General features: G+C 69.3%; 103 protein-coding genes, 4 tRNA genes, 1 pseudogene and 1 riboswitch (2 of these 109 only partly in view). Of the genes and pseudogenes, 40 read left to right on the top strand and 68 right to left on the bottom strand.

Annotated elements, in window-relative coordinates:
- Window positions 1-1,078, top strand: partial view of a helix-turn-helix domain-containing protein gene (locus tag ACWDOP_RS17140; RefSeq protein ID WP_456345864.1) — the 3' portion only. Its footprint begins 128 nt before the window's first position; 1,078 of the gene's 1,206 nt are visible here — the last part of the coding sequence; its start codon lies beyond the left edge, outside the window; the stop codon is at window positions 1,076-1,078.
- Window positions 1,079-1,158: 80 nt separating this feature from the next.
- Here ACWDOP_RS17140 and ACWDOP_RS17135 read toward each other — a convergent pair whose 3' ends face one another.
- Window positions 1,159-1,428 (bottom strand): GlsB/YeaQ/YmgE family stress response membrane protein, encoded by a 270-nt coding sequence (locus tag ACWDOP_RS17135; protein ID WP_354985458.1) that lies wholly within the window; start codon window positions 1,426-1,428, stop codon window positions 1,159-1,161.
- Window positions 1,429-1,602: 174 nt separating this feature from the next.
- Between ACWDOP_RS17135 and ACWDOP_RS17130 the strand changes: the two genes are divergently transcribed.
- From ACWDOP_RS17130 to ACWDOP_RS17105, 6 genes are all read left to right on the top strand, one after another.
- Window positions 1,603-2,184: a TerD family protein gene (locus tag ACWDOP_RS17130; protein ID WP_456345863.1), complete on the top strand. Its 582-nt coding sequence runs from the start codon at window positions 1,603-1,605 to the stop codon at window positions 2,182-2,184.
- A 112-nt stretch (window positions 2,185-2,296) separates the two neighbouring features.
- Window positions 2,297-2,557, top strand: coding sequence for a hypothetical protein (locus ACWDOP_RS17125; RefSeq protein ID WP_454205207.1), 261 nt, complete (start codon window positions 2,297-2,299; stop codon window positions 2,555-2,557).
- 232 nt (window positions 2,558-2,789) lie between these two features.
- Window positions 2,790-4,256 carry an aldehyde dehydrogenase gene (locus ACWDOP_RS17120; protein WP_456345862.1) on the top strand — a complete coding sequence of 489 codons (1,467 nt, stop codon included), beginning with the start codon at window positions 2,790-2,792 and terminating at the stop codon, window positions 4,254-4,256.
- Window positions 4,257-4,316: 60 nt separating this feature from the next.
- A complete protein-coding gene (locus tag ACWDOP_RS17115) occupies window positions 4,317-5,066 on the top strand; it encodes an SDR family oxidoreductase (RefSeq protein WP_456345861.1) in 750 nt (249 codons plus the stop codon).
- Window positions 5,066-5,974 (top strand): NAD(P)-dependent oxidoreductase, encoded by a 909-nt coding sequence (locus ACWDOP_RS17110; RefSeq protein ID WP_456345860.1) that lies wholly within the window; start codon window positions 5,066-5,068, stop codon window positions 5,972-5,974. Before ACWDOP_RS17115 ends, ACWDOP_RS17110 begins: the two co-directional genes overlap by 1 nt.
- Window positions 5,975-5,976: 2 nt before the next feature.
- On the top strand, window positions 5,977-6,393 hold the full coding sequence (locus ACWDOP_RS17105; RefSeq protein ID WP_456345859.1) for a carboxymuconolactone decarboxylase family protein: 417 nt from the start codon (window positions 5,977-5,979) through the stop codon (window positions 6,391-6,393).
- An 82-nt stretch (window positions 6,394-6,475) separates the two neighbouring features.
- Here the strand turns inward: ACWDOP_RS17105 and ACWDOP_RS17100 are convergent, their stop codons facing one another.
- Window positions 6,476-7,414 carry a methionyl-tRNA formyltransferase gene (locus ACWDOP_RS17100; protein ID WP_456345858.1) on the bottom strand — a complete coding sequence of 313 codons (939 nt, stop codon included), beginning with the start codon at window positions 7,412-7,414 and terminating at the stop codon, window positions 6,476-6,478.
- 99 nt (window positions 7,415-7,513) lie between these two features.
- Window positions 7,514-8,338 (bottom strand): CPBP family intramembrane glutamic endopeptidase, encoded by an 825-nt coding sequence (locus ACWDOP_RS17095; RefSeq protein WP_456345857.1) that lies wholly within the window; start codon window positions 8,336-8,338, stop codon window positions 7,514-7,516.
- 64 nt (window positions 8,339-8,402) lie between these two features.
- Between ACWDOP_RS17095 and ACWDOP_RS17090 the strand changes: the two genes are divergently transcribed.
- Window positions 8,403-8,861 (top strand): SRPBCC family protein, encoded by a 459-nt coding sequence (locus tag ACWDOP_RS17090; protein ID WP_456345856.1) that lies wholly within the window; start codon window positions 8,403-8,405, stop codon window positions 8,859-8,861.
- A gap of 239 nt (window positions 8,862-9,100) precedes the next feature.
- On the opposite strand, the gene ACWDOP_RS17085 is transcribed toward ACWDOP_RS17090, so the two are convergent.
- From ACWDOP_RS17085 to ACWDOP_RS17065, 5 genes are all read right to left on the bottom strand, one after another.
- Window positions 9,101-11,110, bottom strand: a complete 2,010-nt coding sequence (locus ACWDOP_RS17085) for a molybdopterin-containing oxidoreductase family protein (RefSeq protein WP_456345855.1) — start codon at window positions 11,108-11,110, stop codon at window positions 9,101-9,103.
- Window positions 11,111-11,179: 69 nt separating this feature from the next.
- A complete protein-coding gene (locus tag ACWDOP_RS17080) occupies window positions 11,180-11,947 on the bottom strand; it encodes a 3-oxoacyl-ACP reductase (protein WP_454205216.1) in 768 nt (255 codons plus the stop codon).
- Between the two features lie 26 nt (window positions 11,948-11,973).
- The gene (locus tag ACWDOP_RS17075) at window positions 11,974-13,335 is read right to left on the bottom strand and encodes an aldehyde dehydrogenase family protein (protein WP_456345854.1); all 1,362 of its coding nucleotides are present in this window, start codon (window positions 13,333-13,335) and stop codon (window positions 11,974-11,976) included.
- Window positions 13,332-14,096, bottom strand: a complete 765-nt coding sequence (locus tag ACWDOP_RS17070) for a gamma-glutamyl-gamma-aminobutyrate hydrolase family protein (protein ID WP_456345853.1) — start codon at window positions 14,094-14,096, stop codon at window positions 13,332-13,334. The genes ACWDOP_RS17075 and ACWDOP_RS17070 overlap by 4 nt, the downstream gene beginning before the upstream one ends.
- 16 nt (window positions 14,097-14,112) lie before the next feature.
- The gene (locus ACWDOP_RS17065; protein WP_456345852.1) at window positions 14,113-15,477 is read right to left on the bottom strand and encodes a glutamine synthetase family protein; all 1,365 of its coding nucleotides are present in this window, start codon (window positions 15,475-15,477) and stop codon (window positions 14,113-14,115) included.
- Between the two features lie 304 nt (window positions 15,478-15,781).
- Here ACWDOP_RS17065 and ACWDOP_RS17060 point away from each other — a divergent pair, with 304 nt between their 5' ends.
- Both ACWDOP_RS17060 and ACWDOP_RS17055 read left to right on the top strand, forming a co-directional pair.
- Window positions 15,782-18,037, top strand: coding sequence for a terpene synthase family protein (locus ACWDOP_RS17060; RefSeq protein WP_456345851.1), 2,256 nt, complete (start codon window positions 15,782-15,784; stop codon window positions 18,035-18,037).
- Between the two features lie 115 nt (window positions 18,038-18,152).
- Window positions 18,153-19,052, top strand: a complete 900-nt coding sequence (locus tag ACWDOP_RS17055) for a bile acid:sodium symporter family protein (protein ID WP_456345850.1) — start codon at window positions 18,153-18,155, stop codon at window positions 19,050-19,052.
- Between the two features lie 14 nt (window positions 19,053-19,066).
- Here ACWDOP_RS17055 and ACWDOP_RS17050 read toward each other — a convergent pair whose 3' ends face one another.
- From ACWDOP_RS17050 to ACWDOP_RS17025, 6 genes are all read right to left on the bottom strand, one after another.
- Complete coding sequence (locus ACWDOP_RS17050) at window positions 19,067-20,629, bottom strand: adenylate/guanylate cyclase domain-containing protein (protein WP_456345849.1); 1,563 nt, start codon at window positions 20,627-20,629, stop codon at window positions 19,067-19,069.
- A gap of 172 nt (window positions 20,630-20,801) precedes the next feature.
- Entirely contained in the window at window positions 20,802-21,215 is a 414-nt protein-coding gene (locus ACWDOP_RS17045) for a VOC family protein (RefSeq protein WP_456345848.1), read from the bottom strand.
- Window positions 21,216-21,259: 44 nt separating this feature from the next.
- Window positions 21,260-21,757, bottom strand: coding sequence for an N-acetyltransferase family protein (locus tag ACWDOP_RS17040; protein ID WP_456345847.1), 498 nt, complete (start codon window positions 21,755-21,757; stop codon window positions 21,260-21,262).
- A gap of 451 nt (window positions 21,758-22,208) precedes the next feature.
- Window positions 22,209-22,433: a 50S ribosomal protein L28 gene (gene rpmB, locus ACWDOP_RS17035; RefSeq protein ID WP_456345846.1), complete on the bottom strand. Its 225-nt coding sequence runs from the start codon at window positions 22,431-22,433 to the stop codon at window positions 22,209-22,211.
- 207 nt (window positions 22,434-22,640) lie between these two features.
- Window positions 22,641-23,246 carry a response regulator transcription factor gene (locus ACWDOP_RS17030; protein ID WP_456345845.1) on the bottom strand — a complete coding sequence of 202 codons (606 nt, stop codon included), beginning with the start codon at window positions 23,244-23,246 and terminating at the stop codon, window positions 22,641-22,643.
- Between the two features lie 100 nt (window positions 23,247-23,346).
- Window positions 23,347-24,789 carry an MFS transporter gene (locus ACWDOP_RS17025; RefSeq protein ID WP_456345844.1) on the bottom strand — a complete coding sequence of 481 codons (1,443 nt, stop codon included), beginning with the start codon at window positions 24,787-24,789 and terminating at the stop codon, window positions 23,347-23,349.
- A 367-nt stretch (window positions 24,790-25,156) separates the two neighbouring features.
- On the opposite strand from ACWDOP_RS17025, the gene ACWDOP_RS17020 reads away from it, so the two are divergent.
- Complete coding sequence (locus ACWDOP_RS17020; protein ID WP_456345843.1) at window positions 25,157-25,735, top strand: TetR/AcrR family transcriptional regulator; 579 nt, start codon at window positions 25,157-25,159, stop codon at window positions 25,733-25,735.
- 248 nt (window positions 25,736-25,983) lie between these two features.
- Here the strand turns inward: ACWDOP_RS17020 and ACWDOP_RS17015 are convergent, their stop codons facing one another.
- Together ACWDOP_RS17015 and ACWDOP_RS17010 are read right to left on the bottom strand one after the other, a co-directional pair.
- On the bottom strand, window positions 25,984-26,343 hold the full coding sequence (locus ACWDOP_RS17015) for a cupin domain-containing protein (protein ID WP_456345842.1): 360 nt from the start codon (window positions 26,341-26,343) through the stop codon (window positions 25,984-25,986).
- On the bottom strand, window positions 26,340-27,134 hold the full coding sequence (locus ACWDOP_RS17010; protein ID WP_456345841.1) for a class I SAM-dependent methyltransferase: 795 nt from the start codon (window positions 27,132-27,134) through the stop codon (window positions 26,340-26,342). Before ACWDOP_RS17010 ends, ACWDOP_RS17015 begins: the two co-directional genes overlap by 4 nt.
- A gap of 92 nt (window positions 27,135-27,226) precedes the next feature.
- On the opposite strand from ACWDOP_RS17010, the gene ACWDOP_RS17005 reads away from it, so the two are divergent.
- From ACWDOP_RS17005 to ACWDOP_RS16990, 4 genes are all read left to right on the top strand, one after another.
- Entirely contained in the window at window positions 27,227-27,889 is a 663-nt protein-coding gene (locus ACWDOP_RS17005; RefSeq protein WP_456345840.1) for a helix-turn-helix transcriptional regulator, read from the top strand.
- 188 nt (window positions 27,890-28,077) lie between these two features.
- Window positions 28,078-28,539 (top strand): hypothetical protein, encoded by a 462-nt coding sequence (locus tag ACWDOP_RS17000; RefSeq protein WP_456345839.1) that lies wholly within the window; start codon window positions 28,078-28,080, stop codon window positions 28,537-28,539.
- 10 nt (window positions 28,540-28,549) lie between these two features.
- Entirely contained in the window at window positions 28,550-29,269 is a 720-nt protein-coding gene (locus tag ACWDOP_RS16995; protein WP_456345838.1) for an ABC transporter ATP-binding protein, read from the top strand.
- A complete protein-coding gene (locus ACWDOP_RS16990) occupies window positions 29,266-30,117 on the top strand; it encodes an ABC transporter permease (RefSeq protein ID WP_456345837.1) in 852 nt (283 codons plus the stop codon). The genes ACWDOP_RS16995 and ACWDOP_RS16990 overlap by 4 nt, the downstream gene beginning before the upstream one ends.
- Before the next feature lie 12 nt (window positions 30,118-30,129).
- On the opposite strand, the gene ACWDOP_RS16985 is transcribed toward ACWDOP_RS16990, so the two are convergent.
- The 4 genes from ACWDOP_RS16985 to ACWDOP_RS16970 form a co-directional block, all read right to left on the bottom strand.
- The gene (locus tag ACWDOP_RS16985) at window positions 30,130-30,987 is read right to left on the bottom strand and encodes a hypothetical protein (RefSeq protein WP_456345836.1); all 858 of its coding nucleotides are present in this window, start codon (window positions 30,985-30,987) and stop codon (window positions 30,130-30,132) included.
- Between the two features lie 192 nt (window positions 30,988-31,179).
- Window positions 31,180-32,157, bottom strand: coding sequence for an alpha/beta hydrolase fold domain-containing protein (locus tag ACWDOP_RS16980; protein WP_456345835.1), 978 nt, complete (start codon window positions 32,155-32,157; stop codon window positions 31,180-31,182).
- A 28-nt stretch (window positions 32,158-32,185) separates the two neighbouring features.
- Window positions 32,186-33,178 carry an endonuclease/exonuclease/phosphatase family protein gene (locus ACWDOP_RS16975; protein WP_456345834.1) on the bottom strand — a complete coding sequence of 331 codons (993 nt, stop codon included), beginning with the start codon at window positions 33,176-33,178 and terminating at the stop codon, window positions 32,186-32,188.
- Between the two features lie 203 nt (window positions 33,179-33,381).
- Window positions 33,382-38,847 carry an ATP-binding protein gene (locus ACWDOP_RS16970; protein ID WP_456345833.1) on the bottom strand — a complete coding sequence of 1,822 codons (5,466 nt, stop codon included), beginning with the start codon at window positions 38,845-38,847 and terminating at the stop codon, window positions 33,382-33,384.
- Between the two features lie 377 nt (window positions 38,848-39,224).
- Here ACWDOP_RS16970 and ACWDOP_RS16965 point away from each other — a divergent pair, with 377 nt between their 5' ends.
- Together ACWDOP_RS16965 and ACWDOP_RS16960 are read left to right on the top strand one after the other, a co-directional pair.
- A complete protein-coding gene (locus tag ACWDOP_RS16965; RefSeq protein ID WP_456345832.1) occupies window positions 39,225-39,593 on the top strand; it encodes a hypothetical protein in 369 nt (122 codons plus the stop codon).
- 132 nt (window positions 39,594-39,725) lie between these two features.
- A complete protein-coding gene (locus tag ACWDOP_RS16960; RefSeq protein WP_456345831.1) occupies window positions 39,726-40,979 on the top strand; it encodes a TMEM143 family protein in 1,254 nt (417 codons plus the stop codon).
- Here ACWDOP_RS16960 and ACWDOP_RS16955 read toward each other — a convergent pair.
- On the bottom strand, window positions 40,969-41,361 hold the full coding sequence (locus tag ACWDOP_RS16955) for an NUDIX domain-containing protein (RefSeq protein ID WP_456345830.1): 393 nt from the start codon (window positions 41,359-41,361) through the stop codon (window positions 40,969-40,971). The genes ACWDOP_RS16960 and ACWDOP_RS16955 overlap by 11 nt on opposite strands.
- Before the next feature lie 139 nt (window positions 41,362-41,500).
- Here ACWDOP_RS16955 and ACWDOP_RS16950 point away from each other — a divergent pair, with 139 nt between their 5' ends.
- Complete coding sequence (locus ACWDOP_RS16950) at window positions 41,501-42,496, top strand: AurF N-oxygenase family protein (protein ID WP_454205236.1); 996 nt, start codon at window positions 41,501-41,503, stop codon at window positions 42,494-42,496.
- 57 nt (window positions 42,497-42,553) lie between these two features.
- Here ACWDOP_RS16950 and ACWDOP_RS16945 read toward each other — a convergent pair whose 3' ends face one another.
- Together ACWDOP_RS16945 and ACWDOP_RS16940 are read right to left on the bottom strand one after the other, a co-directional pair.
- On the bottom strand, window positions 42,554-43,276 hold the full coding sequence (locus ACWDOP_RS16945; protein WP_456345829.1) for a TetR/AcrR family transcriptional regulator: 723 nt from the start codon (window positions 43,274-43,276) through the stop codon (window positions 42,554-42,556).
- A 97-nt stretch (window positions 43,277-43,373) separates the two neighbouring features.
- Window positions 43,374-44,075 (bottom strand): hypothetical protein, encoded by a 702-nt coding sequence (locus tag ACWDOP_RS16940; RefSeq protein ID WP_456345828.1) that lies wholly within the window; start codon window positions 44,073-44,075, stop codon window positions 43,374-43,376.
- A gap of 248 nt (window positions 44,076-44,323) precedes the next feature.
- Between ACWDOP_RS16940 and ACWDOP_RS16935 the strand changes: the two genes are divergently transcribed.
- Window positions 44,324-45,784, top strand: a complete 1,461-nt coding sequence (locus tag ACWDOP_RS16935; protein ID WP_456345827.1) for a flavin-containing monooxygenase — start codon at window positions 44,324-44,326, stop codon at window positions 45,782-45,784.
- Between the two features lie 584 nt (window positions 45,785-46,368).
- On the opposite strand, the gene ACWDOP_RS16930 is transcribed toward ACWDOP_RS16935, so the two are convergent.
- The 4 genes from ACWDOP_RS16930 to ACWDOP_RS16915 all read right to left on the bottom strand — a co-directional run bounded on the left by ACWDOP_RS16930 (window position 46,369) and on the right by ACWDOP_RS16915 (window position 50,377).
- Window positions 46,369-48,099: a protein kinase domain-containing protein gene (locus ACWDOP_RS16930; protein ID WP_456345826.1), complete on the bottom strand. Its 1,731-nt coding sequence runs from the start codon at window positions 48,097-48,099 to the stop codon at window positions 46,369-46,371.
- A gap of 124 nt (window positions 48,100-48,223) precedes the next feature.
- Complete coding sequence (locus tag ACWDOP_RS16925; protein WP_454205241.1) at window positions 48,224-48,955, bottom strand: S1 family peptidase; 732 nt, start codon at window positions 48,953-48,955, stop codon at window positions 48,224-48,226.
- A gap of 260 nt (window positions 48,956-49,215) precedes the next feature.
- Window positions 49,216-49,983 (bottom strand): RNA polymerase sigma factor SigF, encoded by a 768-nt coding sequence (locus tag ACWDOP_RS16920; protein ID WP_456345825.1) that lies wholly within the window; start codon window positions 49,981-49,983, stop codon window positions 49,216-49,218.
- 1 nt (window position 49,984) lies between these two features.
- Window positions 49,985-50,377: an STAS domain-containing protein gene (locus tag ACWDOP_RS16915; protein WP_456345824.1), complete on the bottom strand. Its 393-nt coding sequence runs from the start codon at window positions 50,375-50,377 to the stop codon at window positions 49,985-49,987.
- Window positions 50,378-50,658: 281 nt separating this feature from the next.
- On the opposite strand from ACWDOP_RS16915, the gene ACWDOP_RS16910 reads away from it, so the two are divergent.
- The gene (locus ACWDOP_RS16910) at window positions 50,659-50,943 is read left to right on the top strand and encodes a hypothetical protein (protein ID WP_454205244.1); all 285 of its coding nucleotides are present in this window, start codon (window positions 50,659-50,661) and stop codon (window positions 50,941-50,943) included.
- Window positions 50,944-51,012: 69 nt separating this feature from the next.
- On the opposite strand, the gene ACWDOP_RS16905 is transcribed toward ACWDOP_RS16910, so the two are convergent.
- The 4 genes from ACWDOP_RS16905 to ACWDOP_RS16890 all read right to left on the bottom strand — a co-directional run bounded on the left by ACWDOP_RS16905 (window position 51,013) and on the right by ACWDOP_RS16890 (window position 55,090).
- Window positions 51,013-51,762: an SDR family oxidoreductase gene (locus ACWDOP_RS16905; protein ID WP_456345823.1), complete on the bottom strand. Its 750-nt coding sequence runs from the start codon at window positions 51,760-51,762 to the stop codon at window positions 51,013-51,015.
- 133 nt (window positions 51,763-51,895) lie between these two features.
- Window positions 51,896-52,573 (bottom strand): GDSL-type esterase/lipase family protein, encoded by a 678-nt coding sequence (locus ACWDOP_RS16900; RefSeq protein ID WP_456345822.1) that lies wholly within the window; start codon window positions 52,571-52,573, stop codon window positions 51,896-51,898.
- Window positions 52,574-52,631: 58 nt separating this feature from the next.
- A complete protein-coding gene (locus tag ACWDOP_RS16895) occupies window positions 52,632-53,522 on the bottom strand; it encodes a phosphotransferase enzyme family protein (protein ID WP_456345821.1) in 891 nt (296 codons plus the stop codon).
- Window positions 53,519-55,090, bottom strand: a complete 1,572-nt coding sequence (locus tag ACWDOP_RS16890) for a helix-turn-helix domain-containing protein (RefSeq protein ID WP_456345820.1) — start codon at window positions 55,088-55,090, stop codon at window positions 53,519-53,521. Before ACWDOP_RS16890 ends, ACWDOP_RS16895 begins: the two co-directional genes overlap by 4 nt.
- 162 nt (window positions 55,091-55,252) lie before the next feature.
- On the opposite strand from ACWDOP_RS16890, the gene ACWDOP_RS16885 reads away from it, so the two are divergent.
- Both ACWDOP_RS16885 and ACWDOP_RS16880 read left to right on the top strand, forming a co-directional pair.
- A complete protein-coding gene (locus ACWDOP_RS16885) occupies window positions 55,253-55,513 on the top strand; it encodes a hypothetical protein (RefSeq protein ID WP_456345819.1) in 261 nt (86 codons plus the stop codon).
- A gap of 379 nt (window positions 55,514-55,892) precedes the next feature.
- Window positions 55,893-56,765 carry a helix-turn-helix transcriptional regulator gene (locus ACWDOP_RS16880; protein WP_456345818.1) on the top strand — a complete coding sequence of 291 codons (873 nt, stop codon included), beginning with the start codon at window positions 55,893-55,895 and terminating at the stop codon, window positions 56,763-56,765.
- Here the strand turns inward: ACWDOP_RS16880 and ACWDOP_RS16875 are convergent.
- Complete coding sequence (locus ACWDOP_RS16875) at window positions 56,726-57,322, bottom strand: isochorismatase family protein (protein ID WP_456345817.1); 597 nt, start codon at window positions 57,320-57,322, stop codon at window positions 56,726-56,728. The genes ACWDOP_RS16880 and ACWDOP_RS16875 overlap by 40 nt on opposite strands.
- A gap of 148 nt (window positions 57,323-57,470) precedes the next feature.
- Between ACWDOP_RS16875 and ACWDOP_RS16870 the strand changes: the two genes are divergently transcribed.
- Complete coding sequence (locus ACWDOP_RS16870) at window positions 57,471-58,448, top strand: GlxA family transcriptional regulator (RefSeq protein ID WP_456345816.1); 978 nt, start codon at window positions 57,471-57,473, stop codon at window positions 58,446-58,448.
- A gap of 65 nt (window positions 58,449-58,513) precedes the next feature.
- Here the strand turns inward: ACWDOP_RS16870 and ACWDOP_RS16865 are convergent, their stop codons facing one another.
- Complete coding sequence (locus ACWDOP_RS16865; RefSeq protein WP_456345815.1) at window positions 58,514-58,900, bottom strand: hypothetical protein; 387 nt, start codon at window positions 58,898-58,900, stop codon at window positions 58,514-58,516.
- Between the two features lie 280 nt (window positions 58,901-59,180).
- On the opposite strand from ACWDOP_RS16865, the gene ACWDOP_RS16860 reads away from it, so the two are divergent.
- Together ACWDOP_RS16860 and ACWDOP_RS16855 are read left to right on the top strand one after the other, a co-directional pair.
- A complete protein-coding gene (locus ACWDOP_RS16860) occupies window positions 59,181-59,837 on the top strand; it encodes a hypothetical protein (RefSeq protein ID WP_456345814.1) in 657 nt (218 codons plus the stop codon).
- 852 nt (window positions 59,838-60,689) lie between these two features.
- Window positions 60,690-60,899 (top strand): annotated as a pseudogene (locus ACWDOP_RS16855) (hypothetical protein); the annotation flags it as partial.
- Between the two features lie 54 nt (window positions 60,900-60,953).
- Here ACWDOP_RS16855 and ACWDOP_RS16850 read toward each other — a convergent pair.
- A complete protein-coding gene (locus ACWDOP_RS16850) occupies window positions 60,954-61,529 on the bottom strand; it encodes an STM3941 family protein (RefSeq protein WP_456345813.1) in 576 nt (191 codons plus the stop codon).
- A 506-nt stretch (window positions 61,530-62,035) separates the two neighbouring features.
- Between ACWDOP_RS16850 and ACWDOP_RS16845 the strand changes: the two genes are divergently transcribed.
- From ACWDOP_RS16845 to ACWDOP_RS16835, 3 genes are all read left to right on the top strand, one after another.
- On the top strand, window positions 62,036-63,040 hold the full coding sequence (locus tag ACWDOP_RS16845; RefSeq protein ID WP_456345812.1) for an LLM class flavin-dependent oxidoreductase: 1,005 nt from the start codon (window positions 62,036-62,038) through the stop codon (window positions 63,038-63,040).
- 256 nt (window positions 63,041-63,296) lie between these two features.
- Window positions 63,297-64,079: a hypothetical protein gene (locus ACWDOP_RS16840; RefSeq protein ID WP_456345811.1), complete on the top strand. Its 783-nt coding sequence runs from the start codon at window positions 63,297-63,299 to the stop codon at window positions 64,077-64,079.
- Between the two features lie 230 nt (window positions 64,080-64,309).
- Window positions 64,310-65,269 carry an AEC family transporter gene (locus tag ACWDOP_RS16835; protein WP_456345810.1) on the top strand — a complete coding sequence of 320 codons (960 nt, stop codon included), beginning with the start codon at window positions 64,310-64,312 and terminating at the stop codon, window positions 65,267-65,269.
- Between the two features lie 11 nt (window positions 65,270-65,280).
- On the opposite strand, the gene ACWDOP_RS16830 is transcribed toward ACWDOP_RS16835, so the two are convergent.
- Window positions 65,281-66,618, bottom strand: coding sequence for a M1 family metallopeptidase (locus tag ACWDOP_RS16830; RefSeq protein ID WP_456345809.1), 1,338 nt, complete (start codon window positions 66,616-66,618; stop codon window positions 65,281-65,283).
- Entirely contained in the window at window positions 66,615-70,505 is a 3,891-nt protein-coding gene (locus ACWDOP_RS16825; protein ID WP_456345808.1) for a Pls/PosA family non-ribosomal peptide synthetase, read from the bottom strand. Before ACWDOP_RS16825 ends, ACWDOP_RS16830 begins: the two co-directional genes overlap by 4 nt.
- Window positions 70,506-70,661: 156 nt before the next feature.
- Between ACWDOP_RS16825 and ACWDOP_RS16820 the strand changes: the two genes are divergently transcribed.
- The gene (locus ACWDOP_RS16820; protein ID WP_456345807.1) at window positions 70,662-71,588 is read left to right on the top strand and encodes a cyclase family protein; all 927 of its coding nucleotides are present in this window, start codon (window positions 70,662-70,664) and stop codon (window positions 71,586-71,588) included.
- Between the two features lie 31 nt (window positions 71,589-71,619).
- Here ACWDOP_RS16820 and ACWDOP_RS16815 read toward each other — a convergent pair whose 3' ends face one another.
- The 8 genes from ACWDOP_RS16815 to ACWDOP_RS16780 form a co-directional block, all read right to left on the bottom strand.
- Window positions 71,620-72,144, bottom strand: a complete 525-nt coding sequence (locus ACWDOP_RS16815; RefSeq protein ID WP_456345806.1) for a hypothetical protein — start codon at window positions 72,142-72,144, stop codon at window positions 71,620-71,622.
- A 166-nt stretch (window positions 72,145-72,310) separates the two neighbouring features.
- Window positions 72,311-73,840 carry an FAD-dependent monooxygenase gene (locus ACWDOP_RS16810; protein WP_456345805.1) on the bottom strand — a complete coding sequence of 510 codons (1,530 nt, stop codon included), beginning with the start codon at window positions 73,838-73,840 and terminating at the stop codon, window positions 72,311-72,313.
- Between the two features lie 85 nt (window positions 73,841-73,925).
- The gene (locus ACWDOP_RS16805; RefSeq protein ID WP_456345804.1) at window positions 73,926-74,642 is read right to left on the bottom strand and encodes a (2Fe-2S) ferredoxin domain-containing protein; all 717 of its coding nucleotides are present in this window, start codon (window positions 74,640-74,642) and stop codon (window positions 73,926-73,928) included.
- Window positions 74,639-75,427 carry an ABC transporter ATP-binding protein gene (locus tag ACWDOP_RS16800; RefSeq protein WP_456345803.1) on the bottom strand — a complete coding sequence of 263 codons (789 nt, stop codon included), beginning with the start codon at window positions 75,425-75,427 and terminating at the stop codon, window positions 74,639-74,641. Before ACWDOP_RS16800 ends, ACWDOP_RS16805 begins: the two co-directional genes overlap by 4 nt.
- Complete coding sequence (locus ACWDOP_RS16795) at window positions 75,424-76,425, bottom strand: FecCD family ABC transporter permease (protein WP_456345802.1); 1,002 nt, start codon at window positions 76,423-76,425, stop codon at window positions 75,424-75,426. The genes ACWDOP_RS16800 and ACWDOP_RS16795 overlap by 4 nt, the downstream gene beginning before the upstream one ends.
- 62 nt (window positions 76,426-76,487) lie before the next feature.
- The gene (locus ACWDOP_RS16790) at window positions 76,488-77,486 is read right to left on the bottom strand and encodes a FecCD family ABC transporter permease (protein WP_456345801.1); all 999 of its coding nucleotides are present in this window, start codon (window positions 77,484-77,486) and stop codon (window positions 76,488-76,490) included.
- Window positions 77,483-78,520: an ABC transporter substrate-binding protein gene (locus tag ACWDOP_RS16785; RefSeq protein WP_456345800.1), complete on the bottom strand. Its 1,038-nt coding sequence runs from the start codon at window positions 78,518-78,520 to the stop codon at window positions 77,483-77,485. Before ACWDOP_RS16785 ends, ACWDOP_RS16790 begins: the two co-directional genes overlap by 4 nt.
- 29 nt (window positions 78,521-78,549) lie before the next feature.
- Window positions 78,550-78,746: riboswitch (cobalamin riboswitch) on the bottom strand.
- Between the two features lie 147 nt (window positions 78,747-78,893).
- Window positions 78,894-79,523 (bottom strand): MerR family transcriptional regulator, encoded by a 630-nt coding sequence (locus ACWDOP_RS16780; protein ID WP_456345799.1) that lies wholly within the window; start codon window positions 79,521-79,523, stop codon window positions 78,894-78,896.
- 77 nt (window positions 79,524-79,600) lie between these two features.
- On the opposite strand from ACWDOP_RS16780, the gene ACWDOP_RS16775 reads away from it, so the two are divergent.
- Window positions 79,601-80,056, top strand: a complete 456-nt coding sequence (locus ACWDOP_RS16775; protein WP_454205284.1) for a hypothetical protein — start codon at window positions 79,601-79,603, stop codon at window positions 80,054-80,056.
- A 165-nt stretch (window positions 80,057-80,221) separates the two neighbouring features.
- Here the strand turns inward: ACWDOP_RS16775 and ACWDOP_RS16770 are convergent.
- The 8 genes from ACWDOP_RS16770 to ACWDOP_RS16735 form a co-directional block, all read right to left on the bottom strand.
- Window positions 80,222-80,297, bottom strand: a tRNA-Glu gene (locus ACWDOP_RS16770).
- 11 nt (window positions 80,298-80,308) lie between these two features.
- A tRNA-Glu gene (locus tag ACWDOP_RS16765) sits at window positions 80,309-80,384 on the bottom strand.
- Window positions 80,385-80,394: 10 nt separating this feature from the next.
- Window positions 80,395-80,468: transfer RNA gene (locus ACWDOP_RS16760), tRNA-Ala, on the bottom strand.
- Window positions 80,469-80,499: 31 nt separating this feature from the next.
- Window positions 80,500-80,572 (bottom strand) — tRNA-Pro (locus ACWDOP_RS16755).
- A 282-nt stretch (window positions 80,573-80,854) separates the two neighbouring features.
- A complete protein-coding gene (locus ACWDOP_RS16750; RefSeq protein WP_456345798.1) occupies window positions 80,855-81,661 on the bottom strand; it encodes an SDR family oxidoreductase in 807 nt (268 codons plus the stop codon).
- Between the two features lie 32 nt (window positions 81,662-81,693).
- A complete protein-coding gene (locus ACWDOP_RS16745) occupies window positions 81,694-82,734 on the bottom strand; it encodes an alpha/beta hydrolase (RefSeq protein WP_456345898.1) in 1,041 nt (346 codons plus the stop codon).
- Between the two features lie 217 nt (window positions 82,735-82,951).
- Window positions 82,952-84,133 (bottom strand): PucR family transcriptional regulator, encoded by a 1,182-nt coding sequence (locus tag ACWDOP_RS16740; protein ID WP_456345797.1) that lies wholly within the window; start codon window positions 84,131-84,133, stop codon window positions 82,952-82,954.
- Between the two features lie 100 nt (window positions 84,134-84,233).
- Entirely contained in the window at window positions 84,234-85,433 is a 1,200-nt protein-coding gene (locus tag ACWDOP_RS16735) for a lipase family protein (RefSeq protein WP_456345796.1), read from the bottom strand.
- A 323-nt stretch (window positions 85,434-85,756) separates the two neighbouring features.
- Between ACWDOP_RS16735 and ACWDOP_RS16730 the strand changes: the two genes are divergently transcribed.
- Window positions 85,757-86,764 carry an LLM class flavin-dependent oxidoreductase gene (locus tag ACWDOP_RS16730; RefSeq protein ID WP_456345795.1) on the top strand — a complete coding sequence of 336 codons (1,008 nt, stop codon included), beginning with the start codon at window positions 85,757-85,759 and terminating at the stop codon, window positions 86,762-86,764.
- A gap of 15 nt (window positions 86,765-86,779) precedes the next feature.
- On the opposite strand, the gene ACWDOP_RS16725 is transcribed toward ACWDOP_RS16730, so the two are convergent.
- The 3 genes from ACWDOP_RS16725 to ACWDOP_RS16715 form a co-directional block, all read right to left on the bottom strand.
- Window positions 86,780-87,715, bottom strand: coding sequence for a nitroreductase/quinone reductase family protein (locus ACWDOP_RS16725; protein WP_456345794.1), 936 nt, complete (start codon window positions 87,713-87,715; stop codon window positions 86,780-86,782).
- Window positions 87,716-88,103: 388 nt separating this feature from the next.
- Window positions 88,104-89,786: an ABC-F family ATP-binding cassette domain-containing protein gene (locus ACWDOP_RS16720; RefSeq protein WP_456345793.1), complete on the bottom strand. Its 1,683-nt coding sequence runs from the start codon at window positions 89,784-89,786 to the stop codon at window positions 88,104-88,106.
- Window positions 89,787-89,871: 85 nt separating this feature from the next.
- Entirely contained in the window at window positions 89,872-92,013 is a 2,142-nt protein-coding gene (locus ACWDOP_RS16715; protein ID WP_456345792.1) for an acyltransferase family protein, read from the bottom strand.
- A 574-nt stretch (window positions 92,014-92,587) separates the two neighbouring features.
- On the opposite strand from ACWDOP_RS16715, the gene ACWDOP_RS16710 reads away from it, so the two are divergent.
- Together ACWDOP_RS16710 and ACWDOP_RS16705 are read left to right on the top strand one after the other, a co-directional pair.
- Window positions 92,588-93,070: a cation:proton antiporter regulatory subunit gene (locus tag ACWDOP_RS16710; RefSeq protein ID WP_454205292.1), complete on the top strand. Its 483-nt coding sequence runs from the start codon at window positions 92,588-92,590 to the stop codon at window positions 93,068-93,070.
- Window positions 93,071-93,077: 7 nt separating this feature from the next.
- The gene (locus tag ACWDOP_RS16705; protein ID WP_456345791.1) at window positions 93,078-94,259 is read left to right on the top strand and encodes a cation:proton antiporter; all 1,182 of its coding nucleotides are present in this window, start codon (window positions 93,078-93,080) and stop codon (window positions 94,257-94,259) included.
- A 22-nt stretch (window positions 94,260-94,281) separates the two neighbouring features.
- On the opposite strand, the gene ACWDOP_RS16700 is transcribed toward ACWDOP_RS16705, so the two are convergent.
- Window positions 94,282-95,154: an RNA polymerase sigma factor SigF gene (locus ACWDOP_RS16700; protein WP_456345790.1), complete on the bottom strand. Its 873-nt coding sequence runs from the start codon at window positions 95,152-95,154 to the stop codon at window positions 94,282-94,284.
- 780 nt (window positions 95,155-95,934) lie between these two features.
- Here ACWDOP_RS16700 and ACWDOP_RS16695 point away from each other — a divergent pair.
- From ACWDOP_RS16695 to ACWDOP_RS16685, 3 genes are read left to right on the top strand one after another with little or no spacing between them, the layout of a single operon-like run.
- Window positions 95,935-97,212 carry a PP2C family protein-serine/threonine phosphatase gene (locus tag ACWDOP_RS16695; RefSeq protein ID WP_456345789.1) on the top strand — a complete coding sequence of 426 codons (1,278 nt, stop codon included), beginning with the start codon at window positions 95,935-95,937 and terminating at the stop codon, window positions 97,210-97,212.
- Entirely contained in the window at window positions 97,209-98,837 is a 1,629-nt protein-coding gene (locus ACWDOP_RS16690; RefSeq protein ID WP_456345788.1) for a sensor histidine kinase, read from the top strand. The genes ACWDOP_RS16695 and ACWDOP_RS16690 overlap by 4 nt, the downstream gene beginning before the upstream one ends.
- Complete coding sequence (locus ACWDOP_RS16685; RefSeq protein ID WP_456345787.1) at window positions 98,834-99,277, top strand: response regulator; 444 nt, start codon at window positions 98,834-98,836, stop codon at window positions 99,275-99,277. The genes ACWDOP_RS16690 and ACWDOP_RS16685 overlap by 4 nt, the downstream gene beginning before the upstream one ends.
- Before the next feature lie 48 nt (window positions 99,278-99,325).
- Here ACWDOP_RS16685 and ACWDOP_RS16680 read toward each other — a convergent pair whose 3' ends face one another.
- Window positions 99,326-100,165, bottom strand: a complete 840-nt coding sequence (locus tag ACWDOP_RS16680; RefSeq protein WP_456345786.1) for an RNA polymerase sigma factor SigF — start codon at window positions 100,163-100,165, stop codon at window positions 99,326-99,328.
- A gap of 188 nt (window positions 100,166-100,353) precedes the next feature.
- Between ACWDOP_RS16680 and ACWDOP_RS16675 the strand changes: the two genes are divergently transcribed.
- Window positions 100,354-100,761, top strand: a complete 408-nt coding sequence (locus tag ACWDOP_RS16675; protein ID WP_456345785.1) for an ATP-binding protein — start codon at window positions 100,354-100,356, stop codon at window positions 100,759-100,761.
- Window positions 100,762-100,825: 64 nt separating this feature from the next.
- Here the strand turns inward: ACWDOP_RS16675 and ACWDOP_RS16670 are convergent, their stop codons facing one another.
- From ACWDOP_RS16670 to ACWDOP_RS16645, 6 genes are all read right to left on the bottom strand, one after another.
- Complete coding sequence (locus ACWDOP_RS16670; protein ID WP_456345784.1) at window positions 100,826-101,161, bottom strand: STAS domain-containing protein; 336 nt, start codon at window positions 101,159-101,161, stop codon at window positions 100,826-100,828.
- A gap of 304 nt (window positions 101,162-101,465) precedes the next feature.
- Window positions 101,466-102,404 (bottom strand): anti-sigma factor RsbA family regulatory protein, encoded by a 939-nt coding sequence (locus ACWDOP_RS16665; protein WP_456345783.1) that lies wholly within the window; start codon window positions 102,402-102,404, stop codon window positions 101,466-101,468.
- A gap of 120 nt (window positions 102,405-102,524) precedes the next feature.
- Window positions 102,525-103,085: an ATP-binding protein gene (locus ACWDOP_RS16660; protein ID WP_456345782.1), complete on the bottom strand. Its 561-nt coding sequence runs from the start codon at window positions 103,083-103,085 to the stop codon at window positions 102,525-102,527.
- Window positions 103,086-103,287: 202 nt separating this feature from the next.
- Window positions 103,288-104,580: a family 1 glycosylhydrolase gene (locus ACWDOP_RS16655; RefSeq protein WP_454205302.1), complete on the bottom strand. Its 1,293-nt coding sequence runs from the start codon at window positions 104,578-104,580 to the stop codon at window positions 103,288-103,290.
- A gap of 62 nt (window positions 104,581-104,642) precedes the next feature.
- Window positions 104,643-105,977, bottom strand: a complete 1,335-nt coding sequence (locus tag ACWDOP_RS16650) for an MFS transporter (RefSeq protein ID WP_456345781.1) — start codon at window positions 105,975-105,977, stop codon at window positions 104,643-104,645.
- 236 nt (window positions 105,978-106,213) lie between these two features.
- Window positions 106,214-106,726, bottom strand: coding sequence for a hypothetical protein (locus ACWDOP_RS16645; RefSeq protein WP_456345780.1), 513 nt, complete (start codon window positions 106,724-106,726; stop codon window positions 106,214-106,216).
- A gap of 405 nt (window positions 106,727-107,131) precedes the next feature.
- On the opposite strand from ACWDOP_RS16645, the gene ACWDOP_RS16640 reads away from it, so the two are divergent.
- The gene (locus tag ACWDOP_RS16640) at window positions 107,132-108,109 is read left to right on the top strand and encodes a helix-turn-helix domain-containing protein (RefSeq protein WP_456345779.1); all 978 of its coding nucleotides are present in this window, start codon (window positions 107,132-107,134) and stop codon (window positions 108,107-108,109) included.
- Between the two features lie 32 nt (window positions 108,110-108,141).
- Here the strand turns inward: ACWDOP_RS16640 and ACWDOP_RS16635 are convergent, their stop codons facing one another.
- Window positions 108,142-108,552 carry a hypothetical protein gene (locus ACWDOP_RS16635; RefSeq protein WP_456345778.1) on the bottom strand — a complete coding sequence of 137 codons (411 nt, stop codon included), beginning with the start codon at window positions 108,550-108,552 and terminating at the stop codon, window positions 108,142-108,144.
- A gap of 507 nt (window positions 108,553-109,059) precedes the next feature.
- Between ACWDOP_RS16635 and ACWDOP_RS16630 the strand changes: the two genes are divergently transcribed.
- Both ACWDOP_RS16630 and ACWDOP_RS16625 read left to right on the top strand, forming a co-directional pair.
- Entirely contained in the window at window positions 109,060-110,691 is a 1,632-nt protein-coding gene (locus ACWDOP_RS16630) for an ABC-F family ATP-binding cassette domain-containing protein (protein WP_454205307.1), read from the top strand.
- A 313-nt stretch (window positions 110,692-111,004) separates the two neighbouring features.
- A complete protein-coding gene (locus ACWDOP_RS16625) occupies window positions 111,005-111,262 on the top strand; it encodes a helix-turn-helix domain-containing protein (protein WP_454205308.1) in 258 nt (85 codons plus the stop codon).
- A gap of 61 nt (window positions 111,263-111,323) precedes the next feature.
- Here the strand turns inward: ACWDOP_RS16625 and ACWDOP_RS16620 are convergent, their stop codons facing one another.
- The 4 genes from ACWDOP_RS16620 to ACWDOP_RS16605 form a co-directional block, all read right to left on the bottom strand.
- On the bottom strand, window positions 111,324-112,286 hold the full coding sequence (locus ACWDOP_RS16620; protein WP_456345777.1) for a hypothetical protein: 963 nt from the start codon (window positions 112,284-112,286) through the stop codon (window positions 111,324-111,326).
- Window positions 112,287-112,298: 12 nt separating this feature from the next.
- Window positions 112,299-112,760 (bottom strand): hypothetical protein, encoded by a 462-nt coding sequence (locus ACWDOP_RS16615; protein WP_454205310.1) that lies wholly within the window; start codon window positions 112,758-112,760, stop codon window positions 112,299-112,301.
- Window positions 112,761-112,929: 169 nt separating this feature from the next.
- The gene (locus tag ACWDOP_RS16610; protein WP_454205311.1) at window positions 112,930-113,349 is read right to left on the bottom strand and encodes an acyl-CoA thioesterase; all 420 of its coding nucleotides are present in this window, start codon (window positions 113,347-113,349) and stop codon (window positions 112,930-112,932) included.
- Window positions 113,350-113,492: 143 nt separating this feature from the next.
- Window positions 113,493-113,800, bottom strand: partial view of a cupin domain-containing protein gene (locus ACWDOP_RS16605; protein WP_456345897.1) — the 3' portion only. The gene runs 115 nt beyond the window's last position; the window shows 308 of its 423 coding nt (coding positions 116-423); the start codon falls outside the window, past its right edge; its stop codon occupies window positions 113,493-113,495.

Genomic DNA, 113,800 nt, shown 5'->3' with positions numbered 1-113,800 from the left:
CCGGCGCGCGGCCACCCCGGCCTTCATCGCGGCGAGCGCGAAGGCCCTGCGCACCAGTACCGCCGAACTGCTGGGGCAGCCGTTCGCGCCGACCAGCGTGGAGGATCGGGAACTGCACGGCGCGATCGCGCTGCTGCGCAACGAACTCGCCGCCTACGACCTGGCCGACTCCGACATCGAGGTGCGCCCGCTCGCCGCGCTAGCCGACGCCGCCATCCGGGCCCGCCGGTACCGGCGCGACGCCGCCGCCCCCAAACTGGCCGCGCTGCTGCCCGCCCTGCTCACCGAAACCCGAGTCCTGGTGCACCGCAGCCACGGTCACGACCGCGATCGGGTGTTCGTCGTGCTGGCCGAGCTGTACTACAACGTGCGCAGCCTCGCGCACAAACTGGGCTACGTGGACCTGGCGGCCAGCGCCGTGGATCGAATGACCTGGGCCGCCACCGCGAGTGGGGATCCGCTGTGGATCGCGGCGAGCCGGTTCCATCGCGCGAGTCTGCTGACCAACGGCGGTGACTGGAAGACCGCGCTCGTTTTCCTGGAGCAGTGCCGCGCCGATCTCGAGGCCCTGCTGCGCGCGGGCACCGACGGAGATCTCATCGCCTGGGGCGGGCTGCATCTGCAGTCCGGGCTGGCGGCCGCGCGGGCCGGGAACCGGGACCTGGCCGATTCGCATCTGGCCGAGGCCGAGTCGACCGCCAAACGCATCGGGCACGATCGCGACGAGGTGCTGGTCTTCGGCCCGACCAACGCGGGCATCTGGTCCGTGGCGCTGGCGGTGGAGCTGATGGACGGCGGGGAAGCGCTGAAAAGAGCCGAGGGACTGTACATTCCGGCGGGCACCCCGCGCTCGCGGTCCGGGCACCACTACATCGATCTCGCTCGCGCCTACCTGCTGCACGGTGACCGCGCCATGGTGCTGGACGCGCTGCACACCGCCAAGGGCATCTCGCCCTCGCTCACCCGCTACCACCCGATGGTGCACGAGACCATTCGCGTGCTGGCCCGGCAGGATGCCCGGCGCACCGATGGAATTCGCGGTTTCGCGGCCTGGTGCGGGGTGACGGTGAACGGCTGAGCGACCCCCGTACACACCTGTGCCCGAGCCGCCCCCGGAAGGTGGGGCGCTCGGGCACAGGCGATTTCAGTGGTTAGGGGTCAGCGCACCGATCGTCGCGTGACCAGGTTGACCAGGAGCAGCAGGATGACGGCGCCGCCGAGACAGGTGAAGAAACTGAACCAGAGACCGCCGCCCTCGACGTCGACATCGAAGAGCTTGAGCAGGAAGCCACCGAGCAGACCGCCGATGACACCGACGACGATGTTGAGCAGGATGCCCTGCTGAGCGTCGGTTTTCATGATCTTGCTGGCAATCCATCCAGCGAGACCGCCAATGATGATCCACCCGAGAATACCCAGACCGAGCATGATGTTTCTCCTTCTATCAGCGTCGCCGAGATCGCCGGCGCTCACTTCCTCACATACCCGCCGCGGGGGAAACGATGCGGGGGTACCGCAGAATCCCGGGTGGCGCGCTGCGTTTCAAGCTCCGAGCAGGGGGAATGCCGGGAGCGACAAGATTGCGATCGAAGGAGATGCTCGGTGTCCATCGCGCTGGGAAACCCGGACGGATCGGCGCTGGAATGCGTCGCGGTGGCGTTGGGATGGGACGCATCGGACCTCGATCTCGTGGTTCACCCCGACGGCACCCTCGAACCGGGGGTGCGGGTCGACTTGAACGTTGCCGCACTGCTTTTCAGTGCTGATGATCAGTTGATGGACGCCGTGTACTACGGGCAACTCTCCTCGCGGGACGGGTCGGTCCGTCACACCGGAGACAATCTGACCGGTGAGGGGGCCGGCGACAATGAGGTCATAGTCCTGGACCTGGCTCGCCTGGCCCCGGAGGTCACGACGGTCATCGTCGTGATCACATCGTACTCCGGTCAGAGTTTCTCGAACATCGCAAACGCGTACTGTCGTCTGCTCGATGCCGGAACCGATACCGAGATAACCCGGTACCTGCTCAGCGGCGGCCCGCACACCGCGCTGGTGATGGGCAAACTCGAACGCACCCCGGGGTTCTGGGCGTACGAGGGCATCGGCGTCGGCATCCCCGCGCTGCACGCGGCCGAGGCGGTGCCGTACGTCCTGCAGTACCTGCACAGTCAGGCCGCGCAATGATTTCCACGAACGGAAATCGACCCCGTTAGGTTTCCGAAATCCCGGGTATCCGAAGAGTACGAAGACGATCCGTAATAGCCGGTGACGCCGGGTATTGGACGAAGGATTCGATATGAGAACATATCGGGACGACGGGAGAACGCGCGTGGTACGCAGCTCGGGTGGTATCAGCATTCTTGGTGTGCTGGTCTTGGTTTGGCTGCTGATCGGCGCCATTGCCGCAGGCCAGCGCGATTACTTCGACAACGCGCCGACAAACTGCGCGAGCACCGGAACCATCGCGGTGACAATTCTCGCCGGTCCGTTGAATTACATGGGCGTGAATCCGAAGATCGACGACTGCAACGTCGACGTTCCGCAGCCCAGTCCCTAAATAACGGCGACCGGCCGCAGCCCGGATCGTTGAACGCGCGAACGCCCACCCGGTGAGAGTCGGCAGCCATACAGCTTCGGCAATGGCCTGCCATTCTCGCACCGGGTGGGCGTAGCGCTGCGTTGGCCAGGGCCACAGGGAAAGCCGTCGAGCGTCTCGACCGGGTCCTTGCGTCTGTTCAAGAGCGCGGACTATAGTCCGTACACCTGTCCAGACAGCATTGGAGTGGTTCATGGTTCTCCCGCCCGCAGACAGCTCGCGGCTCTTGATCGGCGGCAAGCTGACCACCGGCGGTGGCGGTGAATTCGTCACGATCAACCCCGCGACCGAGGAGGCGTACGGGTTCGCGGCCGATGCCGACAAGGCGGATATGAGCGCGGCCATCGAGGCCGCGCGGTCGGCGTTCGACAGCACCGACTGGTCGCGTGATCACGCCTTCCGGGCGCACTGCCTGCGCCAGCTGCGCACCGCGCTGCAGGCCGACATCGAGGACCTGCGCGCGCTGACCGTCGCCGAGGCGGGAGCGCCGGTCATGCTCACCCGCGGCCCGCACCTCGAGGGCCCGGTCGCGGATCTGGAGTTCTCCGAGCAGCTCGCCGAAAGTTACGAGTGGGAAACCGATCTCGGGGTCGCCGCGCCCATGGGTATCCGCAGCCGGCGCGTGCTGCAGCGCGAGGCGGTGGGCGTGGTCGGGGCGATCACGCCGTGGAACTTCCCGCACCAGATCAATTTCGCCAAGCTCGGACCGGCCCTCGCGGCCGGAAACACCGTGGTGCTCAAGCCCGCTCCCGACACCCCGCTGTGCGCGGCGGCGGTCGGGGCCATCATCGCCGAGCACACCGACTTCCCGCCGGGCGTGGTCAATATCGTCACCTCGTCCGATCACGAGCTGGGCGCGCAACTGTCCGGTGATCCGCGCGTGGACATGGTCACTTTCACCGGGTCCACCCAGACCGGGCGCACGGTCATGATCAATGCCGCTGCCACGCTGAAGAAGACCTTCCTCGAGCTCGGCGGCAAATCCGCGTTCATCGTGCTCGACGACGCCGACATCGGCGCGGCCGCGGGCATGGCCGGATTCTCGGTCGCGGTGCACGCCGGGCAGGGGTGCGCGCTCACCACGCGCCTGCTGGTGCCGCGCGCGTCCTACGCCGAGGCGGTCGACGCGGCCGCCGCGGCGCTGGGCCGCATCGTCCCCGGGGACCCGGCCGCACCCGGGACCATCTGCGGGCCTTTGATTTCCGAGCGGCAGCGGGCCCGGGTGGAGCGCTATCTCGATATCGCGCGGTCCGAGGGCGGGCGCATCGTGGTCGGCGGGCGCCGGCCCGCCGCGCGGGACCGCGGGTTCTTCATCGAGCCCACCCTCATCGCCGACGTCGACAACGCCGCGACGGTCGCGCGCGAGGAGATCTTCGGTCCCGTCCTGGTGGTGATCCCCTACGACGGGGACGAGGACGCGATCCGTATCGCGAACGACTCGCCGTACGGGTTGTCGGGCGCGGTCTGGGGCACCGATCCCGAGCGGATCGCCCGGGTCACCGCGGGCGTGCGCACCGGAACGCTGAGCGTCAACGGCGGGGTCTGGTACGCCGCGGACGCGCCGTTCGGCGGCTACAAGCAGTCCGGCATCGGCCGGGAAATGGGCGTCGCCGGGTTCGAGGAGTACCTGGAAACCAAACTCATCGCAAGCATGGCCTGACGCACGTCGTCCGGGAAAACCGCACCGTCACATCATGTTTCACGCACGCAGGAGCTGAACTTGTCACGCTTTACCGGAAAGTCCGCCATCGTCACCGGCGCCGCCCAGGGCATCGGCGCCGCCTATGCCCGGGCGCTGGCCGCCGAGGGCGCGAAGGTCGTCGTCGCCGATCTCAACGCCGAACGCGGCAAGGAGGTCGTGGAATCCATCGCCGCCGCGGGCGGGACGGCGATCTTCGGCGAGGTCGACGTGGCTGACGCCGAATCTGCCACCGCGCTGGCCGATCTCACTCTGCGTGAGTTCGGCGCCATCGACCACCTGGTGAACAACGCGGCGATCTACGGCGACATGAAGCTGAATCTGCTGCTCAGCGTCGACTGGGACTACTACAAGAAGTTCATGAGCGTGAACATGGACGGCGCGCTCATCATGACGCGGGCGGTGTGGAAGCACATGCGCAAGGCCGGTGGCGGGTCGATCGTGAATCAGTCCTCGACCGCGGCGTGGACGTACTCGAGCTTCTACGGTCTGGCCAAGGTGGGGGTCAACGGTTTGACCCAGCAGTTGGCGACCGAGTTGGGCGGGGCGAATATTCGGGTGAACGCCATCGCTCCCGGCCCGATCAACACCGATGCGACCAAGAACGTGACGCCGGACGTGATCGTGGAGGACATGGTCAAGCGGTTGCCGCTCAAGCGCATGGGCACCCCGGAGGATCTCGTCGGCGCCTGCCTGTACCTGCTCTCGGACGAGGCGTCGTGGGTGACCGGGCAGATCTTCAATGTCGATGGCGGGCAGGTCTTTCGCTGATGACGACACCGGAGAACACGGTGGCCCCGGAGGGGCCCGCGCCGCGCGTCGGTTTCCTCGGACTCGGCAACATGGGCGCGCCCATGGCCGAGCGCCTGCTGGACTGGGCCGGCGGCCTGACGGTGTGCGATATGCGCGCCGACGTCGTGACACCGTTCACCGAACGCGGCGCGCAGTTCGCGGCCAGCGGCGCCGAACTGGCCAAGACCTGCGAGCTGATCTGCGTCGCGGTCGTCAGTGACGATCAGGTGCGGGCGGTGGTCGACGGTCCGGACGGCGTGTTGCGCACGGCGGCACCGGGGCTGGTGGTGGCCGTGCACTCGACCATCGGCGATCAGCTGGCCGAGGAACTCGCCGCGCGCTGTGCCGAATACGGGGTGGAGTTCGTCGACGCGCCGGTCAGCGGCGGCGCGGGCGGCGCCAAGAACGGCCGGCTCGCGGTCATGGTCGGCGGTACCGACGCCGCCTTCGCGCGGGTGCGCGCGCCCTTCGCCTGCTTCGCCGACCTGGTGGTGCACGCCGGCCCGGCCGGAGCGGGCACGCGAATGAAACTGGCGCGCAACCTGATCCACTTCGTCGCCTTCACCGCCGCGACCGAGGCGCAGCGCCTGGCCGAGGTGGCGGGGCTCGACATCACCGTGCTGGGCAAGGTGGTGCGGCATTCGGACGCGGTGACCGGCGGACCGGGCGCGATCATGCTCCGCGATCACACCGGCGAGATCGCCGAGGGTGATTTCTGGCTGCCGATTCTGCGGCACGTGCGGAATCTGGGGGAGAAGGACCTGGCGCTCGCCCTCGAACTGGGTGCGCGCCTGCGGGTCGAGCTGCCGCTCGGGGAGCTCGCCGTAGCACGACTGGGACCCGGACTCGGTGTGCCCGCGGACAATTCGACCAGCGAGAAGGAATAGTGATGAGCGATCAGGATTCGGTGAACGGCCAGGAGGCGGCGAACGGGCAGTCGCGCCGCGAGCGCGGACTGGCGAAGATGTCCGAGGTCTACGGCTGGGAGTTCCAGGACGGCCCCGGCGAGCATTTCGCCGTCACCGCCGACCATCTCTTCGCCGACATCTGGTCCCGGCCCGAACTGTCGGTGCGCGACCGCCGCCTGCTGCTGCTGGGCGCGCTCACCGCGCAGGGCCTGTTCGACGTGGCCTCCATCCAGGTCGGCGCGGCCCTGCGCAACGAGGAGCTGACCCCGGAACAGCTGCGCGAGATCGCGCTGTTCCTGTGCCACTACGTGGGCTGGCCGAGCGGAACCAATCTCGACGGGGTGGTCGGCAAGGCGATCGCCGACCACCGGAAGGCCACCGCCAAGTCCGGTCAGTAGCGGATCAGGCTGCGCCCGAAGGGGATCCCCGGCTGCGATCGAGCCCCGTCCCGGTCGTGGACGGGGCTCGGGTGGCGAGCGGTCAGGGCTGATCGGTGAGATAGCCTCCGCGCGCGAAGAACTCGGCGACCGGGGGCTCGGCGCCGTCCGCGGTGCGGACCGCGGTGATGTTCAGGGCATGGTTGCCACCGCGGAAGGCGGCGGGGCCGCTCACCACCGAGGCCTGGCCGTCGAGCACGACCACGCGGCCGGGTGTCCCGCCGACCGGGTAGTCCGAGACGCGGGCGGACAGGATCTCCACGCGCTCGCCGCGGTAGAAGCTGTAGGCGCGGGGGTAGGGGGCCGAGAGGGCGCGGACGAAGCGTTCGAGATCGGTTGCGTCCCATGACCAGTCGACACGGCTGTCGATGTCCGCGCGCTTGTGGAAATAGGTGCGCTCGGCCATGTTCTGCGGGCGCCAGACCGCGGTGCCCTGCTCCAGCGCGTCCAGGGCCTCGTGCACGGCCGCCGGAATCAGATCCATGCCCGCCAGCACGAGTTCGGTGCCGGTCGCGGCCGGGCCGATGGGCACGGTCTTCTGGATGAGAATGTCGCCGGTGTCGAGGTTTTCGTCCATCCGGTGCACGGTGAGCCCGGTCTCGGTGGCGCCGCTGATGAGCGCCCAGAGCACGGGGGAGAAGCCGGTGAACTTCGGCAGCAGTGAGTCGTGCAGGTTCAGCGTGCCGTGCGGGGGCATGGCGTACAGCTCGGCGGGCATCCAGGTGTACCAGCTGTTCACCACGATGACATCGGGTTCGGCGCGCTTGACCAGGTCGATGGTCTCGGTATCGGCACGCTCGGTCAGGTGGACGGGAATTCCGTGCGCACGCGCCAGCTCCTCGACCGAGTCGTTCCAGATCGCCTTGTACGAGGACGCGCTCGCCGGATGGGTGACCGAGAGCACCACCTCGTGCCGCGAATCCAGCAGGGCCTGCAGGGTTCTGCGCCCCCAGGTCTGAAAACCGAACGTGACCACCCGCATTCGGGCACCTTTCTGTCGAGGGATGAACTAAGGGTAGCCTCACTAACTGCTCGGTGTCTCGAGTACGTGCGTGGCCTGCGCGAGTGCCGACGCGGCCGCTCAGAACAGGGCGATCCACATGGCCAGGGGCGCGTTGACGAAACCGTGCACGGCGATGACGAGCCACGGATTGCGATGGCGGGACCAGAGATAGCCCAGGAACAGGCTCTTCACGCCGATGACCGCGACGACCGCGGCGAGATCGAGCACCGGCCCGTCGCCGCCCAGGATGGCCGCGTGCCAGGCCGCGAACACCACGCTGGTCGCCAGAATCGCCGCCCAGCGCCCGTACAGCGATTCGAGCCTGGTCTGCAGCCAGAAGCGGTAGAAGACCTCCTCCAGCACCGCGTTGATCACGAAGACCGCCGCGATGGTGACCGGATCCGGTAGCGAGTCCGGCGCGGCGGGGTCCAGCGCGTAGGTGATCAGCACGAACGCCGCGACCGCGGGCAGCGGGCGGAGCCAGCGCCCGGACAGGTCCGTGCGCGTCCACTCGCGCCAGGTCACCAGGCGCAGGGCCAGCGGAAGTATCAGCAGCAGTACGGCTTTCAACCCGAGGAACCAGAGGTCGTCGCCGCCGGCCAGGTGCAGGCCCGCCGCGAAGGCCACGGCCAGCGCCGCCAGTGACCAGGTCTGCTGGACGCGGACCCGGGGGTCGAGGTCCGCGAACGGGTCCGGTGCGGGGGTGCGCGGCGGGATCAGCCGGGCCAGGGCCAGCCCGGCGGCCGCGGGCAGGCCCAGCAGCCAGATCGACCAGGTGTCGGTGTCGTCCGCCGAGAAGCGCACCTCGGTGTTGCCGGTGACGATCAGGATCGTCAGCGCGCCGAGGAATGTCGCCGTCCCGGCGGTCAGCAGTGCGGTGCGAGTTCGCGAGCCGGTAGTCACCGCGCCCACGCTACCGACGACGGCGCTGCGGCCGCGACACGCCGACGGCTGCTAGCGTGCGGCTATGCAGAACAGTGTGACGGTGCGAATGGCCGCGCCCGCCGAGGAGATCTGGGCTCTGGTCAGCGACATCACCAACACCGGCAAGTTCAGCCCGGAGACGATCGCGGCCGAATGGCTCGGCGGCGCGACGAATCCCGCTGTCGGGGTGAAGTTCCGGGGCCGGGTCAACCGGAACGGGTGGGGGCTGAAGTACTGGACCGTGTGCCGGATCATCGCCAGCGAGCCGGGCCGCGAGTTCGCGTTCACCGTGCTCGGCCCGGGCGGGATGGGCATCAATACCTGGCGCTACGAGTTCACGCCGGTCGAGGGCGGCACGGACGTGACCGAGTCGTTCCACCTGCATCAGGAGACGCTGCCGGTGAAGCTGTACTGGCTCGCGGCCGGCTGGACGCGCGGCAAGACGAACCTCGATGGCATGCGCGAGACCCTAAACCGGATCAAGGCCGTCGTCGAGAAGTGAGGGGCGTGCCCCTGTGCGGTCGTGCCGATGGGCGTCGACGGCCCGGGCTGCGGTGCTATCGGCGGTGCGATGTGCGGGCGGTCGTCAGCCGGTTCGAAACCGGTTCGGCAACATGCCCTGCGCTCGGCGGCGCAACCGCGACGCGATCGGCGTGCGGTGGCCCGGCGCCCGGATGGCGAAAGCGGTCGGCGGCATTCCCGGTGCGCCCGTGGGACGAGCGCGACCACCACGCGTGCGGCCTATGACGCCGGGGATGCCGCGCTATCGGCGGTGTGGGCGTGGACAGCGCCGAGCGGGGTGATCCGCACGCGATTGTCGTGGAAGACCGCGCCGCCCTCGTAGTCCGAATCCCGTTCGGCGATGGTGGCATTCACGGTCGAGCCGCCGCTGAGTTTGGCCCAGCGGCCCTTGGTCGTGGCGGCGACGCCGGTCCGGACCCGGTCCGAGACCTCGGCGACCGCCTCGAACGAGCCCCGGTCGTTGGCGACGAGAATCGGTGTCCCGTCGGTGATTCCGCGCGCGGCGGCGTCGTCGGGATGCAGGGTGACGCGCGACTCCCCGGCGCGGCGGCGCAATTCCGGGTTCGCGCCGAACGTGGAGTTCAGGAAGTAGTGCGAGGCCGCCGAGATCAGCACCAGACCGTCGCCGGGATCGGCGGGCGGGGTGTAGCCGGGCAGCGGATCGTGCCCGGCGGCCAGGGCCCGGGCGGACAGGAACTGGAGCTTGTCGGCGGGCACCGGTTTCGGGGTGATCTTGAGGAAGCCGTCGGCGCGCAGGCGCGCGGTGTCGTGGCCCGCCAGCAGCTGTTCGGCCAGCGCCTCGTCCGAGTCGTACAGGGCGGGTTCGGTCAGCCCCATCCGGTGCGCGAGGCGGCGGAAAGTCTCGGTGGTGGACAGGCATTCGCCCGGCGGCGCGACGGCCGGATCGTTCCACACCAGGTAGAGGTGCCCGTAGCCGGCCAGGACGTCGAGGTGCTCGGGCTGCATGGTGGCGGGCAGGATGATGTCGGCGTAGTCGGCGGTGTCGGTGCGGAAGTGTTCGAGCACGACGGTGAACAGATCCTCGCGGGCCAGCCCCGCGCGCACCCGGTTCTGATCCGGGTTCGAGCCGACCGGGTTGGCGGCGATGACGAACAGCGCCTTGACCGGTGGATCATCGACCTCGGTGAGCGCTTCGCCGAGCCGGGTCATCGACAGCGTGCGCACCGGATGCGGCAGCAGGTCCATGCGCAGCAGCGCCGGCTCGTCCAGCTGGAAGTGCCCGCTGGTCGAATAGTGCAGTCCGCCACCGGGAATGGCCCAGTCACCGGTGACCCCGGGCAGACAGGCCAGCACCCGCAGGGCCATGCCGCCGCCCGCGTGCCGCTGCATGCCCTGCGAGGCGCGAATGGCGGTGGGGCGGGTGCGGGCGATGCGCTCGCCCAGCGCCACGATCGAGGCGACCGGCAGACCGGTGATCCCGGCGACCCGCTCGGGTGTGAATTCGGCTATGCGGTCCCGGAATTCGGGCCAGCCGACGGTGTGGGCGTCGATGTACCCCTGATCCTGCGCGCCGAGTCCGACGATCACGTTCAGCAGCCCCAGGGCCAGCGCGGCGTCGGTGCCGGGCAGCGGGGCCAGGTGCTCGTCGCAGCGTTCGGCGGTCTTGGAGCGGATCGGATCGATCGCCACGGTGTACGCGCCGCTGTCCTGGATGAACTTCCACACGTGATGCCCGGAGGTGAGCGGGTTCGTGCCCCACAGCAGGATCAGCTCGGAGTGGGCCAGGTCCTCGGGATCCATGCCGCCGGACCCGCCGAGGGTGTACTTCAACCCGGTGGTGCCGGCGATCGAGCAGATGGTCGCCTTGTGCAGGCTCGCGCCGAGCACGTTGAACAGGCGTCGCCCGGCGTAGCCCTCGAGGCCCTGCAGGTAGCCCAGACTGCCGGTGCCGTGGAACGGCCAGATGGCCTCGCCGCCGTGTTCGGCGATGATGCCGGTGAGGCGCTCGGCGATCTCGCCGAGCGCCTCGTCCCAGCTGATTCGTTCGAACCGGCCCTCGCCCTTGGCGCCGACCCGGCGCAGCGGATAGCGCAGGCGTTCGGGTGAATGCACCTGTTCGAGGTAGCGATTCACCTTCACGCACAGCGCGCCCCGGGTGACCGGGTGTTCCTTGTTGCCGCGCAGTTCCACCGCGGCTCCGTCGCGCACGGTGACCACCCAGGAGCAGGCATCCGGGCAGTCGAGCGGGCAGGCGCCGAGGACCTTCATGATCACGATCGTAGGACCCCGGCCGTTCCGGGGCGCGGCGTGCGGGGTCCTGTCACCGGGCCGCCACGCCTACAGCGGCGTCACGTACGCCCCGGAGATCCCGCCGTCCACCAGGAACTGCGAGGCCGTCATGAAGGACGAGTCGTCGCTGGCCAGGAACGCGACCGCGGCGGCGATCTCCTCGGGTTCGGCGAACCGGCCCACCGGAATGTGCACCAGGCGCCGCGCTGCGCGCTCGGGATCCTTCGCGAACAGCTCCTGCAGCAGCGGGGTGTTGACCGGGCCGGGGCACAGCGCGTTGACGCGAATGCCCTGGCGCGCGAACTGCACGCCGAGTTCGCGGCTCATGGCCAGCACCCCGCCCTTGGACGCGGTGTAGGAGATCTGCGAGGTCGCCGCGCCCATGACCGCCACGAACGACGCGGTGTTGATGATCGAGCCCTTACCACGCACGAGCATGTGCTCGATGGCGTACTTGCTGCACAGGTACACCGAGGTCAGGTTGACCTCCTGCACCCGGCGCCACGCCTCGAGCCCGGTGGTGAGAATGGAGTCGTCGTCCGGCGGGGAGATGCCCGCGTTGTTGAAGGCGATGTCCACCCCGCCGTAGGTGTCCGCGGCCTGCTGGAACAGGGCCCGCACCTGGGTCTCGTCGGTGACGTCGACCTTCACGTACAGCCCGTCGACCTCCGCGGCGGCGGCCTGTCCCGAGGTGGCGTCGATATCGGCGACGACGACCCGGGCGCCCTCGGCGGCGAAACGCCGGACCGTGGCCAGACCGATCCCACTGCCGCCGCCGGTGACGACCGCTACTCGATCCTGTAAGCGCTGCAACATATCTCCTCTGGTGCTCGGTGGGTGGATCAGTCGGTGGCGATGAAGACGTTCTTGGTCTCGGTGAACGCGCGCGCGGCGTCCGGCCCGAGTTCGCGGCCGAGGCCGGACTGCTTGAAACCGCCGAACGGCGTCCAGTAGCGCACCGAGGAATGCGAGTTCACCGACAGGTTCCCCGCCTCCACGGCCCGGCTCACCCGCAGCGCCCGGCCCACGTCGGAGGTCCAGATCGAGCCGGACAGGCCGTATTCGGTGTCGTTTGCGATGCGGATGGCGTCGGCCTCGTCCTCGAAGGGCAGCACCGCGACGACGGGACCGAACACCTCTTCGGTCAGGACGCGATCGGCCGGGCCCTGCGGGAGGACGACGGTGGGGGCGAACCAGAACCCGGGCCCGTCCGGGCGGTCGCCGGTGAAGGCCACCTTGGTCGAGGGTTCGAGGAAGCTCGCCACCCGCTCGCGGTGCGCGGCGGAGATGAGCGGTCCCATCTCGGTGGACTCGAGCGCCGGATCGCCGACCCGCACCCCGCGCACCGCGGGTTCGAGCAGTTCGAGGAACCGATCGAACACACCGCGCTGCACCAGGATTCGCGACCGCGCGCAGCAGTCCTGCCCGGCGTTGTCGAACACCGCGTAGGGCGCGGTGGCCGCGGCCTTCTCCAGATCCGCGTCGGCGAACACGATGTTGGCGCTCTTGCCCCCGAGCTCGAGGGTCACCCGCTTCACCTGCTCGGCGCAGCCGGTCATGATCTGCTTGCCGACCTCGGTGGAACCGGTGAAGACCACTTTGCGGACGGCGGGGTGGGTGACGAACCGCTGACCGACCACCGAACCCTTGCCCGCGATCACCTGGAAGACGTTCTCCGGCAACCCCGCCTGGACCGCGAGCTCGGCCAAACGCAGCGCGGTGAGCGGGGTCAGCTCGGCGGGTTTGAGGACGACGGTGTTGCCGGCGGCCAGCGCGGGACCGAAGCCCCAGGCGGCGATGGGCATGGGGAAGTTCCAGGGCACGATGATGCCGACCACGCCCAGTGGTTCGCAGAAGGTGACGTCGATCCCGCCCGCGACCGGAATCTGGCTGCCCAGCAGGCGTTCCGGCAGTCCGGCGCTGTAGTGCAGCACGTCGCGGGCGTTGCCCGCCTCCCAGCGCGCGTTGCCCAGGGTGTGCCCGGAGTTGCGGACCTCGAGCCCGGCCAGGTTCTCGAGATCGGCGTCGACGGCGTCGGCGAAGCGGCGCAGCAGCCGCGCGCGATCGCCGGGCGCGATGTCCCGCCAGCCCGGCGCGGCCCGGTGCGCGCGCTCGATCGCGGCGTCGGTCGCGGCGAGGTCGGCCGCCTCGACGGTCGCGATGACCTTCTCGGTCGCGGGGTTGATCACCTGGGATGTCGTCACCGATCGCGCTCCTGTCCGTATGTCGTTGCCGCCGCTACCAATGCCCGCATGAGCCGATGATCGGTCAGATCCGCCTCCGGGTGCCATTGCACACCGATCAGGAAGGATTCGCCACGCGATTCGATCGCTTCGATGGTGCCGTCGGCGGCGTGTGCGGTGGCGCGCAGCGGTTCGGCGAGTCGTTCGATGGCCTGATGGTGGTGGCAGTTCGCCTTGACCTCGGGGCCGATGATCGCGGCCACCAGACTGCCCGCGACGGTCGTGACGCGGGTGGCGCCGAAGACCCCGGGCGTGCGGGCGTGATCGGTGTGCCCCAGCACATCCGGCAGATGCTGCACCAGGGTGCCGCCCAGCGCCGCGTTCACCAGTTGCAGCCCGCGGCACACCGCCAGCACCGGAATGCCCTCGGCCCGAGCCAGTTCGAACAGCGAGAACTCCGATTCGTCGCGTTCGGGCCGGGTGCCGCGGGTCGCGGGATCGGGGGCCGCGCCGTAGCGGGACGGCTCGAGATCGGCCCCGCCGGTCAGGACGATGCCGTCGAGGCGGCGCACCAGTTCGCGCCGCGCGGTCCCCACGGGCGGCAGCAGCACAGCGGTGCCGCCGGCGTGTTCGACCAGATCGACGTAGTCCCGCGGCAGCAGCGCGCATTCCTGATCCCAGACCCCGTAGCGAGCACGCTCGGAGTACATGGTCAGGCCGATCACGGGCCGGAAGGCAGGCGCTCGCGGATCGCGCACCGCCGCTGCGGCTTCCGCGGTCACGGGTGCGCTGCCGGGGTCAGAGCCGTTCGAAGCCACGCACACGCTCCCAGTCGGTCACGGCCGCGTCGAAGGCGTCGAGTTCCACCTGCGCGGCGTTGCGGTAGTGGCCGACGACGTCCGCGCCGAAGGCGGTCTGGGCGGCCTTGCTCTCGCCGAACAGCAGGGCGGCCTCGCGCAGGGTGCTCGGCACGCGGGGGCGGTCCGAGCGGTAGGCGTTGCCCCGGAATTCCGGTTCCAGGGGCAGGGCGTTCTCGATGCCGTGCAGGCCCGCGGCGATGGCCGCGGCGACCGCGAGGTAGGGGTTCACGTCCCCGCCTGGTACCCGGTTCTCGAAGCGCAGCGACGGGCCGTGACCCACCACGCGCAGCGCGCAGGTGCGGTTGTCCCGGCCCCAGGCGATGGCCGTCGGTGCGAAACTGCCGGCCTGGAAGCGCTTGTAGGAGTTGATGTTCGGCGCCAGCAGGCAGGTGAACTCGCGCAGGCATTCGAGCTGACCGGCCAGGAAGTGCCGCAGGATCGCCGACTCGCCGATCGCGCCGTCGCCCGGGAAGACCGGATCACCCGACTCGGTGCGCAGGCTCAGGTGGATGTGACACGAATTGCCTTCGCGTTCATTGTATTTGGCCATGAAGGTGAGGCTGCGCCCCTCCTGGGCGGCGATCTCCTTCGCGCCGGTCTTGTAGATGGTGTGGTTGTCGCAGGTGATCAGCGCCTCGTCGTAGCGGAACGCGATCTCGTGCTGGCCGGGATTGCATTCGCCCTTGGCCGATTCGGAGTACATGCCCGCGCCGTCCATCTCGGTGCGGATGCGGCGCAGTAGCGGTTCGATCCGGGTGGTACCCAGCATCGAGTAGTCCACGTTGTACTGGTTGGCCGGGGTGAGATCGCGGTAGCCGCCGCGAAAGGCCGCCTCGTAACTGTCGTCGAAGACCAGGAACTCGAGTTCGGTGCCGACGTAGGCGCGCAGGCCGTGGGCGGCCAGGCGGTCCAGCTGGGCGCGCAGCACCTGGCGCGGGGACGCGGTGACCGGGGTGCGGGCGGGCTCGACCTGTTCCACGTCGCACAGCACCAGCGCGGTGCCGGGCAGCCACGGCACCAGCCGCAGGGTGGCGAGATCGGGGCGCAGCACGAAATCGCCGTAGCCGGTGTCCCAGGAGGACATGGCGTACCCGTCCACGGTGGCCATGTCGACGTCCACCGCCAGCAGGTAGTTGCACGCCTCGGTGGCGTGGTCGAGCACCTCGTCGACGAAATACCGTGCCGAGCAACGCTTTCCCTGGAGGCGACCCTGCATGTCGGTCATGGCGACCAACACGGTGTCCAGCGTCCCCGCCTCGATTCGCTGCTTCAGTTCGGCAACACTCAGCATCCCGGTTCGCATCACGACCCCTCTCGGCGGCAATGCCGATCACGCTAAGCGAAGTCCGGGCAGTCGGCTGCCCGAACGCGCGATGCGCTCGGCGGCACCCAGTCTGGCCGGTGCCGCGCGCGCCGGCGCGATGCCACACCGGAGTGCGCCGGGAGCAAGGTCGATCATTTTCCTGAAAGTTCGCTGCGGCGGTCGTACCGTAGTGGAGGGCAGAAACACCCTGCCGCACAGAAGGTTCCGCTGGTCGGTGGTCCAGCGGTTTTGCTTTGCTCGAGAATGCACCGTCAGCGTTGTGATACAGGGCCAGGGGGTTGCTGTGCAGCCGTTCGAACTTCCCGACTTCTACATGCCGTATCCGGCCAGGATCAATCCCCATCTCGAACAGGCCCGCGCGCACACCCGGGGGTGGGCCGCGCGGATGGGCTTCTTCGAACCGCAGGGGGGCCATCACATCTGGGACGAGACCGACCTGGAGCGGCACGACTACGGTTTGCTGTGCGCGTACACCCACCCCGACTGCGACGGCGCGGAACTGGACCTGATCACCGACTGGTACGTGTGGGTCTTCTACTTCGACGATCACTTCCTCGAGCTGTTCAAGAAGACCGGCGACACCCGCGGGGCCCGGGACTACCTCGAACGCCTGCGCGCCTTCATGCCGCTGGACAGCGTCGAGATGCCCGAACCGACCAACCCGGTGGAGCGGGGCCTGGCCGACCTGTGGCCGCGCACCGTGCCGAGCATGTCCCTGGACTGGCGGCGGCGTTTCGCCACCACCACGCAGGCGCTGCTCGAGGAATCCCGGTGGGAGCTGGCCAACATCACCGAGGGCCGCATCGCCAACCCCATCGAGTACATCGAGATGCGGCGCAAGGTCGGCGGGGCGCCCTGGTCGGCGAACCTGGTGGAACACGCGGTGGCGGCGGAGGTTCCGGCCGAACTGGCCGCGACCCGGCCGCTGCGCGTGCTGTGCGACACCTTCGCCGACGGCGTGCACCTGCGCAACGACATCTTCTCCTACGAGCGCGAGGTGCGGTCCGAGGGCGAGAACGCCAACGGCATCCTGGTCGTGGAACGGTTCCTGGGCTGCGAGACCCAGGCCGCCGCGGAGATCGTCAACGATCTGCTGACCTCGCGGGTGCAGCAGTTCGAATACACCGCGCTCACCGAATTGCCGCTGCTGTTCGCCGAATACGGGGCCACGCCCCGGGCGCAGCTGGCGGTCGCCGCGTACGCCAAGGGGCTGCAGGACTGGCAGGCCGGTGGGCACGAATGGCATCTGCGCTCGAGCCGGTACATGAACAAATCGGGCAACCGCAAGAGCGCGACCGCCGCCCTGGCCACCGGGCTCGCGCCGAACGGGCTCGGGATGTCGGCGCTTCGCCTCACCCCGGGCGCCCTGGGGCTCGGCCCCCGCGTGCGCAGCTTCGCCCACGCCCCGGAGCCGGTCGGCCCGACACCGCTGCCGGAGATCTACATGCCCTTCACCCTGCGGCTCAACCCGCTGGTGGACCGCGCGCGCGAACGCACCGTGGAGTGGGCGCGCGCGATGGGCATGCTCGAACCCGCGCCCGGGATCGAGGTGAACATCTGGTCCGAGCGCGACCTGCGCGATTTCGACTTCCCGCTCTGCGCGGCCGGATTGGACCCGGACGCCACCGGCGACGAACTCGACCTGTCGAGTCAGTGGCTCACCTGGGGCACCTATCTCGACGACTACTACCCGGCCGTCTTCTTCCCCGCCAAGAACGTGGTCGCGGCCAAGGCGCAGGGGGTGCGGCTGGCCGAGTTCATGCCGGTCGAGGGGGTGGCCGCCGAGCTGCCCGCCAATCCGCTCGAGGCCGGGCTGGCCGATCTGTGGTCGCGCACCACCGCGCCCATGGACGGCGCGCAGAAGCGGGAATTCCGCACGGCCATCCAGAGTTTCCTGACCGCCTCCGAATGGGAGGTGCTCAATCACACGCTGCACCGCATCCCCGACCCCATCGACTACGTCGAGATGCGCAGGGACACCTTCGGTTCGGACCTGACCAAGTCACTGTCCCGGCTCTCGCACGGCAATCTCGTTCCGCCGCAGATCTACCGGACCCAGACGCTGTCGAACCTGGAGAACACCGCGGCCGACTACGCCGTGCTGCTAAACGATCTGTTCTCGTATCAGAAGGAAACCGAGTTCGAGGGCGACTTCCACAACGGCGTCCGGGTCATCCGCAATTTCCTGGGCTGCGATCGGGATCGGGCCGTCGCCGTGGTCAACGACCTGATGACCGCGCGCATGGAGCAGTTCGAGCGGGTGGTGAGTGTCGAGTTGCCCACGCTCTACGAGGAATACGAGCTCGAACCCGACGTGCGCCGGGTGCTCGATCGGCGCGCGCGGGAACTGCAGGACTGGCTGGCGGGAATCCTGCACTGGCACCTGGAATGCCGGCGCTACGGCGAGGAGCAGTTGATCGCGCGGTACCGTCCCGCTCCGCCGATGCCCGCCGCCCCGGTGACCCCGGGATTTACCCGGCCGTCCGGACTCGGCACCACCGCGTACCGGTTCGGTGCGGCGCGCGCCGTGCACAGCTGAACCGGCGACGACTCCGGGCGGCTCGAACCGGGCCGCCCGGAACGCCGTATTGCTCCGGGGACCCGCGGTGCGGTCGCTACCCTGGAGGCTCGACGGCGGAAGGTGGGGGAATCAGGTGAATACCGGAGCGGTATCGGTGGCCTTGCCGATCGCGCTGGCCGTGATCATGTTCGGGCTGGGATTGTCGCTGACCATCGACGATTTCGCGCGTGTCGCGCGGCATCCGAAGGTGGTCGCGATCGCGCTGATCTGCCAGGTGCTGGTGCTGCCGGCGCTCGCGTTCGGGTTGATTCTGGCGTTCGATCTGCCGCCGTTGCTCGCGGTGGGCATGATGCTGCTCGCGGCCTCGCCCGGCGGGGCGTCGGCGAATCTGTTCAGCCATCTGTTCCGCGGTGATGTGGCGCTCAATGTCTCACTGACGGCGGTCAATTCGGTGATATCGGTGGTCACCATCCCGGTGCTGGTGAACTTCGCCATCGACTATTTCGAGCCGGTCGACGACACCGGTGCGATCGGGCTGCAGCTGGGCAAAGTGGTGCAGGTCTTCGCGGTCGTGCTGGTACCGGTGGTGCTCGGCATGATTCTGCGGCGGGCGGCCCCGGGGTTCGCCGAGCGCATGGACAAGCCGGTGCGGATCGCCTCGGTGGTGCTGCTGGCGCTGGTCGTGGTGGTGGGCGTGAGCGCCGAACGGTCCGACGCGGCGGGCTATCTGCGCCAGGTCGGCGCCATCACCGCGCTGTTCTGCCTGCTCAGTCTGACCACCGGATATTTCGTGCCGCGCCGGCTCGGTATCGGGCGGCGCCAGGCCATCGCGTGCTCGATGGAGATCGGCATCCACAACAGCGCCATCTCCATCACCATCGCCATCAGCGTGCTGGACAGCACCCAGATCGCCGTGCCGGCGGCGGTGTACGCCATTCTCATGACGCCGATGGCCGCGGCCGTCGGCTGGCTGCTGACGCGCTCGCGGCACCCGCGGCACGACGCGGCGGATCTGCAACGCGCCGATTCCTGAAGGAGGCCGGGGACTTACGGGCGCGGGCTGGCCAGCCGGGTCGGTTGCAGGCGGCCCCGCAGGGTGACCGATTCGCCGAGGTCCCAGTGCTTCTGCTCGGCCGCGTCGGCCGCGGCGACGGTGTTCTCCGAGGCCAGCACGCGCGCGTCGTAGGACTTGGCGAGCTCGCACAGGCGCGCGGCCTCGTTGACCGCGTCGCCGATCACGGTGAACTCGTAGCGGCGGTGCGCGCCCACGTTGCCGGCGACCACCCGCCCGGCGGCGACACCGATGGCGGCATCGAATTCGCGGGCGGCGCCGGTCAATCGGGCACGGATGGCGCGGGCCGCGGACAGGGCCGCGGCGGCGGGGTCGGCCAGTGGCGCGGGGGTGCCGAAGACCGCCAGGGCCGCGTCGCCCTCGAACTTGTTCACCAGGCCGCCCGCCAGCTCGACCTCGTCGACCACGATGGCGAAGAACTCGTTGAGGATGGTGACGATCTCGGGGGCCGGGCGCGAGGCGGCCATGGTGGTGGAGCCGATGATGTCGATGAAGATCGCGGCGGCGTAGCACTCCTCGCCGCCGAGTTCCTGATTGCGTTCGAGGGCCGCGGCCGCGACATCGTGACCGACGTGGCGGCCGAACAGGTCGCGGATCTGCTCCCGCTCGCGCAGGCCCTGCACCATGCGGTTGAAACCGCTTTGCAGTTCCCCCAATTCGGTGCCGTCGTAGACGGTGACGGCGGCATCGAGATCGCCGTTCTCGACCCGGCGCAGCGCGTTGCGCACGCCCCGGATCGGGGCGACGGTGGCCGCGAGGGTCTGGGCCATGAGCAGGCCGCCGAACACCAGGGTCGCCCCGCCGAGCGACAGCACGCAGACCGCGAGCCGCGCGGTGCTGATGTCCATGCCGCACAGCGCGAGCAGCGCCACCACCATGAGCAGCGCGACCGGGATACCCGAGCCCAGCAACCAGACCAGCGCCGAACGACCGAACACGCCCACGCCGCGGGCCTGCCGGGACGGGGTCGCGTCCAGGACCCGCGCGGTCACCGTGCGCAGCGCGAACTCGGCGACCAGATAGCTGTTGGCACACACCACGATCGCGCTGAACCCGATGCCGAGCAGGAACTTCGGGACGAAGACCGGGTCCATGAACCCGTACAGCGGGGTCAGCACCGCCATGCCGCCGAGCCACAGCGCGGCCTGCTGGAAGGCCAGCCGGCGCGGCACCCGCGCGGCGGCCCGGCGTTCCTTCTCGTCGGGCACGTGATCGTCGTCGGTGGCCCACCGCAGTGTCCGCACACCCCACACCGTGCCCCAGGTCATGCCCACCACCAGCGCGAGCGCGGCGTACAACGGCGTGGCCAGGAAGTTCAACAGGATCAGGTCCCGCGTGAACACCGACGGACCGGGCAGCACCGCCCCGATCAGCGCGATAGCCACCGCGATCCCGACCAGATTGCCCAGGATGAGCGGCACGGTGAGCAGCGTCTGCACGCGCACCCGCCGCGACAGCGCCCCTTCGTTCGCGGGCCCGAGCAATCGCGACCCCCACGGCGCCGACCCCAGCGCCCTGCGCTCCCCGCCATCGACCATGCGGCCAGCCTAGGGGAAATGCCGTCCCGACGACCGCTCCAGCTCGGTGCCGGCCCCGCTCGCCGGTTGCCGACGTGGATGGCTGCTCCGAAGGGCGGAGGGGTGGAGCCGCCACCCGATCCCGGCATCGAGCAAGGGCGTCCTGTGGATCACGTGACCAGGCGTGCCCGGGTCAGGTGATGTATTCGCCGACCAGGTCACTGTTCCGACGCGATGCGGCGTCGTTGATCCCGATGATGTAGCCGTCGGGGTCGGCGAAGTAGAACTCGCGGGTGCCGGTGTGGTCGGTCGAGGGACCACGCAGGACGGTTGTGGCTGCCGTGCAGGTGTCGAGCATGGTCTGGAAGTCGCTGACTTCGAGGTAGAACATTCCGGTGAAGCCGATCGGTTTGCCCGCGAGTTCGGGGAGCCAGTTCTCCAGTTGCGTGTTCCGGTAGAGCATTCCGCAGAATTGGCCGTCGAAAAGGAGCATGTGGATGTCCTCGGGGCCGGCAGCGGTGCGGCTGTCGACGGTGAATCCGAGTTTCTCGTAGAACGCCTTGCTTGCGGCGGTGTCCCGCACGCCGAGACAGGGTGCGAATGCCATTCGGTGTCTCCTTCCCGGAACGAATTGTTTGTCGAGGTTGGGCGTCAGTTGAGGTGTTTGATCAGGATGGCGTACTCGCCTGCCAGCCTATGGGCCGTCCACCCTTGTGCCTGGTAGAGCCGTTGGGCGGGTCGGTTTTCGCGATGTACGCCCAAGGTCAGAGCGGGCAAGCCCGCCGCGGCGGCGGTGTCCTGGAGGCGGCTCAGCAATGCGGTTCCCAGCCCCTGCCCGCGTGCGGTCGTGGTGGTCGCGATGGTCAGTTCCGGGGTGCGGTCGTCGATGAATGCCGGTGAGGCGATCGAGCGGTCGAACAGACGGATCCACACCGCGCCGAGGGGTGTGCGGTGTTCGTCCTCGGCGATGATGCCCAGGTCGGTGGGCAGCCCCCAGTCCGCGACGTAACGGTAGGAGTCGGGCGTAACGGGCAGGTCGTCGACGGTGAGCATGTGCCCGGAGGCGTGAGCGGCTTCGATCAGCATCCGGGTCAGGAAGTGCTGGTCGTGCGATGTGCTCTCGCGCAAGGTGAATCGGGAGGTGAGCATGGTGACCTTCCTGATCAGGGACGGTCCGGTGAGTGCTGGACAAGGGGTCGAGAATTCACCGGACCGTCGCGGTGGGCCCGTGGTCAACGGGCTTAGGGGGATGTCGGGCGGAGGCGTTGCTGGAGGCGCGTGCTGTGTTGCCCGAACTCGGGGTCGTTCAGGGGCGCGTTCACGAAATCAGTGCACCGTAGTCGCCGCTGGAGCCGGGATTCGAGGCATCCGATACACAGGATCGTCTCGGGCCGGGCTCCCGCGTGAGACCAGAGATCGTCGTGCACGGTGTACCACTCGTCAGGTCCCGAGAGCGGCGCGGTCAGCAGATCGCAGTCGTGGCAAGGGAATTCCTCACGCTCGTGATCGTGGACAGCCCCGATGACGCGCCGCGGGATCGCTGATCGGAGTCGGTGGATCGCGTGCGCCAGCACCCGGGCTGCGGCGGCCACGGCGCCGACTACGCTGTCGTGCGCCGTTGCACGCTGCCCTTCTTCAGGCACGAGGTGCACACCTTCATCCGCACGGGGGTGCCGTCCTTGATGGCTCGGACCGGTTGGATGTTCGGGTTGAACCGGCGGCTGGTGCGTCCTTTGACGTAGCGCTGCTGAGCGCGGCGCCCGGCGCGGGCGACGCGTTTGCCGAAGCCGGGTTTCTTGCCGCACACATCGCAGTGGGCAGACATGGTCTCTCCTGTTCTCGAAGGTGGTCGCCTCCGGTTGGGTCGGCGAGTACTCAGTCTCGAATCCGGGTTTCGTGCGCACGACATGATTCGCTCTCGGTCTCTGACCGCGATTCGCCGTTCTACCAGCCGCAATGTGGTCGGTGCGTGGTCTCAGTAGCGGGCAGGGTCGTGCGGATCGCACGATGTCGCGTGCACGGTGCACGATGCTCAGATCCATCCGCGTCTCGTTGCGATCGCGAGGGTTTCGATGCGGTTGCGGGTGCCGCTCTTGCGGTTGATCGCCGCGAGCCGGTTGCGGATGGTTCCCGTCGAAAGATGTAGTACCGCACCGATTTCCTGCGGGGTGAGCCCCCGTGCGGCCAGCCGCAGGATGTCGATGTCGCTGTCGCTGAGCGGATTGCCGGGCGTGCGCAGTGCTTCGGCGACAGCGTGCGCTTCGATCACCTGTTCGCCGTGCGCGACTCGGGACACGGTGTCGGTCAACGTATCCAGAGACGCGCCGCGGCTCAGCAGACCGTCGACCGGGACCGTGAGCGCCCGCTGCAACAGATCCGGACGGTTCGGTGGGGTCACCAGCACGATCCGGCACCGCGCCAACGCCGACCGTAGGCGCTGCGCGGTCGCGATCCCGTCCACCCCGGGTAGATCGGCGTCCAGCACCGCGATGTTGGGATCGGTGCGCAGCGCGCACGGGGTCACTTCCTGCCCGGTACTCACCTGCGCGACCACCTGCACGCCGGGGATGTCGGCCACAGCCGCGGCCATCGCTTCACGGGGCAGGCGCAGAGCGCCGGCGATCAGCACTCGAATCATGGGATTTCCATTTCGCCAGGATGTCGAAGTGATTGGGGGAACTGCTCTTCGAGGTGAGTAGTCCTTCCCCGCTACCGGTTCGTAGCGGGGAAGGACCGCATCAGCCTCGGGCTTGTGGGCGGGGCAGGGCGAACATCAGCGCCCACATCAACACCAGCGCGCCGATGACGTACCAGAGCGCGGTGGCGAACGCCTCGCTCACCGGGGTGCCGTGGCTGCCCGCCGGGGCGTGCACGAAGTAGGCCACCGAGGACACGGCGATACCCAGCGCCGTCCCGAGCTGCATCGCGGTGTTGAACACACCCGATGCGGCACCCATATCCGCCGGATCAACCTGACCGAGAGCCAATCCCGCCAGACCCGCGCCGATCATGCCGAACCCGCACCCGAGCGCGAGCATCGGCGCGACCGCCGCCGCGAACGGCACCTCGATGCCTCGCGCGGTGACCAGCAGGTGGTAGCCGAGCAAGGTGACGGCCACCAGCAGCGCGCCCGCCTGGGGTACCCGACGTGCGTGTGCGAGAACGAGTTTGGAGGCGAGCACCGCACCTGCCATGCCGCCGATCGCGATGGCGGCCGCGGCCGGGGCGAACCGGGCAGGTGTGAGTCCGAGGCCGTCCTGCATGAACAGCGTCCAGGTCAACAGGAACACCCCCGAGACCAGGCCGAAGATCAGCTGCGCGCACACCCCTCCGGTGAAGGATCCACTGCGGAACAGGGTGAGCGAGACCAGCGGTGAGTCGTTCGCCGCGGTCTTGACCCGCTGCTGTGCCACGAACACCGCCAGCATCACGAGACCGCCGGCCAGCATCAGCACACTCCACGCGGGCCACCGCTGCTGTCCGCCCACGGTGAGCGGGTACAGGATCAGCAGTAGCGCCGAGCTGCACAACACGATCCCGAGCGGATCGAGTCGCCGTGCGTGCGGGTCACGCGATTCGGGGATGGATCGCAGTCCGAGTGCGAGGATGAGCGCTCCGATCGGGATGTTGATCAGGAAGATCGAGCGCCAGCCCAGACTGAACACATCCATGCCGGTGAGTACTCCACCCAGCACCGGGCCGAGGATCCCGCCCAGGGACATGATCAATCCGTACAGGCCGAACGCCTTGGCGCGCGCGGCGCCGTCGAAGTTCACGTACAGGGTGGCCAGCACCTGCGGCACCATGACCGCGGCCGCCACCCCCTGTAGCGCGCGGGCCGCGATCAGCATCGCCGGTCCGCTCGCCACCCCGCACAGCAGCGAGGCCGCGGTGAACGCGGCGGTGCCGAGCAGGAACACGCGTTTGCGGCCGTAGAGGTCACCGAGACGCCCGCCGGTGATCAGCCCCAACGCGAACATCAGGGTGTAGGCGGCCGGAATCCACTGCACCGCAGCGCTCGTCGCGCCGGTCTCGGACTGGATGGTCGGCAACGCGGTATGCACGATCGAGCCATCGAGTGCGTTCATCAGCTCCGCGACCAACACCACGACCAGGGTGATGGCCAGAGCTCGCCCCGCGGCGGCGCGCACGGTGGTGGAGTCGAGGGTTTCCGAAGACACGAAAACCTCCTGTTCTGAGCAATCGGAAGAAGTACGGGCAGGCCAGGGCCACGCACGCCAACTGCACACAGCAGGGGTGGGGAGGGTACGACAAGCCCAGGCCATCGGGAAAAGCCGTCCACGAACACGGACCCGAGCGCGTGTAGCGCGCTCGTGGTGGGTCGGTGCCGGAACAACGGCTACTTGGCCTGGGAGATAAGTCATCACCTCGAAACTCGATCGACAGGGAACACGAAGAACAGCTGAGTACATTTGTACTCTGCGACCCGGCGGCAGTACAGCGGTTATGGGCCGAATCACACTAGGTACATATGTACCCTGACGAGGTGGCGGGAACGTCCCGAACGAGCAGCAGGACGAGGTACCCATGGGCGAGCGGATCAAGGAACAACCAACAGCGGTGCGGCGCAGACGATTCGATCCGAACCGGCGCGAACGCATCGCCCGTGCCGCGATCGAGGTCATCGGCGAGCGCGGAGTGGAGGGCTTGACCCACCGCGCCGTCGCCGCGGCCGCCGACGTCCCGATCGCCGGCACCACCTACCACTACAGGGACAAAGAAGAGCTCCTGGCCGCGGCGCTCGAACTGTGCGTCTCGGACTACGCCGCGATCATGGCCGCCATCCCCGGCGCGGATCCGGGAATGACGATCACCGGGATCATCGAACAGACCGCACATGCCCTGATCGACTGCTTCACTACCGAACGCACCCGCACCACCGTGCAACTCGAGCTCTACGTCGCCGCGATCCGACGTCCCGCGCTACGTCCTATCGCCGACCGCTTCACCGAAGCCACTCGCACCATGTACGCGCACTACACCGACCCGGATACCGCCGCCCTGCTCACCGACACCGCGCAGGGAATCACCCTGCGCGGCATCGCTACCGACGCCCCACCCACCTCCGAGCAGATCCGAAATCTACTCACCCGCTGCCTACCCTGACCACACCGGAGTCGAGTCGATTCCGCCCGGTCCGAGTGTCGGGCGAGCGCCTGGTCGTCGGCTCGCTGTGCCGGGACGAACCGCACCGAAGTGCGGCGGCTGCCGACAACTGATGTCTGGGGCGGACACTGGCGCCGGCTTCGCCATCGAAGGAATCGAGCCTACGAGCATGCGGGTGGAGTCTAGAGCGGGGAGTGTTCGCCCGGCCGCCTGTTTCGGCTGGGCGGGGGCGATGGTGTGGGCCCGGGTCAGCTCGCGGGGGGATCGGTTCGGATGTTGCGGTGCAGGACGACCTGGACGACCGCGTCGGTGCGCGCCCGCAATTCGTGGGGGTCGCCGCCTTCGATGTGGATCACGCTGCCGGGTTCCAGGACGTGGGACGTCGTGCCGGACACGGCGGTGACATCCAGGTCGATCTCGCCGGACACGCAGGTGATGAAGATCGGGCCGGCGGCGCGGTGCTCGGCCAGGACCTGGCCGGCTCGAAAGCTGATGCGTACCAGCGTGAGTCCGGTGCCCTGCAGCAGGCGCTGGGGGTTGGGGGTCGCGCCGTCGCGCGGCACCCAGGCGGTCGTGTCGTGGGCTGTCGGGGTGGTACTGGTCGTCATGCGTTCGGCTTCCTGGCGATGATGGAGATGGCGATGAGGCTGTCGCGATGGGCCTCGAAGGTGGCGCGCATCGCCAGTACCCGTTCGCGGGCGGGGCGATCGCGCAGGACGTTGCGGATGATGCGGGCGGTGCCGAGCAGGCCCTCGTCGGCGAGCACGCGGCGCGGGCGCAGCAGGGCCATCGGCGCGAAATCGATGGTGTCTATGACGAATCCGGCCGCGGTGAGGGTGGACGTCCATTCCGAGGCGGTCAGCGGGCGGGCGTTGACCTTGATGGAGCGGGACATCGCCTTGCGGATGTCGGTCTTGACCTCGTCGGGCAGATCGTCGGGGCGCAGGGCCAGTTCGTGGATGGCGTAGCGGCCGCCGGGCCGCAGCACCCGGAACGCCTCGGCGACGATCTCGGCCTTGTGCGGGTCGGTCTGCATGGTCAGCATCGCCTCGCCGACGACCGCGTCGGCGGACTCGGCGGGCAGGCCGGTCGCGGCGGCGTCCCCGGCGGTGATCTCGCCGCGGCCCCCGATGGCCGCGGTGGTGAGCGCGGCCGCGTTCGGATCGGCTTCCACCCCGCGATAGCTCGCGGGACCGTGCTCGAGAATGAGCGCGGCGGTCTTGCCCAGTCCGGGGGCCAGTTCCACGACCTCGGCCCCGCGCAGCGCGGCGGCGTCGAGCATGCGCTCGGTCATGGCCTTGCCGCCGGGGCGCAGAATGCGCTTGCCGAGCCGGGCCAGCAGCCAGTGGCCGGGGATGTGCGCGGAGTCGCGTTCGTCGAAGGGCAGGGGTGTGGTCATGGCACGGGTGTCCTGTCGGTTCGGCCGCTGGTCGCGGCGGTCCTACAATCGATCGGGTCAGTCGTCATCGGTCGTGGCGTGAGAGGAGCGAAATGGCCACCACGCCCCGGCAACGGGATCGGGTCCTCGCCCTCGTGCGCGATTCGCTGCAGCCGCTGGACGCGCCGGTCATCGCGCAGGCGCTGGGCATTCACATCACCACGGCGCGTTTTCATCTGAACGCGCTCATCGAGGCGGGGCTGGTCGAGGGCACCTGGCTGCCGTCGGAGACCGTGGGCCGCCCGCGCAAGGGGTACGTGGCCGTCGGGGGCGATCCGGTCGCGCCGGTGCTGGCGGCGCTGCTCGCCCAACTGGGGGACACCCCGGCGGAACGGCGTGCGAAAGCCGCTGTGGCGGGCCGGGTCTGGGCGGACACCCTGACCGGGATCGGCGCCGACGATTCCGGGCTGCCGGATCCGGTGACTGTGCTGTCCACGACGCTGACCCGGCTGGGCTTCCAGATCTCCAGTGCCGTATCGAGTTTCGGTACGCACGAGATCCAGCTGTGCAATTGCCCGCTGCGGCGGATCGCCGTCGGTGCGCCGGAGATCGTGGTCGGCGTGCAGCAGGGCATGATCGAGCGGATTCTCGAACGGCATTCGGCGGCGCTGGCTTCCCAGTACGAGGTCGATGTGCGGCCGGACGCGAGCGGGGACTGCGGTGTCACGCTGCGGCTCACCGTCCGCGCACCGCAGGGCGCGCCGACCGCGGGCTGAGCTCTCCGCCTGCATTCGTACACCCCACTTTTCTGATCGCCGGTACCGTCGCGCCCTCGCTCGCTCGTGGCTCGGGCTATTTAAATGATCCTTGACCTATGTCGTTAGGCTAGGCTAACTTAGCGCCTTCAACAGTATGTTTACCACGTCGCCGCGCTGTTGTGTCAATCACGCGAAAGGCTAATTAGATGAAAAACCGCCGAAGCCCGGCCGGAGTGCTCGCCGTTCTCGCGGCCGCGACCGCGGTGTTCGCGCCGACCGCCACCGCCGCGCCGGAGGACTTCCGCATCACGCGGGAGGTGCCGACCCTGGCCGATCTCGGCGACCAGGTCCGGTTCCTGGTGGAGACCGCCGCCTCTGACGAGGCCAAGGCCGCCAACCTCGAGGGCGGCATGAACGCGGTCGTGGTGCCGCGCACGGTGTACAACCTCGGACTGTTCCGCGCGCCCAAGGGCTGGAACGAGGTCACCGGACCCGAGACGCACAACGGCGACGAGCACACCGCCATGCTGAACTCCCATTCCGCGGGCCGTCCGGGCATCGTCATGAAGGTGACCTGGAAGCGGATCGACGGCGTGTGGAAGCTGGCCAACAGTTCGCTGTGCGAGGGCGTCAAGACCGTCGGCCTGCCCATTCCGTGCACGTTCTGATTCCGCCGCGATGATCGAGATCGACGGGCTCACACTGCGTTACGCGGAGGCGACGGTGCTCGACGTTCCTGAGCTGACCATCGAGGACGGGTCGGTGACGTACCTGCTCGGGCTCAACGGGACGGGCAAGACCTCGCTGCTGCGGTGCATCTGCGGGATCGTCACACCCACCACCGGGACGGTGCGAGTCGACGGTGGATCGGTGTCCGCCGGGCGCGGTGCGCCGCCGAGTCTCGGTGTGCACCTGGACTATCGGGCGTTCGACCCGCGGCATACCGCGCGGCGGCACCTGCGGTGGATCGCCCGGGCGCGGGGCATCGCGGCCGGCCGGGTCGACGCGGTGCTGCGCCTGGTCGATCTCGAGGTGGTGGCGGATCGGCGGCTCGGGCAGTACTCGCTGGGCATGCTGCAGCGGGTGGGGATCGCGGCGGCGCTGCTCGGTGAACCGCGCACGCTGGTGCTCGACGAACCGGTCAACGGGCTCGATATCGCGGGGATTCTGTGGCTGCGGGAGTTGTTGCGGCGCTTGGCCTGCGAAGGGGTGTGCGTGCTCGTGACCGGGCATCTGCTCGATGAGGTGGAGCGCAACGCCTGCGCGGCCGTGGTGCTGGGGCCGGGGCGCGTGCTGGCCGCCGCGCCGCTCGCTCGGCTGGTCGGGCCGGGGGAGCGGCTCGAGGACGTGTATCTGCGGTTGACCGGGCTCGATGTGACGGCGCGGGTGGCATCGTGAGCGCCGGTGCGGCCCCGTCGCTCGGTGCGCGCTGGTGGCGTGCCGTCCTCGCGGAGTGGACGCGCACCTCGGGGCGCGGCTTCCTCTGGACCGTCGCGGTGCCGCTCACGGTGGTGCTTCCGCTGGTGGTCACGTTCGGCATCGCCACCGTCGCCGAACGATTCGCTCGGATTCCCGGGCAGGTAGCGGTCACCTCGGTGAGCACCACCAACGCGGTGTACTGGGTGATCACCTTCGTGACCGCGATCATGATGGTGACCGCGGCGTACGCGCACGGGGTCCAGCGGCGCGGCGATGTGCGCGATCTCGAGGCATTCCTGTTCCCGCGCGCGTGGATCGCCGCCGCGGCGCGCTGGGTCTTCTACGGTGTCATCGCGGCTGTCGCGGCGGTGGTGCTGCTGGTCATCGTGCTGGTGGCGCTGCCCCGGCTGTACCCGCTGGTGTACGGGGAGGTGGATCTCACCGGCGCGGCCGGGCTCCGATTCCTGTGGACCGTACCGGTATACGCGTTCGCGGCGTGCGGCATGGGCGTCGCGCTCGGCGCGGTGATCCGCACGCCTTCGGCGGCCGTCGCGGTACTGCTGTTCTGGGTCTACGTCGTGGAGAACTCGATCAGCCTGCTCCCGCACGGGTTCACGCTGCAGGCGTACGCGCCCTTCCTGAACGCGGTCGCCGCGACCGGTCAGGAGCTGGCGTTCCTGCCGCGCTTCGGTCCGAACGGGTCGCTGATCTACTTCCTGGTGATCACGGTCGCGGTGTTCGCGCTGGCCGTGAGCCCGCCGGTGCTGCCGCGCCCGAAAGGTGTTCGGCGGCACCGCGAAGCGACCGTGTCGTCGAGCTCCGCGTAGTCGTCCGGCGCGTCACCAGCCACCGGCGAACAGTGCCGCGAGCCCGGACACCGGGTCGCCGGCGTTGGTCGTGTTCGCCACCGCCACGACGACCGCGCCCAGCGCCACCACCACCGCCACGATCGCGAAGCCCCTCAGCACCCGCTTTACCCGCGAATCGGCGGATCGCGCAACGGATCTGCGCCACAGCAGCACGCTCAGCACGAGCAGGTCGGCCGCCACGATCGCGGCGGCCACGGCCATCACGACGTGATAGCGCGCGAAGTCGTCCACCATGACACCGAGCGCGTCGGGCGCCCGCTCACCCGAACTCGATGCCTCGGCCAGCCGCTGCCGCACCTGCTCGAGCGTGTCGGCGAGCGCGGGATCCGGCGCGCTGTCGGTGAGGAAAGGCAGGAGCGAAGCGAAAGGCGCTGCGGCCCCTTGGATGTTGGCGACAACCAGCACGACCGCGAACAGCGCCAGCCCCGCGCTCGCGACCCCGCCCGCACCGAGTGCAACCCTGCGGTTCGTGCCGGAGTCGCCGACCCGGAGGAACGCCCGCCACAGCAGTACCGTGAGCGAGATCAGCACGAACAGCAGCGCGCCCGCGATGACGGCTTTGCTCAGGTGATACCGGAACCAGTAGTCGACGATCCGCTGCAGGTCACCCGGGAACCCCGATTCCCCTGCCCGCCAATACGCGTCGAATGCGGTCCGAAAGTCTGCCCGCAGCGCCCCCGCGTCGGCGAAGGATGCCCCGTCCCGCGCGGCCAGGACGCGCGGCGCGTAGACGAACGCGGTTCCCAGCGCCACCGCCACCGCGGCAAGCACACCGATCGCACGCCCGGAGAATCCCGCCCGGGTAACCAGTTCAGGGGGAGCGCCCACGAACCACCTCCATGTGTACGAGGACCGTGCCCGGCAGCCTACCGGCCGGAGTTGCGGCCGCGCTTCCGCGTGAGTACCGGGCGCATGGCTGCCAGCGCGTTGCGCGTGACCCGGTCTGGCCAAGGTCCGATCCGGCCGCAGCCCGATCGGGGCTGCACCGGCGTAGCCGACGGACGAATGCCCCCGGTCGGGTCAGGTGGTTGGGGCCAAATGGGATTCGAGGAACGTGAAGAAGGGGGACGTCACGCGGGTCGGGTGGAGGACGCCGTCGCCGAGGAAGAGGTGGTCGGAACGGGGATAGAGGATCAGCTCGTGGGGAACCTGGGCTGCGGTCAGGGCTTCGGATAGGAGGCGGCTCTGGTGGGGCGGGACTATGTGGTCGGCCGTGCCGTGCTGGATCAGCATGGGGGCGGTCGCGGGGGTGACGTAGGTCAGGGGGCTCGCCGCTCGGTTCAGGGCGGGGTGGCGGGACGGGACGTGGCCCAGGAAGCGGGATTCCGGGGAATCCTCGACATCGTGGCGTAGCAGGACGGGGCTGATCAGGTGCTCGTCCATGCGGGCGAAATCGGTGGGGCCGTACCAGTCGACGGCGGCCCGGACCCGGCTGGAGACACCGGCGGGGCCGTGCGGGCCCTCGAGGGACGGGACATCGGCGGTGGTCGCGAGCATCGCGGAGAACCAGCCGCCGGCCGATTCGCCCCAGGACGCGAATCGGTCCGGGTCTAGGTTGAAGCGTCCGGCCTCCGCGCGCAACCAGCGCACGCCCGCCTTCACATCGTGCAGCGGCTCCGGGAACCGTGCCTCGCCGGAGAGCCGGTAATCCAGGCTCGCCACCGCGTAGCCGCGATCGACCAGTTCGGCGAAAATCCGCACGGGACTGCGTAACCCCAGGGGCGGCAGCACCCCCGCGCGATCGAAGGCGGCGAAGGCCCCGCCGTGGATGTAGACCACCGTCGGGCGCGGGCCGGGCCAGCGGCCGGCGGGCGGGGTGTACAGGTCGAGCGCCAGCTCGCGACCGGGCCGGACGGTGGCGAACACGAGGTTGTAGCGGGCGCGGCCGCCGTCCGCGAACCGCACCCCGTCCGGGCGCTCGGCGACGCCCACCCGCCCGCGAGCGGCCACCGACGCCACGAATTCCCCTGCGGCGCACAACCGCTCGAACACCGTCATCGTGCTCCCTTACGGCACCGGCGTGCCCTTACGACTCGCTGAGGCGGAGGCGGGCCACCACCGCGCGGTGGTCGGTGCCCTCGATATGGCGTGAATGTACTTCCAGCGCATGGCCGCCCGCCACCAGGACGCGGTCGATGCCCACCACCGGGCCCCACCAGCGGTCGGTGGGCCAGGTCGGCATCGCGCCCACGCCGAGGAGCTCGGCGGAGTCGGCGTAGCGGCCGGTGACCAGGGCGCGGAAGGGGGCGTGGTCGTAGGTGGCGTTGAAGTCGCCGCCGACTATCACCGGGCCGGTTTGGGCCTCGAGGATCTCGCCTATGCGGCGCAGCTCCCGGGCCCATACGTCCGAGTTGGACAGGGGCGGGATCGGGTGCAGGGCGAAGACGGTGACCGGGCCGCGCTCGGGGTGAATCATCGTCGCGCGCAGGTTGTTCAGCCAGAAACCGTCGAACTTCACCCCGTCCGCGAGGGGGTAGCGGCTGAAGATGCCGGTGCCCTGGCCGCCGCCGGACGGCGCGGTGAAACGGTGCGGGAACAGCTCGGCCAGGCCCGCCGCGTCCAGGCGCGTCAGCAGATCGGGGGTCAGCTCGTCGATGGTCAGGACCTCGGCGCCGGTGTCGCGGGCCGCGGTCACCACGTCGGTGGGGGACCCGTGCCCGAGCATCAGATTCGATTGCATGACAACCACATCGGTGCCCGGCGGCGGGGAACCGTCCGCCCACAGCATCGGCGCCTGCGACCACAGCCCGGAGCCGGCGACCACGACGGCCAGCGCGGTGCCCGTCCACTGCCGCGTCACCGCGAACAGGACGATCGCCACGAGGGCGAACACCATCAGATACGACGCGAACGACGCCGCGAGCACCGCGGGCTCCCACTCGGACGTGCTGTAGTGCAGTCCGATCCCGGTCGCCCCGGCCGCCAGCGCGAGCGACGCGGCCACCAGCTCGAGCCGGCCCAGCCATCCCCTCTTACGCGGTCGCGCGATGCGCTCGGTAACCCGCTGATCCTCTGTCAACCCATCGATCGTCACTGAAACTCTCCCCTCCCCGGATGCGCCGCCCACAGTACGCGACGCCGCGCGCGCCCCGTCCCGGGCCACAGCCGACGCGCCCGGGACATACGAGCGATACCGCTGCCCCACGAACGACGCGGGTCCGGGACTCGCGAGGAGCCCCGGACCCGTCCGGCCGAACGCGCCCCGGCGGCCGCGGCAGGCGACTACTTCTTCAGACCCGCCTCGATCGCGTCGATGATCCGCGGCCGCAGCTCGGCGGCGCTGATGATCGCGTCGACCGACCCGACCTGCACCGCGCGCTGGATGTTGTGCACGCCGTCGAACTCGGCGGCGACCTCACCCAGCTTCTCCGCGCGTACCGAGGAACGCATCTCGTCGAGCTCGGCGGTCAGCACCGCGCGATCCGCGCCGATGGCGCCGGCCGCGCGCGCACCCAGGTCCCGCACCCGCGGATCGCCGCCGGTGCGGGCGTTGACCTCACCGGAGAAGACCACGGCCGCGGCCGGAGCGCCACCCAGCACCGAGGCGAACGAACCCTCCAGCGCCAGCACGGTCATGTTCGGGTTCAGCGCCTTGGAGAACACCACGAACGCGCCGCCGTGGTAGCGCGAGATCACGCAGAACACGATCGGGCCCTCGAAGTTGACGATGGCACGGCCGATCTCGGCGCCGTACTCGAGCTGGAGCTTGCGCATCGACTCGGGGGAGCCGTCGAAGCCCGAGAGGTTGGCCAGCACCACCAGCGGGCGGTTGCCGCTCGCGGTGTTGATCGCCCGCGCCGCCTTCTTCGACGACCGCGGGAAAAGCGTTCCCGCGGTGTAGGTGTCGGGACCGTCGGTCGGGGTGAGACCGCGCCGCACCACGCCCCGGGACTCGATACCCAGCAGGCACACCGGAATTCCGCCCAGGCGCGCGTCCTGGACCACCGCGGTCTCGGCGTCGGCCATACCGGCCCAGCGCTCGAGCACCTCGTGATCCTGATCCGCGAGAGCCCGCATGACGGTGCGAATGTCGAAGGGCTTCTTGCGATCCGGGTTCGCGGTCGCGGAGAAGATCTCACCGACGGTGGTGAAGTCGCTGTCCGCCAGCACATGCGGGAAATCGGAGATGTCACGGTCGACCGGGTCGGTGGTCGCCGCCCGGCGCGGGCCGTTCTCACCCGGGGCCACGTAGGTGTGGTCGTAGTGCGACATCAGGACCTCGCGCGCCGCGGTCAGGTTCGGCGCCCAGTACTGCGCCTGCCCGTTCGGGCCCATGACGCGGTCGTAGCCGCCGATACCGAAGTTGTCCTCGGCCGAGACGCCGCCGGAGAAGTCCAGGGACTGCTTACCGGTGAGCACCATGGCCGAATCCGGGGTCATGACCAGGATGCCCTTGGTGTGCATGAGCATGGTGGCTTCGGCGTTCCAGTACGGCTGCGCGCCGACGTTGATGCCCGCGACCACGATGTTGATCTCGCCGCCGTCCTGGGTGAACTCGACGATCCGCTTGAGCGCGGCCGCCACCCAGTCCATGTTCTCGGTGCCGGACTCCATCGAGATCCGCGCGCCCGAGGACAGTGCGTACCACTCGAGGGGAACCCGCATCTGCTCGGCCAGATCCAGCGCGGCGATCACGCGGCGGCATTCCGGCTCGGACAGCGCGCCCAGGGACTTGGTCGGATCGCCGAGCAACACCACGCGGGTGATGCCGTCCGGGTACCGGTCGGTGCGGGTGGTCACCACGCCCGCGACCATGGCCGCGCTGTTGCGGCCCTTGGGCCGGCTGACCGGCACCAGCACGTTGTCCGAATCCAGGTCGTGCTCGGTGAAATCGCCCAGCACACCGGTCAATTCGTACGGGTACACGGTGTTGCGGCTGCTGGCGCGCAGCACCTTCTGCCGGTACTCGTCCAGCGGCTCGACCGGCTCGTCGGAGCGGTCGACGATGCTGACCTCGGTGCCGCCGATGGCGTCGAAGGAGATCCGCACCGCGATCTTGACCAGTTCGTCGGTGCGCGCGTCGCGCTGACGCGCGATGAGCAGGATCTCCTCCAGCCCCGTGCCCGCCGTGGTCGGCTGCACGTGCCCGGCAATGGTTTCCAGCTCCGCCCGCGTCACATCGACCGGCGGCCAGATGTACATGACGATCCGGTTCGTGTGCAGCCGCTTGGCCGAGGGCCGTTGCGCCTGCGCCCGCCGGATGGAATCCAGGCAGGTGGCGATGGTGGTCTCGGCCGTGGGCAGCGCCAGCAGGCGGCCGTCGTGCTCGCGCAGCGCGGCCAGGTCGCGAACCTGGGCGAAGGCCACGAGGCGCTCGTCCGACGGGTTCTCCTTGGCGACCGCGCGGAACAGGTACACCTCTTCGTCGTCCGAGGACGGCAGTCGGGTGAGGTCGAACTTGTGCAGGCGCTTCATCTGCATACGCTGCGCGATGTACGGGTGCAGACCGCGGATGAGCCGCTCTTCGTCCAGCCCGGTGGTGGAGGGCCGGAAAGTGAAGTGGTGGTGCATGACCGCGCCGCCGCTGCCCGCGACCGTGCAGGTGATCCGATGCACCTGGTTCGGCATGGGCTGGGCGTTGAGCACTTCCTGCAGGGCCGCGGCCATGGCGTCGAAGTCCTCGGGCTGACCCTCCCAGCCCAGGTAGATGTCGGCCTCGATCGAGGCGGCGCCACCGGCCAGCTCGATGAGCCCGCGCACCGCGGTGTCCAGGGCGTGGAAGCTGACCGCGGCCGAGACCAGGCTCATGCCCTTGCGCTCGGCGATGACGAACGTGCAGTCGTCGGCCTCGGTGGTGCGCACGCCGGTGAGGCCCTTGTTGCCGTAGTAGCGGCGGGTCAGCACCTCGAGCATGGCCGAGTTGTCCATCTTGCCGCGTTCGAGACGCTGGCCCAGCAGTCGCACCAAAGGCTCGGTGCTGCGGACCATCTCGGAGATCCGCTCGGCGCGATCCGGGGTGTTCGGGTGCTCGTCGAAGTGCCGCAGCTGGCGGCGGACGTTGGTGTACACCCGAGCGCGGTTGCGGCGCAGCAGCGGCAGGCCGTACCAGGCGTAGACCACACCGCGCGAGAGATCGGCGATGACCGGGAAGCGCACCTGCGTGGCGGCCACCAGGCGCTCGAGCGCCAGGCCGACCGGCTCGCGCAGCGCGCCGCTCGGCACGGGCTCGCGGACCCACTTGCGCAACAGCGTGGCGATCACCGCGACGGTCTCGGCCGGACGCTGCTGCGCCAGGAAGATGCGGAAGACCGCGGCCTCCAGCTCCGGGGTGCGATCGAGTTCGGTGATGCCGTAGTGCCCCAGCGCCTTACCGAGCTTGGCCTTGAACGACTCCGGCAGCCCGGCCCGCTCCACGTCCAGGCTCTGCAGGTAGGTGTGGAAGTACTCGCGGGCGCTGTGCACGTGGCTCTGCGAGCCGTCCTCGTCCCACGAGCGGTTGTGGCTCAGCTCGGCGAGATCGGCGAAGACCTCGACCAGTTCGAGCTCGTCCGCCAGCGGGCGCCGATTGCCGGCGAGCGCGTCCTGGCGCGCGGCGAGGTAGTCCTCGAGAACGCGCTGTTCCTCGTGCGGGTCCTCGTCGAAGCCGAGCAGCAGGCTGCGCAGATCCTGCAGGCCGCGGGCCATGCGGTCGGCGGTGCTGGCCGCGACGGCCCCGGCGGGCAGGTCGAGCTCGACCGTGCCGACGGCCGCGGCGTCACCGGCCTCGTCGTCGTCGGCGATCGGCTCGAGGCGCATCAGCGGCGCACCGGTCTCCACCTGGGTGCCGACCGAGACCGTGCATTCCTTCAACCGCGCCTTGAACGGCGCGCGCAGCACCGTTTCCATCTTCATGCTCTCGAGCACCAGGATCGGCGCTCCCGCTTCGACTTCCGCGCCGACCGCGAGCGGGGTCGCGACCACCAGCGCGGGCGCGGGGGAGCGGACCACGCCGCCCTCGTCGCGGCTGATGCGATGGGTGACGCCGTCGATGTCCACCACGTGGATGGGGCCGTGCGTGCCGGTGGTCAGGCGGTAGCGAATGCCGTTGACCACGATCTGGCCGGTGTGCTCGTCGAAACGTTCGAGATCGACGTCGGCGGTACGGGTTTCGGCCCCGGCCTCGATACCGACCCGGAACCGGTGCGCGCCGATGCGGGCGACCCGCACGCGGTAGCCGGCCCCGCGCAGCTTGAGATCGTGCGGACGCCCGCTCTCGTGCTGCACCTGGGGACGGCCGCCGGACGCGGTGGACAGCAGGCGATGCCGTTCGGCGGTCTCCTCGTCCTCGTAGGCGTCGATGGCGGCCGCGGCCAGCGCGACGGCCGAATGCCGTTGCGAGACCAGGCGTCCCTCGCCGCGCACGCGGTCGATCCAGCCGGTGTCGGCCGAACCGTCGATGACCTCGGGCTGGATCAGCAGGTCGAGCACGAAGCTCTTGTTCGTCGCGCCGCCCTCGATGACGACGCGGGTCTGCTCCATGGCGCGGCGCAACCGGCCCAGCGCCTCGCTGCGATCACGGCCGTAGGCAATGATTTTGGCGATCATGGAGTCGAAATCGGCGGGGATGGTGTCGCCCTCGCTGACGCCGGTGTCCACGCGGATGCCGGGACCGGCGGGCAGGTCCAGGCGCACGATGCGGCCCGGCGCGGGCGCGAAGTCGCGGTCCGGGTCCTCGGCGTTCAGGCGCGCCTCGATGGCGTGGCCGCGCTCGGCGGGAGCGGTCCCGGTGAGCGGGATGCCCGAGGCCACCTGCAGCTGTGCGCGCACCAGGTCGAAACCGGTGGTGTACTCGGTGATCGGATGCTCGACCTGCAGCCGGGTGTTCACCTCGAGGAACGCGAACAGCTTGTCGCCGGGGTGGTAGAGGAACTCGACGGTCGCCGCGCCGCAGTAGCCCACCGCGATGGCGAGCCGCTCGGCCGAGCCCTTGAGGTCGGCGACCTGCTCGGGCGAGAGCACCGGGGAGGCGGACTCCTCGATGACCTTCTGGTTGCGGCGCTGCACCGAGCAGTCGCGCACGCCCAGTGCCCAGGCGGTGCCCTGCCCGTCCGCGATGACCTGCACCTCGACGTGGCGGGCGCCGGTGACCAGGCGCTCGAGGAAGACGACGCCGCTGCCGAAGGCGCGGGCGGCTTCCTGGCGGGTGCGCTCGTAGGCGTCGACCAGCTCGTCCTCGTTGGTGATGACGCGGATGCCGCGACCGCCGCCGCCGGCGGTGGCCTTGAGCATCAGCGGGTAGCCGACCTCGGCGGCGGAGGCCAGGGCCTCCTCGACGGTGCCGACGGCGCCACGGCTCCAGGGCGCGACGGGCACGCCGACCTCTTCGGCGATGAGCTTGGCGCCGATCTTGTCACCGAGTTTGCGCATGGCGTCGGCGCTGGGGCCGATGAAGGTGACGCCGATCCGCGCGCACAGTTCGGCGAACGCGGGATCCTCGGCGACGAAACCCCAGCCGACCCAGGCCGAGTCGGCGCCGGTGGCGAGCAGCGCCTGCTCGAGCACCTTCAGGTCCAGGTAGGGGCGGTTGGCAGCCGGTCCGAGATCGTACGAGACATCGGCCTCGCGCACGAACGTGGCGTTGCGATCCACATCCGTGTACAGGGCGACCGTCTGTATCGGCAATCCGGTCTCGGCGGCCAGATCTCGGACAGCATGGATGAGGCGCATGGCGGCCTCGCCCCGGTTCACGATGGCGATGCGGCTGAACACTCGCCTGCTCCTTCCACAGCACTGGCCCGATCGGGCGCGGATTTCGAGTATCGGTCCCGCGTAGTCTGCACCTATTTGCTCCCAGGTACACGGCATGTGGTTGTTACTCGCACGTATCCTTGGGAATACCTCGTATTGGGCCGGTCACGGGTGGGAGAATTTCCGGTGAGCGGCCGCGCGGTACCGGACACGGACCGCGCGAATCGGACTCGAACAAGGAAGGCGTCCAGCCGCGAGCGGCACCTGTCCGATGCACTGCTACGCATTCTCAGTTCGTCCCACCACAGCTTTTCCGGGCTCCGCGACGGCGGGCCGTCCAACTGGCAGCGTCGCCGAGTGGCTCTCGGGTGTCTGCCGCGGTGTAGGAGGTGATCCGCGTGACCGACATTCTCGACGTCCTGCACGCGCGCTGGGCCGAGATCGCGGGCGAGGCGCTGCTGGCGGGGCGGGAACAGCCCGATCTCACGCTGACCACCCGCGAGGTCCTCGACCTGATCGATCACATCGCCGAATTGCACCGGCGGTGCGACGAGTTCGATCTGGAATACCGCGAAATCGAGCATCAGTACACGGTGCAGCGCGGGGTGAACGCCGACGCCGTCAAATCCTTCGAGCGCATTCGAGCCGCCCTGGAACAGCGCACCGCGCATCCCGAGGCCCGAGTTCGTCAGGCCTGCACCATCGCTCGCGCCGCCGCCGAAAGATTGACCGCGGCGGGCGCGGACGCGGACGACGCGCTCGGCTGATCCGGCCCGCCGCGTACTCGCTGCCCTCGTGCGCATTTCGTGATCCGGGGATCGGATTCGACTGGGCGCGAGTGCAGTCGGTATCCCTCTATGGTGAAGGCCGACGGGCCTGCCCGCCGAGAGGAGTTGCCGATGGACGCCGAACACTTTCTGCCGTTTCGCAAGAGCACGGTCGTCGCGCTGTGCGCGGGGGAGTTGCCCGCCGACGAACGGGAGTCGTTCCTGGAGTTCGCGCGATTACTGGCGGCGATGGCGCAGTACCGGATTCATGTGCGCGGCGAGCGGGTGCTGGACGCCTACGAGATCGTCGATCCCGCCGAGGACGTGCGCACCGTGCGGGCCGCGACGGCGGCGGATCGGGCGCGGGCGCGCGCGGTGGTCGAACGCGAACTCGTCGCCCTCGCCGCGGAGGCCGACTTCGTGCGGATCGACGCCGAGGAGATCGAGAAAGCCTTCAGCGAGCACGATCTGATGAAGGTGCGCCTCGAGGTGGAGGACGAGGGCATCGAGACGGTCATGTTCTTCCGCCGCGGCACCCGCGAGTGTTCCGAAGTGGTGAAGTCGTTCTACGGATTGCGCAAGCGCACCGTCGAGTTCACCAGCTACGCCAAGGTTCTGGTGTACATCGCCTTCGCCGAGCGCCCGGACGCGACCGAGCGCGAACCCAGCGGTGGGGTGCTGCTCAAGATGTTCCAGGACGTGCCGCGCAACGACCTGGAGATGCTGTATCCGACCGTGCGCGTGCGGATGCGGACCAAGGACAAGCTGCTCATCGGGGTGCCCGCGGTGCTCTCGGGCATCGTGGTGCTGGCCACCAAACTCCTCGCGTCGCTGGGTCTGATGGTGCTGCTGCTGGCGTTCTGGGTCGGGATCCGGGAGGAGTCGGTGCGCCTGGATCAGGCGGCGCTGGTGACCCTGTTCGCGGGGCTGGCGGCCCTGGGCAGCTACCTGTGGCGGCAGTTCTCCAAGTTCAAGAACCGCAGAATCAAGATGATGAAGACGCTGCAGGAGCACCTGTACTTCCGCAACCTCGGCAACGGCGCGGGAGTGTTCCATCATCTGCTCGACGCCGCCGCCGAATCCGAGGTCAAGGAAACCCTGCTGACCTATCACTTCCTGCGCACCGCCGAACAGCCGCTCACCGCCGCCGGACTCGATCGCGTGGTGGAGCAGTGGTTCGGCAGGCACTGGGACACCACGTTCGACTTCGACGTGCGCGGCGGGCTGCGCACGCTCCGGAAGCTGGATCTGCTGACCGAGGACGAGCAGGGCGTGCTCGGCGCGATCGCGCTGCCCGAGGCCAAACATCGCCTGGATCGGCACTGGGACGATCTGTTCCAGATGCCCGCGCCCGGCGCGGCGGAGGTGCCCGCGGTCAGTCGATGAACGCCTCGCGGAAGTGGGCGGCCAGGTCCAGCTCGGCCGCTTCCTGAGCGGACACCCAGCGGTGGTCGTCGTGCTCGGCCGGGTTGAGAGTGACCGTGCCGCCGCCGTTCTCGGTGACGTCGTAGACGCGGGCGTTGATGCGCAAGGGTTTACCGGCCACGTCCATCCACGAGTGCGCGGCCCGTTCGGCGACGACCTCGATGCGCAGCCCGGTCTCCTCGGCGACCTCGCGCACCGCGGCGTCCTCGGGGCGCTCGCCCGCCTCGATGCCGCCGCCGGGCAACTCCCAGCGCCCGGCCAGGAACACCCCGGGCGCGCGCCGGACCAGCAGCACCGCGCCCCCGCGCTCGACCCGGCAGTACACCAAATTCTTCTCCCGCATCCGACGATCATGCTGCGCGCGGGGCGGCGCGGCAATCACGATTCCGCGCAAACGGTTGTGTGGGACTCGCGGTCCCATATATTCTGATTGTGACGCGCCACACGGCCGGAGTGCCGGTGGCCCGAACGAGGAGACACCGATGACGCTGTCGCAATCGGGTAGCACACTGTTCGATCAGGACTACCGAGACGCGCTGGCGACCCTGTCCGAGGGGTCCGTCAACCGCAGTTTCGATCCGTACCTGGACATCGCATGGGATGCACCGGAATTCGCGATCGATCCGAACGACCCCCGCTGGGTGCTGTCGCCGGAGTACGACCCGCTGGGCGCCACGCAGTGGTACCGGGACCTGCCGCTGGAGCGGCAGATCGAGATCGGCAAATGGCGGATCGCCAATGTCATCAAGGTCGGCGCGGCCTTCGAGAGCGTGCTCATCCGCGGGATGATGCAGTACATCATGAAGCTGCCCAACGGGTCGCCGGAGTTCAGGTACTGCCTGCACGAGATGACTGAAGAGTGCAACCACATCCAGATGTTCCAGGAACTGGTCAATCGCATCGGCGTGGACGTGCCGGGCATGCGGCGGGTGTTCCGGATGCTGTCCCCGTTCATCGGGGTGGCCGGCGGGTACGCGCACGTGATCCTGTTCATCGGCATCCTCGGCGGCGAGGAGCCCATCGATCACTATCAGAAGTCGCTCATTCGCGACGGTGACTCGGTGCCGCCGGCGGTGCTGCGCACCATGGAGATTCACATCGCCGAGGAGGCGCGGCACATCTCGTTCGCCGGGGAATTCCTGGCCGCGCATCTGGCGCGCATGAATCCGGTGTCCAAAGCGGTTGCCGCGGTGTCGTTCCCGCTCGCCATGCGCTGGCTGGCGGGGGAGATCATGGCCCCGCCCAAATCCTTCGCGCGCCAGTTCGACATCCCCGACGAGGTGTTCGCCGAGGCGTTCTGGGACGGTCCGCAGCAGCGGCGCATCCTGTCCGGCTACTTCGGGGACATGCGCAAGCTCGCCGGTGACCTGGGACTGATGAACATGGTCACCAAACCGCTGTGGTCGCTGCTGAACGTGGGCGGCGAGCCCTCGCGATACCGGAGCGAGCCCGAGCGCGGAAACCGGCACGTGGCCTAGGTTTTCGCGAAGGTCGTCGCGGCCGGCGCGTGAATCGCCGGCCGCGCGGGCCCGGGTTCACGACGCGTTCTCGGCCAGTTCGGCGAGTACCTCGAGCAGGGGGCGATCCGGATCCAGGGTGATGCCGTGATCGCGGGTGACCGCGTCCAGCACGCTCCAGATGTACCCGGTCACGGTGGTGACCAGCGTGGCGCGATCCAGGTCCGGATTCGGGTCCCGCGCCCAGCGGGTCACCGTCGCCTCGGTCATGGCCACGATGGCGAAACACATGGTGTCGATGGCGGGTTCGTCCACCACGCCCACCACCCCGGCCAGGCCGGACACCAGCCGCCGGGTGCGCGCGGAGATGGCGGTGGCCAGGCCGGTGGCGGCGTCGAGATCGTCCGGATCGCCGACGGCCGGGCCCTTGCGCAGGAAATCGTGCAGGCGCGGGTGGGTTTCGAACCAGTCCACGACGGTCGAGACCGCGCGCGCCAGGATCTCCCGGATCGAGCCGGAGCCGACATCGAGCGCGGCGTCGAGGGTGTCGGTGAAGCGTTCGCCGATGGCGGTGCGCACCCGGCGGTCCAGATCGTCGCGGCCGTCGAACTGGCGGTAGACCACCGACTTGGCCAGTCCGGCCCGGTCGGCGATCTGCTGCATGGAGGCGTCGGCGTGCTGCTGTTCGAGCAGTTCGATGGTGGCCGCGATGATGCGCTCGCGGCGCTGATCGTTGTGCGGCTGCCAGCGCGCCTGCCTGCCACCGGGGGCGGCAGGCGCGGATGGCTGCGTGGTCGGCACGGTCCGAGTCTAGAACACCGGGGTCCGGCCACCGGGTCGCGCGCGCGGGCGGCGCGGCGGCCGACCGGAAGGTGTTCGCGGGGACCGGGTTCCGGTGTCAGACCTCGTGCGCGGCCGCCGCGGCGGTCAGGACGCCGCCCGCCCCGGCCGCCCGTTCGCGCGCGTAATCGACCACGGCGCGGGCGTAGTCGGCGTCGCCGTCCGGGGTGCAGGCGCGCACCAGCTGGTCTCCCGCTTCGTCGAGGTGCGCGCTCGGGCCCTGCTCGGCCAGCAGCACGACGATGGCCTCCCAGGTCTCGGCGTGCTGATCGGGCAGGTTCAGGAGTTCCTCGAGGTACTGGCCGGGTTCGAGCAGACGCAGTGCCCGGCGCGCGTAGGCGTGGACGCGGCGGGGTAGTTCGGTGCGAATGAGTTCGATGTCGCCCTGGTCCACGTGCCCCGGATGGCCGGGAAGAATTCGCATGGACCACATCTCGGTGAGGGAGTCTGGCAGGGCGGAGTCGGTGAGCAGTCCGGGGCCGGTCGCGGCCGCGAGCGGGACGGGGTCGGCGCCGCGCCGGGTCTCGCGCCAGTTGCAGAACTCCCACCAGGGCGCGGGGGTCGCGCTCAGGGTCAGGCCGAAGCTCAGCACCTGCTGCCCGCCGGTGTAGGTGCGGAAGGTGCGGGTGCGGCCCACGGCGGCAACGCCTTCGGGCTCGACCCGGGTCCAGGTCGGCTCGTCGCCGTCAAAAGCGTAGGGCTCCAGCAGTTTTCCCGTGGTTCGCATCAGGCGGCGCAGCGCCGAATCCGGTGTTGCCATATCGGGCAGATTACTGGCGCGGTCCGACGGATCCGGGGAACCGCACCGGTGTCATGTCGCGGCCGAATCGATCTTGGTGTCCGGATCGGCGGGCGGTTGACAAGTGCGGGCGAATCGAAATACCGTCGGTATTCGAATACTGTCGGTATCAACACCGTGGTTGAACGAGGGGTATAGGACATGAGGTATCCAGGGACCGGCGCGGACCGGGTCCGTCGCGGTGGCGCCGAGCTCGCGGCGGGTGCGCGATGAGCGGGGCGCGGCAACCGCGCGTGGTGATCATCGGGGCCGGGGTGTCCGGTATCGCGAGTGCCATCACGCTGCGGCGCAACGGCTTCCACGACTTCGTCATCCTGGAAAAGGGCTCCGACGTGGGCGGGGTGTGGCATTGGAACCGGTATCCGGGGCTGACCTGCGACGTGCCGTCGCAGGTGTACCAGTTCGGCTTCGCGCCCAAGCCGGACTGGTCGCGGGTGTTCGCGCCCGGGCCGGAGATCCAGCGCTACCTGGCCGACGTCGTCGACGACTTCGGGCTGCGCCCGCACGTGCGCGTCGATTCGGAGGTGGTGTCGGCGGAGTTCACCGGGAACGGCTGGCGGGTCGAGACCGTCGGCGGGCAGGTGCACGAGGCGGATTTCGTCATCTCCGCGACCGGCGTGCTGCACCATCCCGCCTGGCCGAAGATCCCCGGGCTGGACGAGTTCACCGGCGATGTCGTGCACACCGCGCGCTGGGACGACGCCGTGCGCACCGCGGGTAAACGGATCGCGGTGCTCGGCACCGGATCGACCGGGGTGCAGGTGGTGTCCGCGCTGCAGCCCGCCGCCGAGCGCATCACCCATTTCGTGCGCAGTCCGCAGTGGGTGATCTGGGCGCCGATGTGGTTGCCGCAGCCGGCGTTCGTCGGCGCGGTGCTGGATCGGCTGCCGACCCTCAACCGGGCCCTGCATCAGGCCGGTATGGCGGGTGCGAAGGTGTTCACCGACGTCGTCACCCGGCCGAGCTGGCGGCGGCGCGCGGTGCAGGAGTACGCGCGCCTGAGCCTGCGCGCCCAGGTGACCGACTCGAAGCTGCGTGCCGAGCTGACCCCCGACTACGAGCCGCTGTGCAAGCGACAGGTGTTGTCCGGCAGCTACTATCGCGCCCTGCGCGCCCGCAACGCCGAACTCGTCACCGACGGGATCGAGGAGATCACCCCGACCGGCATCCGCACCGCGGACGGCCGCCACCACGAGGTCGACACGATCGTGCTGGCCACCGGTTTCCGCGCGCACGACTACATGCGCCCCATGAAACTCACCGGCCGCGACGGGATCTCGATCGACGACGCCTGGGCCAAGGGCCCGCGCGCCTATCGCATGACCGCGATCCCCGGCTTCCCCAACTTCTTCACGGTCCTGGGCCCGAACTCACCCACCGGCTCGATTCCCCTGCACCACGCCGCCGAGGTGACCGCCCGCTACATCACCGCCTGGATCCGGCGCTGGAGCACGGGCGAGTTCGACACCGTCGAGGTGACCGAGGCCGCCACCGACCGGTTCGGCGACCAGGTCGGCGAGGCCCTGCAGCCCACGGTCTGGAACACCGGCTGCAACTCCTGGTACTTCACCGAGGGTGGGCACATCGACCTGCTGCCGTTCGACCGCCGGACTATGGAGGAGATGCTCGCGACTCCCGAGGACGAGGATTTCCAGCTGACCAAGGGGTGAGCGGGGCTCGGAGCCGGTTCGTCCGCGTGTCCGTGGCCGGTCGCCACCGGGCACGGACACGCGGGCGCGATGGCGGGCAGAACGATCGGACCGGGATGCAGGGAACTCACCCGCAGCGAGTAGCGCATCCGTACGAGGTGTGTCAGGTGGCGGGGACGCCCGTGTCCGGCCGATTGCGCGCTGTTCGGCATCACGGCCTCCGAGTCGATCTCGGTGCCGCTTCGCCCGGGGGTGACGCGACCGTGTGTGGCAGCCGGTCGGCGCTGACCACGAACTCGTCGGTGCAATCCCCGTGCGGCATCGGGTTCTTCACCCCGGGTCGGCACCTACCCGTCACCCTCGGTGCCGCGATCGCACCGGGCGGATTCGAAGGATGACCCGGATGAGTCCTGTCCGGCTCACCGGTGGAAGCGCGCATCGGTTGGAGGACCGAATCTGTGCGCCATTGTGGCGAAGGGGAGTGATGCGGTATCGGTCGTGGTTGGTGCCGACCGTTCCGACTCTCGCGTGGCTTCAGCGGTGGGTGGAGTGACTGCGGTCGTCGGGGACGTGGTGGGCGGGGTGGTGGGTCCGTGCGGGCGGGATCAGCCCGGCCACTGGTGAACTCGGGTTTGGGGGACGATCGCGGGGGCCTGGGTCGCGGGGCTCTGGGGGCGGGGAGCGGTGTAGGTGGGGACCACCTGTTGGACGGGTGGGGCGGGGGCTATGTAGGGCTCGGTCTCGGGCGGGGCCTCGGCGGGTGGGGCCGTCGTTGTTTCCACCGGTGAGGGCGGTGCGGTGGTCGACGGTGCGGTGGTCGTCGTGATCGGCGCGGTGGTCGTTGTGGTGGAAGGGGCTGTGGTGGTGGGGGATTCGGAACCGCCACGAATGGCAAGGGTTATGCCGATCGTGGCGGTGATCGCGGTGAGCAGGACGCCGGAGGCGATGACGGCTCGGCGCTTCGGACGAGCGGGCGCCGGGGAGTCGAGGATCTCGGCAGCGGATGGCGCGGGGAGTATGCGCGGCTCATCGGAATTCGGTTGTGCGGCGGGCAAGTCGGTGGCGTCGGCCGCCGGCTGATCGACGCGCGGGTTCGCGGGCTTGCGGAGGTCTACCGGCGTGGGGACAGGAGCCACGCGAGGTGCGGGGGAGCTGATGACGGTGGGGATCGCCGCCTCGTCGCGGAATGCGCTGTCTTCGAGGGGGTTCCTGTCGCCATGGGCGGCGGCGTCTCCGTCTGTATCGGCGGCGCGGGATGCGCTGTCCTCGAGAGGGTTGCTGTCGTCATGGACGGCGGCGGCCGCCCCGGCAGTGGAGGCTCGATCTGTGTCGGCCGCGCGGGATGCGTCGGTCACTCGGGGTGCTTCATCGGCCCGAGCGCCTCCCGTGTCGCGCGGTTCGGCTGTCCGCCGGTCGAATTCCGTTGTCGCGGAAGAAGAGTGCGCGGGAGTCTCGGGCGCGACCGGTGATCGAGAATGCGCAGCGCGTTCGGTGGGCGCCAGGGGCGGGAGGGCGCGGGCGGCGGCCTCGGCCAGCGCGGCGCAGGTGGGGTAGCGGGAATCGGGGGACTTGGCCAGGGCGGTGGCGATCACCACGTCCAGGTCGGCGGGCAGGTCCGGGCGTACCTCGCGGGGGGAGGGCGGCGGCGCGGTCAGGTGGGCGCCGATGACCGCGGCCTGATCCTTGCGGGCGAAGGGCTGGCGGCCGGTCAGGAGCTGGAAGAGGGTGCAGCCCAGGGAATAGATGTCGGCGCGGTGGTCGGCGGGGGTGTCGCCGAACCGCTCGGGGGCGGCGTAGGCGAAGGTGGCGGCGATACCGGAGAGGGTGACGGTGTCGTCCAGGGTGCGGGCGATCCCGAAGTCGGTCAGGACCGCGCGTTCGCCGTGCCTGCGGTTGTGCTCGATGAGCAGGTTCGCCGGCTTCACGTCGCGATGCAGGACGCCGCGCGCGTGCGCGTAGTCCAGGGCGTGGGCGGCGTCGGTGATCAGCCGGACCGCGCGGGCGGGGGCCAGGCCGTGCGGGTGCGGCTCGAGCAGCGCGGCGGCGTCACCGCCGTCGATGTGGCGCATCGCCAGCCACAGCGCCGGGTCGTCGAGCTCGCTGCGGTCGTACACCGGGACGATGTTGGGGTGGTCGAGCCCGGCCGCCAGATTGGCTTCGCGGGTGAACGCCGAGCGCGCCTTGGCGTCCGCGGTGAAGGTGGTGGCCAGCACCTTGAGCGCGACCCGCCGTTCCAGGCGCGGATGCTCGGCCAGGTACACCGCGCCCATTCCGCCCGCCCCGAGCAAGCGCTCGATGGTGAACCCGGCGAAGACCGCCCCCGGTGCCAAACTCACTGCATCCTCCCCGCACACACCCGCGGGCCGCGCCCGAATCGGCGTCGCGGCCCGCTGAGAATGTAGCGCAGTCGACCGGATGGCCGGTACGACACGGGAATCCGAGCCGACCGGCCGGCTCGGGTCAGAGGAAGCGGAATCCGGCGCCCGCCCCGCCGCGCTGGTCGATGTCGCCGAGGATGAAGTCGATGCCCGTCGCCACGTCGGGTTCGTGAATCGGGTTGAGCGGGTTCGAACACGAGGGCAGTCGAATGACCAGGCCGCCCAGGTGGATCGCCTGGCCGGAGATGATCATGCCCACCAGCCGGTCGCCGACCAGCACGGGCGCTCCGGAGTCGCCGTAGTCCGCGCAGACGTGGCTGCTGAACCCGCCGCCGAGGTCCTCCCAGACCGGCCCGCAGGTGAACCCGGTGGTGCGCCCGTTCTTGCACACCCAGGACAGTGGTCCGGGCGGCGCGCCGACGCCGTTGATCACGCTCTGGGTGACCTGGCGGACCGGTACGACGCGTGCGGCGTCGAATTCGATGATCGCCCAGTCCCAGTAGTGGTCGACCTCGACGAACTGGCCGATGATCCCGGTGCCGGGCGAGGCCTCGGACCAGACCGGCATGCCGGGGTTTCCGCAGTGCCCGGCGGTGATGCCGACCAGGCGATCGGCGTTGTCGTAGCCGATGGCGGTCAGGGTGCACAAGCCGACCACGCCGGGGTCGCCGGTGCCGATGGCAATGCCCGAACCACCGCCCATCGGGGCGGGCCCGTTCGCGGCGGCGCTGCCGGGCAGCAGTGCGGCGAGCGTGAAGAGCGTTGCGGCGGAGAGGGATCCGGCGCTGGTGCACATCCTTGCCAAAGACAACATGCCGAACCTCCCGGGTGTGGATACCACTGAGGCCATTCGTGTGTGTCGGATGGGACGCGTACTCGCGAAGAACGCCCGCCAGGCGGACCCGTGAAGCTGTGCCCGGACAAACATACCGGTCGGTTCAGTTTAAGCAAGCGAGCGCTGCGTCGAATTCGACGGGTGCTCGGCGCGCTCGCCCAGCCTGGGTGGCTCGGTGGCCCGAACCAGCCCCGACCTGGGATGTGTGAAGCGGGCCCGGCGGTGCCGGGCCCGGGCACTCACTCGCGCAGCGCGTCCTCGCGCAGGCGGTTCAGGGTGCGGGTCAGCATGCGGGACACGTGCATCTGGGATACGCCGAGGTCGTCGGCGATCTGGGTCTGGGTCTTGCATTCGAAGAAGCGCATGGTCAGCAGCCTGCGCTCGCGATCGGGCAGCTCGGCCAGCAGCGGGCGTACCGCCAGGCGCTGTTCGATGAGCTCGTAGTCGGGTTCGACGCCGCCGAGCGTCTCGGCCCGGGGCAGCGGGGCGTTGTCGCTGTCGTCGCCGGTCATCGTGGTGTCCAGCGACGACGCCTGGTAGGCGTTGGAGGCGATGAGCGCCTGGGTCACCTCGAGTAGATCGATGTCGAGTTCCGCGGCGATCTCGCGGGCCCTGGGCATGCGCCCCAGGCGCTGTGCCAGGAGTTCGATCGTGGAGCCGAGCTGGACCTGAATTTCTTTGGTGCGACGGGGAACTCGCACCGCCCAGGTGTAGTCGCGAAAGTGCCTGCGGACCTCGCCCATGATGGTCGGCACGGCGAAGGACAGGAACGGCGAGCCGCGCGCGACCTCGAAGCGGTCGACCGCGCGGACCAGGCCGAGACGGGCGACCTGCAGCAGGTCGTCGAAGGTCTCCCCGCGGCCGGCGAAGCGGCGCGCTATGTGTTCGGCCAGTGGCAGGCAGCGTTCGATTATGTGCTCGCGCAGGACATTACGGTCGGTGTCGTCGGCCTGCTCGAGTTCTGTGAACGCGGCCTCGATGTCGTCGTAGCTGTTGACTCGCGTCACCTCAGACCTCCAGCGCGGCGGGCAGGTTGGGGTAGGAGTTGAGCAGGCCGCGCGCGCCGGTGAGGCGCAGGACGCGGTCGACCTCGCGCCGGCCGACGACCGTGCGCAGATCCACGCCGTTCGCCACGGCCTCGGTCGCGGCGCAGATGAGCACCGCCGCGTTGCCGATGCTCAGGAACCGGGTGTTGCGCAGGTCGAGAACCACGATGGCGGCGGCCGCGCGCAGCGCGTCGGTCAGGGTCCGGCGGAATTCGGGGAGCACGAGGGCGTCCAGTTCGCCCTCGATGCGGATGATGGCGTGCACGTGCGGGGAGTCGTCGTGCGCCCGGGACGCGAGGCGGAGCGACGGCATGTCGACCTCGATACGCCCCGGCAGAGCTGCGGTTGCGGACACGGCGAAACCTCCCGTGAGGGGGTGTCCATCCGCGTCGATCCACCATGTCGGCGACTCACCGCGGTCGGGCGGTGCGCTGTCCGGCTGTCGAGAGGTGGACTGATCTCGCCGGACGCGGCACGGACCAGGATCGGCTGTATTCTCAACCTCCTCTGGGGTTACCCCTCCCCGCGCGTGGCCAAACCGTTGCCTGCGAGGTGTGCGAATTTCGGCCGGGTTTCGGATCGGCCGCCGCTGGCAACAAAGGGGGTGGGGAGAACACTTCCGAAGGAGATCCCGCGATGAGCGCACGTTTTTCGGACACTGCCACCGATACGAGACAGCAGCCCGCCGAGGCTCTCCTGGATACCTGCAACGGCCCCGGCCTCGCCCTGCTACTCGTCGGCATCATCGCCCTCGGATCGACCCTCACCGCCGCCGCCTCCGGTTCTCCCGGCTGGCTCGCCCTCGGCGCCGCCACCAGCCTCGTCTGCCTTGCCGCCGGGCTGGTGGTTGTCGTGGCCGAGGTTCGCCACGCACGCGCGTCGTACGACGATGCGCTCGAGCTGCTGGAGGTGCACGGGTAGTTCGTGTCGCCGGACGCGGCGGTGCCCGGCTACCGGAGGGCCGATAGCCGGGCGGATGGGCGGTCGGGATCAGCCCTGCAACGTCGGGACGACGATCAGTTCGGCGATGTTGACGCGGGTAGGAGCGGCCAGGGAGTAGGCGATGGCGTCCGCGATGTCCTCGGGGGTCAGGATCTCGAAGCCGGTGCGCCACTGCTCGAGCTGGGCGAGCTGGGTCTCGTCGCGCATGCCGGTGCCGAGCTCGGTGCCGACGAAGCCGGGTTCGATGGTGCGCACCCGAACCCCGCGCGGACCGTACTCGGCCCGCAGGTTGCGGGTGAGGTGGGCGACCGCGGCCTTGGTGGCGGTGTAGACGGCGTAGTTGGGGAAGACCTGGTGCCCACCGATCGAGCCGACGTGGACCAGGTCCGCGGCCCCGCCCGCCCCGGCCACGGCGAGCAGGTCGTCGATGAAAGCCCTTCCGGTGTAGAGCAATCCGTTGATGTTGGTACCGACCATCTCGTCCCACTCGCCGGTGTGCGCCGACTCGTACGGCGCGGCGAGCATGACCCCCGCGTTGGCGACGACGGCGTCGACCGGTCCGAGCGCGGCCCGGACCGAGGCCGCCGCGTCCAGCACCGACTGCCGGTCACTGACGTCGGCGTGGACCGCGATGGCCCCCGCCCCGAGTTCCCCCGCCAGCTCGTCGAGCCGCTCCTTACGCCGCCCGAGCAGCGCGACCCGCGCGCCGTCGGCGACCAGCCGCCGCGCGGTGGCGGCGCCGATTCCGCTGGTGGCTCCGGTGATCACGGCGGTACGTCCTGCAAGTGTGTTCGTCATGGGAACAACGTTCGTGCAGGTCGGTGGCCCGTGCCAGGTCGCGGAGTTCCTGGTAGTGCCAGGGCTACCCAGGGGCTTGTGGGTGGTTTCGGTGCGGGTTGGTGCTCGAACGTGCAGCCGTCGGGCTGGGCGGTCACGGTGTTGTGTGCTGCCGCAAGACGACCGCTCGACGAATCTCCTGGGCGACCAGCTTTGACAGCGGTTCGTGTGAGTCCAGGCTCAGGTGTAGTCCGTCGCGGCCTGGTCGTGCTGCGGTTGACGCGTCGATGAACAGGGCACCACGCCGCTCTGCGACGGTGCGAATCGCCGCGCCGAGTTCGCGTGATTTGAGCACGGAGTCAGCATTGAATTCCGAAGTGCTCTCGACGAATTCGGGCGCGGCGGCGTCGAGATGGATTGGGCTCACCAAGACGATCGTCGGTACTTCGCCCGTGCGTGTCCACGCTGCCTGATCGATGTCGTCGATGTATCCGTGCAATGCGGTGGCCGTGTCCACCGGACTTCGGTCGAACCTGACCTTGAGGTCGTTCGTCCCCAGCATGATGACGACGATGTCCAAGGGTGAATGGCTGCGCAGGCAGGGGTGGAAGTAGTTCCGGCCATTGCGATCCCAACGTTCCGGGTCGTCCAGATCGGTGGTTCGCCCTCCCAAGCCTTCCTCGATAACCGAGAATTCGTTGCCCAGTTCGGTCTGCAACAGACCCGTCCAACGAACGTCAGCCGGCCATCTGCCAGTTCCTTCCGACCGTTGACCGAAGGTATTGGAATCTCCGAAGCACAAGACTGTTCGGGCAAGTGGATTGACGATCATCGACACGATTCTCCCGGTGCGGCCGACGGCTCAGGTGTGACCGTGTGCTCGGAGGATTTCAGAGCGCTTGCCAGGTCCAGGGTTTCGGGACCAAGCCGCGTAGACAGGCGATGCGATGCTCGGCCTCGGTCGCGGCGGATGGCCGGGAACCGGACTTGCGGAGCGCGAAGGCGAGCCATCGGAGTTCCTGGATGTCGGCGAGTAGGCGATGACCGGGCCAGTCGGTGATGTCGTCGCCGTAGGCCTCGGCGAATCGCCGGTATTCGGCGTCGGAAATTCGATGGAAGTCCACGTGGTCGGCCGTGAGTGGGATGAGATCCCATTCGCGCCGGCCGATGGAGACGCCGTCGAGATCGAGCACCACGGGCTCGCCGGAGAGCGGCACGACCAGATTCCCTTGCCAGGCGTCCCCGTGTATGACGCAGGGCCGCGAGGGCATGTCCAGATCGTCATACTGTTGCCGCAGTTGCGAATACAGTTCCACGAGCCAGTCGCGGTCGGCGTCGGTGATCGTGGTCGCGGACTCGATGGACCCCAGGACGCCGTCGAAGGGCGCGTAGGCGGGAAGCGGAATATCCGTCGGCGGCGTCAGCGCGTGCAAGCGGCGGAGCATGCCGCCGAGTTCTTCGGGTGTGGACGGCCGATGGTCCGGGATGAGGGTCCACCAGGTCACCGGCCGGTCGTAGACGAGGGTGGGTTGTGGAATCGCGTCCACCGCGGCAACGGCCTCGATCCCATTCTCGTTGAGCCACTGCGAGATACGTAGTTCTCGCTGCGCCGCACGATAGGTGTTCGGCGGGCCGACCCGTGCGACGATGCCGCCGGGCAGTTCGAAGATCGCGTGCGAGCCGTCGCGGATGGGGGTCACATCACTGATGTCGATGCCGTTGACCCGGGCCGCGCGGCGCAACACCCTGGCGGCGCTTGACCCCTCGCCGGGCTGACTCATGCGGACGCCTCGGATTTCTCCCGGTCGTCGTTGATCGAGCTGTACAGTTCGTGCACTCCGGGGACGGCAAGGTGTTTGATCGCGGCGCGAGACAGCACCTGGATCTCATCTCGAATGCGTTGCGAGCGTAGAAGAGTCCCCTGCCTAACCGCCCGGATACCGAGTTCGGCTGCCTCTCCGGGGTCGCCTATCCGCATCGTCAGGGTGGCCAATCGCGTGAGCGAGAAAGTCTGCGACCGGGGGTAGCGTTCGCTCTGACGACGGATGGCCTGGTCTATTCGGGGTGCGGCCAACTCGATCCGGTTGCGCGCCAGTGCGACCGGGATGAGTGCTTTGCCGGTGCTTCCGAGGTGTTCGGCTTCGTCGTAATAGCACATCCACGGCACGTCCTCGCCCGGCGTGCTGTCGGCGAAGTAGTCGTCCGAACGCGCGACTTCGGCCAGCGCCTCGTCGGTACGTCCCAGTGCGGCGAGGAACTGTGCCCGCAGCGCGCTGAGCATGGCCCGGGTGGTGGCCGCGAGTCGATCGGAGCGGACCTGGGCGAGTTCGATGAGTGACAGCGCATTGTCGATGCCGCTGGTGTAGGCCGCCATGCGGGCCATGTCGGCGAGAATGCTCGCGCGTAATTCCCATGATCCGGCGGAGTCCGCGCACCACAGGGCGAATCGAGAGTGCTCATCCGCCGTGGGGAAGTCGGCGATATCGAAGGCGGCGAAGGCTGCGACTCCGCTCAGGTTGCCCACCGCTTCGAGTAGTGCCCTGCGTGTTTCGGGCGTGGCCCTGCGTCGTACGAGTGGTGCGAATGCGTAAAGCTGTTGATTGGCAGCGGTACTGGCCGACCCGCCACCGTGCATGTTTTCCGCAGTCGCCGCGCGGCGGGCTGCCGCTCGCACCAGTTCGACATCCGACCACGTCGCGGTCCCGGTGCAGTCCGGATCGGGCGCGTACGACGCGGGCGCGGAATCGAGGTTGTACGGGCTGAAGACGTTGGCGGTGAGCGATCTGCCGGGTTGATCAGTTGCGTCGAGTGCTCCGGTGGCACGGCGTCGCTCCTGCCGGGCGGCATCCGCCCGTGTCCGAAGGGCGACGAGCGAACCGTCCGCGCGTAGGGCTTTGTCGATCGCGGCAACAACTTCGGGCGACGGAAGGTTGGCGTCCTCCCACTCGGTCATCGTGACGTACTGGCGTGAGTATCCGGCCATCGAGGCCAGTGTGCGCTGCGAGATGCCCGCCTCCTTCCGGAGCCGCTTGATCTCTCGCGCCAGTTGATCGGCGGTCGTCGGTGGTTGTTCGTCGGGTTCGATCGTCGGGTCGCACTCGCCCTCGGCCATGGATTCATTCTGGTCCATCGCGCGAGGGTGGCAAGGGCGCTTTCGTCGGGACTTGCCATCTTTCTTGCCTGTCTCACCTCGCGGTTTGCTCGCTGTGCGACACCGCGAATCACGCGGCCGCATCGCAACGATCAGGGGGCACCGATGAACCGAGGGAACGAGGTCTTCAGATTCGCGGGTGGGGTGTTGGAGCTTCAGGTCAGCCATCGCGAAGCCGGGGGTGATTCCGGCTTCCATCTGAGTTTTCTTGGCGTCGACAGAGACCGCGGTGCAGACGAGTCGCTGTGGGAGAGGGTGGACATGCCTCATAAGCCAACGTGCCTGGGCTACTTACGGACCGACGTGTCCGGCCCTGCCCAACTATGGGACCAGAGCCGAATTCGCAGGCTCGCTGAGCGTTTGGGCTACGACTTCGCCGACACGGTGGTCTACGACCCGCGGTTCGGGCGGCCGCCTCTGGCGCGGTTGAAGGCGCAGGCGACGCGGTTGAACGCAGAGGCGGTCATCGTTCCCGGTCCGGAGCATTTCGAGGGTGCGGTTGTTCCGGGGTGTCTGGTGCGGCAGCTCGACGTGATCACCGTTCATCCGGAGGAGACCTATGCCCGGCGGATGACCTCGCTACTGACCGAGCTGCCGCGCGACCGTGTGGACGGTGCGTAACCGATTCCGCTCGAAGCCACTTCGATGCTCGGGATATGGAAAGGGGTGATGGATAGAGCGATTCAGGACAACCCGATGGTGTTGCTCCACAACCCATCGCGCGACGAACCCTCGGCCCACCGCAACCGTGCCGGGGGTTCTTCGCGTTGCGTGGCAGTGGGCACGATTGACCGGCGGTGCGTTTGGTACCCCGCCCGGCACGCAGTGTGGCCGCCGACCGCCGCGTGGTGGCCGCCCCGACTGCGCCGGAGCGGCCGATCCCTGCCGCGCGCCGGCCGTCCAGCTGGGCGGCGAGAGTTCGAATCCGGGCCCGGCGCCACAACCTTCCTGGGGGTGACAGGGCCACCCAGCCTCGCCTCGAACGCCCTACGCTCGACTGATGAGCACCGACAACCAACTCGGGGAATTCCTGCGGGCGCGGCGGGCGCTGACCCGGCCGGAAGAATTCGGGCTGGCCGGGGGCGGGCAGCGGCGGGTCGCGGGGTTGCGGCGGGAAGAGGTCGCGCTGTTGGCGGGGGTCAGTGCGGACTACTACGTGCGGCTCGAGCAGGGGCGGGACAAGCGGCCTTCCGAGCAGGTGCTCGAGGCTTTGGCCCGGGTGTTCGCGCTCGACGAGGAAGCCGCCGCGCATCTGCGGGGGCTGGCCCGGCCGGTCGCGCGGCGGCGGCGGGCGGCGCGGCGGCCCGAGAAGGTCGCGGCCGGGCTGCTGCGGCTCATGGACTCGTGGCCGCGTACGCCGGCCGTGGTGTTGGGCAGGCACCTGGACGTGCTGGCCGCCAACCCGCTCGCGGCCATTTTGAACGCGTGCTCGGTGCCGGGGGTCAACCAGGTTCGCATGGTGTTCCTGGACCCGCAGGCGCGGGAGGTGTACGCGGACTGGCCCGCCATCGCCGCCGACACCGTGGCCAGTTTGCGTGCCACGGCGGGGGACGACCTCGACGACCCGCGGCTGGTCGAGCTGGTCGGGGAGCTCTCGCTGCGCAGCGCCGACTTCCGCCGGCTCTGGGCGCGGCACGACGTGCGCGCCAAAGCCGGTGGGGTCAAGCGCTTTCGCAACCCGCTGGTCGGTGAGCTGACGCTCTCGTACGAGACGTTCACCGTCACCGGAGCGCCGGGGCAGATCCTCATCGCCTATCACGCCGAACCCGGCTCGGCGTCCGAACAGAACCTGCACCTGTTGAGCGCCATGGCCGGGACTGCGGCGGCCGCGGCTCAGCCCAGCGCGGACGCGGTCGGGACGACGACGCCGTAGAGATCGCCGATCGTCGCCAACGCGGACGCGTGCAGTTGCTCGGCGGACACCGCGCCGACCGCCGAGGGCAGCGGGCGGGTCGCGCAGGCGTCGGCGACCACGGTGGGCTCATTGCCGCGCAGGAACGCGCCCTCGGTGGTGAAGGTGACGCACATGTGGGTCATGAAACCGGCCACCACCACCCGCTTGTTGCCGGCGGCGTCGACCCGGTCGGCGAGATCGGTGCCGACGAAGGCGTTGGGCGCGGTCTTGATCACCACGGGCTCGCCCTCGACGGGCACGACGCGGGGATGGATCTGCCCGATCTCGGCGGTGATGTCGTAGGGGGTGCCGACGCCGCCGTCGTTGACCACGTGGATGATCGCCGCACCGGCCGCGCGAGCGCGGGCCAGGAGGTCTGCGGCGGCGTCCAGGGCCGTTTCCCAGCCGGTCAGCTCCATGACGCCTTGGGTGTAGGTGTTCTGGTAGTCGATCAGGATCAGCGTCGAATCGGCCAGCGCCGCCGGGGTCGAGTCGAAGCCGTTGAGGTCGCGCAGCGTGGTGCTCTGGCGGGTCATTTCTTCAATATCCTTCTGCTGCAGTGGGTTTCGGTATCGCGCTTCGCATCGAGGGGCGATGTGTTCCACGCTAGGCCGGATTCGGCGTGTCGGGAATGTCGGGTAACCTGCAGAATCGGACATCGCCCGATCGCTGGAAAGGTCACCCGTGGAGCGCTTGATCGTCGTCGTGCTGTTCGACCGCGTCGACCTGCTCGACGTCACCGGGCCGCCGGAGGTCTTCGCGCTGTTGCAGCGGGAGATGGACGAACCCACCGGCTATCACGTGGTGCTGGCCGCCGAGACCATGGATCCGGTCACCACCTCGGCCGGGGTGCGTGTCCTGCCGGACGTGACTTTCGACGAGCTGACCGGGCGCGCCATCGACACGCTGCTGATACCCGGCGCGGTCGAGGTCGATGAACGCCGCCGCGTCCGAGCGGTCAGCGACCCCGCCGTGGTCGACCGCGTCCGTGCCCTGTCCGGCGCGGCCCGGCGCGTGGCCTCGGTCTGCGTGGGCGCGCACATTCTGGCCGACGCCGGCCTGCTCGACGGCAAACGCGCCACCACGCACTGGTCGACCGCGCAGCAGCTTGCCGCCGACCACCCGGCGATCGAGGTGGACGCCGATCCCATCTTCATCCGCGACGGGAACGTCTGGACCGGCGCCGGACTCACCGCCTGCCTGGACCTGGCGCTCGCGCTGGTGGCCGACGACTTCGGCGACGCCCCCGCCCTGCGGGTCGCCCGCCAGCTGGTGATGTACCTCAAGCGCCCCAGCGGCCAGAGCCAGTTCAGCGTGTCCCTGGAACCCATATCGACCACCCGCCGCGTGGACGCGTTGCGGCACTACATCACTCGCAACATCGCGTCCCCGCTGACGGTCACCGACCTGGCCGCCGAGGCCCACATGAGCGAACGTCAGCTCAACCGGATCTTCAAGTCCGAGCTGGGTATGTCCCCGGCCGCCTACATCGAGTCCGCCCGCGTGGAGGTGGCTCGCAACCAGCTGGAGACGACCGATGCGACCCTGGATCGGATAGCCACCCGCTCCGGCTTCAACACGACCGACACCCTGACCCGGGCCTTCCGCCGGACCCTCGACGTCACCCCCACCGAGTACCGAAATCGCTTCCGCATCAACTGACTCGGCGTGGCTGGCGTTCTCGCGGGTGATTCCCGATCGCCACGGACGTGACGATGGTCGCGGGGTCAGGACATGATCACCAGGGGCTGGGTTTCGGTTGCGGGGCATAGGGATTCGACGAACGCGGTCAGGCGGATCCGGGAGTCGGCGAGGGCGCAGGTAAAGCTGCGGCGGCCGTCGGCGGCCTCGCGGTCGGTGGTCGTCTCGGTCATGTTCAGGGCCTGCGCCCACTGCAGGAGGTGGGAAGTCGCCTCGATGCTGGGCAGGTCGGGGTCGATGGTGCCGCAGAACTCGGCCTCGGGTGAGGTGTCGGCGGGGGTCGTGGCCAGGCGGGCGCAGCACTCCCACATCCAGGTCACCTGCGGCAGGGGTTTCCCGGCGGCCGCGACCGCATAGGAATTGACCGTCCGAGAGACGGTTTCGATCGCGGCCATCGTCAGCGAATCGGTCACAGGCGACAGGGTGCCACCCCTGGTCAGCGGATCAGCGGAACCTGCGCGGTGCGCGTGTCGGGGCGGGGGAGCGCGGTGCGGGCGGGGCCGCTATCGTGCATCCACGATCCCGCGCGGGCTCGCCGCGCCCGCCTCGGCACGGTGGTCGCGCGGCGGCGGTACGACCGGCGCGGATCGTAGGGTCAGTGTTGTTGCGGGAGCGTGGCTTTGGCGTGTCGCCTGAGTCGGCGCACCGGGCGATCGGGCTAATCTGAGCGTAACGAGATGAAAGGGATGCACGGTGACCTCTTCGAATTCGCAGCGCCGCGTGGTGCGGGCGCCCGCGGACTGGGTGCCCGACGCCGGACTGGTGGCGGCGGCCCTGGAGAATCCCAGCGGCGTGGTCGCCGCGATCGACCGTGAGTATGTCGACGATCCCGACGGGTACGTCCCGGCGGAGGCGGTCAAGGGCTGCTGGCTGGTCGATGAGAACGGCGCTCTGACAGGCGAGTTCGAGGAGAACCCGAACCACGGCGCGCCCGCCGACGATTTCGCCAGGCTCGCGAGCGACGACACCTTCATCGGCCGCCTCGGCTTCGATCCCGAGGAGATGATCCGGGAGCAGATCACCGCGATGCTCGTCGAGCAGGTCCCCGGCACCATCGTCGAATGGATCAAGGTCACCGACGACCCGCGCCAGCTGACCGCCGGAATCCACGGAGCGGAGAACCGATTCACCGTCACCCGCGTCGGCATCGCCATACCGGTCGCGTTCGCCGCCGTGAGCCCCAGCGCGCGCCGCGAAATCCTCTGGGGCGTACTGACCTACGCCCAGACCGGCATGAACGATCCGGCGACCAACCGGCGCCGCATGTGGCTGGATCTGCGGGAGACGCTGGACTGGGCCGAGGAACAGTTGCAGCCCCGGCTGTTCGAGGAGCCGGGCAGCCGGAACTGACTCGACTCGGACGCGCTCGGTCGGCGTGTGAATTCGTCCCATGGGCGGGGTTTCGTCGAGCTCGTCCGGGGTCGACCGCCGTGCTCGGTCGTCACCAGGCGGACGCGGCCGCCGCGCTGGCAAGCTATCTTCACCAGCGCGGCGCTACCGACACGTCGTACCTACATGGCGCGGATCGACTGCAGCACATCGATTTCACCGACCGTTGGCTGAAGGACAGGCCTCACGAGATATGCGCGCCACCACGGCGGTGGCTGACGTACAACCAACCTGGGACCGTCCGCCTGTTCGTGGTCGATCGCCACGGTGGGGTACGGATGATCAGGTTTCCGTTGGCCCCAGCCTGACACCGGTCCGACGACAACCAAGATCAAACACACTGAAATGCCCCTGACCGCCCGGTTCTGGACTTCCGCGGCGCTCGCCGGTGAACGCACTGAACTGGCCGGGATCCGATCCTGACACCAGTCTCTATCCGGCCGAGTTGAGGATGGTCCAGACGATGCTCATATCGGCTCTGTGCCGTAGGCCTGTCGGTCGTGATCGTTATCTTCTCACCACGACGAGTATGGGAGCGAAACAGATGCTGGAGCAGCAAGATTCGTCGGTGACCCGCCTCCCCGATGCCGATTCGACCGCGTTGCCGTCGGTCTTGACCGAACCGTCGTGGCGACGACCACGCCCGCGCATACAACCGGCGGTCATCGTTGACTTGGCGATCAATCGACCGATCGAGATCCGGTGGGCGCCTGGAGAGCAAGCAACATGGGCTGAAACGGTGCTGCGGACTTGGGGCGACAGCACCGATGCGTGGTACACGTTTGCCAAGTGGTCGAGTGCTGGCGGTCCGTGCCGGTGCCCGACGGCGTGGAGATGACGGTCAGCGAACATCCCGCGATCGAACAGGACTCGGTCGACGCACTTCTCGAGCGGATGCCGTTGATGATCGCGCTGGTGGTGCTGGTCACCACCCTGCTGATGTTCCTCACCTTCGGATCGCTCGTGCTCCCGATCAAGGCCGCGATCATCAGTGCGCTCGGATTGGGTTCCACACTCGGCATTTAGAGCTTGACCAGATGGCAATCGTCTCGGTTGGTGATGTCTATTGAGATGTCTTCAATATGTGCGAGCGAGCGAAGGGTTATGTCGACGCATTTCCCAGGCGACGCCTTCGAGTAGTTCTACATCGGAAGGTCTTCGCTCGTTCAATGCAAGTCTGATCGACATGGGAGAGATTGCGATCGGGCCCCATCCCATCCATCGGGCTACTAATGCCAGTACTCTGGCTGATGCTGGGATCCTATTAACTATTTCCGAGGGTTTGTGAAGCTTCACTTCGAGCATGTGTGATCGCTGAAAGGGTCGGAGCTGAATCGAGTGAATCTCGCGCCAATGGATCCGTCCCTCTATGGGTAGCTCTATCCCGTCTCGGTCGATGACCAGAGAGGGCTTGCGAACCCGAATGTACCGCACGGAGAGTGGAATCATTACAAGTAGCAGCAAGCATGCTGCGACACCCAGAAATTGTTCGATGGGCCTGGTAAATTCATCGGAAAATATCAATACTATTCCGGAAGTCCCTAGAAATATCCCCCCGAGCACTGTTGCGGCAATCTTGAAGGGCTGCGAAACAGCCGGGTAGACCGTGGGTGGATGTGATGGTGCTCCATGATTCACGCTGTGATGATACATGGGTGCGTCGGAGTCTGATGCTATTATGGAAAGTTGTTGCCGAAACGGCCACTTGATTTAACGTGGAGGCGCAAACGATCATGTCGCTCAACAAAATTGTCTCACAGATATGAGCAAGGTTTCATGCGGAATAGTGAAGTGAGTTCTTAGCGCGATCTGTTCCGCTGTCGGTGTTGGAATCGGCACCGTCTGGACCGTCCTGAGCCCGGCCCATACCGACTCGATCGCCGCCGCAGTCGTGGCGGCCTGTCTCGACCCCGCCACCCGGGCCGCGCTCGCGGGCTGCGCGAGCACGGACGCCTCCTCGCGCAGCGTGCTCGCGCTGGCACGATCGCTACTGGTGAAATCGGGTTTGTCGGAGCTGCGCCGGGCGGTGCGCCAGCACTGTAACGGCACTCACCGGGCCGCCGGGGCATAAGTTCGGGCCCGCGACGCTTGTCACAGGGGTGGGTGCGTACCGCGCCCGCCCCGAACATCGCACCCGGTCTTTCGAAAGGCGGCGTCGTATGGCCCCCGCACTGTCCCTGCTCGATCTGGCCTCGGTCGCGCCCGGCGCCACCGCGCGCGACGCCTTCGACAACAGCGTCGAACTGGCGCGGGCCGCCGAACGCAGCGGGTACACCCGGGTCTGGTACGCCGAACACCACAACATGCGCTCGATCGCCTCGAGCGCCACCAGCGTGCTGATCGGGCACGTGGCCGCGCAGACCGACTCGATTCGCATCGGATCCGGCGGCATCATGCTGCCGAACCATTCGCCGCTGGTCATCGCCGAACAGTTCGGCACTCTCGAGTCGCTGTTCCCCGGCCGCATCGACCTCGGGCTCGGCCGTGCCCCGGGTAGTGATCAGCAGACCATGCGCGCGCTGCGGCGCAACCCGTCCTCGGCGGACTCTTTCCCGCAGGACGTTCTCGAACTGCAGGGCTATCTGTCCGGTAATTCCCGCATCCCCGGTGTGCAGGCCGTGCCGCGTGCGGAAGGTGTTGTCCCGCTCTACATTCTGGGCTCGTCGCTGTTCGGCGCGCAGCTCGCGGCCCACCTCGGCCTGCCGTACGCGTTCGCCTCGCACTTCGCCCCCGACGCCCTGCACCAGGCGGTTGCCGCCTACCGCAGCGGTTTCCAGCCCTCCGAGCAACTCGCCGAGCCTTACGTCATGGCCGGGGCCAACGTCTTCGCCGCCGAGGACGAAGCCGACGCCCACGCGCAGAAGACCATCGCCTACCGCGCCCGGGCACGCGCGATGATCAAGCGCGGCGCCGCCGGCATCGACTACACCGACGACGAGATCGACGCGTTCCTGGCCTCGCCCAACGGCTCCCAGCTCTCGGCGATGACCACCTACACCGCGGTCGGCACCCCCGATCAGGTCCGCGCCTACCTCGACGACTTCGCCGCGTCGATCGACGCCGACGAGTTGATCCTGGCCCACCACGCGACCGACATCGCCGACCGCGTCCGCTCGGTCGAGCTCACGACCCCGGATCGCGTTGCCCAGGAATCGGTTCGATGAATCGGTGACCGGACAACGTGCCGTCCCGGCGGTCAGGCCTGCGCGGCCTCTGCTGAACTGCGGTCGGCGTTCCCCCGCAGAGTTTCGAGGAGCCGGTCGCATCGGGCCTGGCCGAGGATCGGTCGGGCCCAGAAGGTCTTGGTGAGCCTCGCACCCGCCGGACGCCGTGTTCGATCAAAACGGGCAAAACGGTCGAATGTGCTGATCGGCGCGTCGAGTCACGTTGGGGGAGTGGGGCGATCGCTAGCATGGGGGAGTGATCGAGCGTGGAGCGCACGGTGTTCTCGGGTTGGGACTGCTGCTGGTGGCGCTGACCGGGTGTGGATCCGGGGAGCAGCACGACGGGCATAGCCCGGCGCGCCTGCCCACGGCCACGGCGGCGGTCAGTTCCGCCGAAACGACCAGTGCCGCGCCGATCACCTCGGGTGCGTCCGCCGCCGTCGGGGAGGTGCCCGGTAATCCCGGTGCGGCCGCGGCTTTGCGGCCGTGGGTGCGGGACCTTACCGGGCAGGACCTGGACGCCGTAGTGCGCAAGTGCTGGACGATCGAGCCGGGCAACGCGCGAAACATGTACGGCGACAAGGACGCTATCCTCGCCGCCGTCGCGCAGCCCGGGGTCGACGGGCAGTTCGCGGTGCTGTGGAAGGGGCCGGTGTCCACCGTCAGCGTCAAGCGCAGCGAGATCGCGTCGGGGTACGCGTGCCCGCGTGTGTACGCGACCGGATCGGACGGGGCGTTCGACGACGCCGACGCGCGATACGCGGTGCGCCGCTACCTGTCCCGGTGGATCGGCAAGCCGGTGAACGCGGACGACATCGAGGGGAAATATCCTCTCGTCTGCCCGGGGTCGGTTCTGGCCAACAACCCCGGCAGGCTGACCGGCACCACCGGCTTCGGTGAGATGACCACCGCCCCGGCGGGGATCTCCGATGTACTGGTGACCGTCCCGGTCACGAACTCCTCCGGCGTCACCCAGCCGATGGTGTTCACGGTCGCGGTGGGCCCGGAAGGCTACTGCATCAACGACATCACCGGCTGACAGCGGCGCACGGTCGCGCACGGCGGGGGTCGCCGTCGCCGACCGGGTGGGAGGACCCTGCTTCACGTCTCGGCGCTCCGATGACTCGGCTCGTACAGGCGCTCGCGCGCTCGCCGATGGCCCGACGTACGCTCGCGGCCAGTTACCGCGTTCGTGACGGGCACGGAACAGTGCGAGAACCGGTAGGAGCGGCCGCGCGGCTCCTGGGCCGGTCGGGTGTGGAGGGTGATGTGGGTGGCGTGACCGCCATGGCGGCGAAACTGGCGCCGGTGGTGTTCGTGTTCGCGGCGGGGGTGGTGTTCGCGCGGCGCGGGATTATCGACGCGTCGGCCTCGAAACTGTTCTCCGAGTTCGCGTTCCGCTTCGCGATCCCCGCGTATCTGCTGGGCAGCCTCTATACGGCAGACCTGGGCCGGGTCTTCGACCCGTGGGCGCTGGGGGCCTACGTTCTCGCCGTCTCCCTGACCGCCTGCCTGGTCGCCGGAGTCTCCTACACCCGGGGGATCGGGGTGCGGGGGATCGCCTTGCGTGTCATGGCCGCCTGCCAGGTCAACACGGCGTATCTGGCGATCCCGGTCTTCGCCTTGCTCTTCGGGGACGCCGCACCCATCTTCCCCGTCCTGCTGCTGCAGGTCTGTGTCCTGACCACGATCATCATCGCCCTGCTCGAATCGGCGCCCGGGGACGGCGCGGCGCCGGGTGCCGGGACCACCGTGGCCCGGGTGTGGAGCGGAGTCCGGGCCGCGCTGATCACCCCGCTGGTGCTGTCCTGCTGGCTCGGCATATCCGCCAACCTCACCGGCATCACGATCCCGGGCTGGATCCTGGACTGCCTGTCCACCGCCGGCGCCGCCGCCGCGCCGATCGCGCTGTTCGCGCTGGGGCTGCACCTGGGCGGGACGGGTCTGCGCCTGCGCCCCGCCGGACCCGGCGAATACTGGCTGATCGCCTGCAAATGCCTGGCCTTCCCGGCCCTGACGTGGCTGATCGCGGACGCGGTGTTCCACATCGGACAGCCGTGGCTCGCCTACCTGACCCTGATCGCGGCCATGCCGACCGCGCAGAACCTCTTCCTGCTCGCCCAGAGCTACGACACCGAGATCGATCTGGCCGCCGCCGCGGTCGTGAAATCGACGCTGGTATCGCTGCTGCTACTGCCGATCTGGGCGGCCCTGCTGGTCGCCGGCTGACCGCGCCCGGGTCACCGCGGGGCGGCCGGCAGCGCGGGCAGCACCGGGGTGTACAGCCAGGCGTCCCACAGCGACCGCAGCGGGTTCGGGCTGTAATGCCCGGCCAGATCGGTGAAATCGTCGGTGGTCACCGAGGAATGCCGGTGCCGGGTCGTCCACTCGCGCAGCAGATTGAAGAACTTCGGATCGCCCAGCAGCAGCCGCAGCGCGTGCAGGGTGAGCGCGCCGCGCTTGTACACCCGATCGTCGAACATGCGCGCCGGACCGGGATCGCCGATCAGGATGTCCTGCGGCAGGTGCGCGAGAGTGCGGTGCGCGGTGCGGGCCAGCTGATCGGCGCTCGGCCCGCCCGCGGCCTCGGACCAGATCCACTCCGCGTAACAGGCGAAGCCCTCGTGCAACCAGATATCGCGCCACCGGGAGATTGTGAGGCTGTTGCCGAACCACTGGTGCGCCAGCTCGTGCGCGACGAGACGCTCCGAACCACGCTGCCCGTCACAGTGATTCGCGCCGAACGTGGAGATGCCCTGCGCCTCGATGGGAATCTCGAGCTCGTCGTCGGTGACGACCACGGTGTACCCGTCGAACGGATACGGCCCGAACGCCTCGGTGAAGACCTCCATCATGCGCGGCTGGCGCGCGAAATCGTGATCGAACGCCGCGCGCAACCGCAGCGGCAGCACCGCCTGCATCGGCACCGCCCCGCGCCGAGTGTCGATGCGGTGCTTGCGATACGGCCCGATCTGCACCGTCGCCAGATAGGACGCCATCGGCTCGGCCTGCTCGTACACCCAGGTCGTCTGGCTGGCCTTGGTCTGCTTGCGCATGAGCGTGCCGTTGGCCAGCGCGTAGTACGGGGTATCGGTGGTAATCGAAATCCGGTAGCTGGCTTTGGAACTCGGGTGATCGTCACACGGGAACCAGGACGCCGCGCCGTTGGGCTGACTGGCCACCAGCGAGCCCTCGGTCAGTTCCTCCCAGCCGACCTCACCCCACGGCCCGCGCACCGGGCGCGGCGTGCCCGCGTACTGGATGACCAGCGACAGCGCCCCGCCCACCGGGATCCGCTGAGCCGGGGTGATCACCAATTTGCCGTGCTGATGGGTGTATTTGGCCACGCGAGCACCGGTGATCAGCACCTTGGAGACCGACAGGGACTGCGACAGATCGAGCGCGAACCGATCCTGCTCACGGGTCGTCACCGCGGTGATCTCCGCGCGCCCGGCGAGCCGGTTGCTCGCGACCTTGTAGGTCAAGTCCAGCTCGTACCGGGACACCCGGTACCCGCGATTGCCGTTCTGCGGCAGGTAGTCGTCGATCGGCTCCTCGGCGAATTTGTGCACCCTCACCGGGCGGCCCCGCCCTTGCCGGACCACGGCGCGATCGGATTGCCCCACCACCGGGTCGACGGCGGCACCGTGTCCCCACGCATCACCAGCGACGCGGGACCGACGGTGGCGCCCGCCCCGATACTCGCGGCGGGCAGGGCGACGCAATGCGGGCCCAGGGTTGCCCCGGCGCCCAGAGTCACGGTGTCCATGGCCATGATTCGATCATGGAACAGGTGTGTCTGCACCACGCAGCCGCGCTCGACGGTCGCCCCGTCGCCCAGGGTCACCAGGTCGGCCTCGGGCAGCCAGTACGACTCGCACCACACCCCGCGGCCGATGTGCGCGCCCAGCCCGCGCAACCACAGATTCAGTACGGGCGTACCGGTCGCGGCGCGCGCGAACCAGGGCGCGGCCACGTGTTCGACGAAGGTGTCCGCGACCTCGTTGCGCCAGACGAACGAACTCCACAGCGGATGCTCCTCGGTCCCGATCCGCCCCACCAGCAACCACTTCGCGGCCACCGACACCGCACCGGCCACCGCGCCCGCCGCCAGCAGCACCAGCCCGCTCAGCAGCGCGGTCGCCAGGTGCCCGACGGTCTGGGCGAGCCAGGCCAGGGTGAACAGCACCCCGAGCCCCACGGCGAAGGTCACCAGCACCGGGATCAACCGGCAGGTCTCGACGATCGCGCGGGCCACGCGCAACCGCGGCGAGGGATCGAAAGTGCGTGCGGTGTCCCCGCTTCCGGCCGTGCGCCGCAGCCGCACCGGGGGACTGCCCAGCCACGACGAGCCGGCCTTGGCCTTGGACGGCGCGGCCGACAGCACCGCGACGAGCCCGTTCTTGGGCACCCGGCGGCCCGGCGCGGTCATCCCCGAATTCCCCAGGAAGGCGCGCTTGCCGACCTTCGCCTCGCCGATGTGCAACCAGCCGCCGCCCAGTTCGTAGCTGGCGATCATGGTGTCGTCGGCCAGGAACGCGCCGTCGGCGACCGTGGTGAACTTCGGCAGCAGCAGCACGGTGGACGCCTCCACGTGCTTGCCGATCTTCGCACCCAGCAACCGCAACCAGATCGGGGTGAGCAGGCTCGCGTAGAGGGGGAACAGGAACGTGCGGGCGGCGTCGAGCAGGCGTTCGGTGGCCCACGCCTGCCAGCCGACCCGGCTGCGCACCGGGTGATAGCCCGGCGTCAGCCCGATACTGAACAACCGCACCGCCACGATGGTCACCGCCGCGTACACGCCCAGACTGAGCAGCGTCGCCACCGGCAGGATCGCGAACGCGCGGCCGAGCCCCTGCGACAGCGTCGTGGTGTCGCGAATCCACCAGGCGATGAACGCGCCGCCGGTGCCCAGGCCCAGGATCGGCACCGCGGCCAGCAGCATGGAGGTGACACCGAAGATCGCGACCCAGTGCGGAGCCCGCGCCGGGGTGTGATCGGGCCAGTTGTGCTGTGCCTTACCGACCTTGACCGCCGGCGAGCCCGCCCACGCCTGTTCGCCCTTGACCTTGCCCGCGACCGCCGAGCCCGGCGCGATCTCCGCGTTCTTCCCGATCCTGGTGCCGGGCAGCAGAATCGACCGCGCGCCCACCACGGTGCCGGGGCCGATGCTGATCGGCCCGATGTGCACCAGGTCGCCGTCGATCCAGTAGCCGGACAGATCGACCTCGGGTTCGATGCTGCACCCGTCGCCCAGTTCGAGCATGCCGGTCACCGGCGGCAGCGTGTGCAGATCCACGCCACGGCCGATGCGCGCGCCCAGCGCCCGTGCGAACGGCACCATCCACGGTGCGCCGGACAGGCTTTCGGCGCCGCTGGCCGCGGACAGCCGCACCGTGGCCCACAGCCGCAGATGCGTCCAGCCGCCGCGGGGATAGCTGCCCGGCTCGACGTTGCGCAGCAGCAGCCGGGATCCGGCCACGCACAGCGCCATCCGGCCGGGCGGGGAGATGAAGAGTACGAACGCCAGCAGCGCCCACCACCAGGACAGGCGCGGGAGCCACCCCAGCGATTCGGTCCAGGCCGCGATGTTGCCGACGATGGCCAGCCAGGTGAGCCACTGCAGGCCGGTCAGCGTGGTCAGCGGGATGGTGGCCAGCACCTGGAACAGCTGGGCGCGCAGCGGAACCGGGCGCACGACGCGTTCGGCGGCCGCGGCGACCGGTGCGGCGGCGTCCAGCATCGCGGCCAGCGCGCCCAGGCGGGGGGAGTCGTAGAGATCGGCGACGGTGATCCGGGGATGGCGTTCGCGCAGCGCGCCGACCAGTTGCGCGGCGGCGAGCGATCCGCCGCCGAGGTCGAAGAAGTCGGCGCCGGGATCGGTGACCTCCGCGCCCAGGATCGAATCCCACAGCCCAGCCACCCAGCGTTCGGTCTCGCTCAGCCCGGGATCGGCGTCGGTGGCCTTGGGCAGCGGCCAGGGCAGGGCGTCGCGATCGACCTTGCCCGAGGTGCGGGTGGGCATGTCGGCGACCACCGCCAGGCGCGGCACCAGGGGAGCCGGAAGCTGTTCGGCCAGAATCGCCCTGGCGCCCTTGACGTCGTAGTCGGGGCCGGGACCGGTGAGATAGCCGACCAGGATCTTGTTGCCCGCCTTGGTGGTTCGGATGGCGGCCGCCGCACCGGTCACGCCGGGTAGGTGCTGCAGCGCGTTGTCGATCTCGCCGAGTTCGATGCGCCTGCCGCCGAGCTTGATCTGGTCGTCCGCGCGGCCGAGGAACACCAGGCCCGCGCTGTCGTTGCGTACGAGATCGCCACTGCGGTAGGCGCGTTCCCAGCCGAGCGAGGGCAGCGGCGCGTACTTCTCGGCGTCCTTGGCCGGGTCCAGGTAGCGCGCCAGACCGACGCCGCCGATGACGAGTTCACCGGATTCGCCCTCGCCCACCGGATTTCCGGCCGCGTCCACGACGGTGAGATCCCAGCCGTCCAGCGGCAGGCCGATGCGTACCGGGAACGAACCGTCCAGCAGCGCCGCGCACGCGACCACGGTCGCCTCGGTGGGGCCGTAGGTGTTCCACACCTCGCGGTCGTCGGTCCCGGCCAGGCGTTCGGCCAGTTCGGGCGGTACCGCCTCGCCGCCGAAGATCAGCAGGCGCACCGAGTCCAGGGCCTCGGCGGGCCAGGTCGCGGCCAGTGTCGGCACGGTCGAGACCACGCTGATCTCCCGGCGCACCAGCCACGGGCCCAGGTCCGCGCCGGTGCGCACCAGCGCGCGCGGCGCTGGCACCAGGCACGCCCCGTTGCGCCAGGCCAGCCACATCTCCTCGCAGGAGGCGTCGAATGCGACCGAGAGACCGGCCAGCACGCGGTCTTCTGTGCCGATCGGCTCGGCGGGCAGGAACAGCCGGGCCTCGGCGTCGACGAACGCGGCGGCGTTGCGGTGCGTGACCGCGACGCCCTTGGGTGTGCCGGTGGAACCGGAGGTGAAGATGATCCAGGCGTCATCGGCGGGGTCCGGGGCCGCGGTGGGCCCGCCCGCCGATTGCGCTGCCGCGGCGGTGGTTTCGATGCCGTCGGCGGTCAGGATGGCGGTCACCCGGGCCTCGCCGAAGACCAGGCGGGCGCGCTCGTCCGGATCGTCCGCGTCGACCGGGACGTACGCGGCTCCGGCGTGCAGGACTGCCAGGATGCTCACGTACAGCGCGCGCGTCCCCGAGGGCATGCGCACCCCGACCCGATCGCCCGCGCGCACCCCGGCCGCACCCAGTTCGCGGACGCGGGCCTCGACCGCGCGGGTCAGTTCGGTGTAGCTCAGGATCGTGTCGCCGTCGTCGATGGCGGGCGCGTCCGGGAACGCGGCCGTGGTGGCGGCCAGGATGTCGACCAGCGTGCGGGCCGGTGGGGCGAGCGCCGCCCGCAGCATGGGGCTTTCGCCCAGCGCGGTATCGACCTGGGGCTCCAGCATCGCGTCGTGCCAACCTCTCATAGAACTGTCGAACGCTTCGGCGTCTGTTGTTTCACACGAGGGTTACCAGCGGGCGAACTCCACGGTGACCGAATGTCTACGCTACCCGTGGTGCGGATTGTCGGGTGTGCACCGTTGGCCGTAAGTTCATGCGGCATGGCACTACCATCGGCTTTCCACGACCTGGCCAAACGGGTGAACAATTGGGGCCGTTGGGGTTCCGACGACGAAGTCGGCACCCTCAACCTCATCACCGACAATGTGGTGCGCGCCGCGGCCGCCACCGTGCGCACCGGGCACCGGGTCGCACTGGCCGTGCCCCTGAGCCAGCAGGGCATCCAGACCGGCATGATCCCGAACCGGGTCAACCCGCTGCACAGCATGGTCGCGGTGAACTGGGAGATGTTCGGGCCCGGCACCGTCGCCACCAGCGATGACGTGGTCACCATGGGTTTGCAGGCCGGGACGCACTGGGACGCGCTCACCCACGTCTCGCATTCGGGGCGCATCTACAACAACCGGCCCGCCGACACCATCACCGCGCACCGCGGCGCCAAGTTCAGCGGGATCGACAAGGCCACGCACCTGGTCTCGCGCGGTGTGCTGCTCGACGTCGCCGCGGCCCACGGCGTGGAACGGCTGCCGAGCAACCACGCCGTCACCCCGGAGGACCTGGACGCCGCCGAGGAGTACGGCCGGGTGCGGGTGCGACAGGGCGATATCGTGCTGGTTCGCACCGGCCAGATCGGGCTCTACCTGGCCGGTGACCGCGAGGGCTACGCCGTCCCGTCACCCGGGCTCTCGATTCGCTGCCCAGAGTGGTTCCATGCCCGCGACGTGGCCGCCGTGGCCAACGACACCCTGGTCTTCGAGATCTTCCCGCCCGAGATCGAGGGTGTCTGGCTCGGCGTGCACGCCCTGCACCTGGTCGAGATGGGCATGCTGCAGGGCCAGAACTGGAACCTGCAGGAGCTGTCCGCGGCCTGCGCCGAGCACGGCCGCTACGAGTTCCTGCTCACGGCCACCCCCGAGCCGTTCGTAGGTGCGACCGGCACCCCGGTGGCCCCGGTCGCGATCTTCTGAGAAACGGCCCGGCCGCGCGGGGCCGGCCGGGTCACCACATATCGCCCCACGTGGGCCGCTCGCCGATATCGAAGACCGCGTAGTTGCCGCGCACCCGCATGGGTACCGACGAGCCCTCGGGAAAGCGCTCCTGGAGTGACCGTGCCCGCCGGTGCCGGAACTGGTTGAACACGTACTCCTTTCGAATCCGATGCCCAGCGTCGGTGCGCGGGTGCCGGAACTCGGTCTCGATCCGCACCCGATGCTGATCGAGCCCGTTGGTGCGTTGCACCCGCTTGTAGCCGGTCTCGATGACGGTGCCCACTGTCTTGCCTCCGGTCCGGCGCATCGCCGCGAGCCGTCCCCGCCACAGCAGCCCCAGTACCTGCGGCCAGAACAGCAGCCCGAGGACCGCGGTCACCGGGAGGGACAGGCTGTACAGCAGTTCGCTGTCGGTCCACCCCGCGACCAGCAGGGTGAGCCGGGCGATGCCGGAGAAGAACAGCACCACCGCCACCGCCGTGACGAGCATCCACACCAGCGTCGCGAACCCGACCAGTTTCTTGTTGTCTCCCACCCCGATACCTCTCCACTCGCCGTCCACCTCACCACCGCGCCGCGCGACGACCGCACCCGGGTCGCCCGGGATTCTGTCGTCGCGGCGTCCCCGCGCGGTCGCCCGCGGGTCACCCGGTGCGTGTGCGAGCCCGGGCAGCGCGGGCCGACCGCATCGCCGGACGGGATCAGGACTTGCCGAACCAGGTGGTCAGGGCGGCGCGCAGGGATTCGGCGGCGGTGTCCGGGGACTCGTCGATACGGGCCGCCCAGGCGATGTGGGCGTCGGGACGGATGAGCACGGCGTCGGCGGGGCGATCGGGCGTCTCGCCCACGTGGATGTCGACGCGGTCGTGCCAGTCCCGGGCGACGGCCGACAGATCGGGGCGGTCGGTGAGTACGAGCAGGATCGGGCGGGCGGGGCGCATCAGGGTCGCTACGTCGGTGTCGTCGTTTCCGATGCGCAGGGCGAGGTTCGGGGCGAAGACGCCCGCGAGGGGGTGGGGGTTCTCGTCCGGCATCGGATAGCGAATGTCGTTGTGCCCGACCAGGTTGCCCAGGCGCTGAAGGGGCTGTTCGTCGGTCAGGAGTTCCTGGACGAGCGTGCGCAGGGCGTCGGCGGCGGGATCGTGGCCGCGGCGCAGGGCTACCTGGGCGCGCGTTTGGAGCCGGGCGCGGGCGCCCGCGAGGTGGCGCTCCCCGTGGTAGGTCTCCACCAGGCCGGCTGGCGCCCAGCCGTGCACGTCGGCGGCGAGTTTCCAGGCGAGATTGACGGTGTCGAGCATGCCCACGTTGAGGGCCGTGCCGGTCGCGGGGAACAGGTGCGCGGCATCGCCCGCCACCAGAATCCGGCCGGCAACGTACCTCTCGGCCTGGCGGTCCTTGAACGTGAAGCGCGAGAGCCGGGTCGAACCGGTGAGCGGCACCTCGGCGCCCAGCACCCGGGTGATGCTCGCGCCCAGTTCGTCCAGCGTCAGCGGCTCGTCGTCGTCGTACTCGGCGGTCTCGTCCTCGGTGGTCATGAGCGAGAGGCCGCCGGGCGTGGCGGCGAACGCGAACGCGCCGCGTTCGGTGCGCGTGAAGCCCGCGTGCACCACGCCGAGGCCGGGCACGTCGATATCGCCGTTGTCGAGCACGGTCACCGCGTCCGAGACCGTGACCGCCGCGAACCGGTTGACCTGCGGGTAGGTCGTGCCCGGGAAGTCGATGCCGGCCAGGTCGCGGATCCGGCTGCGGCCGCCGTCGCAGCCGACCAGGTACCGGGCGCTGACGTCGTACTCGCCGTCGGTCCCCAGCACCCGTGCGGTCACGCTCTCCTCGTCCTGGCTCACCCCGATCACCGTGCTGGCCCGGCGGATCTCCGCGCCGAGTTCGCGCGCGTGCGCGTCCAGGATGCGTTCGATCTCGCGCTGCGGCAGCGGCAGCGCTCGCATGGGCGGCTCGGCCATCGCGGTGAAGTCCAGGTACACATCGCCGAACGGGAAGCGCGCCGCGAGATGCGGATCGCCGCTCGCGGATTCGAAGCGCTCGTACAGCCCGCGATAGCGCAGCAGATCCAGGATGCGGCCGCCGATCCCGCTGGCCTTGGGCACGTCCCGGATCGCGGGCTGACGCTCGAGGACCAGCGTCCGCACCCCCGCGAGACGCAGTTCGCCGGCCAGCATCAGGCCGCTCGGGCCGGCGCCCACAATGATGACGTCGGTGTCCAGCACAGGCATTCGTACAACTCCATTTCCGCCGGGTTCGGCTACGGCGGATGATTCTGCGGCATCACCCGGGTCTTGCCGCAAGCCCCCTTCTCCGCTATAAGTTGAGAGTGGGAAGGGGTTGGGGGGCTTCATTTTCGGCTTGTGCCGCCAGCGGACGGAAAATCTCTTCACCGATCGCGGATCCATCGTGCGCTGCCCCGGCCTCGCCGGACGCCTCGGATCCGGCCGTGCGCGAATGCCATTCGCCGCCGGGATAGGTGATGTACAGCGGGCCCAGGTTGCAGGGGTTGAGGCAGCCGGTCGGGGTCACCAGCGCGTCGGGGTTCTCGCGCCGCAGTTCCCGATAGAGCTCGCCCGCGCCGTAGACGGTGCAGCGCGGGCCGCGGCAGACCAGGATGTGCGAGGTGTGTTCGGGTATCACCGACCAGGCGGGACTGCGGAACGCGCGCGGGCTCGCGCCGATCACCGTGCCCTCCTCGCTCATGCGGGCGCGCACGAGGTCGAGGAATTCGGTCGCGGTGTCGATGCCCGCGGTGATCCGTACCTCGGTGTCCACCCCGCGGCTCTCGCGCCAGTTCGCCACCGCGCGGGCGATCCACGTCTCCAGGTAGCGGTCGCGCGGAACAGCGAGCGGGATCAGCGTGACGGGTACGCCGTCGCGCAGCGCGTCGTCGAGCACGTCGTGCACGGTCGGCTCGTCCTGATCGAGCACCGCGTAGCCGATCCCGCAGGCGTCGGCGAGGCGTTGCACGGCAACGAGATCCACCCCGGACGGCGTGGGCCGGGCGACGAGAATGTGCCGGCGGCTCACGCGGTACGCACCGTGCGCGGGGCGGGAATCACCAGCGGGGTGCCGGTGAGTGGATCCTCGATCACCGTGCAGTCCAGGTCGAAGACCTCGGCGATCAGTTCGGGCCGCACGATCTGCGCCGGACTGCCCTGGGCGAGCACCCGGCCGTCCTTCATCGCCACGATGTGATCGGCGTAGCGGGCGGCCAGATTCACGTCGTGCAGCACCGCGATGATGGTGCGCGGCAACAGGGTTCGCAGCACGTCGAGGATGTCGAGCTGATGGGCCAGGTCCAGGAAGGTCGTCGGCTCGTCCAGCAGCATCACCTCCGGATCCTGGGCGATCGCCAGCGCGAGCCACACCCGCTGGCGCTGCCCGCCGGACAACTCGTCCAGGGTGCGGTCCAGCAGGTCCAGGGTTCCGGTGGCGGACAACGCCTTCCGCACCGCCGCGTCGTCCGCCTCAGACCACTGCCGGAACCAGCGCTGATGCGGGTTCCGCCCGCGCCCGACGAGATCGCCGACGGTGATCCCGTCCGGCGCGACGGGCTGCTGCGGCAGCATGCCGAGACGGCGGGCCAGCGTGCGCGCGGGCTGCCGGGCGATGTCCGCGCCGTCGAGCAGCACCGCGCCGGTGGCCGGCGGCAGCAGCCGGGCCAGGCCGCGCAGCAGCGTCGATTTGCCGCAGCCGTTGCGGCCGACGATGACCGTGAACCGCCCGGCGGGGAAGTCCAGGTCGGCGTCGGTGACGACGGCGGCGCCGCCGTAGGCGAGGCCGAGTCCTGCGGTGGTCAGCTGTGCGGTCATCCTGCGTGTCCGATTCGAGTAGCGCGGGCGAGGAGGTAGACGAGAACGGGCGCGCCGAGAATCGCGGTGACGACCCCGACCGGCAGTTCGGCCGGGAACAGCCGGCGCGCGGCCAGATCGGCGGTGACCACCAGCAGCGCGCCGGCCGCCGCGGCGGGTGCGAGCGCGGCGCCGCGGCCGGCGAGCAGGCGGCGCGCGATCTGCGGTGCCACCAGGGCGACGAAGGCGATCGGCCCGGCCGCCGCGGTGGCCAGTGCCGCGGCCAGTGCGGCGAGCACGACCAGCGTGGTCCGCTGCGATGCGCGCCGCCCGGTCAGCGAGTGGGCGAGGTCGTCACCGAGTTCGAGCAGCGGAAGCGCCCGGGCGAACACGATCAGCGGCGGCAGCACCGCGGCCACCGCCGCGGTCGCGAATCCCACGTGGAGCCAATCGCGTCCGGTCAGGCTGCCGGTGAGCCACATGGCCGCGGTATGGGCCTGGTAGATGTTCGCGCGGGTCAGGATGAACGCGATGGCCGCGGACAGCATGGCCGTGACCCCGATGCCGACCAGGACCAGGCGGTAGCCGTCGAGCCCGTCCTTGGTCGCCACCGCCAGGATCAGCGCCATGGCCGCGAAGGCCCCGGCGAGCGCGCCGCCGACCAGGCCCAGGCCCGATCCGCCGAGCACGACGCTCACCACCAGCGCACCCAGGGACGCGCCGGTATTGATGCCGATGATCTCGGGGCTGACCAGGGGGTTGGTGGCGACGCGCTGCAGAATCGCGCCCGAGATCGCGAACGCCGCGCCCGTGCCCAGGCCGGTCAGCACCCGGGGGAGGCGATCGGCCACCACCACGTCGTACTCGATCAGCGTGCCGCCGCCGCCCAGCACCCGCAGCACGTCGGCGACGGTCAGCGGGTAGTGCCCGACGGTGAGAGACCACGCCGCCACGAGCAGGGCGGCGGACGTGAGGGCCACGGTGAGCAGGGCCGAGCGGCGCTGGACCCGAATGACCACCCGCTGTCCGGGCGAGCGCAACAGTACTGTGCCCCCGGGCAATACGCTCGGTTCGAGTCGTGTCACAGGGTCGCCACCTTCCGGTTGCGCACGAGGTACAGGAAGAACGGCGATCCCGCGAAGGCGGTGATGATGCCGACCTGGATCTCCTGCGGCTGGGCCAGCACCCGGCCGGCGATGTCGGCGAACAGCAGCAGGGTCGGTCCGAGCAGCGCGCACCAGACCAACACCCAGCGATAGTCGTGCCCGGCGAACGCGCGGGCGATATGCGGAATCACCAGGCCGATGAACGCGATCGGACCGGCGATCGCCACCGCCGAGCCCGCCAGCAGCACCACGCTCAGCGCACCGAGACCGCGGACCACGACCGGGCGGGTGCCGAGCGTGCGCGCCATGTCGTCGCCGATGGCGAGGGCGTTGAGCGAACGCGCCACCGCGACCGTGAGCGCCGCGCCGACGGCCAGGAAAGGCAGTACGGCCCACAGGGATTCGAGGCTCGCCCGGGTGAGCGAGCCGACCACCCAGAAGCGGAAGTTGTCGAACGTGGTGCGGTCCAGCAGGGTGATCGCCGTGGTGATCGACCCGCACAGGGCCGTGAACGCGGCCCCGGCCAGGACCAGCTTCACCGGCGTCGCGCCGCCGAATCCCAAGGAGCCCAGGGTGTATACGAACACCGCGGCCACCGCCGCGCCCACGAACGCGAACCACACCAGGCCCGCCGCCGAGCTCAGTCCGACAACCGCCATGGCGAGCACGATCGCCAGTGACGCGCCGGCGTTGATGCCGAGCAGGCCCGGACCGGCCAGGGGGTTGCGGGTCAGACCCTGCATGACGGCCCCGGCGAGGGCGAGCGCGATGCCCGCCAGCAGCCCGGCCAGCGTGCGCGGCAGGCGGATGTAGCGCACGATCCGGTCGGTGTCGCCGCCCCGGAAATCGGTGAACGCCGCGAGCACGTCGGCCAGATCGAGCGGGTGCGTCCCGATCAGCATGGAGCCCGCGCAGGTCGCGGCCAGCGCGGCCCCGGCAACAAGCAGGCCGGCGCCGCGCACGGTGCCGATCACCGCGCGAACAGATCCGGGTGGATCAGTCCGGCGACGAGTTCGGTGGCGTACGCGATGCGCACCCCGGCGGCGCGATCGGCGAACAGGAACGGGTGCACCGTTTTCGCGCGCACGGCTTTCAGATTGGCGAAGGCGGGATTGCCGGTGAGCTTGTCCACTTGCGGCTGCGCGTCGGCGCGCACGTAGCTCGCCTTACAGCACAGGCTGGTCAGGATGATGTCGGGATCGCGGGCGATGAGCTGCTCCGCGCCGATCTGCACGTTGCGGCGTTCGGTGAGGTCGGCGAAGGCGTTGACCCCGCCCGCGGCCTCGATGATCCGGCTGACGAAATCGATGCCGCCCGCGACGGTGTAGGAGCCGTCGTCCTTGGGCGTGACGACCGCGACCGTCGGCCGGGCCGCGCCCTGGACCTTCGCGCGCACCGCCTCGATCCGCGAACTCAGGTCGGCGACAACGGTCTCCGCGCGCTCGGACGCGCCCCACAGCGCGCCCAGGTCCCGCAGGTCGGCGTACACGTTGTCGAAGCGCACGGTCGCGGGGTCGATGGCCTCGTCCGCGAGGCCGTCCGCGCTCGGGCACAGTGGGCTCAGCACCCAGGTCTCCACGCCCAGATCGTGCAGGCTCGCCCGCGTTCCGACGCTGCTCTGCGACGACGTGGCGAACACGCCGTTGAAGCCCGACAGCACGAAATCCGGTGTCTGCGCCAGCAATTCGTCCCGGCTCGGCAGCTTCTCCACGTAGGGGGATTTCGCCTGCGCGGCTTGGTATTCCGGCAGCACCGCCGAATCCAGGAACGCGGTCCCGGCCAGGCGATCGGTGACGCCGAGGGCGTGCGCGATCTCGATGGAGGGCTGGTACGCGGCGTAGATGCGCTGCGGCGGCCCTGGCACGGCGACGTCGATGCCGCAGTTGGCGCGGGTGACGGCGTTCGCGCCGTCGGCCGCGGGTCCGGCCTGTACGCCGCAACCGGTCAGCATCAGCGCGCAGGCGAGCAGCGCGCCGGTACGCAGGCGCGCGAAAACAGATGGGGTCACCGAGACCGCCTTCCAGGTCCTCGTGGAATGGGGTGTTGCCTGCCGTGGCCGGTCTCCTGGCTGACGGGATACCGCGTGAACGATCGGCCTTCCCAGGGCGCGAGCACCCCAGTGGCCCCGGACGGATCACTCCGTCCGGACAGATCTGTTCACTTCCCGATCACAGTGGCGAGGGCCGCACCGGCTTCACACCGGTTTCCCGAACACCACGGCGGAGGGACTGTACCAAGATCACGCGCGAGCGCGGGAAGCGCTCGGGCCCGGCCGGATCCGGCGCGCTCGGATCCGCGCTCGAGGTCCGAGTTGTTCGCCGGGGCCCGTGCCGGCGCGACCAGGGGGAGTTCCCGGCCGGTACGGGCGTGGCCCGGGAGTGCTACTCGACGTGCCCGTCCGGCTTCGGTGCGAGGCGGCGGGCGGAGAGTTCGGCGTGCGAGACGCGCCGCAGGGCCGCGATGACCGGTTCGTAGAGGGCGGTGCCCAGTACCGCGTATTCGATTGCGCGGGAAGCGGAGTCGAGGGGCATCTCGGCTATGTCGTACTCGGCGATCGCCAGCACGGCGGGGCCGTAGGCGCGCAGGCGGTCCTCGGTCATCGGCATCCCGGCGGCCTCGGCGGCGGCGAGGGCGTGCTCGAGCTGGGCCACGGCCGGGTAGTCGTCGGGGACGGCGAGGCCGAGGGCGGTGAGCGCGGCGCGGGCGCGCGGGTACTCGGCGGGTTCGCCGGGGTCGACGGCGGGCGGCAGCAGGGCGGTGGCGGTGGCCAGGGTGTCGAGCAGGGGGCGGCCGGGCTCGTCGATGAGGGTGACGATCGCGCGGATCTGAGCCATCGACAGGCCGAGCCCGGACAGCGCCTTGATCAGGGCGACCCGCTGGACGTGCGTCTCGTCGTAGCGCGCGCGGGTGGCGCTGGTGGCTTCGCCCGGCATCAGCACCCCTTCGCGCAGGTAGAACTTCACGGTCGGGATCGGCACGCCGGTCCGTGCCGCCAACTCCGACATGAGCACGCGGGTCTCCTTCGCTCGGCGCCTTGACATTAGGTACTTGAACTATCCAATATTGGGTAGTAACAGTATCCAATCAAGTGTACGAACCCGCGGGAGTCCTCGTGTACGCCACCCTGATCGATCCCCTGATCAGCATTGTTCTCGGTGCCACCATCATCTCCGTCGCCACCATCGCCTTCGGTGGGACGTTCCTGCTCCGCGTCGTCACCGGCGGTCAGGAAACCAACGAACTGCAGAAATCCTTCTTCCGCGCCGGGCACGCGCACGCCGGGGTCCTGGTGATGCTCGGCCTGCTCCTGGCCGTGCTCGGCAACGCCGCCGGCGCCAGTCCCGGCTGGGCGAACGGCGGTGCGATCGCGGTCCTGGCCGCGGCGATCCTGATGCCCGCCGGGTTCTTCCTCTCGGTGCTGGGCACCGACCCCGTTCGCCCGAATCGCCTGATCGCCGCGGTGTGGCTCGGCGCTGCCACCCTCGTCACCGGCGTCGTCATCTCCGGCGCGACCGTCCTGCTCGCGGGCATCGACCGGTTCTGATTCCGGCGCAGTGAGACCGCCTGCGGCACAGCCGAATTCGCGGCGTGCGCGGCATGCGCGGAGAGGCGAGGGCACGATCCCCAAGGCTTCACCGCCTCGATCCGCCTAGCAAGCGGTCCCGGGCCCCGCCCGGTTGCCTCTCCCCGCCCCGGGTGGTCCCGGGGGTGGTGACCTCGACGGGAGTCGAACCCGCGTAGTCCTGACTGAGAATCAGGGTGCCCGACCGGCAGAGCACGAGGCCGTATGGAGTTGTGGTGACGCAGGTCGGAATCGAACCGACGTGGTCCTGAGTGAAAATCAGGGTGCCGAACCAGCACAGCACTGCGCCGCGTCATGCGTGGACCAGGCGGGATTCGAACCCGCAACCGACTGCGTGCAAGGCAGGCGCTCTTCCGTGTCGAGCTACTGGCCCGGGCTCCGTGGAGCACGGTGTATCGCGATCGTCGGGACGGCGAGAGTCGAACTCGCACCCTCCTGCACCCAAGGCAGGCGCTCTATCCGTTGAGCTACGTCCCGCGGCGGGAGGGCATGAAAAAGGGCCGCTCCCTGGGCATGTGCGCCCGGTGCGGCCCTCGGTCGGGAAGCCTGCCCGGTTAGAGGCTGCTTTCCGCGAAGGCGGCGGCGGGCGCGGTGCTCGGTTCCGGCGGCGCGACGAGGCCGACGGCGAAAGTCGCTGCGGGACTGGGGATGCTGTACTCGGTCATCGCTGCGATTCCTTTCTCGTCGGTGTGTGCGGTCCACGCTAACAGCGAATTGCCGAGCGCGACACTTATTTTCGAGCGGACGGGTTCGCGCAGCTCAGAGGGTGTCGGACTTGCTGAGCCAGCCGACGAACGCGCGCGTGAAAGCGGTGGGGGACAGGCGAACCGCGGCGGCGGTCGCCTTGGTCTGGATGCCGACCAGCACGTGCGGCCCGCGCAGGCGGGCCGGCTTCGTCGCGGTGCGCCAGACCGCGTCGGCGATATCGGCGGCGGTCAGGTGCACGCCGAGGGTCGCCGAGGTCTTGGAGCCGCGCTCGACCTCGTCCATCATCCCGGTCGCCACGAACAGCGGCAGCAGGTCGTGCACCTTGATCCCGTACCGCTGCCATTCCAGGTCGAGGGCCTCGGTCAGACTGCGCACGGCGGCCTTGGTCGCCGCGTAGGTCGCCAGTCCGGGCTGGCCGTACAGCGCCGAGGCCGAGGCCAGGTTGACGACCTGGCTGCCCGGCGTGCGGCGCAGATGCGGCAGCGCGGCGTGGCAGCCGGTGAGCACGCCCTTGACGTTCACGTCGACCACCCGGAGTTGGCGTTCGAGCGGGATGTTGCCGAACGCGCCCGAGCACAGGATCCCGGCGTTGTTGACCAGCAGATCGAGCCGTCCCGTGGTCTCGGTGAACTCCTTCAGCGCCTGTTCCCAGCCCGCCGCCTCGGTGACGTCGAACGCGCCGGTGACCGTCGTGCCGCCGATCTCCGCCGCGGTCCTACGTACCGCGTCGGCGTCGATGTCGTACAGCCCGACGGTCCAGCCCGCCCCGGCGAACCGCGCCGCGATCGCGCGGCCGATGCCCGCGGCCGCGCCGGTGATGAGGACGGCGGGCCGGGAAGCGCTGGCAGACTGGGACATTCGAGCCTTTCGGTTGCTCCGGGGCGCCGGAATCAGGCCGCGGTGCGACCGGTGTCGGTCGCCGCGAGAATCGTACGGTGGAACTCGGCCGCGTCGGCGGCGGCGTCCCGGCCGTCGGCGAGCAGGCCAGCGCCCAGGTGAATCAGGGTGTGCGGCGCGCTCTCCCGGATCTGCAGGCGCAGCGGGACCTGCGCCTGCTCGCAGCGCTCGGCGACCGCGAGCGCGTCGGCGAGCAGCATCTCGCGCGAGCCGACCTGAACCAGCATCGGCGGCAGTCCGGTGAAATCGTGGTTGACCACCGACCAGCTCGGGTCCAGCACGCCGTCGACGGCGATACCCCGGCGCACGACCATGTCCGGGCCCGCCGCGGGCAGCACCGCGTCGAGCTTGGCGTTGGGGTGCGCCATGCGCGCGGTGGAATCGAAGTCGGCCCACGGGGAGGTAACCGAGATCCCCGCGGGCAGCGGCAATCCGCGGTCGCGAACGGTCAGCGCCAGTCGCAGCGCCAGGCCGCCGCCGGCCGAATCCCCGGAGAACACGATCTTCTCGGGCGAGAACCCGTGGTCCAGCAGGTACTGGTACGCCTCGAGCGCGTCGTCCAGGCTCTCGTTGGGATGCGCGTCCGGCAGTTGCCGGTAGTCCACGGTGAACACCGGCAGCTCGCTGAGCGTGCCCAGGCGCGCGGTGTGCCTGCGGTAGCTGTGCAGCCCGCCCGCGATGAACGCGCCGCCGTGGAAGTACAGGATCGCCGAATCCCGGGCGATGCGCGGGTCCGGAATCGGTTCGGACCACAGCCATTCGGCGTGGAAGCTGTCGAAGAACACCGGGTGCCTGCGCACCCCGCGCGGCGCGCCCAGCACCCGGGCGGGCGCCTCGGACAGGCGGGTCACCCGGAAGACCAGCTCCGCCGGGCCGGGACCGCGATCGGCGACCCACGCACCCGCGCGCAGGAACTGCTGCAGCGTGGTGCGCAGCACCGGATGCGCGATGCGGGTGCCGATACGGGCCGAACCGGATTGCTCGACGATCACGGACGTGAGCGATGGCGAGGACTGCGGCGACTGCGGCGACATTGCCACGGTTTCTCCTGTCCGCGCCGCGAAGGCCGAAGCGCTGAACTCTGTACAACGGTGTCTGTTCTCCCGGCCCCTGGGCCCTGATCATCTTGACGTCTCGGATCCGGATTGTCATGCCCCAGAGCGAGATTCCCGTTGAATCGGTATCTGTCTCACCTGTTTCGAGACCGCGATGTGAACGGGGTTCACAGAGCGAGGACTCGGCGGCGAATCCTCACCCGCGCACGGCCGCCGAATCCAGCCGCCGAGCCGTGCGCGCGGCCATGAGCGTGGAGATTCCGGAAGCCAGCAGCGGGTCGTAACCGGTGAGATCGGCGACGCGGGCCAGCCGATAGGTCACGGTGTTGCGGTGGATGAACAGCGCCCGCGCCACCGCGTTGTGATTGAACTCGTTGTCGATGAACGCCTCCAGGGTCTGGATCAGCATCGGCTGATCGTCCAGGGGGGCCAGCACCGCGGCCAGCGTCGCACGGGTGGAACCCGTTGTGGCGATGGCGTATTCGAACATCATGTCCTGCTGCCGGCACAGCACCTCCGGCAGCGCCAGGCTCCGCGCCACCTCGGCGACCACCTGGGCCTCGGCGTGGGCTGCGGGAATGGCGGCGTGGGTGGCCGCGACGGCCGTGCCTATCCAGAACTGTGGATGCGGGGTGTCGCGCGGCAGCGCGAGCGCGATGCTCAACGCCCGCACCGGATCACCGCCGTTCTCGGGCATCGGCACCAGCGCCGTCCAGCCGCCGCTGTCCCGATGCAGCAGCGTCCCGGGCAGATTGGCCATGCGGCCGCGCATGCGGGTCAGGGTGCCGGGCGTCGGGTCGCCCAGACGGACCGCGGCGACGAGGAACGACGGCGGGATCGCGGTCTCGGGATCCAGCGCCCAGCTGCCGGGGTCGCGGCCGGTGAGTAGGGCGTCGGCGAGTTCGTGCTGCCGTTCGAGCAGATCCCAGCGCGGCTGGCGGGCGTCCTCGACCAGTGCGCCGGCGATGCGGCCCATGACGAGTCCGATGTAGTCGGTCAGGCGCAGGCTCACCTGCGGAATGACCCGGTAGTCGGACTCCTCGACCAGGGGCACCAGCGCCGACCAGAAGAACGCCGCGCCGGCGCGGTAGTTGTGCCACACCTCGGCCACCGGCATGCCGTCGTGCACGAGGGTGATGACGCGGTCGATCAGCGGCTGGGTGTCGGCGATCGAGGGCTCCACGCCGTCGCGCAGATAGCGGAAGAAGAGGTCGAGATTCACCCGCGCGCTGGGCACGAAGTCCGCGTCCCGCAGGGAGTGCGGCAGGGCGTCGTCGGGCGGCAGCTGGACGCTGAACGAGGCGGCCAGCTCGGCCGCCCGTTCGCGCAGGAGGTCGTAGACGGCCGCGGTGTCCGTCGTCCCGGCGTGTTCGCTCATCGCCACCTCCTGGTTCGTGCGACTCTGCTTCGAACACTCTGCGCACAGACTATGCGATACACGCCGTAACAGACAGACCCGCGGCCGCGCCACGCCGGACTCAGCGACCCGGGAAGCCCTCGGGCAGCAGCTGGTAGTCGGCCTTGAACTTCGGGCCGGGTCCCAGACCGCGCAGCAGCGCGCTGGTCCACGCGACCGCCGGCGGCCAGCCGGTGACGGCGTTGGTGATGTGCTCGGGCACCGGCACGGTGTAGAACCGCAGGTCGGCCCCGCGATCCCAGTAGGACTGCACGGTCGGCAGAACCGTGGACGGCGGAATCAGCTCGTCCCAGAAGCCGTGCCACCACAGCACCGGGGTGTCCGGGATGTGCTTGCCCAGGCTGTTGTCGCGCAGCACCCGCAGAACCTCGGGGGCGCCGTCGATCGACTTGCCGGGCAGGAAGTACTCGCTGATCGGGCGGTACACGCCCTCGAGCGCGATGGTCGCGTAGCAGCGGTTCTGGAAGTCCGCGAGCAGGCCCTGGCCCTCGGGGGTCAGGAACTCCTGCGGGTCGAACACGTCCGGGTATTCGCGTGCGAGGGAAGCGAATCCGAGCCACATGGTGAAATTGCTGGTGCCCGCCAGGCCCGGCTGCGGTTCGGACGCGTACTTGGCGATGCCGACCAGGTCGCCGGGCGTGCCGCCGATGGCGGTACCCAGAATCCGGACATCGGGTGCGTAGCTCTGCCGCAATTCCGCGGCGCGAATCGAGCCGGAGCCGCCGCCGGAGTATCCGTAGAGCGCGATACCGGAATCGGTGAGACCCAGACCCGTGTCGTTCTTCATCGCGCGCAGGCTGTCGAGGACCATCTTGCCCTCGTCGTAGGTGTTGAACGTGTTGAACTTGCCGTCGAAGTCCGGGACGTTGATCGCGAATCCCTGCATCAGCCAATAGATGACCAGTGCCGATTCCTTCATCGTGCCCGTCTGCAGCGTGTAGGAGGGATTGCAGCTCGAACTGGTCGAGTCGATGGCCTCCTGGAACGACACCACCGGTCGCGCGCTGCCCTGCCACGGGATGCCCGGGGTGATGACCGAGGTCGCGGTGACGATCGGCTCGCCGTGCACGTTCTCCGACCGGTACAGCAGCTGCCGGGTCGACACCGGGAACGGAATTCCGAGCACCCGGGTCTGCACGTCGCGCGAGCGCACGATATCGCCGGGCGCGAAATCGGCCAGATTCGGCGGATCGGCGTACCAGGGATCCTCGCTCGGGGTGAGAATCGGCAATTGGTCGTACAGCCATGGCTCCGACGGCAATTGCGGGATCTGATTCTGATCCGGCGGGAAGGTGTGCGGATATTCCGGCTGCGCCGCAGCCGTAGCGGTTGCCCCCGCCGCCAAACATGCCGACATGGTCAAGACCATCAGCCGGCGCCGACGAGACCTGTTCACCGAGCCTCCAAACTCCATTGTTCGGCCGACTTTCGCGGATCGGCCCATGCGATTCAGCTCACACCATGGCCGATTCGGGCGCAATCGACGGTCCGCCGAGTCCCGCGTCACGTTTTTGTGCACCTGCACGAAAGCGGTCGTCGCGACCAGCCAGGAATCAACGCGCGCCGTGAACGTTGCCATGCAACATGACCTCCGCGCCGCCGGCGACCCGGCTCTCGATCCTGGACCGTTCGCGAGTGCGCGCGGGGCAGCAACCCGCCGCGGCTCTGCGCGAGACCGTGGAGTTCGCGCGGCTCGCCGAACAGTGGGGGTACCACCGCTTCTGGGTGGCCGAGCACCACAGCGTGCCGGGGGTGGCCGGTTCCGCGCCGACCGTCCTGGCCGCCGCGGTCGCCGCGGCCACCGATCGGATCCGGGTCGGCACCGGCGGGGTGATGCTGCCCAACCATCAGCCGCTGGTGGTCGCCGAGCAGTTCGGCACCCTCGCCGCGCTCTTCCCGGACCGCGTGGACATGGGCGTGGGGCGTTCGGTGGGATTCACCGACGGGGTGCGCCGGGCGCTGGGGCACGGCAGGGACGACGCCGAGGATTTCGACGCCCGGCTCACCGAGTTGCTCGAGTACTTCGTGCGTGGCCGCGCCGGAGTGCACGCCTGGCCCGCCGAGGGGTTGAGGGTCCCGGCGTACCTGCTCGCCACCGGTTCCGGCGCCGAGCGCGCCGCGCGTTTCGGCCTGCCGCTGGTGATCGCGGCCGTCGCGGGGCGGGAACCGATGATCGAGGCGATCACCAACTACCGCAACACCTTCCGGCCGACCGCGTGGGGGACCGAGCCGTACGTCATGGTGTCGGCGTCGGTGGTGATCGCCGACACCGTCGAGCAGGCGCACCGCCTGCTGCTACCCGAGGCGTGGTCCGCCGCCTACTCGCGCACCCGGGGCGAGTTCCCGCCCCTGCTCGCGCCCGAGGACATCGACCGCGAACCCATGACCGACCGGCAGCGCCGCCTGTTCGACGAGGCCCTGACCGGTCACATCCACGGTCCCGAAGCCACCGTCCTGCCTGCGCTGGACCGCCTGGTGGCCGAGACCGGCGCGGACGAGATCCTGGTGCACACCAGCACATTCGACCGCACCGCCCGCCTGGACTCCCACCGCCGCCTGGCCGCGGCGGTCGCCGCCCCCGTCCCGGCCTGACCCGGCCGGCACGGCTCAGCGCAGGTGGTCCGGGGCCGGGCCGAGGGCGTTGAGGGCCGCGACGAGCGAGCGCTCCTCGCGGTCGAAGTGGGCTTCGAGCCGGTCGGCGAGGCCGTCGAGTTCGGTGAGCAGTGCCGCCGGGTCGGTGTCGCCGGGGACGTAGGTCTCGACGAGGTGCTCGATGCGCGCTTGCAGGCGGGACACGGTGTCGTGATCGGCGGCGAGTTCGCGCAGGACCGGTTCGAGGCCGGGAAAACGCTGGGCGAGCATCGGGAAGGCGCCGTGCGATTCGCCGGTGTGGTGCCGGCGCAGGGCGCCGCAGAAGTCCAGGCAGTGGGTGCGCAGTTGGTGGGCGAGTGGGGGTTTGGGCGTGGGCGGGGTGTCCGTGCCGCCCGCGGCGAGGGCGCGCACGGCCGTGCGCAGGGCGGTGAGTTCGGTGCGCAGCCAGTCGTGGCTCTCGACGATGAAATCGCCCAGGCCGCGCACCCGGGCGAGGCCGTCGCCCGGTGTCGTGCGGTGCAGGACCACCACGGGAATGACGCGGGTCGTCTTGCGCTGATAGTCGGCGTAGCCGGGTTCGAGGTCCACGACCCGCTCGAACAGGCGATCGCGCTCGGCGGGAGTGGGAATCGCGGCGAGGGCCTCGAAGGTCTCGGAGCCGAGTTCGACGGTGACCATCGGGTTCCGCCGAATGTTGTGGTACCAGGCGGGATTGGCGGGCGCGCCGTTCGCGGAGGCCACGACCACCGTCCGGCCGTCGATGGTCAGGTGGCCCAGTGGGCTGGTCCGGGTGCGGCCGGTGCGGGCGCCGACCGTGGTCAGCAACAGCAGGGCGGCGCCGTCGAACATGCCGCCGACCCGGCCGGAATTGGCGCGGAACTCGGCGATCACCTGCTGTTGGAATCGGTCGAATGCCGCTGCGGGAGTATCGGTATTCGTGTGGTCGGTCATGAAAATCCTTCCGATGATGGTGAAATCGATCGGAGGCGCGCGAAACCACGAACGCTGGACGGTGGAATATCGAACTTCGGGGCGCGCCGGATAAGGGCGTGGGTCCGAAGAGCACGGAGGCACAATTCATTTCGCGCGGAAACGCACAGGCCGACAGAAAAGGCAGTGCTATGCGCTGGAAAATGAAGAGCGAGATTCGCGTCGAGATGTCGAACGCTCGTGGTGGCTGAAGTAGCCGCTACCTCCGTGAGTAGGCCCATCCGGGGCTCGTCACGAATCTAGCATCGGCGGCGCATTCCCATCAACCCGGCCGCAATAGTGCGGCGCCGCACGCGTTTCGGCGCCGGAACGAGAACGCCCATCCGGAACGGCCCGGATGGGCGATCGTTCAGCGTGCGCGCTGGACCCGGGATTCGTCCCAGACCGGAGTCTCGGATTCGTAGACGACCCCGTCCGAGCCGAACACCAGGAAGCGGTCGAACTCGCGGGCGAACCAGCGGTCGTGGGTGACCGTGACGACCGTGCCCTCGAATTCGGCGATCGCCTGTTCGAGCGCGTCGGCCGAGTGCAGATCGAGGTTGTCGGTGGGCTCGTCCAGCAGCAGCATGGTCGCACCCGAGAGTTCCAGCAGCAGGATCTGCAGGCGGGCCTGCTGACCCCCGGACAGGTGCGCGAAGCGCTGTTCGGCGGACTTCACCAGTCCGTACCGGTCCAGTACGCGGCTGGCGGCCTCGCGGCCCATACCGTCGCGGTGCTCGTCGCCGGTGTGCAGGATCTCGAGCAGGGTGCGATCGGCCAGATCCGGGCGGGAGTGGGTCTGGGCGAAGTAGCCCGGGCGCACCCGCGCTCCCAGCGCCGCGATTCCGGTGTGCGGCACCGGGATCAGTTCCAGATCGCTGACCGGCCGGTGCTCGTGATCGGGATCGGTGCCCCCGGTGGCGAGCAGGCGCAGGAAGTGCGATTTGCCGGATCCGTTGGCCCCCAGCACCGCGACTCGATCGCCGTACCAGATCTCGGCGTCGAACGGCCGCATGAGACCGGTCAGTTCCAGCCCCGTGCACACCAGCGCACGCTTGCCGGTGCGCCCGCCGCGCAACCGTACCGACACGTGCTGGCGCAGCGGCACCGCCTCGGGCGGTCCGGCCTCCTCGAACTTGGCCAGACGGGTCTGCGCGGCGTGATAGCGGGCGGCGACGCCGTCGTTGAACTTCGCCTTCTCGCGCAGCCGCAGCACCAGGGCCTTGATCTTGGCGTGGTCCTCGTCCCACCGGCGCAGCAGTTCGGCCAGGCGCGCGGTGCGGTCCTCGCGGGCCTGCTGATAGGTCGCGAATCCGGCGCCGTGAATCCAGTTCGTCGCGCCGTTCACCCCGGGTTCGAGGGTGATGATGCGGTTGGCGGCGTTGGCGATCAGCTCGCGATCGTGACTGATGAACAGCACCGATTTGCCCGACTGCGCGATGGTGCGCTCGAGCCACTGCTTACCGGGGACGTCCAGGTAGTTGTCGGGCTCGTCGAGCAGCAGCACCTCGTCCGGCCCGGCGAACAGCGCCTCGAGCACGACGCGCTTCTGCTCGCCGCCGCTGAGCGTCGCGGTCGCCCGCCATTTGGCGCGGTCGTACTCGACCCCGAGCGCACTGGTGGTGACGTTGTCCCAGAACGTCTCCATCTCGTAGCCGCCGACGTCGCCCCAGGTGGCCAGGGCGTGCGCGTACGCCAATTGGGTTGGTTCGTCGTCGGTTTCGATGAGCGCGTTCTCGGCGGCGTCCAGGGCGAGCGCGGCCGCGCGCACGGGCGCCGCGGCCACCGAGAGCAGCAGGTCGCGCACGGTGGACTCGTCGTCGATCTGGCCGATGAACTGGCGCATGATGCCGAGCGAGCCGGATCTGGCGACCGCGCCGCCCTCGGGTGCGAGGTCACCGGCGATGATCTTGACCAGGGTGGTCTTGCCGGTACCGTTCGGTCCGATCAGCGCGGCTTTGACGCCTTCGCCGATCCGGAAACTCACCCCGTCCAGGAGCTGTCGTCCGTCGGGGAGGAAGAACTCGACATCGGAAACGTCTACGTGGGCCACGGGGGACCAGACAACCGCACCGGCGCGCTCACCGCAACCGAATAGCGGGCGCGTGCCGGGCGATAGCCGGATGTTGCCTGCCGGCTCACCACCACTGGGTGATCGCGCCGATCTGGCGGCCGAGTTCGGGCGCCAGCGAACGGGAATAGCTGGCGGTGAGGTGGTGCTCGTCGCGGTAGATCAGGATGTTGCCCTCGCTGACCCGGCAGCGCTCGGGGCGGCACACCGCGTTCGAGAGATCCAGCGGGAAGACCGACGGGTAGGACGCCGCGGCCGCGCCGGTCGGATCGATGGGATCGAGCGCGATACTGCGGTTCATCCCGCAGCTGTCGTAATTGCCGTGGTAGGCAAGACAATCGACGGCCTTGTAGAAGACGCCGTCCCGGCGCAGGCGCGGGGTGTCGCGCAGCGCGAGGATCTTGAGGCCGCGATCGGCCAGCGCCGCCCAGACCTCGGGGAACTCCGGCGGGACCTCGTCGCCGTCGCTGTAGGGGCGGAAGCGGGTCGAGATCGTGAACACCCAGTCCGGCTGCTCGAGCGCGAGCTGATCGATGACCTCGGTGGACCACCGCCTGCACTCGGGGTCCGGGGTCTCGGAGTAGGACGGCTGGTCCACCAGGGTCAGCGCACAGCCCTGCTTGAGGTAGGTGACGATGCGGAAGCCCTGCTGCTGGGCGAGCACCTCGAGGGCGGGAATCCAATGCTCGGAATGGGATCCGCCGACCACCGCGATGGTGCGCTCACCGGCCGGGTTGCCGTAGACGCAGCGCTTGACCTCGGTGTCGGGCACGATGCACCCGTCCTGGGTCGGCGGCGGCGCGTCCGCGAAGCCCTGGAACAGCGAGGGCCGCAAGGGTTCCGGCAGCGGGATCATCCCGCTGGTGAGCGCGCCCGCCCCGGGGTAGGACGGGGAGGCCACGACGGCGGGTTCGGGGGTGGCCGCGGGCCCGACGACGATCTGCCAGCCGACGGTCGCCACCAGCACCGCGACGCCGACCGCCCCGACGAACACCCCGACCACGCGCCGGTAGATCGCGGTCGACAGCACCGGGGTCGTGCCGATGCCCGCGTGCCGGCGCAGCGGGGTCTCGACGAGCTGCGCGGTGATCACCGCGAGCAGCAGCGACACCCCGATCACCACCATGCCGTCGCCCAGCCCGGCGTGCACGCGACCGCTCTCGGCCAGGTAGAAGATCAGGATCGGCCAGTGCCACAGGTAGAACGGGTACGCGAGGGTGCCGAGTTCGGTGCAGAGGCGACCGGCGAGCACGCGGTTGGCCCACGGCCGATGGGTGGCGGGCAGACCCATGCCGGACAGGATCAGCAGCACGGTGGCCAGTACCGGGTACAGCGCGGCGGGCCCGGGGAATTCGCGGGCGCCGTCGAACAGCACCCCGCAGGACAGCACCATGGCCAGGCCCGCGGTGGCCGCGATCGCGCGCGCCCACTTGGGAACCCGGATCCACGGGGCGATGACCGCGATCCCCGCCCCGACGAGCAGCTCCCAGGCGCGGGCGCCGGAGTCGTAGTAGGTCCACGATTGATGCTGTCCCGCACCGATGGTGGCGTAGGCGAACGAGGCCACCGCACCGGCGAGCAGCGGGATCAGCAGCAGGACGCGATTGGCGCGCGGACTGCGGATCAGGCGCCGCACCAGCGACCAGACCGCGACCACCGCCAGGATCACCAGGTAGAACTGCCCCTGCACCGCCATCGACCACAGGTGCTGCAGCGGGCTCACCGACGGGTCCGGGGCCAGGTAGTCCAGTTCGGCGGTGGCGAGATACCAGTTCTGGCCGTAGATCATCGAGGCGATGATCTGGCGGCCGATGTCCTCCCACTGGGTGTACGGCCGCAGCACGACGGTCGCGACGGTGATGGCGCCCAGGACCACCAGCAGCGCGGGCAGCAGGCGGCGGCCGGTGCGGCGCAGGGCGCGCAGCGTGCCCGCTTTGCCGGTTGCCTCGGTGTGCCGCAACACCATCGCGGTGAAGAAGAAACCGGACAGCACGAGGAAGACGTCCACGCCGCCCGAGACCCGGCCCATCCACACGTGGAACGCCACGACCAGCGCGATCGCGACGCCGCGCAGCCCGTCGAGGTCCAGGCGGTAGTCCGGCCGGACGATGGGCAGGTAGTCGGTGTCGTGCTGAGAGATCTGCGAGGGCAGGTGGTTTCGCTCGACCGGCACAGTGAACGTCGCTGTGTCGGAGGTACGAATGCGCACGATCAACTCCCACTACCGGTTGGCCCCGGCCCGGAGTGCGGCACGGGGATGCCGATGAGATTCTCGGCACAACGGCTCCCAAGATGCCCGATCACCGACGGCGCAGGCAAACTCGGACCGGAGCGGCGGCCGGGCGTGGCCGAGAAGTGGCTGGCCGCCAAGCCGATTCGCGCCGGTGGGCACCCGGATCGGGTGGCTCTCGATTTGCCAATCCTGCCTCTTTACGGAATCATTACCGTGTAAGAGGGGCCGGGCAAAGCTGGTCGGCACGTGGCTCACGAGCCATGGTGATGGTGTATCGACCCGAGAGGAGCTGCCCGTGGCATTCACGCGACCTGCGTACTCAACAATGCTCTACCTCTTTCCCCAGCTCGATCGGCCGTAGCCGACACTTCGCACGCCCGTTCCGCCCCGCGCGCCGGCGAATTCCGTTCGCGGCCGGTACCCATTCGGTTCCGATGTAAACGCGACGAAGATCTCGATTTCGCGGTGCATCGCCGCGGGTCGCAAGGGATTTCTCTATCGTTCCAACTTCCCTATGAAGCACGCGGTCATTTGCCGCTAGTGTGGATTTGTGAACGTCGAGGTTACACAGTTGCCCGGAATCGGGGTACGCAAAGACTTTTCGCTGTCGGGCTCACGCCGCCGGATCGGAATCATCGATCACAAGGACGGCACGATCGATCTGATCGTGAGCAAGCCCGGCAATCCCGATGCCATGGACCAGATCTCACTGTCCTCGCACGAGGCGGCGGTGCTGGCCAATCTGCTCGGCGCGCCCCAGCTCGTGGCGCAATTGCAGGAGGAGCACCGCGAGTTCGGCGACATCGTGACCAGGCAGCTCACCATCGGTGCGCGTTCGCCCTACGACGGCAGGCTGCTGGGGGATACCCAGATGCGTTCGCGCACAACGGTATCGATCGTCGCGGTCATGCGAGCCGGCCACGCGATTCCGTCCCCTAGCCCGGATTTCCTGTTCACCGCCGGTGATGTCCTCGTAGTTGTAGGTACCGCGGAAAGCCTAGGGGCTGCCGCCAGAATTTTGACGGATGGCTGAAAAGTAGATGGTGGCACACGAAACCGCGCTCGCGCTGATACAGCTGGGCGCGGTCTTTTTTGGTCTGGGATTGCTGGGTAGGGTCGCCGCGCGCATCGGAATGTCGCCGATTCCGCTGTACCTCATAGGCGGCCTCGTTTTCGGTACCGGCGGCCTGATCGAGCTGAACCACGTGGACGAGTTCATCCACCTGGCCAGTGAGATCGGCGTCGTACTCCTGCTGTTGCTCCTGGGCCTGGAGTACACGGCCAACGAACTGGTCACCGGTCTGCGCAGTTCGTGGGCGGCCGGCCTGCTCGACATCGTGCTGAACGCGACGCCCGGGGTAATCGTCGCGCTCATGCTCGGCTGGGGCCTGACCGGCGCGGTCGCCATGGCCGGGGTCACCTACATCTCCTCCTCGGGCATCGTGGCCAAGGTGCTCGGCGATCTGGGCAGGCTCGGCAACCGCGAGACCCCGACGATCCTGTCGATCCTGGTCTTCGAGGATCTGGTGATGGCCGCGTATCTACCGGTGCTGACCGCGGTCCTGGCGGGGGTGGGCTTCGCGGCCGGGCTCAAGACGCTCGGTATCGCGCTGGCGGCGGTGACCATCGTGCTCGTGGTCGCCCTGCGCTACGGCAGATACGTCTCGATGATCGTGGACAGCAAGGACCGGGAGATCTTCCTGCTCAAGCTGCTCGGCTCGGCGCTGCTGGTCGCGGGCGTGGCCTCGGCGCTGCAGGTCTCGGCCGCGGTGGGCGCGTTCCTGCTCGGTATCGCGATCTCCGGTTCCACCGCGCACACCGCCACCAAGATCCTGGAGCCGCTGCGGGATCTGTTCGCGGCCATGTTCTTCGTGCTGTTCGGGCTGAGCACCGATCCGGCCAGTATCCCGCCGGTGCTGGGCTGGGCGGTCGTGCTGGCCGTGGTGACCGTCGCGACCAAGATGGCCACCGGCTGGTGGGCCGCCAAGCAGGCGGGCGCCTCGAAGTACGGGCGGGCGCGCGCGGGCACGGCGCTGGTCGCGCACGGCGAATTCTCCATCGTCATCGCGGGATTGGCGGTGGCGGCCGGTGCGGTGCCCGCGTCGTTCGCGGCCATGGCGACCACCTACGTGCTCATCATGGCGGTACTGGGCCCGATCGCGGCCCGCGTGGTGGAACCGGTGCTGCGCCGATTCGACGGGCGGGCCCCGGCGGTCGCGTGAGACCGCCCGGGCGGGCCCCGCGTCAGTCGCGCAGGGCCTGTTCGCGCAGCCGGCCCAGCACCCGGGTCAGCATGCGCGAGATCTGCATCTGCGAGACGCCGAGGTGCGCGGCGATCTCGCTCTGCGTCCGATTCTCGAAGAACCGCAGCACCAGCAGCTGCCGCTCGCTTTCGGGGAGGGCTTCGATGAGCGGTTTCACCGCGATGAAGTTCTCCACCAGGGTGTAGTCGGGCTCCTCGGCGCCGAGCGCGTCCAGCAGCGACAGCGCCGGATTCTCGGTCTCGGAGTCCAGGGCGCTGTCGATCGAGGAGGTCCGGTAGGAGTTGGCCGCGATGAGCGCCTGGGTCACCTCGATCTGGTCGACCCCGAGTTCGGCGGCCAGCTCGCCGGCCCGGGGCATCCGGCCCAGCCGGTGCGCCAGCGCTTCGGTCGCCGGGCCGATGGACTGCTGAATCTCCTTGAGCCGCCGGGGAACTCGGACCGACCAGGTGTAGTCCCGGAAGTGCCTGCGCACCTCGCCCATCACGGTCGGCACCGCGAACGCCAGGAACGACGAGCCGTACTCCGGGTCGAAGCGGTCGACCGCGTGCAACAGGCCGACGCGGGCGATCTGCAGCAGGTCGTCGAAACTCTCCCCGCGCCCGGCGAACCGGCGGGCGATGTGCTCGGCCAGCGGGAGGCAGCGCCGGATGAGATCCTCGCGCAGGATCGGGCGTCGCGGGTCCTCGGGCGCCAGGGCGGCCCATTCGGCGAAATAGGGCTCGATGTCGTCGTAGCTGTCCGCGCGCGCCCGGCGGTGCGGGGGAGTCTCGGGTGGTGGCGCCTCCACGGTCGGGGTCGGTTCGTCATCGGGCGGTGTGTCGGCGACGAGGGTGCCGCTGCCGGACTTGCGCATGGCGTCTCCTGAAATCAGGTTGCTGCGCAGGCGTACAGGCGAGGCAGGTGGTATCGACCTCTTACTTGTGTGCGCCACCGGTCCTCGGTGGCGTCGCCCGCCGTTGGTGTGGCCGGGACCCGCTGCCGGAGACGGTCGCGCCGTGTTCGAGGCATCGGGTGAGAGTGGTTGCGGGACAGTCGAATCAGCCGAGTTTTTGCAGCTGTTCGCTGTGGCGGCGGATGGTGTTCTCGCCCGGGCCTAACCGCCGCGCGGGAGCGAGATCTCCGCGGTCCCGCGCGCCGTCGAACATCGTGGTGCCGCGGATGCCGGGCATCTCGAGGCAGAAGATGAAATACGCATGTCGACCCTTCGTCGTCGTGCCGAGACGGAATCGACTGCCGGGGTCTGGGACAGCAAAGTCTGCCGTTGCACACAATTCATCGGTGGAACTGTGTTGATAGGTCCAGGCTAGCAGGCGCGACCACAGGGCGACACCGATTGGGGGTGCCGCGCCGCGCCCGCGGCGGGGCGGGTACGCCCGGCCGTCGGAGTGAGTATCGGGATTCGTTGCGGGGCACGAGGCTTGGGCCGGCGGCGGCCGGGAGCCGCGCGGGCGGAGCGTCCGGTGACCCGACCCGGGGTCGGTGGAACGATCTTGACTGTGACAGGCTGGGCGGCGGTCGGGCCGGGTGTGCCGCGGTGTGCGTACGGTGGCCGGGCGAGGCAGTATTCTCTCGTCCCAGCATGCTCCGGCAGCGGCGCCGTGCCGCGCCGTGCCGGAAGGAAGGAGCTCGACCGATGTCCTTCTGGCAGCCGCCGAATCCCGTGGGACTGCCCGCGGATCCGCGCGCCGAGGCCGACCCCGCCGCCCTGCCGCTCGGGCCCGAGCGCGCCGAGAAGGACATGGTCATCCTGCTGGTCGAGGATGACCCCGGCGACGCCCTGCTGGTGCAGGAGCTGGTCGCCGACGCCGCCCCGGGCGTCACCCTGGAATGGGTGCGAACCGTGACCCAGGCGGGCGAGTGGCTCGCGACCCAGGTTCCGGACTGCGTCCTGCTGGACCTGCATCTGCCCGACGCCCGCGGCCTCGAGGCGCTCGAGCGCATTCGCGCCGCCGCCGACGTGGCCGTGGTCGTGCTGACCGGCCTGGACGAGGAACGGATCGGCCTGGCCGCGGTGACGGCGGGCGCGCAGGACTATCTGGCCAAGGGCCGGGTCGAACCCGAGCTGTTCGGGCGGGCGGTCCGCTACGCGGTCCAGCGCAAGCAGGCCGAGCGCGCGGCGGCGGCGTTGCGCGTCGGCCAGATGCGAGCCCGGGAGAACGCACGGCTGGAACGGGGCCTACTGCCGACCCCGCTGCTGCGCGGCGTGCCGGTGGTCGACGTGGTCTCCCGCTATCGGCCCGGGAGCGCGCACTCACTGCTGGGCGGCGACTTCTACGACGTGGTGCAGGACGCCGACGGCGTGGTGCACGTGGTGATCGGCGACGTGTCCGGGCACGGGCCCGACGAGGCCGCCACCGGTGTCGCGCTGCGATTGGCTTGGCGCACACTGGTTCTCAGCGGCATCACCGGCACCCGGCAATTGCAGCTGCTGGAACAGGTGCTGCTGGCCGAGCGCACCGGCAAACACACCTTCGTGACCGTGACCACCCTGGTGCTGCGCCCGCGCCGGCACGCGGTCCAGGTCATGCGCGCCGGGCACCCGGGCATGCTGGTGCGGTCGGCGACGGGCGTGGAATGGCTCGAGGTCTCCGGCGGTCCCGCCCTGGGTTTCGCTCCGCGGCACGCGGATTGGCCCATCACCGAACTCATCCTGCCGCCCGGCACCGGGCTGGTGCTGTTCACCGACGGCCTCTACGAGGGCCACAGCGGCGTCGGCGACGACCGATTGGGCGAAGAGGGCCTGCTCGCCCTGGCGGGCGAGGTGCGGGCCGGTGAGCCCGCGGTCTTCCTGGACGAACTCATCGGCCGCGCCGAAGCGCTGGCCGAACGACACGGGGGACTGGACGACGACATCGCCGTCCTGTACCTGCGCTGGAACGACGACATCGGAGAGCGGGACAGCGAAGCATGAGCACACCCGAACCACCCCGGAACTGGACCCAGCGGCTGACCGTGCGGGCCTGGTTCCAACTGATCCTCGCGGTCATGGTGCTGGTGGTGGTCGTGGGTGCGGGCCTGTCGGCGCTGGCCACCGCCAAGACCACCAAGGTCTCGGATCGATTCGGCAAGCAGATCCAGCCCGCGGTCACCCAGGCGTACCGGCTGCAGGGCGCGCTGGCGAACCAGGAGACCGGCGTGCGCGGCTACGCGATTACCGCCGATCCGCAATTCCTGGTCCCGTTCGAGGAGGGACGACGGGAAGAGACACTGGCGGTCAACGAGTTGCGTGACCTCCTGCACGACCGCCCCGAACTGCTCGCGGACGTCGACCGACTCGAGGACTTGGCCGAGGTCTGGCGTAGCACCTACGCGGACCCGTTGATCACACTCGTCGGGTCGGGCGGCGAGCGCACGCCCGACGCGCTCGGGTCCGCGCGCGGCAAGGCGGCCTTCGACCGGCTGCGGGAAAATTTCACGGTCCAGAACGCCAATCTCGACGCGGCCGCGGTCCACGATCGCGCCGATCTCGCCCGCACCCGCAGCATCCGCGACGCCGCCCTGATCGGCATGGTCGGGGCCTTCCTGATCACCGGCCTGGGTCTGACGGTCCTGGTGCGGCGTTTGATCGCCCGGCCGCTGGAGGCCCTCGAGACCGCCTCCGAACGGGTGGCGGGGGGCGACTTCGGTCATCACATCACCGTGCACGGCCCGGCCGATCTGATGACCGTGGCCGCGGCGGTGGAGGGCATGCGCGTGCGCATCGTCAGCGAGCTCGAACAATCCCGGGTCACCGAGGCCAGGCTCGCCGAGCAGGCCGCCGACCTCGACGCGCAGTCGGCCGAGCTGCGCCGCTCCAACGCCGAGCTGGAACAGTTCGCCTACGTCGCCTCGCACGACCTGCAGGAGCCGCTGCGCAAGGTGGCCTCGTTCTGCCAGCTGCTGGAGAAGCGCTACGGCGATCAGCTCGACGACCGGGCCAAGCAGTACATCGAGTTCGCGGTCGACGGCGCCAAGCGCATGCAGGTGCTGATCAACGACCTGCTCACGTTCTCGCGCGTGGGCCGGGTCAACGATCACACGGTCGCCGTCGGCCTGGACCTCACCGTGGACAAGGCGCTGGCCAACCTCGGCGCGCTGGTCGAGGATTCGGGCGCGGTGGTGGAGCGGCCGGAACGATTGCCCGAGGTGAACGGCGATCCGACCCTGCTGATCATGCTGTGGCAGAACCTCATCGGCAATGCCATCAAGTTCCAGCGTCCCGGTGAGCCCCCGCGCGTGCGCATCGAGTGCGAGGCCGAACCGGGGGAGGAGACCGGGTGGCGCTTCTCGATCTCGGACAACGGCATCGGTATCGCACCCGAGTTCGCCGACAAGGTCTTCGTCATCTTCCAGCGCCTGCACAGTCGTGACGAGTACAGCGGAACGGGCATAGGATTGGCGCTGAGCAAGAAGATCGTGGAGTTCCACGGCGGGCGGATCTGGATCGACACCGCCTACACCGGCGGCACTCGATTCTGTTTCACCCTCGTCGAATCCGCCCAGCGATCGGCGCCCGCCGAACTACTCGCAGAATCGAATCAGGAGTCCCCCGCGTGAGCGATGTCATCGAGCCCATTGTCATCCTGCTCGTCGAGGACGATCCCGGGGACGAGTTGATGACGCGGGAAGCCTTCGAGCACAACAAAATCGGCAATACGCTGATGGTGGTCCGGGACGGCGAGGAGGCCCTGGACTTCCTGTACCACCGCGGCGCGTACGCCGACGCTCCCCGGCCCGACCTGATCCTGCTCGACCTGAATCTGCCCAAATACGATGGCAGGCAGGTGCTCGAGCGCATCAAGTCCGACCCCGATCTGGCGCACATCCCGGTGGTGGTGCTCACCACCTCCGCCGCCGAGGAGGACATCCTGCGCAGCTACCGGCTGCACGCCAACGCGTACGTGACCAAGCCGGTCGACCTGGACCAGTTCATCTCCGCGATCAAGCAGATCGATGACTTCTTCGTCCAGGTCGTCCGGCTGCCGAAGCTGGCGTGAGCCGGGGGTGAGCTCACCGCCCGCCGGGCCGTGAGCTCACCTCCGCGCTCAGGCGATGCGCAGCCTGCGCTGGGGTTCGGCGGGTCCCAGCGCTTTCTCGCGCAGGGTGCTGAGGGTTTTGTTGAGGATGCGTGACACCTGCATCTGCGAGACGCCGAGGCGTTCGCCGATCTGGGCCTGGGACTGATTCTCGAAGAAACGCCAGATGAGCACCTGGCGTTCGCGCTGCGGCAGCGCCGCGAGCAGCGGGCGCACCGACATGGCGTCCTCGAGCAGCCGGTAGCTGGGCTCCTCCCGCCCGAGGGTCTCCACGACCGGCACCGGGGCGAAGTCGTCGTCGGTACGGGCGCCGTCGAGCGAGCTGGCCTGGTAGGCGTTGCGCGCGATCATGGCCTGGGTGACCTCGACCAGGTCCACATCCAGCTCGGCGGCGATCTCGCGCGCGGTCGGCAGTCGGCCCAGCCGGTGCGAGAGGGTCTCGGTCACCTGACCGAGCTGCTGCTGCAATTCCTTGGTGCGCCGCGGCACCCGCACCGCCCACGTGCGGTCGCGGAAGTGCCGGCGGACCTCGCCCATGATGGTCGGTACGGCGAAGGACAGGAAGGTGGTGCCGCGCGCGGCGTCGAAACGGTCCACCGACTGCACCAGGCCCACCCGGGCGATCTGGAGCAGATCATCGAACGTCTCGCCGCGGCCGCTGAAGCGCTGGGCGATGTGCTCGGCCAGGGGCAGGCAGTCCCGGATGATCTCCTCGCGCAGCTCCGCGTGGCGGGCAACATCGGCCGCACACGCCGCCAGCTGCTCGAACCGCGGCTCGATGTCGTCGTAGCTATTGCCGGCCGCGCGCGCCGACCGACCCCCGTGGGTGCGAAGTTGCGCCTCGGACATGAGGTTTCCTAACTCCCGTTCCATTCCGACTGTGGTGGCGATTTACCCGGGTTCGAGTTACTCAAACGTGATCGGTCGCAATATATCCGAAGTGCCTGTCGGCGGGACCGGCTGCGGTGTGAGCGAACTCGGGCGGGTACTCTGCCCGAACCGGGCGGTTGGGGAAGCACGCGGGAACGGAGAATGCCATGGGGACGACGGTCGGACTGCGGGTACCCGCGACACCGGATCACTTGACGATGCTGCGGGCGCTCGCCGAAACCGTCACGCTGGTGGCCGATTTCGGCCTGGGTGAGGTGAACGACATCCGGCTGGCCCTGGACGAGGTGGCGACCCTGCTGATGCTGGCCGCGGTGCCCGGATCGATGCTCGACTGCGAACTGACCTATGACGAGGACAAGCTGACCGTGCGGGTCGCGGGCGTGGCCACCTCCGAGGACGCCCTGGACGAGCGCGGTCTGAGCTGGCACATCGTGCGCTCGCTGACCGATTCGCTCAGCACCGATCAGGGCGTGTACGCGATTCCGGCCGGGGGCTATCCGACCGTGGTGGAGTTCGGGCGCCTGCGGGACGCGCGCCGCAACAGCCCGCGCTGAACCCGCCGCCCGGGGGCGGCGGGTTCGAGCCGGGTTGTTCGAGCCGGCCGCGGCCGGGGCGCGGTCAGGAGTCCGCGGTGAGCGCTTCGTCCAGCGTGTCGTAGACGGCGAGCAGGTCACCGAGTCCGGTGAGTTCGACCGGGCGGCGCACGGGCGCCGAGGCGACGACGCGGAACTGCCGGCCCGCGGTGACCTCGAGGGCCTCCACGAGCACGCTCAGACCGGCCGAGCCGAAGAACCCGACATCGGTCAGGTCCATCACGAGCACGGGGGATTCACCGGCCAGGGCCTCGGCCACGGCGGCCGAGAGCTTCGGCGCGGAGACCATGTCGACCTCGCCCGAGGCGGACAGCACCGTCGCGGACTCGACCGCGTGCATACGAACGATCAATTCCCTCACCGCGCGGCCCGCCTGCGGGTTTCGGTGGCACCCATGCCGAGTCCGGCACGGTGGCCGGAATGTTGCCTGATACGTCCGATTACGTCCATCGACACCGTTAGCTACCTCCGGATACATGGCGTCGGCAGGAGTCCACCGGCCGCGCTCCCCGCCACCCTATTCGAGTGATGAGGGCGGCGGCAAAAGTTGCCGCATTCGACGTGTTCCGGTTATGCGGCCCGAACCCCGCCGTCATCCTCGGGTTCGCTGGGCGTCGCGGGAACACGCTCGCACCCCAATGCCTTTCGTGCCGCACGAACGGACCTCAGCGTCCCAGCGGGAGCCGGATGTACAGCGTGGTGCCGCCCGGCCCGGTGTGTCGTCGCACCAGGTCGGCGACCTGATTGACGATGAGCAGACCTCGGCCGCCGGGGGTGTGGGCGGGCGCGGGCAGCCGGCCCGCGAGCGGGTCGGCGATGTGGCCGGCGTCGCGCACCTGACAGCACAGGTGCGGGCCCTGGGACCACAGCGCGAGCGTGCCCTTCCCGCCACCGTGCACGACCGAATTGGTGGTCGTCTCGCCGATGACCAACTCGGCGTCCAGGAGCTGATCCGCGCCCATGCCCGCCTGCCGGGCGTACTCCACGGCGGCGTGCCGGACCTCGGACAGCGTCGAGGCGTCGAACGCGTAAGTCGTCGCCGTCGCGGGCGGGTCGGCCAGCGGCTGGTTGTAGATGGCCACGATGTGGTCGGGATCATATGTGGTGCTGACGCTCTCGCCCGTTTCGTCGATGAGCGTGGGATGGGTCGCGTACGCGTCGGCGACCATGTGCGCGGGCAGGGTGCTCAGATCGTACGGGCACAGAATGGTGGCCGCGCGCCCCGCGAAAGCCGAGTTGACCAGGGCTTCGTGCAGCGCGCAGGCCGGGTACTCGGCCTCGGAGCGCTCCGCCCAGACCGGCTCGCCGATGATGCGGACCCGGTCGGCGGGATGGGCGTCGGTGAAGGCCCGCAGCACGCCGGGGATGATGCGCCCGGGGTTGCGGCCCTCGATCGTCATGTCCAGTAGTCGAACCCGATCGGCGTCCGCGCCCAGCGCGGTTCGCAAGAGCTCCAGTTTCGCGGTGGGCACCGATACCGCGACGGGCTCGCCCAGCGCCAGGCCATCCTGGATGAAACGCAATGTGCCCGTGAGGTATTCATCGCTGTCGCGGTAGAAGAGAGCCGGGTGCACGAAGGGATTCGTCGTCGCGGCGGTGGTCATCGGCAAGCGGCCCCGATCGTCGGTTGCCCGGAGGACGCTGTCGCCTGGTGCCACGCCGCGCGCGGTCTCCGGGAGGGGAAACTATCGCATATGCTACGCGCCGTTCCGGACGGCGGAAGCTCACCTCGGGGTGGATTCGCCCCGGGTGACCCACGGGCCCGGGTCCGGGCCGGCGAATTCTCCGCGTGTACGGGCGAAGCGCACGGCAACCGGGAATCCGGCGAGCGTACGGTCGTACGGTTCGGTGGTCACGTGCACGCCGTCGGTGAGCGAGCGCAACATGTGCCAGCCCACCCCATCGGTTTCGAAGTCGGTGAGCGCGTCCACGACCCCGTGTATGTGGACGCCCATACTCTGCTCGTCGCAGTGGAATCTGCAGTCGATCTCGGTACCCGGCACCGCCGCCCGCACCAGCGCGGACGCCACCTCGTCCACCGCTATCCGCAGGTCGACCGCGGTGTCGATGCCGAAGTCGGCTATCAGGCATACGGTCTCGGCGAGTGCGCGCAAGGTACCCAGTTGCCCGGCCACCGCCGGGGTGCGCACCGCGACCTCGGTGTAGTTCGAGGCGGGCGGCGACACACCGTGCGGCGGCTCGGGCGCGACCCGCAGGTGCGCACCGGCCGTACCGCGTCGCGGCCTGTTCTTGCCCGTGTCTCGTGTTCTGAATTGCCCCGTCATCTCACATCGCCCCTGGCATCGATAGGCAGTGTTGTTGTCCGATCTGCACGTTGTTCTGCTACTGGCCTACCCGGGTATGCGCGACTGAAAACGTGGCGGAACGGACAGCCGCCGGACTCGGGTCGATCTTGCAGGCCGGCCGGGATGATCGTGAGTGACGCCACCCACGAGCGGGGCGCGCCGGCGGGTTGCCGGCCCGTGCTCAGCGCGCGGGCGCGAAGCAGCTCGAAGGCAGGTCGACCAGTGAGCACAGCGCCGGCGCGCGCACGGGTGAATAGCCCGCGGGGACACCGCCGTTCGCGGTGATGTCGCGGTAGGCCCAGACCGCCTCGGTGGGGCGGCGGGTCAGGGACGGGTCGGAGGTCACATCGACGGTGTAGAGGCCGAATCGCGGGGAGTAGCTGCCCCATTCGTAGTTGTCGGTGATGCTCCAGTAGTTGTAGCCGATGACGTTGATGCCCTCGGCCTTGGCGCGCTGCACCCAGTAGACGGTGTCGCGCAGGTGATCCGCGCGGGTCATGCCGTCGGTGGTGGGGGAGCCGTTGTCGCTGGGGACGCCGTTCTCCACGATGTAGAGCGGGCGGCCGGGGAACTTCTGGCCGTAGCGGCGCAGCACGTAGTAGATGCCCTCGGGCTCGATGATCAGGCTCGTGGGCTGATTGGTCAGCAGGGCGGCCACATTCGGCGGGTCCGACAGCGAACCGCCGTAGTAGTAGTCGATGCCCACGTAGTCGAGTTTGTCCGCGACGCGGTCGACGAACAGGGCGTCGTCCTGGGCCGCGGTCATGGCCGAGTAGCCGATGTTGCTGGTCACCAGCGCACCCGGCTGCCGCGCGTGGATGTGGTCGTAGATCGCGCGGTGCGCGGCGACCATGCGATCGATCATGGCCGAGACGTCGATCGCGCCGATGCCGCCGATCCGCTGCTCCTGCGACACGTAGGCCAGCGGCTCGTTGAACGTCACCCACAGCGGATCCTCGCCCGCGTATCTGTCCACGACCGCGCGCGCGTTGACCAGCCAATCCTCGACCATGCCGGGGTTGCGCCAGCCGCCGCGATCGACCGCCCAGCCCGGGAACACCCAGTGGTCCAGGGTGATCATGGGTCGCAGACCCGCCGCGCGCACCCGCGAGATAAGGGCGTCGTAGAACGAGAAGTCCCATTGGCCCGGATTCTGCTGCACCCGAGCCCATTCCACGCTGATCCGGAAGACCCCGACGCCCATGTCCGCGGCGCGCTGGATGTCCTCACCGTAGCGATGCAGGAAATCGACCGAATCCCGGTAGCTCTCGGCCCGGCCGGAATCGGCGTAGCGCCGCCAATTGCTGTCCGGCGCCGAGCCTTCGCTCTGGAAACCCGAACTCGAAACGCCCCACAGGAAATTGCCGCCCACCGGCGGCGGTCCCGGGTCGGCGGTGGCGGCTCCGGGCGTGGTGATCGCACCCGAAACCGTCAGAACGATGCATGCCAGGATGAACAGTGCACGTTGTCCCATCGCATCGAGGGTACTTACCCGCGAGCGTGTTTCGCGGCGGTCCGATCAGATTGGACGGCAGTTCATCCCGCGACCGCGGCCGGTTTCGGCGATGAGTCCGATTCGTGCGGTTCGGCTTCGGGAATCTCGGTGCCGCGCAACGAACAACCCGCCGTCTCGCGCAGAAAAGCAACCGCCACCAGGCCGATCAGCGACGCGCCGACCATGTACACCGCCGGGAACAGATTCCACCCGGTGCCCTCGATCACCGCCTCGTTGACCAGCGGCGCGGTTCCGCCGAACGCCGCGGTGGACACGTTGTAGCCGAAAGCGAAACCGGCATAACGCACATGGGTGGGGAAGATGGCCGGGAAGGTCGAACTGATCGTCGCCAGCTGCGGCACGTAGAGCAGCCCGATCACCACGAACCCCACGACGGCCCAGACCGGGCCGAGCGCCATCAGCGCGTACATCGGAACCGCCAGAATCGCGAGGCCGATCAGCGAGAACCGCCACATCGGCCGCCGTCCCACCCGGTCGGACAGGCGCCCGAAGAACGGCAGGGACACCATCATGACCAGCTGGCCGATGAGCATCATGGTGGTGGTCGTCGACTCGCCCAGGCCGATCGTCTTCTGCAGGTAGGTCGGCTGATAGGTGAGCAGGGTGTAGTTCACCACGTTCAGCGCGATGACCAGACCCATCAGCGTCAGGGTCTCGCGCCGGTAGGTGGTCAGCAGCACGCGCAGTCCGGCCGGCGGGGTGTCCTGCTCGGCGACCTCGGTGAACACCGGGGACTCGTCGAGCCGGGCGCGCAGGTACCAGCCGATCAGGCCCAGCGGCAACGCGATCAGGAACGGAATCCGCCAGCCCCAGTCGTACATGGCCTCCGAACCCAGCACGAGCTGGCAGGCCAGGACCACCGCCGAACCGCCGACGAAGCCCGCCATCGTGCCGAATTCCAGGAAACTGCCCAGGAATCCGCGTTTGCGGTCGGTGGCGCACTCCGCGAGATAGGTTGCCGCCCCGCCGTATTCACCGCCGGTGGAGAAGCCCTGCACCACGCGCAGCGCGATCAGCAGCAGCGGGGCCCACCAGCCCACCGTGGCGTGGGTCGGCAGCAGGCCGATCGCGCCGGTGGCCACGGCCATCAGCAGGATGGTGGTGGCCAGCACCACCTTGCGGCCCACCCGGTCGCCGAGCGGACCCCAGACCATTCCGCCGAGTGGGCGCAGCAGGAACGAGATCGCGAAACCGAGCATGGTGCCCAGGGTCCCGAGTTCGCCGGGGAAGAAGGCCGCCGTCAGATACGTTGCGGTAGCCGCGTATACGCCGTAGTCGAACCATTCGGTGGCATTGCCCATCGCGGACGCCGCGACCGATCTTCGCAGCGGATTGGCCGCCGTCTCGTTCCTCATCGTGCCTGCCTTCCCAGCCCGCACCACGGACGTTCCTCGGTACCGCCGCGGCGCGGAGAACGCCGAAGCTTTCGCACGGTAAGAACCGTTACCCAGGCTCACGGTCGCTCAAACCGGAGGGGTTGCCGGCCGGTCGCGCCGGACCCGCCCCGACCGGGGGCTGCGTCGGGTATGTGAGCCCGGTCACGTCGGGCGCATCCGGTGCGGTGGATCCGGCGATCGGGCGCGCGCCCGGGTCAGCGGTCCGGGCGATCATCCCGGGTCGCGCGGGCGGCCAGGCTCATCAGCCGCAGACCGTGCGGACTGAACGCGCCCGGGCCGAAGATCGTGACACCGGCCAGGGCGCAGTACGCCGCGGCGGTGTGCAACAGCAGCAGGTCGCCGGTGTCGCCGGGGCCGAACGGGCAGCCGTCGCCGGCGCCGGTGACGATCGCGTCCAGGGCCCGGGCGATGGCGAACTCGTGATGCAGCGGCACCGCCCGCGACACCAGCTGCACCAGCTCGTCCTGGAGGTCGGCGATGTGCACGGACTGACCCGCGCAGAAGGCGACGGTGTGCAGATGGGCGATGAGGGTGCCCGCCTCGTGCATGGTTCCGTCCAGCGCGGCGCGACCCGCGTCGCCGATGCCCGCCGCGAGCCGGGCCACGCGGGTGTGATCACGCTCGAGGTAGCAGGCGACGAGATCCAGGAGCAGCGGTAGGTACGGGGTCGGGCCCGCCGATGGGCGCACGTCATCTTGTTCGGTCACGTCGGTGTCCCGGATGGGAGGTGGTGCGTGTCGGGGAGGCAGCGGAGGCCCGGGTGGGGGTGAGTCGCCGGGCCTCCGAGCCCGTTCCGCTGGTGCAGCGAACCTGCGCGGAAGCCGGCTTGCCACAGGACGGGCCGCGCAGACGAAACGGAAGAGCATTTGTTTCGCGAACAGCACCCTAGACGCGGTCGCGGGGCCCGCGCGGCCATTGCGGAACCTTTCGTTTTTCGGATATCGGTGTGCGAAAGAGCAGGTCCGGGGACCGGTCCGTGTCCGGGTGCGATGGCTTTGCGCGGGCCCGGGTGGCGCCGATCGTGGCCGCACCGCCGGATTGCCGGTGAATCGGTGATCGGGTCCGGCCCGAAAGGGCATGCTGTGGAACAGGTTCAGCGGCGAAGGGATGACATGGTCGATCCGGGGTGCGTGGATATCCGGCGTGCGCGACTGCATACGCGCGAGGCGGAGGAGACCGTCGAGTACGTGTCGAAGCTCTACACCGGCAACGTGATCGAGTTCCAGCGCGCGGCGCCCGGCGCCAGCGTGCGCAACGCCGTCACCATCGCCGGATCGGTGATGGCCACCGAAATCCGCAGCACGGTCGGCTATATCGGGCATCTCGCCCCGATCACCGGCAGCGTGTACTTCCAGCGGACGCTGTCGGGCAACATCCGGCTACGCGGGGACGGGCACGACATCTGGCAGCAGCGCGAGGAGTTCTCGGTGTACCCGATGAACGTGCCGATTCGCGCGGACTGCGAGAACCACGACGTCGACATGCTGCACATCCCCGACACCGTTCTGGCAGATCTCACCGCCGAACAGGGAATCGAGCTGTCCGCCTTTCGTTTCGAGTCGCTGGCGCCGGTCGACCGGGCCCGCGAACGCTTCTGGAGCAGACTCTTCGACCTGGTGCACCACGAGATCTCGCTGGCCGACCCCGACGTCATGACCGACCTGGTCGTGGCGAACCTGGCCCGCACCCTGGCCGCGGCGGCGCTGACGGTCTTTCCCAACCCCGCGATGGATCGTCCCCATCGCCCGCGCCCGCCGGCGATCAGCCCGTCCACCCTGCAGCGCGCGGTCGACTACCTGCACGCCCATCCCACCCGGCCCGTCACCGTCGGCGACCTCGCCGCGCACACCGGCGTCGGCCCGCGTGCTCTGCAGTACGCCTTCCGCAAGCGATACAACGCCACCCCCATGGAATATCTGCGCCGCCTGCGCCTGGAACAGGCCCACCAGGACCTGCTCGCCGCCACCCCCGGCGACGGCCGCACCGTGGCCGCGGTGGCCGCCCGCTGGGGCTTCCCGCAGCCGGGCCGATTCGCCCAGCTCTACATCCGCGCCTACGGCCAGCCCCCGAGCCGGACCCTGCGCCGCTGACCTGCGTGTCGCCCGGTAGGTCGCGGACGGTGTCAGCCGCCGGCCCCGGCATCGGCCCCGATCCGGTGGAACTCCAGGCCCTCCAGCTCGATGCCCAGCGCGGCCAGACCGGTGTAGTGGACGGGATTGTGGAACCCCGGCCAGACCCGTGGCACGCTCACGCGCGCGTACTCGCTGAACGCGATCTTCCAGCGCCCGGTGACCTCGTCGGGCGCGGTCGTCGGGCCCACACCGGAGATCCGGCCGATCAGGAAGGCGCTGCCGTGCGGCTCGGCGCCGTCGGCGTAGGGCTCGTCGTTGTGCGCGTTCTGGGTGCAGACGAGCCACTCGCAGGCTTCGACCCGCGCGGGGCTCAGCTTCCACGACTGGGATCCGCCCTCGGCGAGGATCGTGCGGGAACTCTTCGCGGTGAATACGACGACGGTGTCCTCGATGGCTGTCATGGATCCATGATGTGAACCCGGATCGGGCCGGTCCAGGTTTCGATGAACTTCGGACCCCCTGTGCGCGAAGTTGATTCGACGCGCGCGGAGCGGCGACCGGTGTGCGTGAACCACCCGGGGCGTGGTTCTCCGGCGCGACCGCGAACCCCCGAAAACGAGTGCGAAGCGGGCAGGTGGCAACCTTCCGGACACCGCGCCGGAGGCGGCCCCGGCGGTTCGCCGATCCGGCCGTCCCGCCGCTCGAGCGGAACCGAATCACGGCGCGTGGATGGCGACTCGCCGCGCGGACGATCGGCGGGCTCGGCGGTGCGCAACCCGCGGCGTTCGCCCCGGTCACGGGCCGCCGACGGGCGGCAAAGGGTGGATCTCCGCTGGTCGGAGCCCGCGAGGGTGCCCCTGACCTGGGGGTCTCCTGTGCTCGAGATAAAATCGGTAGTTCTTGTGTGTCGCGTCGACGCACAATCGGGCAGCAATCCACCAGCACGCACACGTAACTAGGAGACGCTTGTGATCACCGCGACCGACCTGGAGGTCCGGGCCGGAGTCCGCACCCTGCTGACGGCGCCGGGCTCGGCGCTGCGGGTGCAGGCCGGCGACCGGATCGGCCTCGTCGGCCGCAACGGCGCCGGAAAGACGACGACGCTGCGCATTCTGGCCGGTGAGGGCGAGCCCTACGCCGGCAAGGTGATCCGCTCGGGCGACCTGGGCTACCTGCCGCAGGACCCGCGCGAGGGCAATCTCGACGTGCTCGGCAAGGACCGGGTGCTGTCCGCCCGGGGCCTGGACAAGCTCATCCGCGACATGGAGAAGCAGCAGGCGCTCATGGCCGAGGTGGCCGACGAGAAGGAACGCGACAGGGCCGTCCGCAAGTACGGTCAGCTCGAGGATCGCTTCTCCGCGCTGGGCGGCTACGTGGCCGAGAGCGAAGCGGCCCGCATCTGCAACAGCCTCGGCCTGCCCGATCGCGTGCTCGCCCAGCCGCTGCGCACCCTGTCCGGTGGTCAGCGCCGCCGAATCGAGTTGGCGCGCATCCTGTTCGCGGCCTCGGACGGCAGCGGCGGCAAGTCCGACACCACGCTGCTGCTCGACGAACCGACCAACCACCTCGACGCCGACTCCATCACCTGGCTGCGCGGGTTCCTGCAGAATCACGACGGCGGGCTCGTGGTCATCTCCCACGACGTCGAACTGCTGGGCGACGTGGTGAACAAGGTGTGGTTCCTGGACGCGGTGCGCGGCGAGGCCGACATCTACAACATGGGCTGGAAGAAGTACCTCGACGCCCGCGCCACCGACGAACAGCGCCGCGTGCGCGAGCGCGCCAACGCCGAGAAGAAGGCGTCCGCGCTCAAGCAGCAGGCCGCCAAGCTCGGCGCCAAGGCCACCAAAGCCGCTGCGGCACACCAGATGGTCAAGCGCGCCGAGCGCATGCTGTCCGAGGTCGACGACGTGCGCGTGGCGGATCGGGTGGCGCGCATCAAGTTCCCGACGCCCGCCCCCTGCGGCAAGACCCCGCTCATGGCCGAGAACCTCACCAAGCTCTACGGCTCGCTCGAGATCTTCACCGGCGTGGATCTTGCCATCGACCGCGGCAGTCGCGTGGTCGTGCTCGGGCTCAACGGCGCCGGCAAGACCACGCTGCTGCGCATGCTGGCCGGGGTCGAGACCCCCACCGCGGGGCAGCTGGTGCCCGGATTCGGGTTGAAGGTCGGCTATTTCGCGCAGGAGCACGACACCCTCGACGATCAGGCCACCGTCTGGGAGAACATCCGGCACGCGGCTCCCGATGCGGGAGAACAGGATCTGCGCGGGCTGCTGGGCGCGTTCATGTTCTCGGGCCCGCAGCTGGACCAGCCCGCGGGCACGCTGTCCGGCGGTGAGAAGACCCGTCTGGCCCTGGCCGGGCTGGTGTCCTCGGCCGCGAACGTGCTGCTGCTGGACGAGCCGACCAACAACCTCGACCCGATCTCGCGCGAGCAGGTGCTGGACGCACTGCGCAGCTACGCCGGTGCGGTCGTGCTGGTGACACACGACCCGGGCGCGGCCGAGGCGCTCAACCCCGAGCGGGTCATCATGCTGCCGGACGGCACCGAAGATCATTGGTCACAGGAGTATCTGGAGCTCATCCAGCTCGCCTGAGTCCATGTCGTCCGGTGTCGGACGAGAAAATTTTTGCCGCGCACTGCCCGGTCGTCTCGCGGACGGCCGGGCAGTGCGCGTCGAAACCCTTGCTGGCGTGCTGTTTTCGTGTGTGAGATGCGGGCGTTCGCGGGTGATCTTGCTGTCCGCGGCGCCGCCGCGGGCTCTCAAATCCGGGCTGTTCGCCCGATTTTCACGTGTTTCGACACGCGAGCTTTGCTCACTACGTGATACCGATCACAGCGTTTCATTGATCACGGCCTCTCGAGCCCCTAACCTGGAATGAGGCGCCCACGGCGACTCGGAGGAAGTCATGAGTGACAGGCCCGCACAGGGTAAAGCCGTATTGGGTAAAGGCACACGCGTGACGGGAAAGTCGCGAGACCGCCTGCAAACCCAGCTCAAGAAGCAGTACGAGGCGGGGGCAAGTATCCGCTCGCTAGCCCGGGAGACCGGGCGGTCGTACGGCTTCATTCACAATGTGCTCGTGGAGTCGCACGTGCAACTCCGCAGCCGCGGCGGTGCGAACCGCCGCAAGGCCGTCGGCAAGGCCAAGGCCGGAAGCAAGTAGCCGAAGGGTGTCGCCGCGGCCGAACGGAGAAATCCGTTCGACCGCTTGCGATATCACGCGGCTACCTACCGGTCACGGTCCCGTCGCCGAACACCAGCAGGTTCGCCAGGCTCTCGAAGATCGGTAGTCCGGTCTTGATCTCGAGATAGGCGAACTGGCCCTGCGGGTTCACCTCGAGAAACCAGAATTCACCATCGAGGCCGACCCGCAGATCCAGGACGCCGAACGCCAGCCCGAGCGCGCCCATCAGGGTGCTCAGCGACTTGCTGACCGAGGCGGGCAACCGGTCCGCGGTGAAGGCCACCGAGGTGTCCAGCCGCGAATCCACCCGTCCCACACCGGCTTGCGAGTCGATTCGCACCACCCACTCGATGCCGTCGACCCAGACGATGCGCAGATCGCATTCGGCCTGCACGTAGTCCTGGAAGATGGTGGGGGAGTTGCGGATCGTCGGCAGCCGCCGCAGGTCACCCGCGCCGACGATGCGCGTCTCGGTGAAGGCGCCGCGCCCGGTGCCGGTGCGCTTGTACACCACCGGGCCCGGCCGCGACTCGATGAAGGCGCGGGCCTCCTCGTCGTCATTGGTGATCAGGGTCTCCGGGACGGCGAAGCCGGCGCGGTAGGCGGTCTCCAATTGCACGATCTTGCGATTGGCAGTGCGGTCGGCGCCCGGGTCGTTGACCCAGAGCGCCGGGATGGACCAGAGCATGCCCTGCAGGAATCCGTCGCATTCGGCCTGCCGGTAGGTGTCGTCCTCGGTGCGCGGTCCGGTGGGTACCGCGGTGGGCCGAGGTCTTCGCCACCAGACCGAGTTGACCCCGTCCAATCCCATGATGTGCGACAGGGATCGGTACGTACCGTCCTTCGCGAGGCGGAAAGTTCCGTTCTCGCGCGGGAAGTCGCGCATGTCGAGCCGAATCGGGCTGAGGGCGTGGTGCTTTCGCAGTGTGGCGGCGAGCGCGTCGCCGTGCAGATCATCGGCTTCGGTGACCACTAGCACCGAACCCGTTGTGCGGGTGGTCATGCGGAAAACCTGTCAGTCGAGGCTGTCGCAGGCCGCGCCGTCGTCACTGCCGTTGTGCGAGCGGGTCTGGCAACAGGTCATGGTGGCGCCGCCGACGCCGGGCCGGGTGCCGATCTCGAGACCCCGGGCCCAGGCTTCGGTGAGCGCCTGGAGTTCGTCGTCACCGCGCGCCGGGGTGTGATCCTGCGGCAGGGTCAGCGGGCGGTCGGTGAGTTCGATGCGGCGGCGTTGCGTGAAATCCGCTGTGGCGCCCGCACGCACGCGGACCAGCACCGGGCGTCCCTCGCAGAATCCCTGCGTCGCCGCAACTTCCCAATCGGTGAGATCGAGAACGTCGGCGCGCCGGAGGGTCCAGGTACCGTCGGTGACGCGCACGGTGAGGTGGCGGTCGGTAGCGGCGATGAGGTAGCCCGATAGCGGTGGCGCAATGCTTGCGACGGTGGCTGACGCGGGAGGGCGGAGGGCGCCGGTCATGCTGATCTCCGATCTGCTCGGGATTTGCTGCGGAGCCGAGCGTGACCTGAATCATAGCCCGTCAAGGCCCTCGTCCGGTTCGCAACGAAAGATTTCACGGGCCGCTGGCTAACTCTGCCGCGGACCCGGAAACCCCTCCAGCCGTATGTTTTTCGCCTCCGGCGCGAGGCTAACGAAGTCCGAGCACTTCGGGCGCGTCGGCGATCTCCAACAGTCGCGCGCGCGGGTCCGCAATGAGCTTGCGGGCTCGCAGATCGAGGATTCCACTGACTACGTCGACCTGGGCTGATACGGTGCCGTCCAGTTTCGTGATGAACTGGCGCATGGTGAAGACTTTGCCCCCACTCCACTCGAATTCGCAGCTCACGGTGACTTCGTCACCCAAATGCAACTCGCGCAGATACTTGATGGTGGTCTCCAGAACCACCGGGCCGATTCCCGCGGCGACCATCTTCTCCCCGGGAACGCCGCCCTCGCGCAGCAGTTCCCAGCGCGCGTGCTCGGCGTACTGCAGATACACCGCCTGATTCAGATGCCCGTTGATATCGAGCTCGTAGCCGCGGACGGTGATGGGAACGGAGAAGGCCATGGAACTGTCAACCCGGTCTCCGGGTGCGCGCATTCCCTGTTTCCGGTGGTCCGGCGCACAGTTCGGGCGATTGCGGGGCTATCGTCGCGCGGTGTGACCGGAGGCGCGTTCCCGATCGGCCGGGCAACCGCGGCGCGAATCTCTCAGCGGCGATGGGCGTTGCGCTCGGCCCACCACGCGGGCGCGTCGACGAAATGGTTGTCGAATTCCTCCTGTGCCGCGGCGAGCTCGGCGAAATCGGACTCGCCCTTGGCGATGCGGTCCAGCACGCGGAAGTATTCGAACCGTTCGACGCCCGGCATGAGGGCGATGAGAATGCGCGCGCCGCTGTCCGGGGTGGCGCCGAACGCGTGCGGCATCAATGTGGGAACGATGACCGATCCGCCCGCGCCGACCGTCACGATTCGATCACCGGCCAGTAGCTGGAGCTCGCCGTCGGCGACGAAGAAGA

The organism is Nocardia sp. NPDC003693, from assembly GCF_053981095.1.
Note: the sequence above shows the minus strand (reverse complement) of the source record. Positions and strands in the feature narration are given on the sequence as shown.

What these genes read in the sequence shown, in the direction of transcription:
- ACWDOP_RS17135 (WP_354985458.1), bottom strand. Translation starts at nt 1,428, where the DNA reads ATGCTCGGTCTGGGTATTCTCGGGTGGATCATCATTGGCGGTCTCGCT.
- ACWDOP_RS17125 (WP_454205207.1), top strand. Translation starts at nt 2,297, where the DNA reads ATGAGAACATATCGGGACGACGGGAGAACGCGCGTGGTACGCAGCTCG.
- ACWDOP_RS17120 (WP_456345862.1), top strand. Translation starts at nt 2,790, where the DNA reads ATGGTTCTCCCGCCCGCAGACAGCTCGCGGCTCTTGATCGGCGGCAAG.
- ACWDOP_RS17110 (WP_456345860.1), top strand. Translation starts at nt 5,066, where the DNA reads ATGACGACACCGGAGAACACGGTGGCCCCGGAGGGGCCCGCGCCGCGC.
- ACWDOP_RS17105 (WP_456345859.1), top strand. Translation starts at nt 5,977, where the DNA reads ATGAGCGATCAGGATTCGGTGAACGGCCAGGAGGCGGCGAACGGGCAG.
- ACWDOP_RS17100 (WP_456345858.1), bottom strand. Translation starts at nt 7,414, where the DNA reads ATGCGGGTGGTCACGTTCGGTTTTCAGACCTGGGGGCGCAGAACCCTG.
- ACWDOP_RS17090 (WP_456345856.1), top strand. Translation starts at nt 8,403, where the DNA reads ATGCAGAACAGTGTGACGGTGCGAATGGCCGCGCCCGCCGAGGAGATC.
- ACWDOP_RS17085 (WP_456345855.1), bottom strand. Translation starts at nt 11,110, where the DNA reads ATGAAGGTCCTCGGCGCCTGCCCGCTCGACTGCCCGGATGCCTGCTCC.
- ACWDOP_RS17080 (WP_454205216.1), bottom strand. Translation starts at nt 11,947, where the DNA reads ATGTTGCAGCGCTTACAGGATCGAGTAGCGGTCGTCACCGGCGGCGGC.
- ACWDOP_RS17065 (WP_456345852.1), bottom strand. Translation starts at nt 15,477, where the DNA reads ATGCGAACCGGGATGCTGAGTGTTGCCGAACTGAAGCAGCGAATCGAG.
- ACWDOP_RS17050 (WP_456345849.1), bottom strand. Translation starts at nt 20,629, where the DNA reads ATGGTCGATGGCGGGGAGCGCAGGGCGCTGGGGTCGGCGCCGTGGGGG.
- ACWDOP_RS17045 (WP_456345848.1), bottom strand. Translation starts at nt 21,215, where the DNA reads ATGGCATTCGCACCCTGTCTCGGCGTGCGGGACACCGCCGCAAGCAAG.
- ACWDOP_RS17040 (WP_456345847.1), bottom strand. Translation starts at nt 21,757, where the DNA reads ATGCTCACCTCCCGATTCACCTTGCGCGAGAGCACATCGCACGACCAG.
- rpmB (WP_456345846.1), bottom strand. Translation starts at nt 22,433, where the DNA reads ATGTCTGCCCACTGCGATGTGTGCGGCAAGAAACCCGGCTTCGGCAAA.
- ACWDOP_RS17030 (WP_456345845.1), bottom strand. Translation starts at nt 23,246, where the DNA reads ATGATTCGAGTGCTGATCGCCGGCGCTCTGCGCCTGCCCCGTGAAGCG.
- ACWDOP_RS17020 (WP_456345843.1), top strand. Translation starts at nt 25,157, where the DNA reads ATGGGCGAGCGGATCAAGGAACAACCAACAGCGGTGCGGCGCAGACGA.
- ACWDOP_RS17015 (WP_456345842.1), bottom strand. Translation starts at nt 26,343, where the DNA reads ATGACGACCAGTACCACCCCGACAGCCCACGACACGACCGCCTGGGTG.
- ACWDOP_RS17010 (WP_456345841.1), bottom strand. Translation starts at nt 27,134, where the DNA reads ATGACCACACCCCTGCCCTTCGACGAACGCGACTCCGCGCACATCCCC.
- ACWDOP_RS17005 (WP_456345840.1), top strand. Translation starts at nt 27,227, where the DNA reads ATGGCCACCACGCCCCGGCAACGGGATCGGGTCCTCGCCCTCGTGCGC.
- ACWDOP_RS17000 (WP_456345839.1), top strand. Translation starts at nt 28,078, where the DNA reads ATGAAAAACCGCCGAAGCCCGGCCGGAGTGCTCGCCGTTCTCGCGGCC.
- ACWDOP_RS16995 (WP_456345838.1), top strand. Translation starts at nt 28,550, where the DNA reads ATGATCGAGATCGACGGGCTCACACTGCGTTACGCGGAGGCGACGGTG.
- ACWDOP_RS16980 (WP_456345835.1), bottom strand. Translation starts at nt 32,157, where the DNA reads ATGACGGTGTTCGAGCGGTTGTGCGCCGCAGGGGAATTCGTGGCGTCG.
- ACWDOP_RS16960 (WP_456345831.1), top strand. Translation starts at nt 39,726, where the DNA reads ATGGACGCCGAACACTTTCTGCCGTTTCGCAAGAGCACGGTCGTCGCG.
- ACWDOP_RS16955 (WP_456345830.1), bottom strand. Translation starts at nt 41,361, where the DNA reads ATGCGGGAGAAGAATTTGGTGTACTGCCGGGTCGAGCGCGGGGGCGCG.
- ACWDOP_RS16950 (WP_454205236.1), top strand. Translation starts at nt 41,501, where the DNA reads ATGACGCTGTCGCAATCGGGTAGCACACTGTTCGATCAGGACTACCGA.
- ACWDOP_RS16940 (WP_456345828.1), bottom strand. Translation starts at nt 44,075, where the DNA reads ATGGCAACACCGGATTCGGCGCTGCGCCGCCTGATGCGAACCACGGGA.
- ACWDOP_RS16935 (WP_456345827.1), top strand. Translation starts at nt 44,324, where the DNA reads ATGAGCGGGGCGCGGCAACCGCGCGTGGTGATCATCGGGGCCGGGGTG.
- ACWDOP_RS16925 (WP_454205241.1), bottom strand. Translation starts at nt 48,955, where the DNA reads ATGTTGTCTTTGGCAAGGATGTGCACCAGCGCCGGATCCCTCTCCGCC.
- ACWDOP_RS16910 (WP_454205244.1), top strand. Translation starts at nt 50,659, where the DNA reads ATGAGCGCACGTTTTTCGGACACTGCCACCGATACGAGACAGCAGCCC.
- ACWDOP_RS16905 (WP_456345823.1), bottom strand. Translation starts at nt 51,762, where the DNA reads ATGACGAACACACTTGCAGGACGTACCGCCGTGATCACCGGAGCCACC.
- ACWDOP_RS16900 (WP_456345822.1), bottom strand. Translation starts at nt 52,573, where the DNA reads ATGATCGTCAATCCACTTGCCCGAACAGTCTTGTGCTTCGGAGATTCC.
- ACWDOP_RS16895 (WP_456345821.1), bottom strand. Translation starts at nt 53,522, where the DNA reads ATGAGTCAGCCCGGCGAGGGGTCAAGCGCCGCCAGGGTGTTGCGCCGC.
- ACWDOP_RS16890 (WP_456345820.1), bottom strand. Translation starts at nt 55,090, where the DNA reads ATGGAAGCCGGAATCACCCCCGGCTTCGCGATGGCTGACCTGAAGCTC.
- ACWDOP_RS16880 (WP_456345818.1), top strand. Translation starts at nt 55,893, where the DNA reads ATGAGCACCGACAACCAACTCGGGGAATTCCTGCGGGCGCGGCGGGCG.
- ACWDOP_RS16875 (WP_456345817.1), bottom strand. Translation starts at nt 57,322, where the DNA reads ATGACCCGCCAGAGCACCACGCTGCGCGACCTCAACGGCTTCGACTCG.
- ACWDOP_RS16850 (WP_456345813.1), bottom strand. Translation starts at nt 61,529, where the DNA reads ATGTATCATCACAGCGTGAATCATGGAGCACCATCACATCCACCCACG.
- ACWDOP_RS16845 (WP_456345812.1), top strand. Translation starts at nt 62,036, where the DNA reads ATGGCCCCCGCACTGTCCCTGCTCGATCTGGCCTCGGTCGCGCCCGGC.
- ACWDOP_RS16825 (WP_456345808.1), bottom strand. Translation starts at nt 70,505, where the DNA reads ATGCTGGAGCCCCAGGTCGATACCGCGCTGGGCGAAAGCCCCATGCTG.
- ACWDOP_RS16820 (WP_456345807.1), top strand. Translation starts at nt 70,662, where the DNA reads ATGGCACTACCATCGGCTTTCCACGACCTGGCCAAACGGGTGAACAAT.
- ACWDOP_RS16810 (WP_456345805.1), bottom strand. Translation starts at nt 73,840, where the DNA reads ATGCCTGTGCTGGACACCGACGTCATCATTGTGGGCGCCGGCCCGAGC.
- ACWDOP_RS16800 (WP_456345803.1), bottom strand. Translation starts at nt 75,427, where the DNA reads ATGACCGCACAGCTGACCACCGCAGGACTCGGCCTCGCCTACGGCGGC.
- ACWDOP_RS16750 (WP_456345798.1), bottom strand. Translation starts at nt 81,661, where the DNA reads ATGTCCCAGTCTGCCAGCGCTTCCCGGCCCGCCGTCCTCATCACCGGC.
- ACWDOP_RS16745 (WP_456345898.1), bottom strand. Translation starts at nt 82,734, where the DNA reads ATGTCGCCGCAGTCGCCGCAGTCCTCGCCATCGCTCACGTCCGTGATC.
- ACWDOP_RS16740 (WP_456345797.1), bottom strand. Translation starts at nt 84,133, where the DNA reads ATGAGCGAACACGCCGGGACGACGGACACCGCGGCCGTCTACGACCTC.
- ACWDOP_RS16730 (WP_456345795.1), top strand. Translation starts at nt 85,757, where the DNA reads ATGACCTCCGCGCCGCCGGCGACCCGGCTCTCGATCCTGGACCGTTCG.
- ACWDOP_RS16725 (WP_456345794.1), bottom strand. Translation starts at nt 87,715, where the DNA reads ATGACCGACCACACGAATACCGATACTCCCGCAGCGGCATTCGACCGA.
- ACWDOP_RS16705 (WP_456345791.1), top strand. Translation starts at nt 93,078, where the DNA reads ATGGTGGCACACGAAACCGCGCTCGCGCTGATACAGCTGGGCGCGGTC.
- ACWDOP_RS16700 (WP_456345790.1), bottom strand. Translation starts at nt 95,154, where the DNA reads ATGCGCAAGTCCGGCAGCGGCACCCTCGTCGCCGACACACCGCCCGAT.
- ACWDOP_RS16695 (WP_456345789.1), top strand. Translation starts at nt 95,935, where the DNA reads ATGTCCTTCTGGCAGCCGCCGAATCCCGTGGGACTGCCCGCGGATCCG.
- ACWDOP_RS16690 (WP_456345788.1), top strand. Translation starts at nt 97,209, where the DNA reads ATGAGCACACCCGAACCACCCCGGAACTGGACCCAGCGGCTGACCGTG.
- ACWDOP_RS16680 (WP_456345786.1), bottom strand. Translation starts at nt 100,165, where the DNA reads ATGTCCGAGGCGCAACTTCGCACCCACGGGGGTCGGTCGGCGCGCGCG.
- ACWDOP_RS16675 (WP_456345785.1), top strand. Translation starts at nt 100,354, where the DNA reads ATGGGGACGACGGTCGGACTGCGGGTACCCGCGACACCGGATCACTTG.
- ACWDOP_RS16665 (WP_456345783.1), bottom strand. Translation starts at nt 102,404, where the DNA reads ATGACCACCGCCGCGACGACGAATCCCTTCGTGCACCCGGCTCTCTTC.
- ACWDOP_RS16660 (WP_456345782.1), bottom strand. Translation starts at nt 103,085, where the DNA reads ATGACGGGGCAATTCAGAACACGAGACACGGGCAAGAACAGGCCGCGA.
- ACWDOP_RS16655 (WP_454205302.1), bottom strand. Translation starts at nt 104,580, where the DNA reads ATGGGACAACGTGCACTGTTCATCCTGGCATGCATCGTTCTGACGGTT.
- ACWDOP_RS16650 (WP_456345781.1), bottom strand. Translation starts at nt 105,977, where the DNA reads ATGAGGAACGAGACGGCGGCCAATCCGCTGCGAAGATCGGTCGCGGCG.
- ACWDOP_RS16640 (WP_456345779.1), top strand. Translation starts at nt 107,132, where the DNA reads ATGGTCGATCCGGGGTGCGTGGATATCCGGCGTGCGCGACTGCATACG.
- ACWDOP_RS16635 (WP_456345778.1), bottom strand. Translation starts at nt 108,552, where the DNA reads ATGACAGCCATCGAGGACACCGTCGTCGTATTCACCGCGAAGAGTTCC.
- ACWDOP_RS16625 (WP_454205308.1), top strand. Translation starts at nt 111,005, where the DNA reads ATGAGTGACAGGCCCGCACAGGGTAAAGCCGTATTGGGTAAAGGCACA.
- ACWDOP_RS16620 (WP_456345777.1), bottom strand. Translation starts at nt 112,286, where the DNA reads ATGACCACCCGCACAACGGGTTCGGTGCTAGTGGTCACCGAAGCCGAT.
- ACWDOP_RS16615 (WP_454205310.1), bottom strand. Translation starts at nt 112,760, where the DNA reads ATGACCGGCGCCCTCCGCCCTCCCGCGTCAGCCACCGTCGCAAGCATT.
- ACWDOP_RS16610 (WP_454205311.1), bottom strand. Translation starts at nt 113,349, where the DNA reads ATGGCCTTCTCCGTTCCCATCACCGTCCGCGGCTACGAGCTCGATATC.